Source organism: Herbaspirillum lusitanum, from assembly GCF_026127345.1.
Taxonomy (GTDB): Bacteria; Pseudomonadota; Gammaproteobacteria; order Burkholderiales; family Burkholderiaceae_D; genus Herbaspirillum; species Herbaspirillum lusitanum.
Genome location: NZ_QXFG01000006.1, coordinates 1 through 104487 on the forward strand (window position 1 = coordinate 1; position 104487 = coordinate 104487).

The 104487-nt window shown below is 60.8% G+C and carries 105 protein-coding genes and 1 pseudogene; 72 read left to right on the forward strand and 34 right to left on the reverse strand.

From position 1 onward, the window contains the following. Positions 1-18: 18 nt before the first annotated feature. The 5 genes from DXT88_RS06945 to DXT88_RS06965 form a co-directional block, all read right to left on the reverse strand. Positions 19-453, reverse strand: a complete 435-nt coding sequence (locus DXT88_RS06945; RefSeq protein ID WP_265212212.1) for a hypothetical protein — start codon at positions 451-453, stop codon at positions 19-21. Positions 454-496: 43 nt separating this feature from the next. After that, positions 497-1114: a hypothetical protein gene (locus DXT88_RS06950; RefSeq protein WP_265212214.1), complete on the reverse strand. Its 618-nt coding sequence runs from the start codon at positions 1112-1114 to the stop codon at positions 497-499. A 176-nt stretch (positions 1115-1290) separates the two neighbouring features. Beyond that, entirely contained in the window at positions 1291-2073 is a 783-nt protein-coding gene (locus DXT88_RS06955) for an FG-GAP repeat protein (RefSeq protein WP_265212216.1), read from the reverse strand. Positions 2074-2319: 246 nt separating this feature from the next. Further along, positions 2320-2775 carry a GNAT family N-acetyltransferase gene (locus DXT88_RS06960; RefSeq protein ID WP_016834491.1) on the reverse strand — a complete coding sequence of 152 codons (456 nt, stop codon included), beginning with the start codon at positions 2773-2775 and terminating at the stop codon, positions 2320-2322. 79 nt (positions 2776-2854) lie between these two features. Next, positions 2855-3793: a helix-turn-helix transcriptional regulator gene (locus DXT88_RS06965; RefSeq protein WP_265212219.1), complete on the reverse strand. Its 939-nt coding sequence runs from the start codon at positions 3791-3793 to the stop codon at positions 2855-2857. Between the two features lie 96 nt (positions 3794-3889). Between DXT88_RS06965 and DXT88_RS06970 the strand changes: the two genes are divergently transcribed. Both DXT88_RS06970 and DXT88_RS06975 read left to right on the forward strand, forming a co-directional pair. After that, positions 3890-4639: an SDR family oxidoreductase gene (locus DXT88_RS06970; protein WP_265212221.1), complete on the forward strand. Its 750-nt coding sequence runs from the start codon at positions 3890-3892 to the stop codon at positions 4637-4639. A gap of 256 nt (positions 4640-4895) precedes the next feature. After that, the gene (locus tag DXT88_RS06975; RefSeq protein ID WP_016834488.1) at positions 4896-5375 is read left to right on the forward strand and encodes a VOC family protein; all 480 of its coding nucleotides are present in this window, start codon (positions 4896-4898) and stop codon (positions 5373-5375) included. 127 nt (positions 5376-5502) lie between these two features. Here the strand turns inward: DXT88_RS06975 and DXT88_RS06980 are convergent, their stop codons facing one another. Next, positions 5503-5643, reverse strand: a complete 141-nt coding sequence (locus DXT88_RS06980; protein WP_157137855.1) for a hypothetical protein — start codon at positions 5641-5643, stop codon at positions 5503-5505. Between the two features lie 157 nt (positions 5644-5800). Here DXT88_RS06980 and DXT88_RS06985 point away from each other — a divergent pair, with 157 nt between their 5' ends. From DXT88_RS06985 to DXT88_RS07000, 4 genes are all read left to right on the forward strand, one after another. Continuing rightward, positions 5801-6943 carry an HlyD family secretion protein gene (locus tag DXT88_RS06985; protein WP_265212224.1) on the forward strand — a complete coding sequence of 381 codons (1143 nt, stop codon included), beginning with the start codon at positions 5801-5803 and terminating at the stop codon, positions 6941-6943. Next, positions 6940-8517, forward strand: coding sequence for an MDR family MFS transporter (locus DXT88_RS06990; RefSeq protein WP_265212226.1), 1578 nt, complete (start codon positions 6940-6942; stop codon positions 8515-8517). Before DXT88_RS06985 ends, DXT88_RS06990 begins: the two co-directional genes overlap by 4 nt. A gap of 8 nt (positions 8518-8525) precedes the next feature. Continuing rightward, positions 8526-9989 (forward strand): efflux transporter outer membrane subunit, encoded by a 1464-nt coding sequence (locus tag DXT88_RS06995; RefSeq protein ID WP_265212229.1) that lies wholly within the window; start codon positions 8526-8528, stop codon positions 9987-9989. A 159-nt stretch (positions 9990-10148) separates the two neighbouring features. Further along, a complete protein-coding gene (locus tag DXT88_RS07000; protein ID WP_053196311.1) occupies positions 10149-10364 on the forward strand; it encodes a glycine zipper 2TM domain-containing protein in 216 nt (71 codons plus the stop codon). Between the two features lie 62 nt (positions 10365-10426). Here DXT88_RS07000 and DXT88_RS07005 read toward each other — a convergent pair. Beyond that, positions 10427-10729: pseudogene (locus DXT88_RS07005) on the reverse strand (YciI-like protein). Positions 10730-11136: 407 nt separating this feature from the next. Here DXT88_RS07005 and DXT88_RS07010 point away from each other — a divergent pair. The 4 genes from DXT88_RS07010 to DXT88_RS07025 all read left to right on the forward strand — a co-directional run bounded on the left by DXT88_RS07010 (position 11137) and on the right by DXT88_RS07025 (position 17065). Continuing rightward, positions 11137-11898, forward strand: coding sequence for a substrate-binding periplasmic protein (locus tag DXT88_RS07010; RefSeq protein WP_029363494.1), 762 nt, complete (start codon positions 11137-11139; stop codon positions 11896-11898). Then, entirely contained in the window at positions 11895-15005 is a 3111-nt protein-coding gene (locus DXT88_RS07015) for a bifunctional diguanylate cyclase/phosphodiesterase (protein ID WP_265212232.1), read from the forward strand. The genes DXT88_RS07010 and DXT88_RS07015 overlap by 4 nt, the downstream gene beginning before the upstream one ends. A 3-nt stretch (positions 15006-15008) precedes the next feature. Then, positions 15009-15722, forward strand: coding sequence for a glutathione S-transferase N-terminal domain-containing protein (locus DXT88_RS07020; RefSeq protein WP_016834480.1), 714 nt, complete (start codon positions 15009-15011; stop codon positions 15720-15722). A 221-nt stretch (positions 15723-15943) separates the two neighbouring features. Then, positions 15944-17065: a sterol desaturase family protein gene (locus DXT88_RS07025; protein ID WP_265212235.1), complete on the forward strand. Its 1122-nt coding sequence runs from the start codon at positions 15944-15946 to the stop codon at positions 17063-17065. A 26-nt stretch (positions 17066-17091) separates the two neighbouring features. Here the strand turns inward: DXT88_RS07025 and DXT88_RS07030 are convergent, their stop codons facing one another. From DXT88_RS07030 to DXT88_RS07040, 3 genes are read right to left on the reverse strand one after another with little or no spacing between them, the layout of a single operon-like run. Continuing rightward, a complete protein-coding gene (locus DXT88_RS07030; protein ID WP_265212236.1) occupies positions 17092-17388 on the reverse strand; it encodes a DUF6587 family protein in 297 nt (98 codons plus the stop codon). Positions 17389-17396: 8 nt separating this feature from the next. Continuing rightward, on the reverse strand, positions 17397-19301 hold the full coding sequence (gene feoB, locus DXT88_RS07035; protein WP_265212238.1) for a ferrous iron transport protein B: 1905 nt from the start codon (positions 19299-19301) through the stop codon (positions 17397-17399). A 25-nt stretch (positions 19302-19326) separates the two neighbouring features. Next, positions 19327-19623, reverse strand: a complete 297-nt coding sequence (locus DXT88_RS07040; RefSeq protein ID WP_265212239.1) for a FeoA family protein — start codon at positions 19621-19623, stop codon at positions 19327-19329. 190 nt (positions 19624-19813) lie between these two features. On the opposite strand from DXT88_RS07040, the gene DXT88_RS07045 reads away from it, so the two are divergent. Together DXT88_RS07045 and DXT88_RS07050 are read left to right on the forward strand one after the other, a co-directional pair. After that, positions 19814-20158: an ArsR/SmtB family transcription factor gene (locus tag DXT88_RS07045; RefSeq protein WP_265212240.1), complete on the forward strand. Its 345-nt coding sequence runs from the start codon at positions 19814-19816 to the stop codon at positions 20156-20158. Further along, a complete protein-coding gene (locus tag DXT88_RS07050) occupies positions 20148-20648 on the forward strand; it encodes an SRPBCC family protein (RefSeq protein WP_265212242.1) in 501 nt (166 codons plus the stop codon). Before DXT88_RS07045 ends, DXT88_RS07050 begins: the two co-directional genes overlap by 11 nt. A gap of 36 nt (positions 20649-20684) precedes the next feature. Here the strand turns inward: DXT88_RS07050 and DXT88_RS07055 are convergent, their stop codons facing one another. Beyond that, complete coding sequence (locus DXT88_RS07055) at positions 20685-20930, reverse strand: hypothetical protein (RefSeq protein ID WP_265212244.1); 246 nt, start codon at positions 20928-20930, stop codon at positions 20685-20687. Positions 20931-21074: 144 nt separating this feature from the next. Here DXT88_RS07055 and DXT88_RS07060 point away from each other — a divergent pair, with 144 nt between their 5' ends. The 3 genes from DXT88_RS07060 (at position 21075) to DXT88_RS07070 (ending at position 23957) form a co-directional block, all read left to right on the forward strand. Beyond that, positions 21075-21839 (forward strand): helix-turn-helix transcriptional regulator, encoded by a 765-nt coding sequence (locus DXT88_RS07060; protein WP_265212246.1) that lies wholly within the window; start codon positions 21075-21077, stop codon positions 21837-21839. Positions 21840-21955: 116 nt separating this feature from the next. Next, positions 21956-22900 (forward strand): DMT family transporter, encoded by a 945-nt coding sequence (locus DXT88_RS07065; RefSeq protein WP_265212248.1) that lies wholly within the window; start codon positions 21956-21958, stop codon positions 22898-22900. Between the two features lie 109 nt (positions 22901-23009). Then, on the forward strand, positions 23010-23957 hold the full coding sequence (locus DXT88_RS07070; RefSeq protein ID WP_265212250.1) for an HDOD domain-containing protein: 948 nt from the start codon (positions 23010-23012) through the stop codon (positions 23955-23957). 24 nt (positions 23958-23981) lie between these two features. On the opposite strand, the gene DXT88_RS07075 is transcribed toward DXT88_RS07070, so the two are convergent. Both DXT88_RS07075 and DXT88_RS07080 read right to left on the reverse strand, forming a co-directional pair. Continuing rightward, positions 23982-26111 carry an FUSC family protein gene (locus DXT88_RS07075; protein WP_265212252.1) on the reverse strand — a complete coding sequence of 710 codons (2130 nt, stop codon included), beginning with the start codon at positions 26109-26111 and terminating at the stop codon, positions 23982-23984. A 115-nt stretch (positions 26112-26226) separates the two neighbouring features. Further along, on the reverse strand, positions 26227-27147 hold the full coding sequence (locus tag DXT88_RS07080; RefSeq protein WP_016834470.1) for a LysR family transcriptional regulator: 921 nt from the start codon (positions 27145-27147) through the stop codon (positions 26227-26229). Between the two features lie 139 nt (positions 27148-27286). Between DXT88_RS07080 and DXT88_RS07085 the strand changes: the two genes are divergently transcribed. From DXT88_RS07085 to DXT88_RS07115, 7 genes are all read left to right on the forward strand, one after another. Next, positions 27287-28774 carry a succinate CoA transferase gene (locus DXT88_RS07085; RefSeq protein WP_265212254.1) on the forward strand — a complete coding sequence of 496 codons (1488 nt, stop codon included), beginning with the start codon at positions 27287-27289 and terminating at the stop codon, positions 28772-28774. A gap of 349 nt (positions 28775-29123) precedes the next feature. Beyond that, positions 29124-30764 carry a sensor histidine kinase gene (locus DXT88_RS07090; RefSeq protein ID WP_265212257.1) on the forward strand — a complete coding sequence of 547 codons (1641 nt, stop codon included), beginning with the start codon at positions 29124-29126 and terminating at the stop codon, positions 30762-30764. Next, positions 30757-31212: a response regulator gene (locus DXT88_RS07095; RefSeq protein WP_016834467.1), complete on the forward strand. Its 456-nt coding sequence runs from the start codon at positions 30757-30759 to the stop codon at positions 31210-31212. Before DXT88_RS07090 ends, DXT88_RS07095 begins: the two co-directional genes overlap by 8 nt. Beyond that, a complete protein-coding gene (locus DXT88_RS07100; RefSeq protein WP_016834466.1) occupies positions 31209-31595 on the forward strand; it encodes a response regulator in 387 nt (128 codons plus the stop codon). Before DXT88_RS07095 ends, DXT88_RS07100 begins: the two co-directional genes overlap by 4 nt. 139 nt (positions 31596-31734) lie before the next feature. After that, positions 31735-32025, forward strand: coding sequence for a DUF1488 family protein (locus tag DXT88_RS07105; protein WP_265212260.1), 291 nt, complete (start codon positions 31735-31737; stop codon positions 32023-32025). A 405-nt stretch (positions 32026-32430) separates the two neighbouring features. Then, positions 32431-34572, forward strand: coding sequence for a putative bifunctional diguanylate cyclase/phosphodiesterase (locus DXT88_RS07110; RefSeq protein WP_265212262.1), 2142 nt, complete (start codon positions 32431-32433; stop codon positions 34570-34572). A 129-nt stretch (positions 34573-34701) separates the two neighbouring features. Then, complete coding sequence (locus DXT88_RS07115) at positions 34702-36318, forward strand: ABC transporter substrate-binding protein (protein WP_265212264.1); 1617 nt, start codon at positions 34702-34704, stop codon at positions 36316-36318. An 86-nt stretch (positions 36319-36404) separates the two neighbouring features. On the opposite strand, the gene DXT88_RS07120 is transcribed toward DXT88_RS07115, so the two are convergent. Both DXT88_RS07120 and cls read right to left on the reverse strand, forming a co-directional pair. Beyond that, positions 36405-37322, reverse strand: coding sequence for a hypothetical protein (locus DXT88_RS07120; protein ID WP_265212266.1), 918 nt, complete (start codon positions 37320-37322; stop codon positions 36405-36407). Between the two features lie 42 nt (positions 37323-37364). Continuing rightward, positions 37365-38663 carry a cardiolipin synthase gene (gene cls, locus DXT88_RS07125; RefSeq protein WP_407649275.1) on the reverse strand — a complete coding sequence of 433 codons (1299 nt, stop codon included), beginning with the start codon at positions 38661-38663 and terminating at the stop codon, positions 37365-37367. 495 nt (positions 38664-39158) lie between these two features. Here cls and DXT88_RS07130 point away from each other — a divergent pair, with 495 nt between their 5' ends. Further along, entirely contained in the window at positions 39159-39479 is a 321-nt protein-coding gene (locus DXT88_RS07130) for a hypothetical protein (RefSeq protein WP_265212269.1), read from the forward strand. A 44-nt stretch (positions 39480-39523) separates the two neighbouring features. Here the strand turns inward: DXT88_RS07130 and DXT88_RS07135 are convergent, their stop codons facing one another. Both DXT88_RS07135 and DXT88_RS07140 read right to left on the reverse strand, forming a co-directional pair. After that, complete coding sequence (locus tag DXT88_RS07135) at positions 39524-42160, reverse strand: sulfite reductase flavoprotein subunit alpha (protein WP_265212271.1); 2637 nt, start codon at positions 42158-42160, stop codon at positions 39524-39526. A 149-nt stretch (positions 42161-42309) separates the two neighbouring features. Beyond that, the gene (locus DXT88_RS07140) at positions 42310-43470 is read right to left on the reverse strand and encodes an MFS transporter (RefSeq protein ID WP_265212273.1); all 1161 of its coding nucleotides are present in this window, start codon (positions 43468-43470) and stop codon (positions 42310-42312) included. Between the two features lie 442 nt (positions 43471-43912). Between DXT88_RS07140 and DXT88_RS07145 the strand changes: the two genes are divergently transcribed. The 5 genes from DXT88_RS07145 to DXT88_RS07165 all read left to right on the forward strand — a co-directional run bounded on the left by DXT88_RS07145 (position 43913) and on the right by DXT88_RS07165 (position 49705). Then, positions 43913-45259 carry an MFS transporter gene (locus DXT88_RS07145; RefSeq protein WP_265212275.1) on the forward strand — a complete coding sequence of 449 codons (1347 nt, stop codon included), beginning with the start codon at positions 43913-43915 and terminating at the stop codon, positions 45257-45259. Between the two features lie 73 nt (positions 45260-45332). Next, on the forward strand, positions 45333-46163 hold the full coding sequence (locus tag DXT88_RS07150; RefSeq protein WP_265212277.1) for a phosphogluconate dehydrogenase C-terminal domain-containing protein: 831 nt from the start codon (positions 45333-45335) through the stop codon (positions 46161-46163). Positions 46164-46245: 82 nt separating this feature from the next. Continuing rightward, positions 46246-47487, forward strand: coding sequence for a ribulose-bisphosphate carboxylase large subunit family protein (locus tag DXT88_RS07155; RefSeq protein ID WP_265212279.1), 1242 nt, complete (start codon positions 46246-46248; stop codon positions 47485-47487). An 11-nt stretch (positions 47488-47498) separates the two neighbouring features. Next, the gene (gene oiaK, locus DXT88_RS07160) at positions 47499-48896 is read left to right on the forward strand and encodes a 3-oxo-isoapionate kinase OiaK (RefSeq protein ID WP_265212281.1); all 1398 of its coding nucleotides are present in this window, start codon (positions 47499-47501) and stop codon (positions 48894-48896) included. A gap of 101 nt (positions 48897-48997) precedes the next feature. Continuing rightward, entirely contained in the window at positions 48998-49705 is a 708-nt protein-coding gene (locus DXT88_RS07165) for a transcriptional regulator NanR (RefSeq protein WP_029363207.1), read from the forward strand. A 31-nt stretch (positions 49706-49736) separates the two neighbouring features. Here DXT88_RS07165 and DXT88_RS07170 read toward each other — a convergent pair whose 3' ends face one another. Then, a complete protein-coding gene (locus tag DXT88_RS07170) occupies positions 49737-50591 on the reverse strand; it encodes an alpha/beta hydrolase (RefSeq protein WP_265212285.1) in 855 nt (284 codons plus the stop codon). A 23-nt stretch (positions 50592-50614) separates the two neighbouring features. After that, positions 50615-51523 (reverse strand): LysR family transcriptional regulator, encoded by a 909-nt coding sequence (locus tag DXT88_RS07175; RefSeq protein WP_016833225.1) that lies wholly within the window; start codon positions 51521-51523, stop codon positions 50615-50617. 170 nt (positions 51524-51693) lie between these two features. Here DXT88_RS07175 and DXT88_RS07180 point away from each other — a divergent pair, with 170 nt between their 5' ends. The 5 genes from DXT88_RS07180 to DXT88_RS07200 all read left to right on the forward strand — a co-directional run bounded on the left by DXT88_RS07180 (position 51694) and on the right by DXT88_RS07200 (position 58824). Further along, positions 51694-53010 carry an MFS transporter gene (locus DXT88_RS07180; protein ID WP_265212289.1) on the forward strand — a complete coding sequence of 439 codons (1317 nt, stop codon included), beginning with the start codon at positions 51694-51696 and terminating at the stop codon, positions 53008-53010. A gap of 32 nt (positions 53011-53042) precedes the next feature. Continuing rightward, entirely contained in the window at positions 53043-54389 is a 1347-nt protein-coding gene (gene hmgA, locus DXT88_RS07185) for a homogentisate 1,2-dioxygenase (RefSeq protein WP_265212290.1), read from the forward strand. After that, entirely contained in the window at positions 54386-55726 is a 1341-nt protein-coding gene (gene fahA, locus DXT88_RS07190; protein WP_265212291.1) for a fumarylacetoacetase, read from the forward strand. The genes hmgA and fahA overlap by 4 nt, the downstream gene beginning before the upstream one ends. A gap of 18 nt (positions 55727-55744) precedes the next feature. Next, complete coding sequence (gene maiA, locus DXT88_RS07195; protein ID WP_265212293.1) at positions 55745-56395, forward strand: maleylacetoacetate isomerase; 651 nt, start codon at positions 55745-55747, stop codon at positions 56393-56395. A gap of 509 nt (positions 56396-56904) precedes the next feature. Then, positions 56905-58824: a putative bifunctional diguanylate cyclase/phosphodiesterase gene (locus tag DXT88_RS07200; protein ID WP_265212294.1), complete on the forward strand. Its 1920-nt coding sequence runs from the start codon at positions 56905-56907 to the stop codon at positions 58822-58824. A gap of 34 nt (positions 58825-58858) precedes the next feature. Here the strand turns inward: DXT88_RS07200 and DXT88_RS07205 are convergent, their stop codons facing one another. Next, positions 58859-59326 (reverse strand): MaoC family dehydratase, encoded by a 468-nt coding sequence (locus DXT88_RS07205; RefSeq protein ID WP_265212295.1) that lies wholly within the window; start codon positions 59324-59326, stop codon positions 58859-58861. A gap of 91 nt (positions 59327-59417) precedes the next feature. Between DXT88_RS07205 and DXT88_RS07210 the strand changes: the two genes are divergently transcribed. From DXT88_RS07210 to DXT88_RS07235, 6 genes are all read left to right on the forward strand, one after another. Continuing rightward, the gene (locus DXT88_RS07210) at positions 59418-60020 is read left to right on the forward strand and encodes a winged helix-turn-helix transcriptional regulator (RefSeq protein ID WP_265212296.1); all 603 of its coding nucleotides are present in this window, start codon (positions 59418-59420) and stop codon (positions 60018-60020) included. A gap of 361 nt (positions 60021-60381) precedes the next feature. Then, the gene (locus DXT88_RS07215; RefSeq protein WP_265212297.1) at positions 60382-60570 is read left to right on the forward strand and encodes a hypothetical protein; all 189 of its coding nucleotides are present in this window, start codon (positions 60382-60384) and stop codon (positions 60568-60570) included. Between the two features lie 181 nt (positions 60571-60751). Beyond that, positions 60752-61111 (forward strand): DUF4399 domain-containing protein, encoded by a 360-nt coding sequence (locus DXT88_RS07220; protein WP_265212299.1) that lies wholly within the window; start codon positions 60752-60754, stop codon positions 61109-61111. A gap of 184 nt (positions 61112-61295) precedes the next feature. Continuing rightward, positions 61296-61478 (forward strand): hypothetical protein, encoded by a 183-nt coding sequence (locus DXT88_RS07225; protein WP_016833236.1) that lies wholly within the window; start codon positions 61296-61298, stop codon positions 61476-61478. 93 nt (positions 61479-61571) lie between these two features. Further along, on the forward strand, positions 61572-61781 hold the full coding sequence (locus DXT88_RS07230; RefSeq protein ID WP_083830863.1) for a hypothetical protein: 210 nt from the start codon (positions 61572-61574) through the stop codon (positions 61779-61781). A 187-nt stretch (positions 61782-61968) separates the two neighbouring features. After that, positions 61969-62394 carry a CBS domain-containing protein gene (locus tag DXT88_RS07235; RefSeq protein ID WP_265212301.1) on the forward strand — a complete coding sequence of 142 codons (426 nt, stop codon included), beginning with the start codon at positions 61969-61971 and terminating at the stop codon, positions 62392-62394. Between the two features lie 103 nt (positions 62395-62497). Here DXT88_RS07235 and DXT88_RS07240 read toward each other — a convergent pair whose 3' ends face one another. Both DXT88_RS07240 and DXT88_RS07245 read right to left on the reverse strand, forming a co-directional pair. After that, the gene (locus tag DXT88_RS07240; RefSeq protein WP_265212302.1) at positions 62498-63511 is read right to left on the reverse strand and encodes an SDR family oxidoreductase; all 1014 of its coding nucleotides are present in this window, start codon (positions 63509-63511) and stop codon (positions 62498-62500) included. 77 nt (positions 63512-63588) lie between these two features. Further along, positions 63589-63798, reverse strand: a complete 210-nt coding sequence (locus DXT88_RS07245; RefSeq protein ID WP_016833239.1) for a KGG domain-containing protein — start codon at positions 63796-63798, stop codon at positions 63589-63591. 451 nt (positions 63799-64249) lie between these two features. Here DXT88_RS07245 and DXT88_RS07250 point away from each other — a divergent pair, with 451 nt between their 5' ends. Together DXT88_RS07250 and DXT88_RS07255 are read left to right on the forward strand one after the other, a co-directional pair. Further along, complete coding sequence (locus DXT88_RS07250; RefSeq protein WP_265212305.1) at positions 64250-64684, forward strand: MarR family winged helix-turn-helix transcriptional regulator; 435 nt, start codon at positions 64250-64252, stop codon at positions 64682-64684. 106 nt (positions 64685-64790) lie between these two features. Next, a complete protein-coding gene (locus DXT88_RS07255) occupies positions 64791-66089 on the forward strand; it encodes an MFS transporter (protein ID WP_265212306.1) in 1299 nt (432 codons plus the stop codon). A gap of 93 nt (positions 66090-66182) precedes the next feature. Here the strand turns inward: DXT88_RS07255 and DXT88_RS07260 are convergent, their stop codons facing one another. Together DXT88_RS07260 and dkgB are read right to left on the reverse strand one after the other, a co-directional pair. Further along, on the reverse strand, positions 66183-67208 hold the full coding sequence (locus DXT88_RS07260) for an alpha/beta hydrolase (protein WP_265212308.1): 1026 nt from the start codon (positions 67206-67208) through the stop codon (positions 66183-66185). A 281-nt stretch (positions 67209-67489) separates the two neighbouring features. Next, positions 67490-68293: a 2,5-didehydrogluconate reductase DkgB gene (gene dkgB / locus DXT88_RS07265; protein ID WP_265212310.1), complete on the reverse strand. Its 804-nt coding sequence runs from the start codon at positions 68291-68293 to the stop codon at positions 67490-67492. 341 nt (positions 68294-68634) lie between these two features. Here dkgB and DXT88_RS07270 point away from each other — a divergent pair, with 341 nt between their 5' ends. The 8 genes from DXT88_RS07270 (at position 68635) to DXT88_RS07305 (ending at position 74851) form a co-directional block, all read left to right on the forward strand. Further along, on the forward strand, positions 68635-69288 hold the full coding sequence (locus DXT88_RS07270; RefSeq protein WP_265212312.1) for a hydrolase: 654 nt from the start codon (positions 68635-68637) through the stop codon (positions 69286-69288). Positions 69289-69393: 105 nt separating this feature from the next. Then, on the forward strand, positions 69394-71259 hold the full coding sequence (locus DXT88_RS07275; protein WP_265212314.1) for an amidohydrolase: 1866 nt from the start codon (positions 69394-69396) through the stop codon (positions 71257-71259). A gap of 13 nt (positions 71260-71272) precedes the next feature. Further along, a complete protein-coding gene (locus tag DXT88_RS07280) occupies positions 71273-71476 on the forward strand; it encodes a DUF1427 family protein (RefSeq protein ID WP_029363941.1) in 204 nt (67 codons plus the stop codon). After that, positions 71473-71640 carry a DUF1427 family protein gene (locus DXT88_RS07285; protein WP_016836256.1) on the forward strand — a complete coding sequence of 56 codons (168 nt, stop codon included), beginning with the start codon at positions 71473-71475 and terminating at the stop codon, positions 71638-71640. The genes DXT88_RS07280 and DXT88_RS07285 overlap by 4 nt, the downstream gene beginning before the upstream one ends. Positions 71641-71673: 33 nt before the next feature. Then, positions 71674-72126, forward strand: a complete 453-nt coding sequence (locus DXT88_RS07290) for a DoxX family protein (RefSeq protein ID WP_265212316.1) — start codon at positions 71674-71676, stop codon at positions 72124-72126. Positions 72127-72202: 76 nt separating this feature from the next. Continuing rightward, on the forward strand, positions 72203-72859 hold the full coding sequence (locus tag DXT88_RS07295; protein ID WP_265212317.1) for a YoaK family protein: 657 nt from the start codon (positions 72203-72205) through the stop codon (positions 72857-72859). A gap of 87 nt (positions 72860-72946) precedes the next feature. After that, the gene (locus tag DXT88_RS07300; RefSeq protein ID WP_265212318.1) at positions 72947-73870 is read left to right on the forward strand and encodes a DedA family protein/thiosulfate sulfurtransferase GlpE; all 924 of its coding nucleotides are present in this window, start codon (positions 72947-72949) and stop codon (positions 73868-73870) included. Between the two features lie 54 nt (positions 73871-73924). Then, positions 73925-74851, forward strand: coding sequence for a LysR substrate-binding domain-containing protein (locus DXT88_RS07305; RefSeq protein WP_016836260.1), 927 nt, complete (start codon positions 73925-73927; stop codon positions 74849-74851). 90 nt (positions 74852-74941) lie between these two features. Here the strand turns inward: DXT88_RS07305 and chrA are convergent, their stop codons facing one another. The 7 genes from chrA to xseA form a co-directional block, all read right to left on the reverse strand. Beyond that, a complete protein-coding gene (gene chrA, locus DXT88_RS07310) occupies positions 74942-76294 on the reverse strand; it encodes a chromate efflux transporter (protein WP_050977768.1) in 1353 nt (450 codons plus the stop codon). A 1-nt stretch (position 76295) separates the two neighbouring features. Continuing rightward, positions 76296-77234 (reverse strand): chromate resistance protein, encoded by a 939-nt coding sequence (locus tag DXT88_RS07315; protein WP_265212319.1) that lies wholly within the window; start codon positions 77232-77234, stop codon positions 76296-76298. Positions 77235-77417: 183 nt separating this feature from the next. Further along, a complete protein-coding gene (locus DXT88_RS07320) occupies positions 77418-78032 on the reverse strand; it encodes an FMN-dependent NADH-azoreductase (protein ID WP_265212320.1) in 615 nt (204 codons plus the stop codon). Positions 78033-78112: 80 nt separating this feature from the next. Continuing rightward, positions 78113-78814, reverse strand: a complete 702-nt coding sequence (locus DXT88_RS07325; RefSeq protein ID WP_016836265.1) for a pirin family protein — start codon at positions 78812-78814, stop codon at positions 78113-78115. 275 nt (positions 78815-79089) lie between these two features. Beyond that, the gene (locus DXT88_RS07330) at positions 79090-79476 is read right to left on the reverse strand and encodes an OsmC family protein (protein ID WP_265212321.1); all 387 of its coding nucleotides are present in this window, start codon (positions 79474-79476) and stop codon (positions 79090-79092) included. A gap of 131 nt (positions 79477-79607) precedes the next feature. Then, the gene (sodB, locus tag DXT88_RS07335) at positions 79608-80186 is read right to left on the reverse strand and encodes a superoxide dismutase [Fe] (RefSeq protein ID WP_016836266.1); all 579 of its coding nucleotides are present in this window, start codon (positions 80184-80186) and stop codon (positions 79608-79610) included. A 190-nt stretch (positions 80187-80376) separates the two neighbouring features. Further along, the gene (gene xseA / locus DXT88_RS07340; RefSeq protein WP_265212322.1) at positions 80377-81750 is read right to left on the reverse strand and encodes an exodeoxyribonuclease VII large subunit; all 1374 of its coding nucleotides are present in this window, start codon (positions 81748-81750) and stop codon (positions 80377-80379) included. Positions 81751-82047: 297 nt separating this feature from the next. Here xseA and DXT88_RS07345 point away from each other — a divergent pair, with 297 nt between their 5' ends. The 17 genes from DXT88_RS07345 (at position 82048) to DXT88_RS07425 (ending at position 97345) form a co-directional block, all read left to right on the forward strand. Beyond that, the gene (locus DXT88_RS07345) at positions 82048-82653 is read left to right on the forward strand and encodes a MotA/TolQ/ExbB proton channel family protein (RefSeq protein ID WP_016836271.1); all 606 of its coding nucleotides are present in this window, start codon (positions 82048-82050) and stop codon (positions 82651-82653) included. A gap of 25 nt (positions 82654-82678) precedes the next feature. Further along, positions 82679-83128: an ExbD/TolR family protein gene (locus DXT88_RS07350; RefSeq protein ID WP_016836272.1), complete on the forward strand. Its 450-nt coding sequence runs from the start codon at positions 82679-82681 to the stop codon at positions 83126-83128. 21 nt (positions 83129-83149) lie between these two features. Further along, entirely contained in the window at positions 83150-84172 is a 1023-nt protein-coding gene (gene lpxK / locus DXT88_RS07355) for a tetraacyldisaccharide 4'-kinase (RefSeq protein ID WP_265212323.1), read from the forward strand. Beyond that, on the forward strand, positions 84153-84362 hold the full coding sequence (locus DXT88_RS07360; RefSeq protein WP_029363205.1) for a Trm112 family protein: 210 nt from the start codon (positions 84153-84155) through the stop codon (positions 84360-84362). Before lpxK ends, DXT88_RS07360 begins: the two co-directional genes overlap by 20 nt. A gap of 57 nt (positions 84363-84419) precedes the next feature. Beyond that, a complete protein-coding gene (kdsB, locus tag DXT88_RS07365) occupies positions 84420-85223 on the forward strand; it encodes a 3-deoxy-manno-octulosonate cytidylyltransferase (protein ID WP_029363204.1) in 804 nt (267 codons plus the stop codon). A gap of 266 nt (positions 85224-85489) precedes the next feature. Beyond that, a complete protein-coding gene (gene adk / locus DXT88_RS07370; RefSeq protein ID WP_029363203.1) occupies positions 85490-86146 on the forward strand; it encodes an adenylate kinase in 657 nt (218 codons plus the stop codon). Between the two features lie 271 nt (positions 86147-86417). Then, positions 86418-88553, forward strand: coding sequence for a sodium-translocating pyrophosphatase (locus DXT88_RS07375; RefSeq protein WP_265212358.1), 2136 nt, complete (start codon positions 86418-86420; stop codon positions 88551-88553). A 77-nt stretch (positions 88554-88630) separates the two neighbouring features. Next, entirely contained in the window at positions 88631-89389 is a 759-nt protein-coding gene (locus DXT88_RS07380; protein WP_265212326.1) for a 3-hydroxyacyl-CoA dehydrogenase, read from the forward strand. A 99-nt stretch (positions 89390-89488) separates the two neighbouring features. Then, the gene (locus tag DXT88_RS07385) at positions 89489-90685 is read left to right on the forward strand and encodes a patatin-like phospholipase family protein (protein ID WP_265212328.1); all 1197 of its coding nucleotides are present in this window, start codon (positions 89489-89491) and stop codon (positions 90683-90685) included. A gap of 121 nt (positions 90686-90806) precedes the next feature. Beyond that, a complete protein-coding gene (locus DXT88_RS07390; RefSeq protein ID WP_265212330.1) occupies positions 90807-91187 on the forward strand; it encodes a ribonuclease in 381 nt (126 codons plus the stop codon). Next, entirely contained in the window at positions 91166-91633 is a 468-nt protein-coding gene (locus tag DXT88_RS07395; protein ID WP_407649276.1) for a barstar family protein, read from the forward strand. The genes DXT88_RS07390 and DXT88_RS07395 overlap by 22 nt, the downstream gene beginning before the upstream one ends. A 78-nt stretch (positions 91634-91711) precedes the next feature. Next, positions 91712-92341, forward strand: a complete 630-nt coding sequence (purN, locus tag DXT88_RS07400) for a phosphoribosylglycinamide formyltransferase (RefSeq protein WP_016833202.1) — start codon at positions 91712-91714, stop codon at positions 92339-92341. Positions 92342-92365: 24 nt separating this feature from the next. Then, positions 92366-93622, forward strand: coding sequence for an RsmB/NOP family class I SAM-dependent RNA methyltransferase (locus tag DXT88_RS07405; protein WP_029363199.1), 1257 nt, complete (start codon positions 92366-92368; stop codon positions 93620-93622). Next, positions 93622-94254, forward strand: coding sequence for a phospholipase D family nuclease (locus DXT88_RS07410; RefSeq protein ID WP_407649274.1), 633 nt, complete (start codon positions 93622-93624; stop codon positions 94252-94254). The genes DXT88_RS07405 and DXT88_RS07410 overlap by 1 nt, the downstream gene beginning before the upstream one ends. A gap of 23 nt (positions 94255-94277) precedes the next feature. Continuing rightward, positions 94278-95642 (forward strand): mechanosensitive ion channel family protein, encoded by a 1365-nt coding sequence (locus tag DXT88_RS07415; RefSeq protein WP_265212339.1) that lies wholly within the window; start codon positions 94278-94280, stop codon positions 95640-95642. Positions 95643-95744: 102 nt separating this feature from the next. After that, the gene (locus DXT88_RS07420; RefSeq protein ID WP_016833199.1) at positions 95745-96941 is read left to right on the forward strand and encodes a DesA family fatty acid desaturase; all 1197 of its coding nucleotides are present in this window, start codon (positions 95745-95747) and stop codon (positions 96939-96941) included. Between the two features lie 41 nt (positions 96942-96982). Beyond that, positions 96983-97345, forward strand: coding sequence for an MliC family protein (locus DXT88_RS07425; RefSeq protein WP_265212341.1), 363 nt, complete (start codon positions 96983-96985; stop codon positions 97343-97345). 126 nt (positions 97346-97471) lie between these two features. On the opposite strand, the gene rpmG is transcribed toward DXT88_RS07425, so the two are convergent. From rpmG to radC, 3 genes are all read right to left on the reverse strand, one after another. Then, a complete protein-coding gene (rpmG, locus tag DXT88_RS07430; RefSeq protein WP_016833197.1) occupies positions 97472-97639 on the reverse strand; it encodes a 50S ribosomal protein L33 in 168 nt (55 codons plus the stop codon). A gap of 24 nt (positions 97640-97663) precedes the next feature. Beyond that, on the reverse strand, positions 97664-97900 hold the full coding sequence (gene rpmB / locus DXT88_RS07435; RefSeq protein ID WP_099792380.1) for a 50S ribosomal protein L28: 237 nt from the start codon (positions 97898-97900) through the stop codon (positions 97664-97666). Between the two features lie 146 nt (positions 97901-98046). Continuing rightward, the gene (radC, locus tag DXT88_RS07440; protein WP_016833196.1) at positions 98047-98721 is read right to left on the reverse strand and encodes a RadC family protein; all 675 of its coding nucleotides are present in this window, start codon (positions 98719-98721) and stop codon (positions 98047-98049) included. Positions 98722-98878: 157 nt separating this feature from the next. Here radC and DXT88_RS07445 point away from each other — a divergent pair, with 157 nt between their 5' ends. The 6 genes from DXT88_RS07445 to DXT88_RS07470 all read left to right on the forward strand — a co-directional run. Beyond that, positions 98879-99334, forward strand: a complete 456-nt coding sequence (locus DXT88_RS07445) for an FKBP-type peptidyl-prolyl cis-trans isomerase (RefSeq protein WP_016833195.1) — start codon at positions 98879-98881, stop codon at positions 99332-99334. Between the two features lie 10 nt (positions 99335-99344). After that, a complete protein-coding gene (ispH, locus tag DXT88_RS07450; protein ID WP_265212349.1) occupies positions 99345-100310 on the forward strand; it encodes a 4-hydroxy-3-methylbut-2-enyl diphosphate reductase in 966 nt (321 codons plus the stop codon). A 471-nt stretch (positions 100311-100781) separates the two neighbouring features. Beyond that, the gene (locus DXT88_RS07455) at positions 100782-101711 is read left to right on the forward strand and encodes a branched-chain amino acid ABC transporter permease (RefSeq protein ID WP_016833192.1); all 930 of its coding nucleotides are present in this window, start codon (positions 100782-100784) and stop codon (positions 101709-101711) included. A gap of 29 nt (positions 101712-101740) precedes the next feature. Continuing rightward, positions 101741-102958, forward strand: a complete 1218-nt coding sequence (locus DXT88_RS07460) for an ABC transporter permease subunit (protein ID WP_016833191.1) — start codon at positions 101741-101743, stop codon at positions 102956-102958. A 44-nt stretch (positions 102959-103002) separates the two neighbouring features. Further along, positions 103003-103773, forward strand: a complete 771-nt coding sequence (locus DXT88_RS07465) for an ABC transporter ATP-binding protein (protein WP_016833190.1) — start codon at positions 103003-103005, stop codon at positions 103771-103773. A gap of 19 nt (positions 103774-103792) precedes the next feature. After that, a partial coding sequence (locus DXT88_RS07470) for an ABC transporter ATP-binding protein (protein ID WP_265212355.1) occupies positions 103793-104487 on the forward strand: 695 nt, incomplete at its 3' end.

Sequence of the window (104487 nt, forward strand, 5' to 3'; positions counted from 1 at the left end):
GCTTCTGGCCGATTGCAGTCACTCGATATTCAACACTGCGGTATCACTATGTTGATTGTGAATTGCTGCCAAACCTCGTAAAAAATCATCTAGTTGCGCAGGATGGGATCGCAGATGAAGTTTTCCTTCGTTGGCAACTTTCTTCCCGTCACAGTCGAAAAATTGCGACTGCAAATGTGCGGTGATGATCAGCATCCCTCGCGCATTGAATTTCAGCAGAAAATGACAAGCCCCTGCAGCGAATTGCGGATCAAACTCTCCGAACCGTAAGTCATATTGGCTGCCAGGAGCCTCCCCCTTGAATGCCTCCAAGGCTAAAACAAGCTGGCCTAGTTGTTCGTGCCCTGCATAGACTTCAGTCTGAAATCGGGAGCGGCCTTCATTGATTTCGATTCGTAGTTCCAGCAGATCGTCATCCGACCATATCTTGGTGAAACATATTCCTGCATTCATTTCATTCTCGTTCTCAGGATGGCCGCCTCTGGCCGATTGCGGACTAACAGTTGATCGGGCCTAATTCGAAATAGGTATCTTGCTTGAAAGGGATTGTCTGCGGTCCGTAATTCACTCCGTTTACCGAAACCGATGGGAGTTCGACAGTCCCACGTATGAGTCCCGTAGGTAATCTAGAAAAACGGTTTGGCTTTCCATTTTCCATGACGGTAAAGAAATACCATACGTGGTCTCCATTTTTACTTCCTCCCATCAACGGCCCCAAATTATCAGGTGATGAATACGGGTCAGGTAGTGCTCGTAACTCTTTAGGATAGACGGCACCAATCGAGCCTTGCCGAGCTGCGATGAGTTTTCCTGAGAAACCAACGAATTTTGCGTCCCCTGAACGGCCTTCGATTTTGATTACGTTGTCAGTAAGTTGAGCGACCTCACCTGCAGGAACATGCAAGCCCAATCTCAATGTTCCGGTGATATTCAGAGATATGTAGATGCCGTGAAACGGGTAGTAGATAACAGAAGTCGCCCCCGCACCACCAAAGCAACTACTCCTAAAGTATTTGGAGTCCGGTGCTTCCAGACGTGAGTAGAGCAACGTGTGCGGAATGCAACCTTGGAGCAAGGTTCCAACGACGGCAATTATGGCTATTCTTTTTTTCATGTGGGCCTGTTGATTTGAGTGTCGGCTCCTGGCCGGTTACGGACATTCGGCGGCGTTTCGTTCCTTGAATAGTCCAAGTTACAGCCGCTCGCCAAAACATGATGATGAGAATCCATGCCGGCCAATAGAAGTATGGTCGCCTGCACCTTCCTGGTTGCGGGAACGAAGCTGCGACGCTACTGATCGATGAAAGAGCACCTGCCCCATTTCGCCATTTTGTTGAAATCGTACTGAGTACCAGAAAAAATTTTCTGTCGAATACGCCAGCCATCTTTCTGTAGAGTTTTAACGGTAACGTTCACAATATTATGTGACATGTCCCATATCTCCTCTTTTTCGCAGACTTTTTTCACACCGCGGATATCCGAAATGAATTCGAAACTAAACATGGCTCGGTCCGCCGCCTTATTCAGTGTGAGAAGCCGCTTTCTCTTTTTGTCTACACGGAACATTCCAAGATACTCGCCCCACGTGAGTCGAGTCAAATTTGCATCCAAGATGTAGGCCTGACTAGCGACGTCGTATGTGTAAACATCATAAGAGGCATAGCCGTAACTACCATTGTGGCCATTCTGAATTGCGATATCGTCGTGCCCGTCGAAATTGAAATCTCCCACAACGACGTCACCGCTCGTTTCATTGGCAACCCGATCCTCGTCTGGATTGGAATTGCTGCTTGCGCCAATGACGAAATCCTCCGAATGGAAGTCAGCGATTTTCTTTTGGCTGCTCAAATGGAACAACGCAATGTCTGCCGGTCCTTCGCAGCCATATTTATCACACCGGTCCATTAGAATTTTCGCAGAGTACTTACCTGAGATCTCTGGTATCACAATGCTCCACGCATAAACCAATGGCGAGGTGAAAAATATCCAAAAAAGGAATAGCCCGTTTATTGCACACTTGCGATTCGAGTTCATCTTACCCACGCGCGGCCGATATTTGGGCGCAATAGGCATACGATGCCGATCCCGATTCCCATAAAACAGATGATGAGATATAGCGAGACTCTGATGATTTTTTTTGGAATTAGCATCGAGATTAGTGTTTATGGATCGATTTGAACTCTTTTTTGAATAGCCCTGCGAGATTACAAAAGACATGTCTACCTAGGCTATACGAAAATAGATCGTGAAGCTCTTCCATTATGCTTGTCGAGTGTCAGCTTCTGGCCGGTAGCGGACAACAATGTTGACGTCAACGACTTACACCAACGGCTTGGCCATCTCCGTGGTTGAGGACCAGCCGCTTTTTTCATATAGAGGACGCCCGGCGTTAGTTGAATGTAGAATCGCGAAAGTTAGTCCACGTTTCTTAAATTCAGCATCGGCCATTTTCATCAACAAGTCTGCAATGCCACGGCGACGATATGCAGGCTCTACGTACACGTTGAGTACATAGCCGCGCTTGTCCTGATATGGATGAGATGGGTGAGGTGGCCAATCAATTTCCATCAAGCCGATGCCGGCTACGACGTCATCTTTGTCAGTAGCAAGAAATCCAAAATAGCTACCATCTACAATTCTGGGTTCCAACCAATTTCGAAAATTAGGCGCCATCGCAGCCAGATCTGTTTCATCCCGACCCGCCTCTCGAAACATCAATTCCCGATGTTGGCAGATTAAATTCAAGTCGTCAGAGCAGATATCACGAATTTCCATGTTGCCTCTCTCTTCAGTTTCTTCGCGTGGGATGATTTTTTAATGTCCGAAACTGACCCGTAGCGGACACGAGCGAAATTCACGACATTGCAGGCGCCTCGGCTGAATTTCCTGCCTCTGCATTCTGCCGCAATCTGGAATATTGGCCCGGCGGCATGCCGGTATGGCGGGTGAAGGCGACCGTAAACGTGCTTGATGAACTGTATCCGACCAGCGCTGCCACCACTGTTATTGATTTTTTTTGATCAAGAAATTTTTTGGCCAATGCCATCCGCCAAGACAGCAGGTAGTCCATCGGCGTGACGCCCAGCGCCGTGCTGAATCGCTGGAAAAAAGTGGAGCGCGACAGCGCCGATTCTTTCGCCAGGAGCGCAACGGTCCAAGGCTCTTCAGGACTTTCATGAATGCGACGGATCGCGTTCGCCAGCCGGGTATCCGCGAGACCTCGCAACAGGCCGGGTGACGTTACCGCGTTGTTGGACGAGCGTAACGCCTCAATCAGCAGAACTTCCAGCAGGCGTTCGAGCACCACGTCTCGCGCGGGCCGCTGCGAACGTGCTTCATCGATGGCCAGCTGAACCAGTGCCGTCAAGCGGACATCGCCTCGAATGAGGATGACCTTCGGCAGCAGCGTCAAAAGCAAAGTGGCGTCCGGCGAAGTCAGTTGACAGAAGCCCACCAGCGATCGCACATCCGCTTCGGCTGATGCCGAGCCATTGCGATGTTCGCCGTTTTCCAGCACCACGGGTTCGGATTGCCATTCATCCTCGAGAGGGACGTCGAAGCTGCTCGCCGAAAATGTCGACATGGAGGGGATCAGCAGGAAATCGCCAGCTTCGGCGACCAGCTGCAACTCGTCGACCGTATAACGGATTTTTCCTTCCAGCACGACGCAGCAGAACAATGGCGCTTCTTCCAGTTTGCCGCGCACTCCCCAGCGTCCTGCCCCGGTCACTATTTTCGTATAGGACATCTTGGGCTGGAGAAGAGTGACAACGGACGTCAGGGGGTCAACCATGTCGGACTCTCGCAAACAAATTTAAGACTTTGGATTGTAGATGGTTTTGTTCATGCCAGCTATTGTCGTGCTTCTCCTGACAATGAAAGGATTCACATGAAAACCGTTTTAATCACAGGCTGTTCTTCCGGCTTCGGTCTGGAAATCGCGAAGTATTTTTTGGACCGTAACTGGAAAGTCGTCGCCACCATGCGTACGCCGAATGACGACGTGTTGCCGAAGTCCGCGCATTTGCGCATCCTGAAGCTGGATGTCACCGATGCAGAAAGCATCCGTGACCTGGTCAAAGAAGCCGGGGCGATCGACGTCCTGGTCAACAACGCCGGCGTTGGCATGCTGGGGCCGTTCGAGAGCACTTCGATGGATTCCGTACGTGAAGTATTTGAAACGAATACCTTCGGTACGATGGCCATGACGCAGGCATTTCTGCCTCAGTTCCGGGCCAGCAGGTCAGGTGTCGTCGTGAATGTGGCTTCGAGCGTGACGTTAAAATCCTTGCCGTTGCTTCCCGTCTACACGGCCAGCAAGGCAGCGATTGTTGCATTCACGGCATCTCTGGCGCTGGAGCTGCAGGAATTCAATATCCGCGTAGGCGTGGTGTTGCCGGGAATGGCGCCGGAAACGGCGTTTGCCAGCAACGCACATGCGAGAGTTGCGAAAGCGTTCCCTGAGGATTACGCCGCCACGATGAATGCGGTGCTGTCGGGATTTCAAAATTACACTGGTGCAGTGACGCATTCGGCAGATGTGGCGGAAGCAGTCTGGCAGGTCGTGCAAGACGGTCCGACCGGATTCCGCGTGCCGGCCGGCGCGGATGCGGTGGAATGGTTTAACGAGGTTGGTTAGCGCCAGCGCCGGGACATGGGAATGCGATGTTTGCGGCAACGCAGGCCAGCAAGCCTGCGCCGCGCCATCGCAAGGGAGGGGCAGATCTTGCAGGTGAAATACATCGGCACTATCCTTGAGAAACCGGATCGAAAACAAGCGGGACCGCCATCTGGCATTCTGCATCCGGCAGGAGCGTTGCCGGCGACAGGGGCTCGCGCGGTTCATCTGTCGCATTCGTTTTCCCCTATTTATCTACCCATTCAGGAGACCCGACATGACCAGCAAAAACACACTCTGTCTTTGGTACGACGGCGCCGCGTTGGAGGCCGCGCAGTTCTATGCCGCGACGTTTCCCGACAGCGCCGTCGGCGCAGTCCATCATGCGCCCGGCGATTATCCTTCCGGGAAGGAAGGCGACGTCCTGACGGTGGAGTTCACAGTGCTGGGCATTCCTTGTATCGGACTCAATGGCGGCGCCGCGTTCCGCCATAGCGAGGCATTCTCGTTCCAGATCGCCACCGATGACCAGGAAGAAACCGACCGTCTATGGAATGCGATCGTCGGCAACGGCGGGCAGGAGAGTGCCTGCGGCTGGTGCAAGGACAAGTGGGGCTTGTCGTGGCAGATTTCGCCGCGGGTACTCACGGATGCGGTCATGGGCTCCGACAAGGCTGCCGCCAAACGCGCGTTCGACGCCATGATGAAGATGCGAAAAATTGACGTCGCCGCGATCGAAGCCGCCGTGCGTGGCTGAATTGTTCGCAGCAGGATTTCTTCGTACTGTGGTTTTCAGGTGGACTCGCCCGGGGCCGCCGTCAGTGCACGCCGGACACTTCCAGTAAGGAATTGCTGATTCTAGCGTCAGCGGATTACTGCTTCAATCACTTCTCTTCTTTCAACTCAAGCAGGCGCGCATTCAGCCGCCCCGGCAGCAGCGTCAGCTGCACAATCTCTTCGCTGCTCCAAGCTTTGAATAACTGATCGCCAAATTGCTTGCGCACCGGCTCGGGGGTGCGCAGCACTTTTTTCCCCGATGCTGTCAAAGAAATGAATTTGGCGCCGGGACTCCCGGTCGTTGTGTGCTCGACAAGTCCCGCTGTTTCAAGGCACGCCGATTTGCGAGCCAGGCGAGTCGAATGCCTGCTTTGCTTCAGGAAACCAGTTCAGGATAAAACAAACATGACCGACCCGGTAGACAATCGCCCCGAGGCGACGCAGAACCCTCCAGACGCAGATCCGACGAATGACAAGCCGGCGAACGGCAAGCCGAAGAAAAAAATGAGTCCGCGCGCCAAACTGGTCTTGCGCTCGCTGCTGGTGGTTGTGCTGATCGTGATCGTCGCCTGGTTCATTTATTACGAATTGCGTGGCAAGTATCTGGAGAGCACCAACGATGCCTTCGTCTACGCCGACAGCGTGACGGTCGCGCCGAAGGTCTCCGGCTATGTCGAGCAAGTGTTCGTCGTCGATAACCAGGACGTCAAGGCCGGCCAGCCGCTGGTGCGCATCGACGCACGCGACTACGCCGCGCAGTCCTCGCAGTCGAAGGCGCAGATCGACGCCGCCACCGCCAGCGAAGACGCCGCCAAGGCGCAGCTGCAGGAGCAGAAGGCCGCGATCAGCCAGGCGCAGGCGCAACTGAGTTCGGCGGAAGAAGATGCGCGCTTTGCGGCGTCCGAAGTGGAGCGCTATACACCGCTGGCCGCCAGCGGCGCCGAAACGCGTGAGCGCCTGACTACCTTGCGCAACCAGGCGGCGCAGGCGAAGTCCGCCGTGGCGTCGCGTCGCGCGGCGCTGGAAGCAGCACGACTGCGGGTGCATTCGATCGAGGCGCAGGTGCGCCAGGCACGAGCCCAGGGCGAAACGGCGCGGGCGCAATTCGACGCCGCCAACGTCAATCTCGGTTCCACCCAGGTCACTGCCAGTGTGGCCGGCCGCATTGGCGACAAGCAGGTGCGCGTCGGTCAGTTCGTGTCGGCCGGCACGCGCCTGATGACGGTGGTCCCGAGCGACTTTTACGTGGTCGCCAACTTCAAGGAAACCCAGATCGGCAGCATGCGCACCGGCCAGCCGGTGGCGATCAAGGTGGATGCCTTGCCGGGGACAAAATTCAAGGGCCATGTGGAAAGCATCGCCCCCGGCACCGGCGCGCAATTCTCGCTGCTGCCGCCGCAGAACGCCACCGGCAACTTCACCAAGATCGTCCAGCGCGTGCCGGTGCGCATCGCTGTTGACGCTTCGGCGGAAGACCGCAGGATCTTCGTCGCCGGCTTGTCGGTGACGGCCGAAGTCGATACCGCCGCGACGGAGCGTACGCATTGAGCTCGCCGGCCGCCTCACCAGGTACCGGTCAGACATCCGGCCAGACATCCGGTCGGAAAGCCGACGCCAGTGCCTGGCTGGCGGTCGCCGCCGGCACGCTCGGCGCGCTGATGGCGACGCTGGACATCTCCATCGTCAATTCTTCGCTGCCCACCATCCAGGGCGAGATCGGCGCCAGCGGCACTGAAGGCACCTGGATCGCCACTGCGTATCTGGTGGCGGAAATCATCATCATCCCGCTGTCTTCCTGGCTGGAAAAACTGCTCGGCTTGCGCACGCTGTTGCTGGCGGCGGCGGGTCTGTTCACGCTGTTCTCGGTGATGTGCGGACTGTCGACCACGTTGCCGATGATGATCGTCGGCCGCATCGGCCAGGGCTTCACCGGCGGCGCGCTGATTCCGACCGCCATGACCATCATCGCCACGCGCCTGCCGCGCGAACAGCAGCCGGTCGGCAACGCCTTGTTCGGCGCCACCGCGATCCTCGGCCCGGTGCTCGGCCCGGTGCTGGGCGGCTGGCTGACCGAGAACGTCAGCTGGCATTATTCCTTCTTCCTCAACGTGCCGGTCGGCATCGCGCTGATCACCTTGTTGCTGGTCGCGGTGCCGTATGAACGGCCGAAGGTCGAGCTACTGGCCGAGGCCGACTGGCTCGGCATCCTCGGGATGGCGCTTGGCCTCGGCGGCCTGACGGTGGTGCTGGAGGAGGGCGAACGCGAACAGTGGTTTTCCTCGCCGGACATCCGCTGGCTGGCGGTCGTCTCTCTGCTCGGCTTCATTCTGCTCGCCATCGGCCAGTGGCGAGCCAGACATCCGGTGATTCAGTTGCGGTTATTGCGCGATCGCCAGTTCGGATCGGTGGCGTTGATGGCGATGGCGGTCGGCGTGGCCTTGTACGGCACGGCGTACGTGATTCCGCAATTCCTCGCCGGCATCGCCGGCTACAACTCGCTGCAGTCGGGCGTGATCGTGCTGCTGTCGGGCGTGCCGATGATCTTGATGATGCCGTTCACACCCTTGCTGATGCGCACCGTCGACATCCGGCTGGCGGTTGGTTTCGGCTTGCTGTTGCTGGCGGCGAGCGCCTTCATGGAAACCGATCTCAGTCCCCTGTCGTACGGCGGCTCGTTCGTGGCTTCGCAACTGATGCGCGGCATCGGCACGGTGCTGGCGATGCTGTTCCTGAACCAGGCGGCGATCCGGTCAGTGCCGCCGTCGCAGGCCGGTGATGCGGCGGGCATCTACAGCGCCGCGCGTAATCTGGGCGGCTCGCTGGCGTTGGCCAGCATCGCCGTGATTCAGGATCAGCGGCTGTGGCTGCACAGCCGCCGCCTTGAAGAAAGCATTTCCGCCAACGCCGAGCTGGTGCAATCGAGCATGGCGACGCAGGCGCATCTGCTGGGCGGGCCAGACACCGCGATACGCCTGCTCGGTTCCACCATCCAGATGCAGGCGCTGACGATGACTTACGCCGACCTGTTCTGGCTGCTGGGCGTGGCGATCCTGTGCATCACGCCGCTGGTGCTGTTCTTGCGGCCTTTGCCGACCAACGCCGCACCGGTTGCGGCTCATTGAAAAACATCATGCGAACATTTCCTCTCTCTCAACTTGTCTCACTCGCGTGCGTCGCGGCACTGGCCGGTTGCGCACTCGGCCCCGAATACGCAGGACCGCCCGATGCCGCTCCGGCGGCATTGCAATCGGGCCGTTTCGTGCGCGCTCAGGATGCCGCCAGCGCGGAAGCACCCGTCAATCGCTGGTGGGAAGCGCTCGGAGATCCGGTGCTCAACGATCTGGTGCAGCGCGCGCTCGACGCCAATCCCAATCTCGGCATCGCCCGCGCGCGTCTGCAGCAGTCGCGCGCCGCGCTCAACCTGGAACAGGCCAATGCACTCCCCAGCGTCGGCGCCTCGGCGCTGGCGGGACATGCGCGCCTGCCGCCGATCAATCTGGGTAGCTCATCGGGGGCATCCACTTCATCCGGCTCGTCCACCAGCCTGAACCTGTACAGCCTCGGTTTCGACGCCACTTGGGAAGCCGACTTGTTCGGCGGACATCGTCGCGCGGTGCAAGCCGCCAACGCCACCGCCGAGGCGGCGGAAGCATCGCTGGCCGACGTCCAGGTCAGTCTCGAAGCGGAGGTCGTGAATGCCTACATCAACCTGCGCGATCGCCAGCGCCGCATCCGGCTGGCCGACGAATCGATTCGTGCCCAGGAGCAGATGGCGACGCTGACGCAGCAGCGGCTCGAGCGCGGCACGGCCTCCAATCTCGATCTGATCCGTGTGCGGAATCAGCTCGACGGCACACGCAGCGACCAGGTGCCGCTGCAGGCCGACCTGGAATCCTATTTGAACCAGTTGGCCACGCTGGTGGGGCAGGAGCCCGGCACGCTGGATGAGATGCTTGTCGCCAACGCAAATGCGGAAAATGCAAAAAATGCAGTGCCCTTGCCGCCCGCGCAAGTCGCGGCAGGCGATCCCCAGGCGTTGCTGCGGCGGCGTCCCGACATCCGTGCCGCCGAGCGTACGCTGGCCGCCGACACCGCCAAGATCGGCCAGGCGGAAGCCGCACGCTATCCCAGCCTGAAGCTGTTCGGCGTCATCGGCCTGGGCGGCACGCATCCGTCCGATCTGACAAAACTCGATGATTTCACTGCGGTGGCGGCGCCGATGCTGAGCTGGAATTTCCTCGACTTTGGTCGTGCCAAGGCGCGCGTCACGCAAGCCGAGCGCGTGCGCGACGAAGCCGAGATCAAGTATCGGCAATCGGTGCTGGAAGCCTTGCGCGATGCCGAGGATTCGCTGTCGCGTTTCCGTTACGGCCGCGTGACGGTCGCCACTGTTGCGCGCACCAAGGCATCGGCCGACCGTGCGCTGGACCTGGCGCAGCAACGCTACCGGGCCGGCACCGGCACCCTGATCGACGTGCTGGACACCACGCGCCAGCAACTCTCTGCGCAGCAGAATCTGTCGCAGGCCGAGGCGGCGCTGACGCGCAGTTTTGTCGGCATCCAGAAGGCGCTGGGTTTGGGTTGGGGGAGTTGACGGATGATCAACTTTTCATGAGGCAGGTTGTAACAACTGTAAGGGAATGTTTGCAGGCGTCGGGCGGCCGAAACTATTGAGAGAGAATGCGGCTCGAACAGCCGTCCGTATTCCATTGCTGCTAAAGCAGCGACCTTATTTTTAACAAGGACCCGCATCATGAAAACAATCCAAAAAATCACAGTCATTTCCATCACGGTCTGCGCGCTGGCGGCGATGAGCGGTTGCAGCAATATGTCGCGACGCGACAAGAACACGGCGGTGGGCGCCGGCATCGGTGCGGTTGCGGGCGCGGTCCTGACCGGCGGCAGCGGTATCGGCACCGCCGGCGGCGCTGCAGTCGGCGGCGTGATCGGGCATCAAATCGGCAGATAAGGCAGTTTTGCTTCCATGAAGATCAACAAGAAAGAGGACCTCGCGGTCCTCTTTTTTTTGCCTCAATCCGCTTGTACCGGCGTCGCCGCAGTTTTCCCGACTACCGTGGTCCACGGCCGCACCTGCCATTGGGTCACTACGCCGTTGAGCACATAGGGATCCTTGTTGGCGAAATTCTCGGCGACTTCCGGCGAATCGCCGGTGAACAACAACAAGGCCTCATCTTCCGGATCGGCCAATGCGCCGCCGAGGATCAGTTCGCCGCGTTCGCTGGCTTCCTAGGCGAATTTGAGATGCTCGCTGCGAAACGGCTGTTTGGCGGTCTTGCTGTCTTTGACGAAGCGATAAAACAAGGCGTAATGCATGGCGACCTCTTTTTAGTGACGACAATGGGATAGCGTAAATTGTACGCTGACATTCCGCTGAATTTCATTGCGCTTCAAGAGCGCTTCAAAGCCCGCTTCAGCGCCCCTTTCACGGCTGTGTTCCTCAGTTGCAGTTTCAATAGGCGTCGGGTAACATCATTCGTCCGTCATGCCGGACGAATCAGGAAAATAACCGGCGGCGGCATTGTAGTGCTGTTGGTTTGCGACAATAAAAATAGTCGCCCGCAAGCCGCACAAAAAAAGAATACGTCAATACGTAATCAGTACACGGTGCACATGAAGGGGGCCGTATTTCAGTTATTCTTACCGCCGGGGGAACGGTGATCCGCCGACGCTTCGGCAGCATCGTCCGTGCATGCCGCATCTTGCTCACGACCTCGTTGTTCATGGCCTGCTCAGCAGGCGCGGTTCAGGCAGCCGGTCCCGATTGCTCGCGTCCCTATACCCTTGCTCTGCACGATCACGGCCTGTTGTACTCCGCCGATACCGACACCGGCATCGACAAGGACTTCGCCGATGAACTGATTCGTCGCAGCGGCTGCAAGGTCGGCGTCAGTCTGATGTCGCGCGTACGCATCTGGCAACTGATCGAATCGGGCGCGCTCGACTTCAGCCTGTCGGGTATCGCCAGTCCCGAGCGCCGCCGCTTCGCTTCTTTCGCCTGGTACTTCAGCAACAAGTATTACTTGCTGGTGCGCAAGGATGCCGGCATGCGCCAGCTGGTGGAGTTCGAACGCAGCGAGACCTTCCGGCTCGGCGTGATCCGCAGTTTCCGCTACAGCGCCTCGGCCAATCGCCTGGTCGACAAGCTGACGGCCGCCAACCGCGTGACCCAGGCCGGCGGCCTCGATCCGCTGTACCAGGCGCTGATGGCCAATCGTATCCAGGGCATGATCATGGAGCCGTTCGACTATCCGGTGGTGGAAGAGAAGCACATCCGCGACGTCACTGCGATCATTGAGTTCAACGATCCTTCGATCCCGCACGGGCTGATCATGTCGAACAAGGCCTTGCCGCCCGGCGAGCGCGACAAGTGGCGTGCGCTGGTTGACGAGATGCGCGCTGACGGCACCGTCCGCCGCATCTTCGAAAAATATTTCCCGCCGGCACTGGCGGCATCGATGCTCGACTTCCAGGCGCAGCCGTGAATTGGATACGCCAGATCCTGTTGCCGTTGCCGATCCTGATTGCCGGCTTATGCGTGACCTGGGTCGCTTGGGATCATGAACGCGAAGCCTCGCAGAAAGAGCTGCGCGCGCAGTTCGATTTTTCGCTGCGCGAAGCGGTCAGCCGCGTCGAGCAGCGTGTCTCCAGCTATGAACAGATGCTGCACGGCGTGCAAGGCCTGTTCACCGCCAACGGCAAATTCGACCGCACGGCGCTGCACGACTACGTTGCCTCGCTGAACCTCGACGCCAATTTTTCCGGCATCCAGGCCATCGGCGCGGAAGAGTGGATCGGCAACGCCGATAAGACTGCGCACATCGCGCGCATGCACGAACTCGGCTTCAGCGACTACGCCATCCGGCCTGCAGGCGAGCGCCCCGACTACGCGCCGATCATCATGCGCGAACCGTATGTCGGCCGCAATCGCGTGGCCTTCGGCTTCGACCCCTGGGCCGAACCCAATCGCCGGCGCGCCATGGAAAAAGCGCGCGACTCCGGCATGGCGGCGATTTCCGGCAAGGTCAAACTGGACCTCGATGCCGACGGTCAGGGCCAACCGAGCTTCCTGATGTACCTGCCGATCTATGCACGCGGCATGCCGCAATCGACCATCGCCGAACGCCGCGCCAGCCTGATCGGCTGGGTGCATGCCTCGTTCCGCATGAGCGACGTGGTCGCCAGCCTGTACGGCGAACAGCCGATGGGCGTGGCGTTTGCGATTTACGACGGCGTCGAACCGTCGACCGATGCGCTGCTGTATCACTCGGCGACCGGTCTCGACCAGAAGAAGCCGACCTTGATCAGTGCGACCGAGTACCTGGTGGTGGCCGGCCACAACTGGACGCTGTCGATGAACACGATCGATGATTTCACCACGCGCTTCGGCCGCAACGCCGAAGTGCAGACCGCCCTGACCGGCGTCGGCCTGAGCATGCTGCTGGCGTTGCTGGCCTGGCTGCTGATGTCGAGCCGGCGCCGCGCAATCCGCCTGGCCAACAAGATGACCAGCGAACTGCGCGCCAGCGAAGAACAGTTCCGCGCCATCGCCGACTGCACCGTCAACTGGGAAGTCTGGTGGGGCCTGGACGGCAAGCCGCGCTGGATCAATCCCTCGGTATTCCATTACACCGGCTACACCGTTGAAGAGTGCATGGCGATGCCGAACTTCAAGGCCCAGTTCATCTACCTCGAAGACTTGCCGCGCGTGGTGCCCGAGTTCGACAAGGGCTTGCTCGGCGAGCGCGGCGATGACCTCGAATTCCGTTGCGTGCGCAAGGATGGTTCGTTGTTCTGGCTGTCGGTGTCGTGGGTGCCGATCACCGACGCCAACGGCGTCTTCACGGGTTTCCGCACCAGCGGCCGCGACATCACGGAACGCAAACAGGCCGAAGCCGAACTGCGCATCGCCGCCGTGGCTTTCGACTCGCTCGAAGGCATGATGATCACCGACGCCGACAGCAAGATCCTGCGCGTGAACCAGGCCTTCACCAAAATCACCGGCTATGACGCCGGGGAGGTCATCGGCAAGACGCCGCGCCTGCTGCGCTCGGACCGCCACAGCCCGGCCTTCCATCGCGCCATCTGGGAAAGCGTGCGGCACTCCGGCGGCTGGCAGGGCGAAATCTGGAATCGCCGCAAGAACGGCCAGGTCTATCCGGAATGGCTGACCATCTCCGCGGTGAAGGGCGATGACGGCGTGGTCACGCATTACGTCGGCACCCATCACGACATCACCGAACGCAAGATCGCCGAAGAGCGCATCAAGGAGCTGGCCTTCTTCGACGCGCTCACGCGCCTGCCCAACCGCACGTTGCTGCTGGACCGCCTCAAGCAGGCGATTGCCGCCAGCACGCGCAACAAGACCAGCAGCGCCTTGCTGTTCATCGACCTCGATCATTTCAAGACGCTCAATGACACGCTCGGCCACGACAAGGGCGACCTGCTGCTCAAGCAAGTGGCGCAGCGACTGGCGCTGAGCGTGCGCGCCAACGATACGGTGGCGCGTGTGGGCGGCGACGAATTCGTCGTGGTGCTGGAAAGCCTGCACCGCAATCCTCAGGAAGCCGCCAGCCAGACCAAATCCATCGGCGAAAAAATCCTCAGCGTGCTCGATTCACCGTATCAACTGGGTGAGGTTGAATACCGCACCACCGCCAGCGTCGGCGCCACCGTGTTCCGCGGTCGCCAGGCCTCGATCGACGAGTTGCTCAAGCAGGCCGACCTGGCGATGTACAAGTCCAAGGAAACCGGCCGCAACGCCATCAGTTTCTTCGATCCGGCGATGCAAACCGTGGTGCTGGAACGCGCCGCGCTCGAAGCCGGACTGCGCAAGGCCATCGACGACGGCCAACTGGTCCTGCACTACCAGGCGCAGGTGGTCGAAGGTGGTCGCGTGACCGGCGCCGAAGTGCTGGTGCGCTGGCAGCACCCGCAGCGCGGCACGGTGCCGCCGTCGGAATTCATTCCGCTGGCCGAAGAGACCGGCCTGATCCTCTCGCTCGGCAACTGGGTCATGGAAACCGCCTGCACGCAACTGGCGCGCTGGGCGTTGCGCGCCGGGACCGCGCATCTGAGCATCGCCGTCAACGTCAGCGTGCAGCAGTTCCGCGAAGCCGATTTCGTCGAGACCGTGTGCGGCATCCTCGAACGCACCGGCGCCAATCCGAAGCGCCTCAAGCTCGAACTCACCGAAAGCCTACTGGTCGACAACGTCGAGGACATCATCCAGAAGATGAATGCGCTCAAGGCCAGGGGTGTCGAGTTCTCGCTGGACGACTTCGGCATCGGCTATTCGTCTTTGTCCTATCTCAAACGCCTGCCGCTGAATCAGCTTAAAATCGACCAGTCGTTTGTGCGCGATGTCCTGATCGACCCCAACGATGCCTCCATCGCCAAGACCATCGTCGCACTCGCGCAAAGTCTCGGCCTGGGCGTCATCGCCGAGGGTGTCGAGACCGACGCGCAGCGCAATTTCCTGGCCGATGCAGGATGCCTGGCCTACCAGGGCTACTTCTTCTGCCGGCCGCTGCCGCTGGACGGATTCGAGCAATTCGTCCATGCCTTCGATCCGATTCTCGATATGGAGTAATACATGTCCGCTGCTTTCACCAAAATTGCCGATTTCCCCATCAACGCCAAATGGGCGGCCCGGCATCCCGAGCGCATCCAGCTGTATTCGCTGCCGACGCCCAACGGCGTCAAGGCCTCGATCATGCTGGAAGAAACCGGCCTGGCCTATGAGCCGCACCTGGTCAGTTTCGAGACCAACGATCAGCTGTCGCCCGAATTCCTGTCGCTCAATCCGAACAACAAGATCCCGGCCATCATCGATCCCGACGGTCCGGGCGGCAAGCCGCTGGCGTTGTTCGAGTCCGGCGCGATCCTGATCTATCTGGCCGAAAAGACCGGCAAGTTCCTGCCGCAGGATCCGGCCGCGCGTTACCAGGTCATCCAGTGGGTGATGTTCCAGATGGGCGGCATCGGTCCGATGTTCGGCCAGCTCGGCTTCTTCCACCGCTTCGCCGGCAAGGAATACGAAGACAAGCGTCCGCGCGACCGTTACGTCGCCGAGTCGCGCCGCTTGCTCGGCGTGCTTGACCAACGCCTGGCGGACCGCGAATGGGTGATGGACGAATACAGCATTGCCGATATCGCAATCTTCCCGTGGGTGCGCAACCTGGTCGGCTTTTACGAAGCGGGCGAGCTGGTCGGTTTCCAGGATTTCAAGAACATCAAACGCGCACTCGACGCCTTCGTCGCCCGTCCTGCGGTGGTCAAGGGCCTGACGATTCCTGCGCGCGGATGATCCGCGGGAAGTGAACCAGGGCGGGCATGACCTTTAGCGGCCATGCCCACTTTCATTTCCAGTCATCGTTTTCGTTCGTTTCCGCAAGGCATCTCCGACGCGTTTTCACTATCTGCCGTACAATTCGTTGTGCGCTGCAAGATGCGCTGAACGCCAGCACCCGCACGGATTGACATGCAATTCGTTGTGGCGCTGCAGCCCGAAATCGTCAGAAATGTCCCATGGAACAACTCGTCGTCTACATCATCCCGCTGTTCCTTGTGCTGATCTGTGCGGAGCTCGCCTACGGCTATTTCCGCGGCCGCAATACCTTTCGTCTCAACGACGCCATCAGCAGCCTGAGCCAGGGCCTGATCGGCCAACTCGTGGGACTGGTCACGCAACTGTTCCAGATCGGTTTTTACACCTTCGCCTACCGCTTCGTGGCGATAGCCCCGCATGCGCGTTTCTGGCACGGCGCGGCCGGATGGATTGCGGCGATCCTGTTGTTCGATTTTTTCGACTATTGGCTGCATCGCATGGGCCATGAGAATGCCGTGATGTGGGCCGCGCACGCGGTGCATCACCAGAGCCAGGACTTCAACCTGTCGACGGCGCTGCGCCAGGAGAGTACGGTGGTCTTCATCGGCTGGCTGTTCTATCTGCCGATGGCGGTGCTGGGCGTACCGCCCGAACAGTTCGCCATCGCCGGCCTGATCGTGCTGGTGTATCAGTTCTGGATCCACACCGAACATGTCGGCAAGCTAGGCTGGTTCGACAAGATTTTTTCCTCGCCGTCGAATCATCGCGTGCATCACGCGGTCAACGATCAATACCTCGACAAGAACTACGGCGGTATGCTGGTGATCTGGGACCGCCTGTTCGGCACCTTCGCGGAAGAGAAGGAAGCCTGCGTCTACGGCACGCGCACGCCGCTCAAGAGCTGGGATCCGCTGTGGGCCGTGACCAGCGGCTACTGGCAACTGGCGCAAACCGCGGCGCGCCTGCCGCGCTGGCAGGACAAGCTCAAGCTGTGGTTCAAGCCGCCCGGCTGGCTGCCGGCCGGAGTGACGGCGAGCGGTCCTGAGTTCAGTCTGGAAGCGGCGCGGGACCGGTACGATCCGAAGCTGTCGCGCGGCGCCAGTGTGGCGGCGGTGCTGCAATTCGGTCTGCTGCTGGCAGCCAGCGTCGCGTGCATGTGGGTGGCGGATGATCTTTCTTATGCGCGCCTGGTCGAGCTATGCTGCGTCTTGCTGGCGGCGTTCTGGGGACTGGGCGCTTTCATGCAGCATCGCATCGGCATGGTGGCGATGGTGGCGATTGATGTTGTTGCGGCGGTCGTTGCCGCCGGTGTTCTGCTGTAATGCAGCTGTAGTGCAGCTGTAAAAGTCTAACGGCGCAGACTGCGCTTCAGGCTGTCCACCGAAATCGTCTGGATGGCCTGATTTCCCTTCTTGTCTTTTCCTTTTGCTTCCGCGCCCGCGCAAGCGCTGCAACTGTCGCAGCCCGTTGCGGCCGACACTTGTTCCGTCGGTTGCAGGCGCACGGCCATGCCGCGCCAGCCGCGATCCCGGCACCATGCTGCAACGGCAGTCGCCATACGGCGCTTCAAGGATTTCGGCAGATAGCGCCGCAGCACATGCCGGCAGGCAGTCAACACGATGATGGCGACAACGAGGTTTTGCATGATGGTCCTCACAGGAAAGCCGTGGCCAGCCGGAACGTCGCCAGCGAGGCCAGATAAGCCAGCGCGAACATGTAGGCAGCCATCGCCAGCGCCGGTTTCCAGGAATTGGTTTCGCGCTTGACGATCGACAGCGTCGAGATGCATTGCGGTGCGAACACGTACCAGATCAACAGCGACAGCGCCGTCGGCAGGCTCCAGGTCTGTGTCAGCATCGGCTCCAGCGCCGACGCCAACTGGTCGCCGCTGGCCGACAGCGCATACACCGTGCCGAGCGCGCCGACTGCGACTTCACGCGCGGCCAGGCCGGGAATCAGCGCGATGGCGATCTGCCAGTTGAAACCGATCGGCGCGAACAAGGGCTCGAGGAAACTGCCGATGCGTCCCGCCAGGCTGTACTGGATGGCCGGGCCAACGGCGCCGTCCGGCGCACCGGGGAAGGTCGACAAGAACCACAGGATCACCATCAGCGCCAGGATGATCGTGCCCACGCGCGTGATGAAAATGCGCGCGCGTTCCCACAAGCCCAGCGCCAGGTTGCGCAGGTGCGGCACGTGGTAGTTGGGCAGTTCCAGCAACAGCGGTTGCCGCCGGCCTTTGGCGATCACGCGTTTGAACACGTAGGCCACCGCCATCGCCGAGACGATGCCGAGCACATACAGACCGAACAGCACCAGCCCCTGCAAATTGAAAATGCCGACGGCGCGATCCGGGATGAATGCCCCGATGATCAGCGCATACACCGGCAACCGCGCCGAGCAAGTCATCAGCGGCGCGATCATGATGGTGGCGAGGCGGTCGCGCGGATTCTGGATGGTGCGCGTCGCCATCACGCCGGGAATGGCGCAGGCGAAACTCGACAGCAGCGGAATGAAGGCGCGTCCCGACAAGCCGACGCTGCCCATCAGCCGGTCAAGCAGGAAGGCGGCGCGCGGCAGGTAGCCGGAATCTTCCAGCAGCAGAATGAAGAAGAACAGCACCAGGATCTGCGGCAGGAACACCAGTACGCTGCCGACGCCGGAGATGATGCCGTCGACGATCAGGCTGCGCAGCAATCCCTCCGGCATGAATTGCGTGACCAGCGCGCCGATGCCGTCGACGCCGCTCTTGATCATGTCCATCGGCAACGCAGACCAGCTGAACACCGCCTGGAAAATCGTGAACAGCAACACCAGCAACAGCACATAACCGAACACCGGATGCAGCACCCAGGCGTCGATGCGGTCTTCGGCGGTGCGTGCCTGCGGGCGTTCGGCGACGGCAGTCTCGAGGATGCTGCGCACGGCTTGCTGGCGCTCGGTTGCGCTCATTGGCGTGGTCGCATCGCCGAAGCGGCGTGAAATCCAGGCGTCCGGCAGGTTGTCCGGATGGCGATTGCGCCAGGCGTCGACGGCATCGGCCAGCGCTGTCGCGCCTTGTTGCTGCACGGCGACCGTCTCGACCACGGGAATGCCGAGCTCGGCGCTGAGCCGGATGGCGTCCACTTCGATGCCGCGCTTGCGCGCCACGTCGCACATGTTGAGCGCGAGGATGGTGGGGCGTTGCAGGCGCAGTACTTCGATGGCGAGTTTGAGATTCAGACGCAGCTTGCTGGCGTCGGCCACCAGCACGATCAGGTCGGGCAGCGCTTCATCCGCGCGTTCACCGAGCAACACTGCGCGCGTGACCGCTTCGTCCGGCGTCAGCGCGCTCAGGCTGTAAGTGCCGGGCAGGTCGACCAGGCGGTAGGCGGCGCCGCTGCCGGAGACGAAACGCCCGGCCTTGCGCTCGACCGTGACGCCGGCGTAGTTGGCGACTTTCTGGCGCGCGCCGGTGAGGCGATTGAACAGTGCGGTTTTGCCGCAATTGGGATTGCCCACGAGGGCAAGGTTAAGTGGATGCGTGAGGGAAGGCGTGAGTGCGTCGGATTGCTGCATGGTGGATGTCTTGGATGCGGATGAATCAGGCCAGTCGGTCGATGTGGATCAGTTCGGCTTCGTGGCGGCGCAATGCGAAGGTGGTGTTGCCGATGCGCACCGCGATCGGATCGCCGGCCGGAAACGACAGCGCCACCACGCGCACGATTTCGCCGGGCAGGAAGCCGAGTTCTTCCAGCCGTTCGCGCAGCGCGGATTGTTCGACACCCTGCGGCGCGGCGAGAAGGCGGATACAGGCTTGGTCACCTTTGACGAGATCGGCCAGGGTGGCTGAGGGGGCTGTCGATGTTGCCGATGTTGCAATGGTCGGAAGGGATGTCATGAGTTGCCTGGTGTCCGTGCAGCACCGTGAAGGCCTGCAACGTCAATCAATAATGGTTCTCATTATCCGCCGATTTGGTAATTCCGGCTTTGCGACAAAATGCCGCAGCCTGGGCGATCACCGCTTCTTCCTTGCCGCCTTTTCAAAAATAGTTTGCTAAATGGTGAACTATCCTGATACAGTTCGCCACATGGAAAACTATTCAGCCTCACTCAACAACGTATTCCACGCATTGGCCGACCCCACCCGGCGGTCGGTGATTGCAAGGCTCGGCAGCGGCTCGGCATCGATCAAGGAACTGGCGGAACCGTTCGGCCTGGGCTTGCCGTCATTCCTGAAGCACATCAAGGTTCTTGAAAACAGCGGCCTTATCGCTTCGGAAAAAGTAGGGCGGGTGCGAACCTGCAAACTGAAACGCGCCAACCTGATCGCTGCTCAGAAATGGTTTGACGAGCAACGTGCAGGTTGGGAAAGCAGATACGACAATCTCGACAATTTATTGATTACTCTGAAAGGTGAAGGCGATGACAATTAAGCTTCAATTCGACTTCCTGGTCGACCAGGAAAAAAGCACCATCACAATCAAAAGAGAGTTTGCCGGCAAACGCCAGCTGGTCTGGGACTGCCATACGAAAAGCGAACTGCTCGATCGCTGGTTCGCACCGAAACCGCTGACCACGAAAACCAAGTCCATGGATTTCCGCGAGGGCGGGCATTGGCACTACGCCATGGTGGAGCCGAACGGACAAGAGTACTGGGGGCGGGTCGACTATCTGACCATTCAACCGATCGACAACTACACCTCGTTTGACGGATTCAGCGATGCCACCGGCGCAGTCAACCCGGCGTTGCCCAGGGCCAAATGGAATGTCACCTTCTCCGATGCCAAGGAGCACACCCTGGTGGAGACGGTGGTCGCCTATGCGTCGCCCGAGGCGCTCCAGCAAGTCATCAACATGGGACTGAAAGAGGGGCTGGCCTCGACCCTGGAACGTCTGGACGAGCTTCTTCTGGTTCTCAACTAGGCGTTGGAAGCGAGAATCGTGCAATCTTCTGCGCAGTCAGTTGCGAGATTGGGAAGAGGACGTGGAAGCGGAAGAGGAAGGCGGCTGCGCGGTAGTTGGTTCCACCGCCGCCGCCGGCGTCGTACAGATATCCCAGAGCGACGCCGGAATCCGGCCGATATCCCTGGCGAACACGAACGTCACGCCGACCAGCAGCACGCCGGCCACGAGCAGGATCGCCATGACTTGCATGTTCGACAGGCTGAAGCCGGAACGGCTGTGATCTTTGGTGTGCTTGGACATGATGGCGATGGAATGCGGAAAACGAAGTATAAAAAATTCCGCGCCCTTGCGCTTGCGTCAAATTGTCACACCCCGGCAGCCATGTTCGCTTTCCTCGCCATTCCGGCAGTCCGGAAACCGCCGCCACGGGCGTAAAATGACGCCATGGATACCCCGCAACACCTGAGTTTTCGCACCTACGGCGCCGATGGCCCGTTGCATAGCCACGACCACGTGCAGATCGTCTTGCCGATGCAGGGCGAGATGGACATCGAGGTCGACGGCCGCGGCAATACGCTTGACATCACGCGCGCGGCTTTCGTCGCGCCCGATATCAACCACGCGCAATCGGCGCAAGGTCCCAACCGTTTCCTGATCCTCGACTGCAAGCTGGCCGACATCGGCGCCGATGCCGCCGAACGCCTGCGTCGCCAGACCTTCCTGCCGGTTGCGGCGGCGGTGCGAAGGCTGGTCGAGTTCATCGATCTGAGCATCGATCTGAGTCGCACCGGTCCCGCCGGACTGGTGTTGCCGGAATCGGTGGTGCGCCACTGCACTCCGCTGCTGCTGGAAGCATTGACCGCGATGCCGCAACGGCACTCGCGCCTGCACGGTTTGCTGGTGCGCATCGACGCTGCTCCCGGGCAGGCATGGACAGCGGCGCGCATGGCGCGGGTGGCGAACCTTAGCGTCAGCCGCTTGCATGCCCTGTTCAAGAGCGAACTCGGCCGTACGCCGCAGGAGTGGCTCTCGGACGTGCGCCTGCGCTTCGTGCAGGATGCGCTGGCCGGATCGGATACGCCGCTGGCTGAACTGGCGCTGCGTGCCGGCTATTCCGACCAGAGCGCCCTGACGCGCGCAATGCGCCGCACCACCGGCATGACGCCGGCCGCTTATCGACGTGAACATCGTCGCGAACATCGGCAGTAATTTTTCTCCTGCAGTTTCCTCCTGCAATAGCCTCAGCCCATTTTTGAAGAGCCGCAGTCAAGACGCGCGCCGCCGCTTTGCCTATCCTGCGTGGAGCAAATCGAACAAGGCGGAACATGAAAAGCAATATCTTGGTTGGCGTCGGCAACGGCGTTGCGGCGGGAGCGTTCTGGGGGCTGGTGTTCCTGGCGCCGCAAGTGCTCGGCAGCTTCAGCGCGCTGCAATTGTCGGCGGCGCGTTACCTGGCCTACGGCGTCGTCGCTGTGCTGCTACTGGCGCCGCGCTGGCGCACCTTGTCGGGACGGCTGGGTCGCGCCGAATGGCTGGCGCTGGCGTACCTGAGCCTGCTCGGCAACATCCTGTACTACCTCTTCCTCGCCAGTGCCGTGCAATGGGCAGGCGGGGCGTCGACCTCGCTGATCATCGGCCTGCTGCCGGTGGTGGTGACGCTGGTCGGGGCGCGCGATGAAGGTGCGCTCAAACTGTCGTCGCTGATGGCGCCGCTGGCGCTGTGCCTGTTCGGGGTCGGCCTGGTCGGCGTGCAGGCCTTATCGGCTGAGCATGCAACGACGGATCTGGCAACGCGCGCGGCGGGCCTGCTGTGCGCGTTCGGCGCGCTGGCGTCGTGGTCGGTCTACTCGGTGCGCAACAGCCGCTGGCTGGCGCGCAGGCCCGATATTTCCTCGCATGACTGGTCGTTGCTGACCGGCGTCGTCACCGGCGCGTTGGCCTTGTTGCTGGTGGTGCCGGCGTTCACACAGGGGATGGATGGTCATGGCGGCAGCGACTGGCTGCGCTTCTGGGCGGTGGCGGCGGCCGTGGCGATCTTTGCTTCGGTGGTAGGTAATGCCTTCTGGAATCGCGCCAGCCGTCTATTGCCGCTGACGCTGACCGGCCAGATGATCATCTTCGAAACGCTGTTTGCGCTGCTGTACGGTTTCCTGTGGGAACAACGCTGGCCGACGCGGCTGGAAGTACTGGCGATCGTCTGCCTGGTGAGCGGAGTGGTGTGGTGCGCTTCATTGCATCGCAGTCATGCGATGTCGCCGGTTGAAGTCTGATTGGTGCGAAGATCGCTGGCGGACAAGGCCTGCCAACTGATAACATCAGGACTCCAAAGCTGGAATATAAAAAGTAAAAGACAGTTGCCATCCTGAACACTTCCACTCCATGCCCAATTTCATCGATCCCACCGATTTCGAAGCGCTGAAACAGGACGACGCCTTGCCGTCGCCGAGCGGCGTCCGTCTCAACATCATGCGCATGTGCCGCCAGGAAGACGTTTCCCTGGTCGAACTGGTCACGCAGATCCAGGCCGATCCGGTGCTGGGCGGCCGCATCATCAAGATCGGCAACGGCGCCTCGATCAACAAGGGCCGTCCCATCGTCGCCATCAGCAAGGACGTGTTGCTGATGATCGGCCTGGATGCGGTGCGCCAGCTGGCGCTGGCGATTTCATTGACTACCGAACGCCGCGACAGCAGCTGCGCCGGGTTCGACTTCGCCACGTTCTGGGCGCGTACGGTCGCCATGGCCTGCGCCGCACAAGCGCTGGCTGAATATTACGGCGAGGCGCCGCCGACCGAAATGTTCGCCAGCGGCCTGCTGGCCAATATCGGCAGCCTTGGCCTGGCCGCGGCGCGTCCCGACGACTATGCCGGCGTGCTGTCAAGCGTCGCGAACGACGACCGCGGTGGTGAGAAATTGCGCGACGCCGAAAAAGCCGCCTTCGGTTACACCCATCTCGATCTGGCCGCCGCCATGATGCAGGACTGGAGCATCCCGCGCCTGTTCTGCGAAGCGGTGCTGCATCACAAGGCGCCGTCGCAGTCGGGACTCGACGAGGAGTCTCGTCATTTACGGCTGGCGCAGATGCTGCATGTCGCCGGCATCATCGCCGATTATTGCGTGGCGCCTGAAGGTGCGCGGGTTCAGGCTTTGCAGGCCTTGCTCGATGCCGGCGCGCCGCTCAACGGCGAGGTCGATCACGTCATTGCGCTGTGCGACCGCGTGGGGCGCGACTGGATGGAATGGAGTTCGATGGTGAACATTTCCGCACAGGCGTTGCCACCGACGCGCGACGTGTTGGCGCAGTTGCGCGAACAATCCGGGCAATAAGAAATCGCATCTCCCGGAGCTGCTTCAATCCAATTTTTTTACGGATGACAACTCCGGATACATGGCCGCCGCCAGCAGGCACACTGTTTCCACCGCATCCGCACGCGCCAGGTCATGCACCACAGGGCGTTGCTGAACCAGGGCCGCACAGGATGCGGCAGCGGTGACACGGCGCTCAAACAAATCTTCCATCGTCTGCAACCAGTTGTCGAACTCGACGTGCGCCAGCCTCTCCGCCGCGGTTGCCGATTTTCTTTCTTCCAGCCAGATATGCGTAGCCGCACACGCCAGCCGGCGCGCGAGAGCGACGCTGGTGCGGGCGTCGTGGATTTGACGTGCATTCATGTCGCCTTCGCGCAGTAGCCGTTGCAGCAGCAGGCCGCTTTCGATATTCACCACGCAGGCTTCGCGCCGCCGCGCGTGCATTTGCGCAGCGTGCGGCTGCGACGCCAGTGCGCCGCGCAGGTAAGCCAGGTTGATCACGATCATGTGCGACAGGCTGCGATGCAGGTTGGCCTGGCGGCGGTGGGGCCACAACAGATAAGTGGCGACAATCGCCACCACGGCGCCGATGACGTTGTTGCCGGCGCGCAGCAGCGCATTGCTCAGTTGCAGTTGCGGCTGGGCTGCGACGTCGGCTACCAGCACGAACACCGGCGTCAGAAACAACGAATACAAGCCATAGCTGACCGGGCGCAAGCCCATCGACAGCGCCGCCATCGGAAACACCAGCAAGGCCAGCGCCAGCGGCGAATGGATGAACAGGCATAGCGCCACCGCCAGCCCACCGCCGACGATGCTGCCGACGGCGCGCTCCATGCTGCGCGACCAGCTGTCGGCGACCGATGGTTGCATCACCAGCATGGTCGCCATGGTCGCCCAATAACCGAACGGCAGCTGCAGCAGGTGAACGATCAGGTAGGTGATTCCGGCTGCGGCGGCACATCGCAGGCCGTGCCGTACTTCCGCCGAACCGCTGCGAAGGTGGGCCGCGGCCATGCGCAGTGCATCGAGTGCGCCACGGCGCAATGAGGGTTGCGGCAGGGGCGGACGCGCCGCGCGTTTCCAGTCGGCCAGCACCATCAGGCCATCTGCGTCATGCAGATCGCGCAGTTGCAGCAGTTGCGCCACCTGCGATGGCGCACGGCCAACCAGCTGGCGCAGCCGCAGCATGGCGCGCGCATCTTCCGTGTCGCTGTGGACGAGGTTGCGTTTGCCGGGAGTTGCCGCGACACCGCTCTGTATGGTGCGCAGCAACAGCGCCATGGCGTTCAGGATGCGGGCGACGCGCTGGCGCGAACGGGCATCCTGATGGCGATAGATGGACAGGCGCAGGTCGCACAGCGCCGTGATGCAATCGAGCAGGGCGTCGGCACGCGCCAGTTTGATCAGGATGTTTTCGTACAGGCTGCTGGCGTCGCTGCGATCGATCGGGATCGCCGCCAGCGCCGCACGGGCGGCGGTGATGTCGGCGCGGGCGTGGCGACGGGTTTGGGCGGCGGCTTCTTCACGCACGCCGGAGGTATCGTCGCTACCGCCAATGTCAGCCAGTTCGGCCAGCGCGCCGTAGATGCGCGCAACCGCCTGGCGCGCCGGTGCAAACGGATGGATGCGCCACACGCTCAGGCCCAGCAGCGTAGCCCAGGCGCACCCGGAAAAATAGATCGCGACATGGCTGTGCTGCAGCGGTAGCAGCGTCACCGGGAAGTCGGCCAGGATCGCCGATACCCCGGCCGCCAGCATCAGCACCAGGCCGGTAGCGGCGCCGTAGATACGTGCAAAACCGGCGACGCCGGCACAGACCATGATGGCCAGCAAGCCGGCCGGCATGCCCATGCCGCTCAGTGTGGCGGCGAACATGCCGCCCATCGTCGATGCCAGTGCGAAGCCGCCCATCGATGCCAGGCGTGAGCGATTGGAGCCGGCGCTGTCGGCCAGACAGGTCAGGAAGGCGCCGATGGCGGCCCAGGAAAACAGCGGATTGTGCAAACATTCGCCGACCAGCAGCATGGTCCCGGCAGCCAGGGCGGCGCGCAGTCCTTCCGACAGGCTGGCGTGGCGCATCGGAAAGTTGACCGCCCAGCGACGCACGTGCATGGCCAGAGGCGACGTGAGCGACGTCAACGGCGCGGAGAAGGAGGAGAGCGGCGGCATGCTGGCGGTGGGCTGAAGCTGCAGTGGATGAGGGAATGCCGCCAGTATAGAAACTGCCGTTATTGCTGGTATGACTTAATTTCGGTGGATGCAGTCGGAATTTTCATAGGAGCTTCTATCCACCTTTGGCGACTTTCCTGCCTGTAGCGGGCGGCCCGCCAGCGAACAATTCACTGCTCAGCGCCAGCCAGGCGCGCGCCGCATGCGACAGATAACCGCCGCGCGTGACATAAGCCACTTGCCACTGCACCTCCGGTTCCACCAGCCGCACCGATTGCAATTGATCGGAAGCCAGCCGGTGGATGAAGGGTTCCGGCAGCAAGGCCACTCCCATGCCAGCCAGCGCCATGGCCACCAGCCAATCCCATTGCCCGCTCTGGGCCGCCACTTCCGGCGCGATGCCGGTATCGCGAAACATGTTGCGCAAGGTGCGGGTGAGGCCGAACTCGTTGTTCAGCAACACCAGCGGCATGTCCTTGAGCGCCCTGCACGGCAGCGTGCTGCGGTTTTTCTGGAAGCGCCCGGCTTGCGCCACGGCCCAGATCGGATAGGCCGCCACCGGCGTCATTTCCAGTTCCAGTTCAGGCGCGATGGGCAGCACTGTCATGCCGATTTCCAGCGTGCCGGCGACGACGCGCTGCTCGATCTGCGGACCGGTGTCTTCCAGCAGCGTGATGGCGATGTCGGGATGGCGCTCGCGGAAGGCTTTCAGCACCGGCGTGCAAAGGATGTTCACCATCGGCGGGATGCCGATCTCCAGATGGCCCTGGCGCAGGTTGCGGGTGTTGTTGACTTCGGTGTTGAGACGCTGCACGCCCGCCAGGATCTGCTGCGCCTGTTCATACACGACGCGCCCGGTGTCGGTCAGCTGCAGGCTGCGCCCGGCGCGGATCAGCAGCGGCGCGCCGATCTCGTCTTCGAGCTGGCGCACCATCTTGCTGACCGTCGATTGCGTCACATGCAGGGCGTCGGCGGCGCGGCTGAAACTGTTGAGCCGGACGGTTTCTGAAAAGTAACGCAAGGCGCGGATGTCCATGATGGTGCTTTCAGGTATGCGAAAAACGACTGGTTCATGAGAGTTTAAATCATACGGTGCATGATTTGCCGATTCTATACTCATGCAAAAAAAGGACAGAAATCCCTTTTGTCTTTCCAGAAACGAGCAGGAGAACCAGATGCATTCCGAACGTATTCCGCCGACGCTGGCCAGTAAAGTCATGTCGGCCGGCGATGCCGCCCGGCTGTTCCGTACCGGCATGACCATCGGCATGAGCGGCTTCACACGCGCCGGCGACGCCAAGGCGATCCCGCGTGCGCTGGCCGAACGCGCGCGCGAAGAGGCGCTGCGCTTCACCGTGATCACCGGCGCTTCATTGGGCAACGACAGCGACGGTCTGATGGCGGAAGCGGGGCTGCTGGCGCGGCGCATGCCGTTCCAGGTCGACGCGGCGTTGCGGCGCAAGATCAACGCCGGTGAGGTCATGTTCATCGACCAGCATCTGTCGGAAACCGCCGAGCAGTTGCGCAACGGCACACCGGGACCGATCGACATTGCGGTGGTCGAAGCGGCGGCGATCACCAGCGAAGGCATCATCCCGACCATGTCGGTGGGCAACTCCGCCAGTTTCATCGAGCAAGCCAGGATGATCGTCATCGAACTCAACACCAGCGTACCGGCAGCGCTGGCCGGATTGCACGATATCTATTTGCCGCAAGGCAGGCCGGGACGCCAGCCGGTACCGTTGACCAGCCCCGAGCAGCGCATCGGCACGCGCGCCATTCCGTTCGATCCGGCGCGCATCGCCGCCATCGTCGTCACCGACATGCCCGACAGTCCGTCCAGCGTATTGCCGCCCGACGACGAAACCAAGGCCATTGCCGGCCACGTGATCCGTTTCCTCGAAGGAGAGGTGGCAGCCGGGCGCATGGGTGAAGAACTCGCGCCGCTGCAGGCCGGCATCGGCACCATCGCCAATGCGGTGCTGCACGGATTGACGCAATCATCGTTTCGCAATCTCACGATGTTTTCCGAAGTGCTGCAGGACAGCGCGATCGAGTTGCTCGATTCGGGCCAGCTGCGCTTCGCCTCGGCATCGTCGATTACGCTGTCGTCGGCCATGAACGACAAGTTCATGCGCAATCTCGAGTACTACCGCTCGCGCATCGTGCTGCGCCCGCAAGAGATCAGCAATCATCCCGAGCTGGTGCGCCGCCTCGGCATCATCGCGCTCAACACCGCGCTCGAATTCGATCTCTACGGCAACGTCAACTCGACGCACGTCGGCGGCACCCACATGATGAACGGCATCGGCGGCTCGGGCGACTTCGCGCGCAACGGGCAGTTGTCGATTTTCGTCACCAAGGCAGCGGCCAAGGGCGGCGATATTTCCAGCGTGGTGCCGATGGTGTCGCACGTCGATCACACCGAGCACGACGTCGATGTGCTGGTCACCGAGTTCGGCCTGGCTGATCTGCGCGGCCTGGCGCCGCGCGAACGGGCACCGCTGATCATCGACCATTGCGCGCATCCGGACTATCGCCCGGCGCTGCGCGATTACTTCACCCGCGCTTGCCGGGCCGGCGGCCACACGCCGCATCTGCTCGTTGAAGCCTTGTCATGGCACGAATGTTATAAAAACGACAAAACCATGCGGCATCGTTGATATTGTCTTTTTACGTAATTGGGAATTAGATAACGCATCAAAAAATTCAGGTCCCGGCCGCGGCCCATCGGCGTGAATTCCCTGTGACGTTTCTAAAAAATCATGGCGATTTGAAATCGTTTGTGAGACGATTGCCGATAAATAACTTTGTTGACATCAATGTAATTTTTAGTAACGTCAATACAAGTCGCCCGACACCGGTCGCTCATGCGGCTCGCAGCGGGAAGCAGACAACAAGAACAAGCAAATAGCAAAAAAAGTAAAGAGCAAAACAGTACGGTGCAGATTGCTGCGCCGAGGGGATGTACCGATTGTTGCTGACGTGTTTTTCCGGAGAGAGAAGCCGTTTATGAAGCTATTCAGAAAAGGCCTGCTGCTGGTGGCCATTCCCGGCATATTCGAGCTTGGCTTGCTGGGAATCCTGTACAAGAGCCAGGAGAACGCTACGCAGGCCGAAGTCTTGGCCTTGCATACCAAGAACGTCATCATCCAGGCTGGGGAAGTGCGCGAGCCGGTGCTGCTGCAATCGGCGCGCTTGCGTGCCGCCATCATTCTCAACGACCCGGCCGGGCTTGAGAAGAGCGACCTGTGGGACAGCATCGAAAAGGAACTCGGCGAGTTGCGCGAACTGGTGGGCGACAATGCCGAGCAACTGCGACGCGTGGCGCAGATTGGCGCCTCGGTGCAGGAATACCGCCAGTGGACCGACCTCCAGACCGAGCTGCTCAGGAACGACAAGCACGACGAACTGGTGGCAGCCTTGCGTGATCCGAATGCGCGGCGGCTGATTCAGGTGATCCAGCGGCAACTGGTCGAGTTCATCAAGGTGGAAGAAGAACTGGATCAGGAGCGTCTGAGCAGCGTCGTCGAAGCGCGGCGCATGCAGAACATTGCACTGGTGATCGCCTTGCTCGGCTCGGTGCTGGCTGCAGCGCTGGCGGCGCGAATTTTCAGTCACGACGTCGGCGGTCGCCTGGCCGTATTGACCGGCAATGCACACAAGCTGACCGAAGGCGGCGTGCTGGCTCAGCGCGTCGGCGGCAACGACGAAATCACCGAGCTCGACAAGGTGCTGCACGAGAGCAGCGCGCGCCTGCGCCAGGCCGAGGAGGACGCGCGCGTTTACCGTGAAGAACTGGAGCGCCATGCGCATGAACTGACAAGCGTCAACGACGACCTGCAACGGCAGACGCAGGACAACGAGATGTTCATCTACAGCGTCTCGCACGACCTGCGTTCGCCGCTGGTCAACCTGCAGGGGTTCAGCAAGGAGCTGCATCATTCGGTCGGCGAGCTGCACGAGACCATCGACGCCAGCGATCTCAACGACAAGGACAAGCAGCGCATCCGCGACATCATCGAGGACGACGTCGAAGTGTCGCTGCGCTTCATCCGCACGGCGGTGACGCGCTCGGCTGCCATCATCGATGCGATGTTGCGGCTGTCGCGCGTAGGTCGCGTGGAGTACCAATCGCAGGAGACCAACGTCAACGAAGTGGTCGGGCGCGTGATCGACGCCATGAGCAACACCATCCGCGAGCGCCAGGCAGTGGTGGTGTCGCAGCCGCTGCCGCCGTGCTATGGCGACCCGACTGCAGTCGAGCAGATATTCGGCAACCTGATCGGCAACGCCGTCAACTATCTCAATCCCAAGCGTGCCGGCACGGTCGAGATCGGCGTACTGCCGCCGGATCCGGGCCAACCGGATTTCCGTACTTACTACGTGCGCGACAACGGCCTCGGCATTCCGGCCGATTATCTGGGCAAGATGTTTTCCGCCTTCCACCGCCTCCACGCCGATATCGCCCAAGGTGAAGGTGTCGGCCTGGCGCTGATCAAGCGCATCGTGCTGCGCCACGGCGGCAAGATCTGGGTCGAATCCACCGAAGGCGCCGGCACCACCTTCTACACCTCATTGCCGGTGCGGCCGATCCATCAAGTCCCGCCGCCCGCAACTCAATTGGCTCAAGGAGAACAGAATCATGGCTGACAAAGATGAAGTAGGCATCCTGCTGGTCGAGGACGATGACGGCCACGCCTTGCTGGTGGAAAAAAATCTGCGCCGCGCGGGCTTGTCCAACGGCTTTCTGCGCTTGAAGGACGGCCAGGAAGCGCTCGATTATTTCTTCAATGGCGAGGGAGTACCGGGCAGGGAAAAATTCGAATCGCTGGTAGTGTTGCTGGACGTCAACATGCCGCGCGTAAGCGGCGTCGACGTCCTCAAGCGCCTCAAGGAAAACGAGGTCACGGCAGCCATCCCGATCATCATGCTGACCACCACCGACGATCCGCGCGAGATCGAACGCTGCTACGACTACGGCTGCAATCTCTACATCACCAAGCCGGTGGAGTACGAAGCCTTCATCGAAGCCGTGCGCCGGCTCGGCTTCTTCCTGCAAATCATCAAGGTGCCTCCGGTAGGCCGCGGTGCTGCATGACTGCATCGGAACCCGCCATTCTGATCATTGAGGACGATGAAGGCCTGCGCATGCTGGCGCGCCGTCGCCTGGAAAAGCGCGGCTTCAAGGTCGGCAGCGCCGGTAGCATCGCGCAAGCGCGCAGCCTGTTGCGCGACGGCGCCTTCGACTTGCTGGTGATCGATTACCAACTCGACGAAAACATGAGCGGCCTCGATTTCTACAACGAGCTGTGCGAAGAGGGCGTGAGGATTCCGGCGGTGATGTGCAGCGGATTTTCAGACGATGTGCATTTCGGCGAAGCGCTGCGCTGCGGCATCGCCTATGTGCTGCCGAAGTCGCAGGATTATCTCGATGAATTGCCTGATGTGGTGCAGCAGGTGCTGGACCGGCCGCGGGCTTGACCGGGCTGCGCGGCGACGGTGCGCTGGAGGCAGGCTCTTTTTTGCACCAGCGGCTATGTGTTTTACACACGTCGTTGCTGCTTGAGATGGGTCTGTCATGATACGATGCGGACCCTCTGCAACACGTCCATGAAACGGCATGTCGAAACAGTTTTTGCTTGAAAGCCCCAGGGATACCGGCGACGACCGTGTGACCTTCATCATCCGCAACAACGGCACGATGCTGCCGGGTTTCGTGACCCGCGCCGCGCTGATTTCCATCGGCGGGCTGACCAGCAACAATATCGTTGCGCTCTATACGGAACATCGCGCCCGCATCGCCGAAGCCGTCAAGAAACGCATGGCGCAACCCGGCCTGGTGCCGTACATCGCGCTGACGCTGGAAGATTTGCAGCAGGCACTGCCTCTCCCGGTCGCCAAGGCCGAATAGTGATCCACGGCAATGCCGCAAGCGCGGCGTAAGCTGCGCCTGATATTTTCACTCGGAATCAACGGTCAAGAGTTGCCGTCGTGATAATCTACCGTTTGCGCAAAAAAAGCGCCGGGCGCCAGCTGCTATCTCAGTGATCAGCGCACCGCAATAGATAAGCAGATAACGCGCCATGATCGCGACGATAGACCGGGACGAGCGGTCGGCCTCTTTCACCACGGAAAGAAGCTCAGAACAATAATCATTGGAGACACAGGCGACGCTACATGACCGGAACAGGTCGGGGCGGGGCCTGATACTGGAATCAGCTTGAGAGCTTTGCAGAGACGACTATCGAATGCGTTCGTCGCCATTCAGGCGCGCTGTCGCCGTTCGCCGCGGAGGCCCGTGGCGCATGAGGCGCACGTGTCACATGAGGCGCACCTGTCGCAGGCAACGCATGTGCGCACGCATGCCTATGCCGGCCTGTATCAGCAGCAGGTGCGCGCACCTTCGGCCGAGCTCGAGCGCAGCCTGCGCCATTTTTCCGAACAGTCGCTGGTCGGCGTCTTCATGCTGCGCAACGATGGCACCGTGCTGCACGCCAACGACAAGATGGCCGCCATGCTCGGCTACCAGCGCGGCGCCGAGCTGGTCGGCATGCCGGTAGCGAGCCTGACCGCGCCGGAAGACCTGGCGCTGCTGCAGGAAAACATGCAGTCGCGCCTGCAAGGCGACGTCGCCACCGTTCAATATTCTTACCGCATCCTGCGCCGCGACGGTACCCGTCACTGGGTGGAAGTGCACGGTAGCGTCTGTCCCCACGAAGGCGGCACCGCGCTGGTCGAAACCGCGCTCGACGTCAACAAGCAGGTGCAGTCCGAATGGCAGTCGCGCATGGCCGACCGCGTCTTCGAATCGACCAGCGAAGGCATCCTGATCACCGATGCCGGGTTTCGCATCCTGGCCGTCAATCCGGCTTTCACGCGGATCACCGGCTATCGCCCGGAAGAAGCGATGGACAAGCGTTCGCGCATGATGACCGGGCCCGGCGCCCAGGCTGAAATCAACCGCGGCATGCTCGAGCGGCTGGCGCACGACGGTCACTGGCAAGGCGAAATGAAGGATCGGCGCAAGGACGGCAGCTGGTATCCGGCATGGCTGTCGATTTCGGCGATACGCGACAACCAGGGCGGCATCAGCAATTACGTCGGCGTGTTCACCGACAACACGATCCGCAAGGAAGCCGAAACCAAGCTGGCCTTCCTGGCCGATCACGACAGCCTGACCGGCTTGCTCAACCGCAGTAGCCTGATGCGTATTTTCGCCCGGCAGATTGAAGCGGCGCAGGCGTCCGGCGAGACGCTGGCCTTGTTCTTCGTCGACCTCGACCGCTTCAAGACCGTCAACGACACGCTCGGCCATCATGCCGGCGACCAGTTGCTGGTGGCCGCCGCCGAACGATTGCGCGAACAGTTGCGCCCGGACGACGTGTTGGCGCGTTTCGGCGGCGACGAGTTCGTCGTGGTGCTAGGCGGCTCACCGCCGCCCTACATGATCCTGGCCATTGCACAGCGTCTGATCAATAGCATCCTGCGGCCGTTCACGATCAACGGCCACGAGATGTTCATCAGCGCCAGCATCGGCAGCGCGGCCTATCCGGAGCACGGCGAAGACGCCATCACGCTGCTCAAGAACGCCGACATCGCGATGTACCACGCCAAGGATCGCGGCAAGAACGCCTTCCAGCTGTTCAACAAGGAAATGAGCAACCGCGCGCTTGAGCAGATGCTGCTCGAGAACAGCCTGCGCCACGCCATCGAGCGCAAGGAATTCGAACTGTATTACCAGCCGCAGTTCTCGGCGCAGGACGGCGCCATCTGCGGCGCCGAAGCGCTGATCCGCTGGCGTCATCCGACGCGCGGACTGGTGGCGCCGGGCATGTTCATCACGTTGGCAGAGCAGACCGGCCTGATCGTGCCGCTGGGCGCCTGGGTGTTGCGCGAAGCCTGTCGCCAGGGCAAGGCCTGGCTGGATCGCGGCTATCAGTTCGGCCGCATCGCGGTGAATTTGTCGCCGCGCCAGTTTTCCTCGGATGACCTGCTGGCCACGATCGACAACGCGCTCGACCAGAGCGGCTTGCCGTCGGCGATGCTCGAGCTGGAAATCACCGAAGGCGCGATCATGCAGAACCCGCAGGAAGCGGTGGTGCTGCTCAAGCGCATGCGCGAACTGGGCGTGACGATTTCGGTGGATGACTTCGGCACCGGCTATTCGTCGCTGGCCAGCCTCAAGCAATATCCGCTCGATACGCTCAAGATCGACCGCAGCTTCGTCAAGGGCATCCCGGCCGACGCCGACGACGTCGCCATCACGGAAGCCATCATCGCCATCGCCCACAAGCTGCACCTGAAGGTGGTCGCCGAAGGCGTCGAGTCGCAGGAGCAGCACGATTTCCTGCGCGCGGCCGGCTGCGACATGGTGCAGGGTTACCTGCATTCGCAACCGCTGACGGCCGGTGAAATCGAGCAGCGCTGGTATCTGGGCGGTGCGCAGGCGGAGACCTGATGCGGCCTCGACCATTTCTCCGTCGCTACGAACAGGAACGAGTAAGCAAACTCTTTTTTGTTCGTTGACCCTGGCTTTCCCGATTCCTAAGATGGCGTGTTTTAGTTAACACTAACGCTCGGGGATGGCATGACTACGTGGGGAACTGCAACAAAAACAAGGACGCGCAAGAGGGTAGGCAAGATCGTTGCCGCGCTGGCGGCAGGCGTGCTGGCGGCATTGGCTGGTACAGGGCAGGTCGGCGCGGCCGAGCCCAGGCACGGCGGCACGCTGAACTGGATCGTCACACCGGAACCATCGTCGATCCTGCCGTTGACCACCACGGCCGGCGGCAATACCGAACTCGGCCCGAAGATCGTCGAAGGTCTGCTGACCTACGATTTCAACCTCAATCCCAAACCGCTGCTGGCAACCTCGTGGAGCATCAGCAAGGACGGCCTGCAATACCGCTTCAACCTGCGCCACGGCGTCAAATGGCATGACGGCAAGGACTTCACTTCGGCTGATGTGGCATTCTCGATCCTGACGCTGAAAGTGGTGCACCCGCGCGGTCGCGCCACCTTCGCCAACGTCATCGAAGTGCAGACGCCCGATCCGTTCACCGCCGTGATCGTGCTGTCGAAGCCGTCGCCGACATTGCTGACCGCACTGGCCGGCGCCGAGTCGCCGATCGTGCCCAGGCATCTCTACGACAAGACCGACATCCTCAACAGCAAGTACAACAGCGCGCCGGTCGGCACCGGTCCGTTCGTCTTCAAGGAATTCGTCAAGGGCAGCCATATCGTCCTGGAACGCAATCCGAACTATTGGGACAAGCCCAAGCCTTACCTCGACAAGGTGGTAGTGCGCTTCATCCCTGATGCGCTGGCCCGCGCCGCCGCGCTGGAGTCCGGCGCCGCCGACCTGGGCGGCCAGGCGATCCCGCTGTCCGACGTTGCGCGTTTCAGCAAGCTGCCGAAGATCACCGTGGACACCACCAACTGGGCCTACATCGGTTTGCAGCAGCAGCTGTATTTCAACCTCGACACGCCGGTGCTGCAAAAGATCGAAGTGCGCCGTGCGATCTCGCAGGCGATCGACGTCAACGCGCTCAACAAGGTGGTCTGGTACGGCTACGGCAAAGTCTCGGCATCGGTGATCGGTACGCTCAACAGCAAGTACCACAATCCCGACATCAGGTACTTCCCGTACAACCCGAAGGAGGCCGAAGCGGCGTTGGATGCAGCCGGCCTGAAACGCGGCGCCGACGGTACCCGTTTCCGTCTGCGCCTGCTGTATAACCCGTTCCAGGAACGCCGTGCAGCCGACTTCGTGCGCCAGTCGCTGAGCCGCATCGGCATCGACGCCAACATCGAGAACTATGACTTCGGCACTTACGTCACCAAGGCGTACACCGAGCGCGCTTTCGACCTGACGCTGGAAGCGCTGGCCAATGTGTTCGATCCGACCGTGGGCGTGCAGCGCGTGTTCTGGTCCAGGAACTTCAAGGTCGGCCTGCCGTTCTCGAACGCGCCGCACTACGCCAATCCGGAAGCCGACCGCCTGCTCGAAGCGGCCTCGGTGGAAATCGACGAAGCCAAGCGCCGCCAGCTGTTCCTGGATTTCCAGAAGGTGGTGCATGACGACATTCCATCGATCGAATTCGGCGCCAATCCGAGCATCACGATTGCGGCGAAGAAGGTGAAGAACTACGCGCCGACGGCGGAAGGCCTGCGCGGCAGTTTTGCGGATCTGTATTTCGACTGAACCTCCGATGCAGCATGCGCCTCAGGAAAAAGCCGGCCTCCAAGGGCCGGCTTTTTTACGTCAATGTCATCGTCTGCGGCGTCGTTCTACTCCGTGTTCTGGCGCGCATATTCCTTGCGCTTCATGGTGAGATAGTCGTTCTTGTCGACTTCATGCAACTGGCGCGGATAGCGTTCGGTGGCGCTGAACCAGGTTTGCAGCCGGTGTTCCAGTTGCTGCGCCTGCGGCGCCCCCAGTCCGCTCAGGAAGGCGTCGATGGCGAGGTAATAGCGCATGGTGTTGCGCTCGACCGTGCCGCGCATGCCGCCGACATAGCCGCTCTTGTCCGACTTGTCCACCGTGAAGCCGACCTTGTCGCTGCCGGCCGTAGCGAGATAGGCGCGCAGCGCCACGCGGCTGGCCAGTCCGAACGAGTAGGAATACGTCAGGTGCAGGAAGCTGCGGCCGTCGCCGAGCGGTACCGCTTCCAGCTGGATGCGGTAGTCGCGCGTGTCGATCGGCCCTTTGTCGGCAGCCAGGCGGACGTCGAAGTAATCGTCGCCGTTGGCCGGCACGCGGTAGTTGAAGTCGATCCGGTAAGCGTCGCCGATGGCCTGCTCATGCTTCTTGCCGACGCGCATGCTGAGCGTCGCGGGATTCTGGCCGGGACCGGGGCGGCAGTATTTGGTGTTGAGATGCAGAATCAGGACGTCGCACCAGTGCGCCGGCATGGTCAGCGAACTGCGCACCTGAGCGAACGGATAATCGACTACGGCGTAGATGTCGCCCTTGATGCTGGACGAGCTTTCGGTCGAGTTGATGTACAGCGGGCGCGCAAACTGGTTGCTGGTCAATTGCGGCTGCAGCGCCTGGTATTTTTCCTGCAAGGCAGCACCTCCCGACGGCTCGGCGGCGATGGCGGAGGCGCATACCGCCAGTGACACGGCCAGCAGCGTCGCCGCCAGTGTGGCGGCGACAACGGCGCGCAGGCTCTGCGTCAATTGCTGTGGGACAGGACTTTGCATGCGAATCTCCAGTTCTCCTTTGCCGGTTTCAATCCCGCGTCGTTACAGCCAGCGCGCCCACAATCCGGCGCCGAATTCCTTCATGCGGTCGCTGATGGGGCGGTCTTTCCACGCTTCCAGCGTGATTTCCCTGGACGCATTCATATCGCGCTCGAACATCGACTGCATCTGCGCGCCGAATTGCCGGCCGAGGATGACGGCGTTGATTTCCTGGTTGTAGATGAAGCTGCGCCAGTCCAGGTTGGTCGAGCCGATGGTCGACCAGACGCCGTCGATCATTGCGGTCTTGGAATGCAGCAGCGCATCCTGGCGCTCATAGATCTTGACGCCGCCTTCCAGCAACTCGGTGTAGAACGAGCGCGAGGCGTACAGCACCAGCTTCGAGTCGCTCTTGCTCGGCAGCACCAGGCGGACGTCGACGCCGCGTTTGACGGCATCCTTCAATGCGTCGCGCAATTGCGGATCGGGGATGAAATAGGCGTTGGTCAGATACACCTTGGATTCGGCGTGCTGGATGGCCGAGATGAAGGTGGCGTAGATCACGCTATAGGGATCTTCGGGTGCGCTGCCGATGCCGCGCACGATTTCAGGTCCCTTGTTGTCGACCTTGGGGTAATAGTTCTTTTCGGCCAGTTTCGGACCGTGCTGCTTCTGCCAGGTGTCGATGAACATTTTCTGGAATTCCGCCACCACCGGCCCGTCCATGCGCACCTGGGTGTCGCGCCACGGCACCTTGCCGGCGTCGTCGTCCTTCGGTTTGCTCCTGCGGAACGAACCGCTGGAGTACACGCTGCTGACATTGATGCCGCCGACGAAGGCGGTCTTGCCGTCGACGATCAGCAGCTTGCGGTGATCGCGCTGGTTGACTTCCCAGCCCTGGCGCGCCTGCGCCGGATTGACCGGATTGAATTCCAGCACCTGGATGCCGGCATCGATCATCGGCTGGAAGAACTCGCGCGGCGTGCTGAGCGTGCCGACGCTGTCGTACATCAGGTTGACCTGAACGCCGTGCTTCTGCCGGTCGATCAGCAGGTCGGCGAACTGCTTGCCTGCCTCGTCGTCTTCAAAGATGTAGGTTTCCATGTTGACGTGGTCGCGCGCTTCGCGGATGGCGGCGAACATGGAGGCGTAAGTGGCCGGTCCGTCAATCAGCAGCGTCACCTTGTTGCCCGCCACCAGCGGCGAGCCGGTGATGGCTTGTTCGACCGCGAGGTGCTTCTCGAGGATCAGGTTGTCCTGATTGGAATCCTTGAACCTGTCGAGCACCGCCTTGCTCTGCTCGGGGGTGAGGATGCCGCGTCCGCCCTTGATCTGGATCACCTTGGCCGACTGGGTATCCATGTCGGGGACGATGCGCGGCAACGAACTGCATCCGGCCAGCGCGATGACGGCGGTAACGGCGACGGTGTATAAAAGCCGGCTGGTGAACCGCGCGGTCGTGGCGAAGCCCGGGTTGAAAATCACGTGATTTTTTTGTGTAGTCATGACTGTCCTGCAAGGCGATGGTCGGGGATCCGACAATGTCATTCCGAGTATATGCCGCGCAAAAGCCGGCTTGCAGCGTGAATGCCACGTTATAGGCCCGAATCGGCGCTGTCCTACATGAAAACGAGAGGGCTGCCTACGCGTCAGAGGAGGGACGGGTCGGGTTGCGGCGGTGCAGCGTGCGGATTTTTACTTTTTGTTTATCCGCACTTCATTTCTTTTTAGGCATTCTTTACGCCGCCCGCACTAATCTGATCCCGTTATCAACACCACGAAAACAGGTTCGCTATGCCACCCATGGTCTGGAGAAAACGGTCTTCCATGTTCGCGCGATTGCTATTCCCGGAAATCATGCCCTCCTTGCTGCCGTTGACGCCGGCTGAGCCGCAACCAGACCAGCCGGCGCGCCCCGGACCGCGTAAGACGCTGACCTTGCCCAGGCAGCGCGAACGCCTGATGCACATCACGGTAACGCGGGAAGAGGTCACCCACCTGCGCGAGGTGGTGATGCAGAGTTGCGGGCATTGCGTCTGCTTCATGCGCATGTCGCCGCTGGACCATGCGCGTCGCATGTGTCTGTGCCTGTGCGTACAGGCCGAAGCGGTGCCGATGGTGATGGATGCGGTGATGTGGGCGTTGCCGCAAGCGGAGTTCGGCTTGCGGCAAGCGTAGGTCATGCAAGCGGAGTTCGGCTTGCGGCAGGCGTAAGTAAAAGCTCAGTACACGTCGCGGCGATAGCGGCCCTGGGCGATGAGATCTTCCAGTGCAGCTTCGCCGAGCAGGTCGGTCAGTGCGGCGTCGACGCCGGCGGCCATGCCGTCGAGGCTGCCGCAGACGTACAGCACGGCGCCTTCATCGAGCCAGGCCTTGAGCATATCGGCGGCCTGGCGCAACTTGTCCTGCACGTAGACGCGCTCGGCCTGGTCGCGCGAGAAAGCGAGGTCGACACGACTGAGCATGTCTTCCTGCATCCATTGTTCGATTTCCTCGCGATAGAGGAAATCGTGGGCGCGATGACGTTCGCCGAAGAGTAGCCAGTTGCGGCGCCGGCCGCTTGCGATGCGGGCGCGCAGATGGCCGCGCAAACCGGCCAGGCCGGAGCCGTTGCCGATGAAGATGGCCGGCGTCGGCTCGGGAGCGAGCGCGAAGTTGCTGTTTTCCAGCAGGCGCAATGCGATCGTGCTGCCCAGCGGCGCGTATTCCGTCAGCCAGCCCGAAGCCAGGCCGAAACCGTCTTCGTGCGCGACCTGGCGCACCAGCAGGTGAACCCGTTCGTCGTCCTGCACCGAGGCCACCGAATAGCGACGCGAAGCCAGCGGCTGCAGGCTGTCGGCCAATGCTTGCGGCGCCAGGTCGGCGCCGGGTTTGGCGACTGGCAATACGCTGCGCGCCAGTGCTTCGGCCAAGGTGAGCGTTTCACCGTGAAGGCGGATCGCGATGTCGCCGTCGAGGCCGGTACGGCTCAGGAACAGCGCGACGCGGTCGGGTGCATGGCGCGGCAGGATTTCCGCCAGCGCGCCGGATTGCCATTGCGCGTCGCTGTCGGCGGGCGCGTCGAATTCCAGGTGATAGATGCCCTGACCGGCGCTGCCAGGATTGAGCAGCTTGCGTTCGCGCAGGATCCAGCCGGCATAGGGCGCTTCCGCCGACGCCGGCGCCGCTTCTTCCAGCGGCGCGCCGCCGGTCAGCACCGCGAGTTCACGTTGCCAGGCTGCCAGTGCGGCGGGTGCAGTGTTTGCGTTGTCGTCGACTTCGATCATCGGGAAGAACGCTTGCGCGCCCTGGCTGCGCAGCCAGTGATCGACGCTGTGACCGAAGCCGCAGAATTTTTCATAGTGGCGGTCGCCCAGCGCCAGCAAGCCGAATTGCACGTGGGCGAGGGCGTTGCCGGGCGCTTGTGCAAGTTGCCGTGCGAAGCGACGCGCGCTGTCGGGCGGTTCGCCTTCGCCGAAGGTGCTCACCACGAACAGCGCGCGGTGGAAATGGCGCAGGCGTTCCGGATCGAGCGTGGCCAGCGATTGCACGGTGACCACAACGCGGGCCTTTTGCAGCGCGGCGGCGGTGTGCAGCGCGATGCGTTCGGCTTGTCCCGCTTGCGTCGCGTAGGCCAGCAGGACGCTTTCCTTGTTGTTGGCGGCGTTGACGCCGCCGGGACTGGTCACGACGGCTTCGCGGCTGCGGTCGAGCAGCGCGCGTTCGGCGCGCACTGCGCGCTTCTTGCGGCGGCGGTCGAGATACAGCATCCAGCCGGTGATGCCGAACAGCGGCATGATCAGCGCGGCGATGGTCATCACGATGCGGCCGGGCATTCCGAAGTAGGTACCCATGTGCAGCGGATAGATCGCGCCGATGAAGAGGCCGCCGGTAGTCTTGTCGGCGAAGCGTTCATTCAGTTTGATTTCGCCGGTCAGCGGCAGCACGTTCAGGCGATTGCGGGCGCGCTCGTGCGAGGCGTCGGGCAACAGGTAATTGAACTGGACCGGTTGCGCGGTCTTGTCCGACATGCGGATATTGACCAGCGTGTAGGGACCCGCCTCGCGCACGAACACATCCCAGGCCAGCGTGAGGTCGAGCGGCGCAGCTTCGGTCTTTTCGGATTTGTCTTTTTCCTTGTCCATGTTCATGCCCATGCCTTTGGGCTTGTCGTGCTTAGGCTGGGGGGCGCGCGCCGGTGCTTCCTGTCCGGCCAGCGTATTCACGCCCGCCCTGAACCAGTCGAACGCCCAGAACATGCCGGTCGTCGTGAAGATCACATACATCACCAGCGCCCAGGTGCCGATCACCGAATGCAGGTTCCACAGCAAAGAGCGGCCGGAGAGGCCGAAGTCCAGCTTGAACCAGGCGCGCCAGTTCAGCGCGCGGCGCGGCCAGCGCATGTACAGGCCGGACAGCGCCAGGATCAGCAGGCACATCGACAGGCTGCCGGCGACGATCTTGCCGGCATCGGTCGGCAGCAGCAGCCAGCGGTGGAAGCGTTCGGTGAATTCGAAGAATTCGTTGCCGGCCAGCGGCGGCAGCAGCGCGCCGGTGTAGGGATCGGCGTAGCGCATTTCGCCGCGGCGCACGCCCGGCGGCGGGGCGAAGTTGATGCGCACCGAAGCGCCGGGCTGGATCGACGCGATGAGCACGGCGACGCGCTCATGCGGTACTTCGACGCGCAGGCGCTCAAGAATCTGCGGCGGCGTCAGCATGGCTTGCTCGCGCACGGCCACATGGACGATGCCGGGATTGAGCCAGTCGGTAATTTCTTCGCGGAAAGACAGGATGGCGCCGGTCACGCCGACGAACATCAGCACGGTGCCCGCAGTGATGCCGATGAACCAGTGCACCTGGAACCAGATTTTCTTGAACATTGTTTTTCTCTTGTGGGCTGGCGGTCGGCGAGCTGGGCAGCGTGCAGCGTGGCTTGTCGACGCCGGCAGACGGCGTTTTTGCTAAAGCGCTCTATTATAGAGGATAGGCGAATGAGAATTATTCCATGAAGTATCTCATTCTGGAAATGTTAACCTGATGCCGACTTATCCTTCTGCAGCACCATGCTGGCCAGGATCATCGCCGCCACCAGCAACGCCACCGGCAGCAGCCCGCGATGCAGCAGGAAGCCGGCGATCTGCGTGCCGACGCCCGACAGCGTCAGCGCCAGGAACATCAGGAAGCCCGAGGCCAGGCTGGTCAGCGACTTCGGCACCGACAGCGCGCGCGTCACGGTAGACGGTCCGCGCAGGCCGAGGCCGGCGCAGAACAGCATCCAGCACACGATCAGCGGCGCCACATGGCGCTCGTCCAGCACGCCCAGCGTGATCAGTCCCGCCACCGAAATCAACTGAACGATGGCGCCGGCGTTCATCAGTTTGAACGTACCGCAGCGATGCGCCATGGCGCCGGCGCGCGAGGCGGCGACGATGAATGACGACACGCCGCAGACCTGCATCAGCGCAAACGTGCCGGGGCCGCGGCTGCTCCATTGTTCGATCAGGTGCGGCGCACTGGCGACGAAGGTAACCAGCGCGCCGAAGGTCAGTCCGTACACGGCGGCGTCGCGCAGGTAGGCGCGATTCCTCAGCAGCACTGCATAGCTGACGGTTTCATCGGCGTCGTGCAGCACCTGCTTGCCCGGCACCAGTTTCAGGATGAACGGCAACAGCGCCAGCGCCAGGATCGCCACCAGCCAGAAGTTGCTGCGCCAGCCCGACGCCAGCAGGATGCCGGTGCCGATCACCGGCGCGATGGCGGGAATGACGGACTCGGCGATGCTGACCCAGGAAATCGCCCGCATCGCATCGGCATCGGCGAAGCGCCGCCGCAGCAGCACCGGCACCACCACGGTGGCGGCGCCCGCGCCGATGCCTTGCACGGTGCGGTAAACGATCAGCGCATCGACATCCGTTGCCAATGCGCAGGCCGCGCCGGTGACCGCCAACAGCGCGACGCCGGCGAGCAGCGTGTTGCGCATGCCGAGCTTGTCGGCCAGCGCGCCCCACAGCAGTTGCGACAGCGCCAGCGCAATCATGAAAGAAGAAATTGTCGCCTGCACCGCCGGCACGTCGCTGCCGAGGTCGTGGGCGAGATGCGGCAATGCAGGCAGGTAAAGATCGGTGGCCAGCATGCCGACGCCGGTGAGTGCGGCGAGCGGGATGATTTGCAGCAGAGGAGGACGGGACATCGATAAAACTCAGCAAGACAGGTTCAGTGGGACAGGATCAATGAAGCAGTTCAATAAGCCGCAGGGCGCGGAAATATCTGGATGCGCGTCAGGAGCCTGAAAGCGGATGCGCCTGGAGGTCGATCTTGCCGTTTGCGGTTTCCGGACCGCGGAGAGCGGCCATGATACCACCGGCTTCCCGGACGGCCGGTTTTTGTCCGGCGGCACGCCACGGTGCGGATAGCGCACCGAATTGCATCGTCAATTGCAAAATACTGGTGTAATCTCAGATTGAAATGGTATAGTGATCATACCAGTTGGTGAATTTCAAAAATACACGCTGGTGAGGTAGCACCCACTTATAACTAAAACCCACCGTCAGAAACGCTTCCGAAAAGCGTCGGCGGAAACAAGGTTGTTGTTGATCTGGCAATGGCCTTGTTCAATCAACTGAGGAGACAGCATGGAGGCAGCAACAAGCGCCGTCGAAAAGTCGGCAATCAGGAAAGTGTCGTTACGGCTGGTGCCGTTCGTCGCACTGATGTTCTTTATCAATTTTCTGGACCGCACGGCGATTTCCTTCGCCGGTCCCAACGGCATGACCAAGGACCTCGCCCTCACGGCGGCGCAATTCGGTTTTGCCGCGGGTGTGTTCTTCATCGGTTACGTACTGCTGGAAATTCCCAGTAATCTGGCGCTGCATAAATACGGCGCGCGCCGCTGGCTGGCCCGCATCATGGTGACCTGGGGCATCGTCGCGCTGCTGTTCACCTGGGTCAGCAATGTCGAGGGACTGTATGTCTTGCGCTTCCTGCTCGGCGTCGCCGAAGCCGGCTTCTTCCCGGGGGCGATCCTGTTCCTGAGCATGTGGGTGCCGGCCCGCCACCGCAGTCATATCCTGGCGCTGTTCTATCTCGCGCAGCCGCTGACCATCGTGATCGGTGCGCCGGTTGCGGCGCTGCTGATCGAGGCTCACGGCCTGTTCGGACTGGAAGGCTGGCGCGTGATGTTCGCCGGCGTTGCAATCCCGGCCATCGTTGTCGGCGTGATTGCCTGGTTCTATCTGGCCGACAAGCCGGCCGACGCCAAATGGCTCAACGAAGCCGAGCGCAACTGGCTGACTGCCGCGCTGGCCAGTGAAAACAAGACCAAGCGCATCACCGCGCAATCCAACGTCACCTCGGCGCTGACCAACAGTCGCGTGTGGCTGCTGTCGCTGGTGTACTTCGGCCTGATCTACGGTTTGTATGCGCTGGCGTTCTTCCTGCCGACCATCATCGGCGGCTTCGAAGCGCAATTCGGCAGTAAATTCAACGTCTTTCAAAAAGGCCTGATCACGGCGATTCCTTACCTGCCGGCAGCGGTGGCGTTGTACCTCTGGAGCCGCGATGCCACTCATCGCGGCGTGCGCAGCTGGCACGTGGGCGTACCGGCCCTGCTGGGTGCAGTCAGCATTCCGATGGCGCTGTACATGAACACGCCGGCGGCGACGGTCGCGGCCATCACGGTCACCGCCTGCGCCATCTTCTCGGCCTTGCCGACCTTCTGGTCGATCCCGGCGCGCTTCCTGTCGGGGGCTGCCGCCGCGGCAGGTATCGCGTTGATCAATACGGTCGGCAACGCCGCCGGCTTCATTGCGCCGTTCGTCACAGGCGCCATCAAGGACGCGACCGGGTCCTATCAGGCGCCGATGTTCGTGGTCGGAGCACTGATGCTGATGTCGGCAGTGGTGATCTTCGCCATCGGCGCGGGCGCGCGGCAAGAGCAAACCTTGTCGTCGGAATTGCAAGGAAAGGCGATCGCAGACTAGCGTCTTGCATCCTCAACAAATTTGTTTGTATTACCGAATCACTGAATAGTCACTGAGCAACTGGAGAATCATCATGAAAGAAAAAATCGCCCTGTTCGGCGCTGGCGGCAAGATGGGTGTGCGGCTGGCCAAGAACCTCAAGAAATCCGACTACCGCGTGGCCCACGTGGAAGTCAGCCAGGCCGGCCAGCAGCGTCTCAAGGAGGAGCTTGACGTGGAATGCGTGAGCATCGATGCCGCACTGGACAATGTCGACGTCGTCATCCTGGCGGTGCCGGATACGCTGATCGGCAGAATCGCTGCGGAGATTTCGCCCAAGCTGCGTCCCGGCGTGATGGTGATGACGCTGGATGCGGCCGCGCCTTTCGCCGGCCACCTGCCGGATCGTCCGGACCTGGTCTATTTCGTGGCCCACCCCTGCCATCCGCCGATCTTCAACGACGAGACGACACAAGAAGGCCGTCGCGATTTCTTCGGTGGCGGCGCCGCCAAGCAATCGATTACCAGCGCGCTGATGCAAGGTCCGGAGTCGGCCTTCGACCTGGGCGAAGACGTCGCCAAGGTAATCTATCAACCGATCCTGCGCAGCTACCGCCTGACGGTGGACCAGATGGCGATCCTTGAACCGGGCCTGTCCGAAACCGTCTGCGCCACCTTGCTTTACGCGATGAAGCAGGCCATGGATGAGACCGTGCGTCGCGGCGTGCCCGAAGAAGCCGCGCGCGATTTCCTGCTGGGCCACATGAACATTCTGGGCGCGGTGATCTTCAAGGAAATCCCCGGCGCGTTTTCGGACGCCTGCAACAAAGCAATCCAGAACGGCTTGCCGCGCCTGCTGCGCGACGACTGGCTGAAGGTATTCGAGCACGACGAAATCGCCGAAAGCATCCGCCGTATCACCTGAGCACCTGCAACCGCAGGCATCCGTGGCGATCGTTGCCACGGATGCACACGATTTTCAGCGAGTACACATCAGCGAGTAAAACATGGAACGCATCTACGCCAGCTATTGGCTGGAAACCGGCGATGATCCCGCCCGCGCCGCCGAGGTCATCGCCGGCGAACAATCGAGCGGCACCTTCGTCGCCTTGCCGACCGAGACGCCCGAACTGAAAGAACGCTCCGGTGCACGTGTCGAGCGCCTCACCATCCTCGGTCACAGCAAACAACCCAGCTTGCCGGGCGGCATGCCTTCGCAGCGCTACACCCAATGCGAACTGGAGATTTCCTGGCCGCTGGAAAACCTCGGCCCCTCACTGCCCAACCTGATGGCGACCATCGCGGGCAACCTGTTCGAGTTGCGCCAGGTGTCCGGCCTGCGCCTGACCGGCCTGCGTTTGCCGCCGGCGTTCGCCCAGGCTTATCAGGGACCGGCCTTCGGTATCGCCGGCACGCGTCGCCTGACCGGCGTGATGCACGGTCCGCTGATCGGCACCATCATCAAACCGAGCATCGGCCTGTCGGTTGACGAGACCGTACAGCAAGTACGTGAACTGGTCGCCGGCGGCGTCGACTTCATCAAGGATGACGAATTGCAGGCCGATGGCGCACGCTGCCCCTTCGATGAACGCGTGCGCGGCGTGATGCGGGTCATCAACGCGCACGCCGAGCGGACCGGGAAAAAAGTCATGATGGCCTTCAACCTGACCGGCGATCTCGACCAGATGCGGCGGCGCCATGATCTGGTGCTGGCCGAAGGCGGCACCTGCGTGATGGCCAGCCTCAATTCGATCGGCCTGATCGGTTTGCAGGAGCTGCGCCGCCATGCTCAACTGCCGATCCACGCGCATCGCGCCGGCTGGGGTTACCTGACGCGCTGTCCGCAGCTGGGCTGGGACTACGCGCCGTGGCAGATGCTGTGGCGTCTGGCCGGCGCCGATCACATGCACGTCAACGGCCTGCGCAACAAATTCAGCGAGCCCGACGACAGCGTCATCGCCGCAGCGCGTTCCGTGCTCAGCCCGGTGATGCCGGAAGCGCCGTTGCCGGCGATGCCGGTATTCAGCTCGGGGCAGACCGGTTTGCAGGCGGCCGACACCTATCGCGCCATCGGTTGCGCGGATCTGATCCATACCGCCGGCGGCGGCATCTTCGGCCATCCGCAAGGCGTCTCGGCGGGCGTCGAAGCCTTGCGCGAATCCTGGGTGGCGGCGATGGAGGACGTGCCGCTGGAACGTCATGCCGAACGCCATCCTGCCTTGCAGGCCGCACTCGGTTTCTGGAAATAAGTACGCTGCTCATGAACACAGACGGAAACGAAAACGCTTTGCCGGCAGGATTGCTGCTGGCGTATTACGGCGACGATTTCACCGGGTCGACCGATGCGATGGAAGTGATGGCGGCCGCAGGTTTGCCTACGGTGCTGTTCCTGCAGACACCCGACCTCGCCATGCTGCAACGCTTTCCGGACGTGCGCTGCATCGGCATCGCCGGTTCCTCGCGCGGCCGCTCGCCGGCATGGATGGATGAGCATCTGCCGCAGGCGTTCTCGCAACTGGCGGCGCTGCGTCCGCCGCTGATGCAATACAAGGTGTGCTCGACGTTCGACTCGTCCGCGACCACCGGCTCCATCGGTCGCGCCATCGATCTGGGCGTAGCGCACATGCCGGGCATATGGTCGCCGATGATAGTCGGCGCGCCGCGGTTAAAACGTTATCAACTGTTCGGCAACCTGTTTGCCGCCGTCGACGGCGTCGGCTATCGCCTCGATCGTCATCCGACCATGGCGCGCCATCCTGTCACGCCGATGGCCGAGTCGGATTTACGCCGTCATCTGGCGCTGCAGACGCAACGCCGCATCCAGCTGATCGACATGGTCCAGTTGCGCGATGGCGCGGCAACGGACGCGCAGTGCCTGGCGCGTCTCAAGGGCGCGGATACGCCGGTCGTCATGCTGGACGTGCTCGACGAAGAGACGCTGCGCGAAGCCGGTCGGCTGGTGTGGGAGCAGCGCGGCGCGGGCGTGTTCAGCGCATCGTCGTCCGGGCTGCAGTATGCGCTGGCGTCGTACTGGCGTTCGCGCGGCTGGATTGCAGAAAAAACTTCCTTGCCGAAAGCCGGGCCGGTCCCTGTCATCGCCGCCGTCAGCGGAAGTTGCTCGCCGGTGACGGCCGGGCAGATCGCCTGGGCGCGTACGCATGGATTTGCAGTGGAACGACTGGACTTGGCGGCGGTGCTCGGCGCCGTCAGTCGCGAAGCGGAACTGGCGCGCGTGGTCGCGCTGGCGGCGGCAGCGGTCCGTGCGGGATACAGCCCGCTGGTGTACAGCGCCGAAGGTCCGGATGATCCTTGCGTCATCGGTTTCGACGCAATAGCGCAGCAGGCCGGGCTCGGCCGGGCCGAGGCGGCGCGCCGCGTCGGCGCCGCGCTGGCCGAGATCATGCGACGCCTGCTCGACAGCTGCACGGTGTCGAGGGTGGCGATTGCCGGCGGGGACAGTTCAGGCGAGGTGGCCGGCGCCCTCGACATCAGCGCGCTCAGCGTGTGCGCCGCCATGTCGCCGGGCGCACCCTTGTGTCGCGCCTGGTCGGATAATCCGCGTCGCGACGGGCTGGAAGTGGTTCTCAAGGGTGGGCAGGTCGGCGCACGCAGCTTTTTCAGCGATGTGCTTGAAGGTGCGTCGCCGGCTTCCGCGTGATCCTGGCCTGATTCGTGAGCGAGGGCAGTAAAATTGATGTGCTAAAGTCCCATATCAATTTTCATTCACGCCTTATTCAAGCTGACGCAATGACGCAAGCCATGCCGGAAACCATACAGCGACGCAAGTTATATCAGGAAGTCCTGGAACGCCTGATGGAGCGCATCCATAGCGGCGAACTGCCGCCCGGGTCGCAGCTGCCGTCGGAACGCGAACTGATGGAGCAGTACGGCGTCGGCCGCCCTGCGGTGCGCGAAGCGCTGCAGGCGATGGAGCGCTCCGGCTTTGTCGAGATCGCCCACGGCGAGCGCGCGCGTGTGGTTGATCCGACCGCCGACCGGCTGATCGCCCAGATCGCCATCGGCGCCCAGCATTTGCTGCGCACCAAGCCCGCCATGCTGGGACATCTCAAGGAAGCCCGCGTCCTGCTCGAAACCAGCACCGCCCGCATGGCCGCCGAGCGCGCCACGGAAGAACAGATCGCACGCCTGCGCCTGAGCATTGCGCAGCACCGCGCGTCCATGGTCAACCTGGAAGAGTTCATCGAACGCGACATGGCCTTTCATCGCGAGATCGCCGACATCAGCGGCAATCCTCTTTTTCCGTCCATCGTCGAATCGATGTTCAAGTGGGCCGGAGAGTTTTATTTCACGCTGGTGCGGGCGCCGGGTGCGGAAGAACTCACGCTGGCCGAACACCAGCGTATCGTCGACGCCATCGCCGCCCATGACGGCGATGCCGCGGCAGAGGCAATGCGCAGTCACCTGATGCGCGCCAACGCGCTGTATCGGGAACTCGGGCAGCAGTAAGAGCAAGCAATAATCTGCCAGGAAAATCTCTTCAAGCGCGGATCAGCGCCACCAACGCTTGCGCCAGTTCATTATCCTTGTCGGCCAGTTTACTGATCACATCCAGATGGTGGCCGTCGGCCAGCCTGACTTGCCGTACCGGGAATCCGGCCGCCTGCAAGCCCAGTCCATATGCCGCCAACTGACGATGGAATTCGGCGGATTCGGCGCCGCCGGCGGTTAGCACCACCGGTATCGGCAGCCGCGGCAAATGATGCAACGGACTGAATTGCCGTACCTGGAGCTGATCCAGTTGCAGCGCCTCATTCAGATAACACAGTCGGATCGGCTCTAGGTCATAGAGCCCGCTGACGCCGCACAATCCCTTCACGACATTGTCCGGTAATCCGGCATCGCGCCATTCGGTCGCCGCCACCATGGCCGCCAGATGGCCGCCTGCCGAGTGTCCGGCGACATAGATGTCGTCGGCATTGAAGCCCAGTTGCGTCGCCTGTCGATACAGCCACGAGACCGCCAGGCGCACGTCGCCGACGATCTCGGACATGTCGACCTCGGGAGCCAGCCGGTAATTGACCATGGCCACGGCGATGCCGGCCTCGTGGCAAGGCCCGGCCAGGTGGCTGAAGTCGTCTTTGTCCAGCGAGCGCCAGTAGCCGCCGTGGATGAACACCAGCAAGGGCGCATCGGCCTGCGCCGCCGGGAAATAGTCCAGCGCCTGCAGGCGATGCGTGCCGTAATGCAGGTTGGTGCGCACTTCATGCTGCTGCCGATACGCGCGCGCGGTTTCATTCCAGCTGTCGAAGATATCCTGAAAGCGCGGAATGCCGGCGCGTACATTGTATTGGCGGTCGAGCTGATCGCGGTCGTAGTGCAGGTAATGCTTCATCGCGCCTCCTGGATCCTGTTGTCCTATTGTTCTGCAAAGTGCTCGGAGATGAATCCGCGCAGCCATTGATTGCCTTCGTCCTGGTTGAAGCGGCGGTGCCAGAAGATATTGGTCTGCAGCGACGGCAGCCGCAAGGGCGGACGAATGTATTGTAGGTTGAACGGTTGCGCCGCGCTCTCGGCGAGTTTCTGCGGCACCGTCACGATCAGGTCGGTAGTGCTGACGATGTAGGGCACGGCAGTGAAATGCGGCACGCGGAAATTGACGTTGGTGCGGATGCCGGCCTTTTCCAGGTTCTGGTTGATGCGGTCGTACGGACTCTCCAGCGAGGACACCACCAGATGCTGCGCCGCCAGGAAATCCTTCATCGTCACCGTCTTGCCGCTCAGCGGATGACCCTGGCGGAACATGCTTACATAGTTCTGGCGAAATAGCCGGCGCTGGTACAGCGCGCCCGAGACGTTGTCGAAGGCGCCGATGGCGAGATCGACGCGACCCGATTCCATCTCGCTCTTGAGGTCGATGGCGCCGGCGCGCACCGTGCTGATCTGGATGCCGGGTGCGAGCCGGGCGCAGGTCTCGATCAGCAGCGGCATGAAATACACCTCGCCGACGTCGGTCATGGCAATCGTGAAATGGCGCGCGCTGCCGGCCGCCGAAAACGCTTCCTGCCGGTTCAACGCCTTCGACACATGCATCAGCGCCGCCGCCACCGGATCGGCCAGTTGCTGCGCGAACGGCGTCGGCTGCATGCCTTGTGCGGTGCGTACGAACAACTCGTCGCCGAAGGTGCGGCGCAGGCGCGCCAGCGCATTGCTGACGGCCGGCTGCGACAGGTTCAGGCGCCGCGCCACCGAGGAAATCTGGCGATCCTGGAAGACTTCCTGAAACACCACCAGCAGGTTGAGGTCGATATCTTTGGGTTCGATCATGCGGTCGTGATGTCCTTCTTACTATTATTCACAATATCAATGGACTACATTTACCCATTTATATCGTAAAAGCCGGATCATTGCAGCATTCATAAAAAAACGCGGCGTCACCCGGCACATTGTCATGCGGGCAAGTCGCGACCATCCACAATCATTCAGGAGGAGCAAGGATGCAATCCGCCGTCATCAATGTCGACCAGGTCGTCGAGCAGAGCCGGTTCGGCCCCTTTCAATTCGGACTGCTGCTGCTGTGCGGCCTGTGCCTGATCATCGACGGGTTCGACATCCAGGCCATGGGTTACGTCGCGCCCGCCATCATCGGCGACTGGCACGTCAACAAGGCCAGCCTGGGCCCGGTATTCGGCGCCGGCCTGTTCGGCATGCTGCTCGGTTCGCTGGTGCTTACGCCCGTGGGCGACAAGTACGGCCGCCGGCCGGTGCTGATCATTTCCACCTTCTTCTTCGCCGTCTGCATGCTGCTGACCACGCGCGTGCAGACCATCGATGAATTGCTGATCCTGCGCTTCATCACCGGCTTCGGCCTCGGCAGCATCATGCCCAATGCGATGGCGCTGGTCGGCGAGTTCAGCCCGAACAGCTCGCGCGTGACGCGCATGATGCTGGTGTCGTGCGGCTTTACGGTCGGTGCGGCGGTCGGCGGCTTCGTCAGCGCGGCACTGATCCCGGCGTTCGGCTGGCGTTCGGTGTTCCTGGTCGGCGGCCTGATTCCGGCGGCGCTGGGCGTGGCGATGCTGCTGTGGTTGCCGGAATCGATCCAGTTCCTGGTGCTGCGCAAGCGTCCGATGAAACAAGTGGCGCGCTGGCTCAACAAGGTGCAACCCGGTTTGCAGGTCACTGAAAGCAGCACCGTGGTCGTCAAGGAAGCCCGCAACGACGGCATGCCGGTAGCGGAGCTGTTCCGCGACGGTCGCGCCGGCGTCACGCTGCTGCTGTGGCTGATCAGCTTCATGAACCTGATCAACCTGTATTTCCTGTCCAACTGGTTGCCGACGCTGATCAAGGATGCCGGCTATTCGACCGGCGCCGCGGTGCTGATCGGCACGTCGCTGCAAGTCGGCGGCATCGTCGGCACGCTGACGCTGGGCTGGTTCATCAATCGTTTCGGTTTCACCCGCGTGCTGGGCAGCTGCTTCGTGGTGGCGTGCGTCTTCATCGCGCTGATCGGCCATGTCGCCGCCACGCCGGTTCTGCTGTTCATCTGCGTGGTGGTGGCCGGCTTCTGCGTGGTGGGCGGGCAGCCTGCAGTGAATGCGCTGGCCGGTACTTTTTATCCGACCCAGTTGCGCTCGACCGGCATCGGCTGGGCGCTCGGCATCGGCCGCATCGGCTCGGTGCTGGGGCCGGTCATCGGCGGCCAGCTGATCGCCATGCAATGGGCCAACGGTTCGCTGTTCATGGCCGCCGCTGTGCCGGCGATCATCTCGGCGCTGATGGTGGCGCGCCTGCATTGGTATCGCCCGCAATAGTTCAGGAATCAGTTTTTTGAGAAGGACGCATCATGAATACGCGTGCAGAATCTTTCATCGCCAGGGCTGCGATCAACACGGTGGGTTACCAGTCTGGCTTTGGTAATGAATTCGCGACCGAGGCGCTGCCCGGCGCATTGCCTGCGAACCAGAACTCTCCTCAGCAAGTCGCCTACGGCCTGTATGCCGAGCAGTTGTCCGGCACCGCCTTCACCGCGCCGCGCGGCCACAACCGTCGTTCGTGGCTGTACCGGATTCGTCCGGCGGCGATGCATGCGCCGTTCGAGCGCATGAGCAACGGCCTGATCGATCGCTTCGACGACGTCGAGACGCCGCCCAACCAGTACCGCTGGGATCCGCATGCCGTGCCGGACGCGCCCACCGATTTTGTGGCGGGCCTGATCACCATGGCCGGCAACGGTTCGCCCGATGCGCAGACCGGCTGCGCGATTCATTTGTACGCGGCCAACCAGTCGATGACCGACAGCTATTTTTATTCCGCCGACGGCGAATTGCTGATCGTGCCGCAAGCCGGTCGCCTGCAACTGCTGACCGAACTGGGCGCCATCGACATCGAGCCGCAGGAAATCGCGGTGATTCCGCGCGGCGTGCGTTTCCAGGTCAAGCTGCCCGACGGTTCCGCGCAAGGTTACGTGTGCGAAAATTTCGGCGCGCTGCTGCGCTTGCCCGATCTCGGTCCGCTCGGCTCCAACGGCCTGGCAAATCCGCGCGACTTTTTGACGCCGCATGCCTGGTACGAAGACCGCGAAGGCGACTTCAGGCTGATCGCCAAATTCGGCGGCAACCTGTGGCAGGCCAAAATCGGCCATTCGCCGCTGGACGTGGTGGCGTGGCACGGTAACTACGCGCCGTACAAATACGACCTGCGCCGTTTCAACACCATCGGCTCCATCAGCTACGACCATCCGGATCCGTCGATCTTCCTCGTGTTGCAGGCGCAGAGCGACACGCCGGGCGTGGATACGCTGGACTTCGTGATCTTCCCGCCGCGCTGGCTGGCGGCGGAAAACACCTTCCGTCCGCCGTGGTTCCATCGCAACGTGGCGAGCGAATTCATGGGCCTGATCCACGGCGTGTACGATGCCAAGGCCGAAGGCTTTCGTCCCGGCGGCGCCAGCCTGCACAATTGCATGACCGGCCACGGCCCCGACGGCGCCACGTTCGAGAAGGCCATTCGCAGCGACACCAGCAAGCCGGACAAGGTCGGTGACACCATGGCCTTCATGTTCGAGACGCGCAACATCATCAAGCCGACGCGCCACGCGCTGAGTTCGCCGACGCTGCAAAAGAACTATTACCAGTGCTGGATGGATATCAACAAGCACTTCAATCCACAACATCGTCCGGAGCAACAATGAGCATCACCCTGAATGAAACCCACGACGCCGGCCTGCGCAGCTGGGTCGTCTCGGCCAATGCCGCCGGCAATGATTTTCCGATCCAGAATTTGCCGTACGGCGTGTTCCGCCGGAAGGGCCAGGGAAGCGAGGAAGTGTTTCGCGCCGGCGTGGCCATCGGCGACAGCATCCTCGACCTGCGTGCGGCGTTCGAAAGCGGCGCCTTCGCCGGCTTCGGCGAGACCGTGCACAAGGCCATCGTTGCTGCCACCACCGGGAGCAACCTGAATCCGCTGATGGAGCTCGATGCCGCAGCATGGTCGGCCCTGCGCCTGACCCTGTCGACGCTGCTGCGCGAAGCTTCGGTGCATCAGTCGCAACTGGAAGCGGCGCTGGTGCCGCAGACGCAAGCCGAACATGCCTTGCCGGCGCAGATCGGCGACTACACCGATTTCTATACCTCGATCCATCACGCCACCGCGATCGGCAAGCTGTTCCGTCCCGACAATCCGCTGCTGCCGAATTACAAATGGGTGCCGATCGGCTATCACGGCCGCTCGTCCTCGATTGCGGTGTCGGGCCAGCAGTTCCGCCGTCCGCTCGGCCAGCTCAAGCCGCCGACGTCCGACGCGCCGGTGTTCGGCGCCTGCAAGCGTCTCGACTATGAAATGGAAGTCGGCGTCTTCATGGGCCATGGCAACGCCATCGGCGACGCCATCGGCATCGGCGCCGCCGAGTCGCACGTGTTCGGCCTGTGCTTGTTGAACGACTGGTCGGCGCGCGACGTGCAGGCGTGGGAATACCAGCCGCTCGGTCCTTTCCTGGCGAAGAATTTCGCCTCGACGATTTCGCCGTGGATCGTCACGCTGGAAGCGCTGGCGCCGTATCGCGCCGCGTGGACGCGCGACGCCGCCGATCCGCAGCCGCTGGCTTACCTCGATGCGCCGGACTTGCGCGAGCACGGCGCCTTCGACATCCAGCTGGAAGTGCTGTTGCAAACCAAGGCCATGCGCGACGCCGGCACTGCGCCGCAACGTCTGTCGCTGGGCAATTTCCGCGATGCCTACTGGACCGTGTCGCAACTGGTGGCGCACCACACCGTCGGCGGCTGCAACCTGCGCGCGGGCGACCTGCTCGGTTCGGGCACGCTGTCGGGACCGACGCCGGAATCGGCAGGCTCGCTGCTGGAGCTGACTGCCGGCGGCAAGCAGTCGATCAGCCTGAACAACGGCGAAACGCGCATCTTCATCGAAGACGGCGACACCGTAGTCATGCGCGGCTGGGCCGGCCGCGAAGGCCTGCCGCGCATCGGCTTCGGCGAGGTCGCGGGCACCGTGCTGCCGGCGCGCGCGAGTTAACATCAGGAGACGGCGACCATGACGATACATCTCTACAGCTATTTTCGCAGCTCGGCATCGTACCGCGTGCGGATCGCCCTGCATCTCAAAGGCCAGTCCTACGACACCGTGCCGGTGCATCTTCTCAACAACGGCGGCGAGCAATATGCGCCGGCATTCAGCGCCTTGAATCCGCAGTCGCTGGTGCCGGTGATGGAGGAAGAAGGGCGTCACATCACGCAGTCGCTGGCGATCCTGGAATATCTGGAAGAACGCTTCCCGACGCCGGCGCTGCTGCCGCCGGGTTTGCTGGACCGCGCCCACGTGCGCGAGATTTCGCTGGCGATCGCCTGCGACATCCATCCGCTCAACAATCTGCGCGTGCTGCGCATGCTCAAGCAGGAGCTGGGCGTGAGTGACGAGGTCAAGCAACAGTGGATCCAGCATTGGATCGCGCTCGGCTTCGACGCGCTGGAGAAGCAGTTGGCGGCCAGTCCGCGGCGCGGCCGTTTCTGTTTCGGCGAGTCGCCGACCATGGCCGATTGCTGTCTGGTCCCGCAGATCTTCAATGCCCGGCGATTCAATGTCGACATGACGCTTTATCCGACGCTGGTTGCGATTGAGGAAAATTGCAACGCGCTGAAGGCATTTCAGATGGCGCAACCTTCGGCGCAGCCGGATGCGGCGTAATTTCTTGTAGCCTCGTTCGAGGTGTTTTTCGGCGGCGCAGAAATAAAAAAGTGAAAAAAGCGCCGTCGGCAATTTCCTCCCTGAATCTGTCCTGAACATCCGTCCGGCGCAATCCCGTTGCCGGTTCTCGGTGATGCCTGTTGGAAATTTACCAAAGTTTTGTCGCCTGGACGTGCCGCGCATCCCGGAAATGGCGGGGGCGCCAGAGATTGCCGGTATAATTTTCTGCGCTATCGATAATAAAAAAAGACGCACAAGTTCCGATGGTAAAAAAGCAATATTGCAGGCGCTGGCAGCGTCTGCCCATAAAACGATTCAGTCTGACTCAGGGAATCACGTTGTCGTGGTGACGGGGAGCGGGAAATGACATCGACTGACATGTTGCACGGCCGCGTCTGATCAGACGGCGACGGCCGGATGCGTGCAGGTCGGCCGATGTTCATCACTCCATTCTCACGCATGCGCGACGCTGTTTCCGGGGGGCGGTTTTTCTTCGCTGGGGTTCAAGTATGCAAGTGGTCAGCCGACCTTATCGCTGGGCGATTTACGGTTTGCTGGTGGTCGTGATCGCCGCCGGTATCGGGCTGTTTTTCGCCATGGCGCGCACGGCCAGGGATATTCGTGCGTCGACGATGCCGCTGCTGCAGGAAAAAATCCCCACGCTGCGCCACCTGTCCGATTTTGAAAGTGCACTGCTGCGTTACCAGCTGGCGCTTAACAAGTATTACGTCGCTTCCATCGGCCGCGACCGTTTCGATACGCTGGAAACCCAGATCAGCGAAGAAATGGCCGACAACTTCGATTACGTACGGCGCGATTTGCAGCAGGCTGCGGAGATGGGCAACCTGCGCGTCAACTATGACGCCGTGCTGGCGATGGGCCCGGCACTCGAAAAAATCATGCTGGCGCCGCCGGTCAGCCGGGAAAAAGTGCGCCTGCTGCTAGGCGAACTCAACGTCAAGACCAACAACATCCGCGACCTGCTCGACAAGGCCAAGCACGACGTTGAGGCCGGCGTCTACGAAGTGGGCGACATGGCCAACAGCGGCGTCGACGAAATTTCGCGGCTGGTGCATATTTATAGCGTCGGTATGCTGCTGACCGCCTTGTTCATGATGTATCACGTGTGGGCGCGCTTCCGTTCGGAGAACGTGCTGGCCTTCCAGGCGGCGCACGATCCGTTGACCGGCCTGGCGCACCGCGGCTCGTTTGAGCGTCGCCTCAAGACGATGGCGGACCAGCCGCATACGGTGGTGCTGGGCATGATCGACCGTTTTGAGCGCGTCGTCGGCGGTCTCGGTCATGCCTTCGGTGATCGGCTGATGCAGGAAATGGCGACCCGCATCAAGCGCGCGGCCGAACGCCACGGCGGCGAAGTGTTCCGCCTCAACGGCGCCAATGTGGCGATCCTGTACAAGTCCCATGGCGACAATGTCGGCTTCCAGGAAGCCCTGTCGAGCTTGCAGGAATACATGCGCCAGCCATTTGAGTTCGGCCAGCACGAGATTTTTTCCAGCATGAGCATGGGCGGCGCCGAGTATCCGCGCGACGGCGCCGAGCCGGCGCATCTGCTGCAGAACGCCGACGCGGCGCTGCAGGCTGCACGCGACGCCGGCGGCGATTGCTTCGTGCAGTACTCGAATGCGCTCAACACGCGCGCGCAGGAACGCCTGGCGCTGGAGGCGCAACTGCGTCACGCGATCGAACGCAATGAGCTGGAGTTGCATTTCCAGCCGCAGCAAGGACTGACGGACGATCGCCTGGTCGGCTTCGAGGCGCTGGTGCGCTGGCGCCGCAACGGCGAGTTGATCTCGCCGGCCGACTTCATCCCGCTGGCTGAAGAGTCCGGACTGATCGTGCCGATCGGCGACTGGGTGCTGGCCGAAGCATGCCGCCAGGCCAAGATATGGAGCCTGGAAACGCCACGCAAATTCGTCATCGCGGTGAACATTTCGCCGCGCCAGTTCCATCATCCATCCTTCCTGCGCCGTGTCACCACGACGCTCGCCGAAAGCATGATCGATCCGTCCTTCATCGAGCTGGAGATCACCGAAGGCATCGTCATGCGCGATGTCGAACGCACCATCGAATTGCTGGAAGATCTGCGCAAGCGCGGCCTGACGCTGGCGATCGACGATTTCGGCACGGGCTATTCATCGCTGGCTTACCTCAAGCGATTCTCCATCGACAAGCTCAAGATCGACCAGTCCTTCATCCGCCACCTGCGTCCCAACAGCGAAGACGCGGCGATTGTGCAGGCGGTCATCAACCTGGGCCACCATCTAGGCTTGTCGGTGATTGCCGAAGGCGTGGAAACCGTGACCCAGCGCGAATTGCTGCGCGCCTGGGGCTGCGATGAAATCCAGGGTTACTTCTACGGCCGGCCCTTGTCGGCCGACAAGGCCACGCAGTTCATCTTCGATAACTGATAACGGCTGACAAAACGCCGCCAGCGGGGTTTTGTCAGCCGTTGTCCGCTTGCGGACGACGCGGCGCCAGCAGATTGCCGGTCATGACCAGCACCGGCTGGTTGTCCTGGTTGAAGGTGGTGACGCGGTGCTTGAGAAAGCCCTGGTGCGGCTTCGATTGCGAGAACTTCAGTTCCAGCACTTCCACCTCGATGTGCAAGCGGTCACCCGGACGTGTCGGGCGCGGCCAGCGAAATTCCTCAAAGCCGGCGCCGATGATGCCACCGTGGATCGGCAGGGTTTTCACAAGCAAGCGCATGGTCAGCGCTGCGGTATGCCAGCCGCTCGCGGCCAGTCCGCTGAAAAAGCTCTGCGCGGCGGCGGCCTCGTCCAGATGGAAGGGCTGCGGATCATAGCGCGTAGCGAACGCCTTGATGGCGTCGGCGCTCAACTCCTCATCGTCGGCGTGGCTGAATTTCTGGCCGGGGATGAAGTCTTCCAGATAGAGCAAATTGACGGACATGGCGGTCTCTCTTGACTTGTTTTATAATGTAGATTGCAAAATGATAGTTAGTTGTTCATCCGAATGATAGTCAGCTATATGGGACTTGTCCATGGAACGTAAAAGCTTTGGCAACATGCAATGCCCGGTAGCCCGTACGCTGGAGCGCGTGGGCGAGTGGTGGAGCATCCTGATCCTGCGCGACGCGCTGCACGGCCTGACCCGCTTCGACCAGTTCCAGAAGAGCCTGGACATCGCACCGAACATGCTCACGCGCCGGCTCAACTCGCTGGTCGAGTCCGGCCTGCTGGAGCGCCGCCAATACAGCGAACGACCGCCGCGCCACGAATACATCCTGACCGACCTGGGACGCGATTTCCGTTCCATTCTGGTCGCGCTCAACACCTGGGGCAACAAGCATTTTGCGCCGGAAGGCCCGAGCGTACTGCTGGTCGATGCGACTACGGGCGAGGAAGCCGAGCCGGTAATGATCGACGGCAAGAGCGGTAAGCGCCTGAATTCACCCGATTTCGTGTTCGCGCCGGGGCCACAGGCCAATGAAGGCATGAAGGCGCGCATCAACTTTGCCCGCGAGCGCGCTGCCGAAGCCGCCGCCAACGATGCGGCAGCGAGTCCGTCTGCGATGCTTGCTGAGAGCAAGTCAGCCAAGCCGGCCAAGGCGCCGCGCAAGAAGGCGGCTTCGCGCAGCGCCTGATTCCCCTTTATTTTTCCTGTTTCGTTTGTCTCCATGGCGTCGTTGCTGCGACGCCATTTTTTTGCCCGGTTTCTGTCAACCGACGGAAGTAAATTAGCGCAATAGCCCATTTCTGCGGTCTTTCGTACAAGATGCACTGACAGGTTTCTTCCATTTGGACTACATATACCGAAGCTTTTTTCTGATCCACAAAACCCGACGACTGTTAAATAATTCCGATACGCATACAAGTCAGCATCAACCGCAAGAAAAAAGCGAACATGCCTGGCCAGGAGGCTATCCGGCGGAAATCAGGCGTCGGACATGGCCTTCCTGCGGTACCTCGCTTAAGCCAAATACGTCTTTCAACAAGGAGCACGACATGCCTGTCCAGAATCCGGAAATCATGTCTGGCCTTCTTGATTTCGCGATTATGGTCGTTGGCATTATTTTTATTTTCTGTGGGTGGCTCGTCCTGAAATTTCTCAAGGCGTGGGAAGACTGGGATATCTGGGAACGGGAAAACATGCTTGGCCGCCTGACGGAAAGGCGGAACAACGGTGATCTCTGAAAAGCTGCCGGGAACGGTCTGATCAATTCCGCTGCGCGTTCTTGTTTTCAATCTTCCGGCCGGCCTCGGCCTTGGCATTGAAGACTGTTCTCAGCCCAACTACAAGGAAACTCCCATGCGGTCTTGCCGGAATTTACTCTTCATCCGACTTTTGTTGGCTGCCAGTTTGCTGGCATCAGGAATGGCAGCTTCTGTCGCACACGCAGAAAAGAAATCGCTGCTGATCCTTGAGCCAAAAACAGGGGCGACAGTAACCAGTCCTTTCAAAGTGCGCTTTGGTGTCACCGGTATGAAAGTGCGCCCCGCGGGAGAGGTGACTGAAGGCACCGGCCATTACGTCCTGCTAATCGATCATGGGCCGGTAGGGGAAGGAAAGGTGATTCCCGTGGATGACAGCCATTTACATTACGATAAAGGAGAGACGGAAGTTGAAGTCTCCCTTCCACCTGGAAAATACAAGCTGCTCGCGCAATTCGCCGACGGTGCACAACGCTCCTATGGACATATGTTGAGTCACGGTATCAATGTGATCGTCAAATAGTACGTGCAAATAGGCGTGCAATAGCGCCAAGCTCGACAAGAGCGACTGACAAAGCTGACAGTTCTTCCCTACGACCGGAAACGGCTTCCACCGCTAATCAACAACGAGATTTCTCCTTAGAATTTCTACGTCACGTCAATTTCTGGCGAGGCGCTACTTTTCTTTTTTTATGGAGAATTACGTTATGTCCACTCAAAATACCCGCGGCGGAAGCCACGAGCAACATGTCAAAGCCGGCGAACAAAGCCACAAAAACACAGGTTCCAGCTCCGGCTCGTCGAATCAAGGCCAATCTGCAGGTTCGCGCGGTGGCAGCCACGAACAGCACGTCAAGGCCGGTCAGCAAAGCCACAAGAACACCAAGTGATTTTCCTCCTGGCCAGTCCAATTTCTGGCTTTACACCGCTCTACGCTTTGTGCAGAGCGGTGTTTTTTATAACCCCAAGATAAGGAGAGAAAGATGAGTATCGAAAAGAGACTGCCATCCCGTGAAAATATCTCGCCTGCGCAAGGGGCTGGCGATGCAACTGTTCGCCCCGGATCGTCTCCCACGGGAGCGATCGAAAACCGGGAAACCTCCACTGACACAGCCAATAAGGAGATAGCCAAGCCGGAACAAATTATTTCTACGAACAGTCCGTCTGCAAAAAAAGCGCGCTCCGATTCGTAGCGCTGCGCAGCTTGAGCAGTGCTTTGGGTGTTGGTGCATCGGTTCGTTGTTACCCACTTGCTCGGCGTTTCGGGCCTTTTGAAAGCTTCCCATGTGCGCTCTGTATACCGTTCCAGCCATGACGTTCGGGTTGAGGGACCCATCGCCGAATTTGTTTTAGCAGCATGTATTCAATAAGGAGATGAAGATGACGATTATTTCTGAAGTAATGACACGTGGCGTAAGAACTTTGCAACCTCACGATCAAGTGAAGTTGGCAGCCAAACTGATGGATGAACTGGACGTCGGTTCCTTGCCGGTTTGTGATGCCGGCAAACTGGTGGGCATTGTCACAGACCGGGATCTGGTCGTGCGTGGTCTGGCCAGGCGCTCGTCAGTGGATCAACTCGAAGTACAAGAACTGATGAGCAGCGAAGTGGCCTATTGCCTGGAAAAGCAGACCGTGGAAGAAGCCTTGGAATACATGGGAGGAGACCAACTGCGTCGCCTTCCCGTTCTCAACGAAGAAAAGCAACTGGTCGGTATCGTCACTTTGGGCGACATCGCCTCCAAAGAAGAACAACCGGAGACGGATGAGACGCTTGCCGAAATCTCGTCCGACCTGCCCAAGTAAGGAAGACTCACCAGGAACAAGAGCCGGCGATACCAGTCGCCGGCCCGCCGCTTTTGTTCACGCATACGTTTCTCAGGCCCGTTTATTTTCAAGCCCGTTTATTTCAAGCCCGTTTACGGCTCGTCAAGGCGCGGCCCAGAACGAACGCGATTCCGAGGAAGACAAGCCGCGAAGCGACCGGTGCGCGGGAGGTGGCGAATGTGTAGGGAGATAGCGGCATGACTTTCGTTGCGCCGCCACGCTCGCGTATCGATGCGTTGGCGAGGGGGGCATGTAAAGCGTTTCCATCGTCGGTTTTTGGCGTCTCGGTGCGCTGTTGAGAGAACATGCAGTTCTTGAGATAGACGTCCAGCAGAGCGGGGACGCATTTATTGGTGCTGGAGATCAGCTTTGATGCCGCACCGACGTAGATATCCCGACGCGGCTGCTGAGCCGCCGTGAGAATCGCTTCGGCGGCAATGGCCGGTGCATAAACCGGTGGCGGCAATTTGGGTTCCACCTCCATATAGTTTTTGGCATGACGGACAAATTGCGTGTCCACCCCTGCAGGTTTGATCAAGGTGACGGAGATGGGAACGTTTTCTTCGGCCAACTCCACTCGCAGTGAATCGGTAAAACCTTTGACCGCATGCTTGGATGCGGAATAGGCGCCTTGAAGAGGTACTGCCACATCCGACAGTTCACTGCCCAGATTGATGATCGCTCCGCCGGCTTGACGCAAATGCTCAACGGCTACCAGGCTGCCATTCACGACACCCCAGTAATTGGTGTCAAAAAGACGGCGCTGATCTTCCAACGAGACCTCTGTATTGCGACCATAAATGGATACCCCGGCATTATTGATCCAGGTATCGATTTGTCCAAATTGAGCGATCGCTTTCGCGGCAGCTTCTTCCAATGCAGAGCGATCGGCCACGTCTGCGACTGCCCAGATGGTTTTCTTTCCGGCAGGATCCAGCTCTTTTGCAATACGATCCAAGGCGTCCTCGTTGCGCGCAATTAGCAAGAGATTAGCGCCACGCGATGCGGCAAGCCTGGCTGTCACAAGGCCGATGCCGCTGGTGGCTCCTGTAATCACGATGGTTTGATCCGAAATCTTTTTTAGTTGAATACGCATGAGAAACTCCATTGCAGAAGAATCAGGCCGCATGCCGGAAACCCTGGGCATGCGGCCTGCCAGCCTGAGGCTAAGGATTAGCGGGACTGATTGTTGCCACCGCCGCCATGGCTGTTTTGGCCACCCTTGCGGCCAGCTTCACGTGCTTCCTCGGAACTGAATTCATGTCCGGTTCCTTTTTCGTGGGAAGCCTTGCCGCCTTCACTTGCGATTTCACGTTGCTTCTCGGGATCCATCGAAGCGAAGCCGCGGTTACTGGTGCTACCTTGGTTTTGTTGATCAGCCATTGTGTTTCTCCTTAAGGGGGTTAAGTGAAAAACCAGGACGTTCTGCAAACCTGGTGAGACAGATCGTAAATAGTTTTGCCGAGTATCGGCATCGGAGCATTTCCACTCTTCAGGTCGGCGCCCACTGGCGAGGATGACAGCGTCGCTGAAGACGAGCTTGCGCTCTCGGTTGAAAAAGAACGCGAGAATGCGGGGCATGGGACAGGCGCCAAATTACAGAGCGGTATCGGGCAGCATCATCATCCAAAATGGAACCGCCGATGATGCTGCAATTGCAGGCAAGAGGATCGCGCCTCGCGATGCGCCTCGAGAATGATGTGATGCGCACGACAAACAGCACGACAAACAGCAGTTAAAACACGAGCTTGACAGCGTTGCTGTCGCTGGTTAGTATGCATATACATTGATGCATATGCATTGATTGTTTAATTTGCCGGAAAGCTGAATTTTCATGTTCAACCAATGCACCTGTACCCGCCTGCGTCGTCTGACGCGGCGGATTACCTCGATATACGACCGGCATTTGCTGCCGGACGCGCTCACCATCAGCCAATACTCCTTGCTGAGCCGGGTGGGGCGGCATGGCTCCATCGCCAATCTGCGCCTGGCTGCGGAAATGGGCATGGATCGCAGCACCCTCAGCCGCAACATCAAGCCGTTGATGGCTGCAGGCTGGATCGCCACGGTCGACATGCCTCCCGATGAGCAGGTCGACAAGCGCTCGTTCGGACTCGGTCTCAGCGAAGCGGGTCAGGCCAAGCTGGCTGCCGCCCGCCCCAATTGGGTAGCGGCGCAGCTGGAAATCGACGGCCTGCTCGGCGAGGATTTGCATGCCGCCTTGTCGGGCATGATCGACGAGGCCTACGACAAATTGCAGGAAGCCTGATCCGGGAATTCCGGGGCAGGCAGTATCAACGCCGCTTAAATACATCCGCCATCAATGCCTGCGCGCATTGATGGTTTTTTATTCACCATTATTTTGAATGAGCGTCATGAATAAAGTCACTCAAGCCATCGCGCAGCGCACCTCGCACCGTTTCAGTTATGCGTGGGTCGTCGTCGCCGTGATCTTCCTCGTCCTGCTGACCTCGGCCGGCATCCGCGCTACGCCGTCGGTCATGATCCTGCCGCTGGAACATGAATTCGGCTGGAACCGTTCCACCATCTCGCTGGCGATTTCCTTCAACATTGCCTTGTACGGTCTGATCGGCCCGTTCGCCGCCGCCGCCATGCAGCGTTTCGGCATTCGTCCCGTGGTGATGGGCGCGCTGGTGCTGCTGTCGATCGGCACCGCGCTCAGCACGCTGATGCAGATGCCGTGGCACATGGTGATGACATGGGGTTTGCTGGTCGGCTCCGGCACCGGCGTCGCCGCCAATACGCTGGGCGCCACCATCGTCAGCCGCTGGTTTGAAATGCGTCGCGGCCTGGCGATGGGCTTGCTGACGGCCAGCGCCGCGACCGGGCAAATGGTGTTCCTGCCGCTGATGGCATCGATGGTCGAGCATTACGGTTGGCGTTCGGTGGCCTTCCTGGTGGCGATCGTCGCCGCCGTCGCCGTACCGCTGGTGGCCTTGTTCCTGCCGGAGCGTCCATCCGACGTCGGCCTGCGTCGCTACGGCCAGGCCGCCGACGCGCCGGAGGATGCGGCCGTGAAGGCGCGCAACCCGCTGGCGATCGCGTTCGACGCGCTGCGCCAGGCGATGAAGGTGCGCGATTTCTGGCTGCTGTTTTTCAGCTTCTTCGTCTGCGGCATGAGCACCAATGGCTACATCGGCACGCAGTTCATCGCCATGTGCAACGACTACGGCATTTCCGAAGTCGGCGGCGCCAGCATCCTGGCGGCGATGGGCATGCTCGATCTGGTCGGCACCACCTTGTCCGGCTGGCTGTCGGATCGTTTCAATCCGCGCGTGCTGCTGTTCTGGTACTACGGCCTGCGCGGCATCGCGCTGATCTTCCTGCCGTATGCGTTCGGTCTCGATTATTTCGGCCTGACCGTGTTCGCGATCTTCTACGGTCTCGACTGGATCGCCACCGTGCCGCCGACCGTGCGTCTGGCCAACGATGTGTTCGGCCGCCTGGCTGCACCGATCGTATTCGGCTGGATCGTCGCCGGTCATCAGCTTGGCGCCGCCGCCGCCACCACGATCTCGGGCTTCATGCGCGCCAACCTCGGCGACTACACGGCGTCGTCGATGCTGATGGGCGTGGCCTGCCTGGTCGGCGCGGTGATGGTGTTGCGCATCAAGGGGCAGCAGCATGACAAGCCGGTGGCGGTTCCTGCATAAACGGCTTCTTCCGTGCCACGCAAAAACGCCCGCTTCACGTTGATGAAGCGGGCGTTTTTGTTTTTGCGCTGTTGCAGGGCGATTGCTGCGGGATTACCTGGCCAGCGCCTTGCGCAGGCTGGAGGTCGCCAGATCGACGGCGCTCTTCGCAGCAGGGGTGTCGCCCAGCGCATTGAGCATCACGAAGTCATGGATGGTGCCGAGGTAGCGCACCTGTGTCACCGGCACGCCGGCCTTGGCCAGCTTGGCGGCATAGGCTTCTCCTTCATCGCGCAGGACGTCGTTTTCATCCGTGATGACCAGCGCCGGCGGGAGATCCTTCAACTGTTCCAGTGTGGCGTTCAGCGGCGCGATATGCGGATCCTTGCGGTTGGCGCCGGCCGGCAGGTAGGCGTTCCAGAACCACTTCATCGCTTCCCTGGTCAGCCATGGGCCGTTGGCGAACTGGTTGTACGAACCGTTTTCAAAATTGGTGTCGGTCACCGGATAGAACAGCACCTGGTACTTGATCGCCGGACCCTTGCGTTCCTTCGCCAGCAGGCTCACCACGGCAGTCATGTTGCCGCCCACGCTGTCGCCGGCAATCGCCAGGCGGCTTGCATCGACGTTGAATTCCGCAGCATGTTCGGCGACGTATTTGGTCGCGGCGTAGTCCTGTTCGATGGCGATCGGATAGCGCGCTTCCGGCGAGCGGTCGTAGTCGACGAAGACCACGGCGACCTTGGCGCCGTCGACGATCTGGCGCACCAGGCGATCATGCGTATTGACGTCGCCCATCACCCAGCCGGCGCCGTGGAAGTACATCACCACCGGCAGTGTTTCCTTGTTGCCTTGCGGACGCAGGATGCGGATGCGGGTGCTGCCGGTCGGACCGACCGGGATCACGCGGTCTTCGATGTCGGCGGCCGGCTTGGCGACCTTGCCGGACTGTGCGCCGGCCAGCAGGTTGCGCGCTTGTTCAGGTGTCAGCGTATAGATAGCAGGACCGCCGGCGGCGGCCAGCGCGTCGAGGAAGCCTTGGGTTTGCGGTTCCACGGAAGCAGCGGAGGCAGATTGGGCGGCCGAAGCGGCGGCGAGGGCGATGGCGCTGAGGGCGAGCAATTGTTTGATCGATTTCATGATGTTTCCTTTCGGGGAGGGGCGAGGGGTTTTGTATTCGAACAATTAAATTGTGTACAATGTATTTGATGCTTTGGCAGATGAAACAAGTCATGCATGCGCTTGCCTTTCTGGGGCGAGGGGCAGTGCATGGAACGAATAATAAATTGTTGAAAATTAAATTGCAAGCAATTTAAAACAAAATACAACAACATCATTTTTTGCCTTCCGGCAGGGAGTGGGGGGGGCTTGCGCCATGCGGGCGCAAGCAATGCATCAACGCAGCATCAACGCTGCATCAATCAATCCCACTGCGGCGCAAAGTCCGGATTGGCAAGGCGTTCTCCCTTGTCCAGCTTGGCGATGGCGGCCATCTCGGCGTCGCTGAGGCTGATGTTCTGCGCTGCCAGATTGCTTTCCAAATTGGCTCGCTTGGTCGATGAAGGAATCGTTGCGAAGCCTTGCTGCAGCGACCACGCCAGCGCGATCTGGGCCGGATTGGCTTGGTGCGCCCCGGCAATCTCAATGATGGTTGGATCGTCCATCACCTTGCCGTAAGCCAGCGGCATGTAGGCCGTCAGGTGGATGCCTTGGCTGCGCGCGAACTCGACCACTTTGCGGTTTTGCAGGAAGGGGTGGATCTCGATCTGCTGGGTGGCGATTTCCTGTGCGCCGACAACGGCGATGGCTTGCTGCAGATGGGCAATGGTGAAGTTGGACACGCCGATCAGCCTGGTCAGTCCCTGCGCCTTGGCTTCGGCCAGCGCTTCCATACAGGTCGCGACGGCGATGCTGTCGTTGGGCGCGGGCCAGTGGATCAGCGTCAGGTCGACCTGGTCCATCTGCAGTTTGGCCAGACTGTCCTTCAGGCTCGGAATCAGTTTGTTCTTGCCGAGGTTGTCGGTCCAGATCTTGGTGGTGACGAACAAGTCCTTGCGCGCCAAGCCGGCAGCGGTGACGGCTTGGCCCACCTCGGCTTCGTTGCCGTAGATCTGCGCAGTGTCGATGTGGCGGTAACCGAGTTCGAGGCCGTTGGTGACGGAGCCGATGACTTGCTGTCCTTTCAGGCGAAAGGTACCGAGGCCGAAAGCGGGAATGGTGTTCATGGAATTCCTTGAAGGTTGAAATGGTGCGCGGACGATGGCCGACGCGAAGGCGGTGGAAGCTGGCGGGGCTTACTCCATGGACCGCAGTATGCGGGCAAAGTGCTATTGCAAAAATACGGTGCAAGGCAAAACTTTATTGCGTCCAAGGCAAATATCGATCGCGCCGAAGCTGCCTGATTCTATTTTCGAATATTTCGATGATTGATCGTTATTCTTTCCGTTTTTCTTTCATACGTCGTTCGCCCATACTTCGCTCCATGGTGAACGGCACAGACAAAGACGGACACCAACGCAGCAATCACCCCTTATCGAATTAATCGTCAATACCTCAGGAGAACATCATGGCAATCGCAAAAGCACAACCAGGCAAAACACTGTTGAACCCAACCAACCACACCCTGATCATGATCGACCATCAGTCGCAAATGTCGTTTGCCACGCACTCGATCGATATGGTCACGCTGCGCAATAACGTCGCCCTGGTCGCCAAGGCCGCCAAGGAATTCAAGGTGTCGACGATTTTGACGACCGTCGCCGAAAAATCCTTCTCCGGCCCGATGTTCGATGAAATCAAATCGGTGTTCCCGAACGACGAAGTGATCGACCGCACCAGCATGAACACCTGGGAAGACCCGCGCATCGCCGACCGCGTCAACGCCATCGGCAAGGAAAAGATCGTGCTGGCCGGCCTCTGGACCTCGGTCTGCATCGTCGGCCCTGCGCTGTCGGCGCTGGACCAGGGCTTTGAAGTCTATGTCATCACCGACGCCAGCGGCGATGTCTCCAACGAAGCGCATCAACGCGCCGTCGAACGCATGATCCAGCTGGGTGCACGTCCGATGACTTCGCTGCAATACCTGCTCGAACTGCAACGTGACTGGGCTCGTACCGAGACCTACAATGAAACCGTCACCACCGCGATCGCCAATGGCGGCGCTTACGGCCTGGGCCTGATTTACGCAAAGACCATGTTCAACGCTTCCGAAGGCCATTAATTCTTCGGCACGTATTTCCGGGATCCCGCTTCCCCACGAACGGGATCCCGTAGTTTTAGACCTCCCCTGACAACACAACACCAACGAACAACCCCAGGAGTGAACATGAGCGCCGACCTGATTCTGCTGAACGGAAATTTCCACACCATCGACAAAGCACAGCCGCTGGCAAGCGCCGTCGCGATCAAGGACGGCAAGTTCCTCGCCGTCGGCGACGCCGAAGCCGCCATGCGCCATCGCGGCGACGCCACCAAAGTGGTCGACCTGAACGGCCGCAGCGTGGTGCCGGGCCTGAACGATTCGCACATCCACCTGATCCGCGGCGGCCTCAACTACAACCTCGAACTGCGCTGGGAAGGCGTGCCTTCGCTGGCTGACGCCTTGCGCATGTTGCGCGAACAGGCCTTGCGCACACCGCATCCGCAGTGGGTGCGCGTGGTCGGCGGCTGGACCGAGTTCCAGTTTGCCGAGCGCCGCATGCCGACGCTGGAAGAAATCAACGCCGCCGCGCCCGACACCCCGGTGTTCATCCTGCATTTGTATGATCGCGCCTTGCTCAACCAGGCTGCGCTGCGCGCCGTCGGTTACAACAAGGACACCCCGAATCCGCCGGGAGGCGAGATCCAGCGCGACGCCGCCGGCAATCCGACCGGCATGCTGATCGCCCGTCCCAATGCCATGATCCTCTACGCGACGCTGGCCAAAGGCCCGTCGCTGCCGCTCGAGCAGCAAGTCAATTCGACGCGCCAGTTCATGCGCGAACTCAATCGCCTCGGCGTCACCAGCGTGATCGACGCCGGCGGCGGTTTCCAGAATTATCCGGAAGACTACGCCATCATCGACCAGCTGGCGCGCGAGCAACAGCTCACCGTGCGCATCGCCTACAACCTCTTCACGCAGAACAAGGGCAAGGAGCTGGGCGACTTCCAGCGCTGGACCGACATGATCAAGCCGGGCCAGGGCGACGACTTCTATCGCCACAACGGCGCCGGCGAAATGCTGGTGTTCTCGGCGGCCGACTTTGAGGACTTCCTCGAACCGCGTCCGGAACTCGCCGCAGGCATGGAAGACGAACTCGAGAAGGTCGTGCGCCATCTGGTGTCCAACCGCTGGCCGTTCCGCCTGCATGCGACCTACGATGAATCGATCAGCCGCATGCTCGACGTCTTCGAAAAAGTGAATCGCGACATTCCTTTCAACGGCCTGCACTGGATCTTCGACCACGCCGAAACCATCTCGCCGCGCAACATCGAGCGCGTGCGCGAACTCGGCGGCGGCCTGGCGATCCAGCACCGAATGGCGTTCCAGGGCGAATATTTCGTCGACCGCTACGGCAAGGAAGCCGCCAGGGCGACGCCGCCGGTGGCGCGCATGCTGGACATGGGCGTGCCGGTCGGCGCCGGCACCGATGCCACCCGCGTCGCCAGCTACAACCCGTGGACCGCGCTGTACTGGCTGGTCTCGGGCAAGACCGTAGGCGGCCTGCAACTGGCCGAAGCCGGTTTGCCGCGTGAAACCGCGCTGGAACTGTGGACCGCAGGCAGCGCCTGGTTCTCCAACGAGCAGGACAAGAAGGGCCGTATCAAGGCCGGACAGTTGGCTGATCTGGTGGTGTTGTCGTCCGACTTCTTCAGCGTCGCCGAAGAAGACATCAAGGCCATCGAATCGGTGATGACCGTGGTCGGCGGCAAGATCGTCTACGGCGCCGATGAGTTCGACCCGCTGGCGCCGCCGGCCATCCCGGTGCTGCCGGACTGGTCGCCGGTGAAGAACGTGCCGGGCCACTACAGCGCACGCAAGTCGGGCACGCAGAGCGGGCAGCAGCAACGCCGGGCTATCCTGCCGCATCAGTGCGCAGGCGCTTGCAACGTGCATGCTCACTCGCACGATGTCGCGCGCCGCTCGTCGGTGCCGGCGTCGAATTTCTCAGGCTTCTGGGGCGCGCTCGGTTGCAGCTGCTTCGCGTTCTGATCGGAGTATCAACATGACTTATTCCAAAATCATCTGGGGCCTGTTGCTCTCCTTCGTGGTCGGCTTTTGCTGCCACCTCGCGCAAATCCCGGTGCCGTCGCCGCCGGTCCTGAGCGGCGCCTTCCTGGTGTTCATGATGAGCAGCGGCTACTGGCTGGTGGATCGTTACCTGGCCGCCAAGGAAGCCAAGGCAAAGCAAGCCGGGGTGCAAGCATGAGCGCGCTGTTCACGGGCGCCGTGCTGGGCACGCTGATCGGCGCGGTCTGCCGCTGGTTCGGCCTGCCGTCGCCGACGCCGCCGACCCCAGTCGGCGCTTCGCTGGTGGTGGCCATGACATTGGGTTACGTGCTTGCCGGCTATGTGCTGGCGGGGCACTTCTGATATTTCCGTTATTTCTGATTCAGGAGAATCGACATGCAAACATTTCAAACTGCGCCAACCGCGAAACAAAATTTTTTCCTGCGCCTGCTGTGGGCGCCGGCCCAGGATCTCGGCCTGCTGTTCCTGCGCCTGAGCGGCGCCTTGCTGCTGCTGTATGTGCACGGCCTGCCCAAGATCATCAACTTCGCCGGCGAGCTGGCGCATATTGACGATCCGCTGCACGTCGGCCGCGCGTTCACGCTCGGCTTCGCGATCTTTGCCGAAGTCCTGTGCCCGGTGCTGATCGTACCCGGCATCCTGACGCGGCTGGCCAGCGCGGCAGTGCTGGTGTTGCTGGGCGTGTCGATGTTCCTGGTGCACCCTGACTGGAGCGTGGCGGAGGGCCAGTTCGGCTGGTTGCTGATGATCGTGTTCGGCAGCATCGCCTTGATGGGCGCCGGCCGCTATTCGATCGACGCCGCCCTGGCGAACAAAGTCGAGGACTGAGATGGCTGCGCTGAATAGTCCCGATCGCGTTACTTCATTTCGTTATCCTAATCGCGCCACCTGCCAGGGCATTGCCATGAGTTTCGTGGCCGGCTACGTGGATACGCTGGGCTTCGTCGCCTTGTTCGGATTGTTCACCGCCCACGTCACCGGCAACTTCGTGCTGATCGGCAGCGAACTGGCGAATCCTTCCCACGGCGTATTGATCAAGTTCCTGGCTTTTCCGGCGTTCATCCTGTCGGTAGTCATGACACGGCTGGTGGTGCTTGCGCTGGAGCGCAGCGGCAAGCCGGCCTTGCCTTGGGTGCTGATGCTGCAACTGGTTTTCCTGCTGGCGTTCATGGGCTTCGGCCAGAGCATTGCGCCGGTCGGCGTGGCCGATGCACGCGCCACCGCCGCCTTGCTGGCAGGCATGTTCGGCGCTGCTGCGATGGGTATCCAGAACGCCGCCGCCCGCTTGATTTTGCCGCAGGCGGCGCCAACTACCGTCATGACCGGCAACGTCACGCAACTGGTCATCGACGTGACCGACATCGTGCGCGGCGCAGCGGATGACACGGTGCGCCAGCGCTGCGTCAAATTCTTCTGGCCCATCGTGGCGTTCGGCGTGGGTGCGATCGGCGGGGCGTTTGCCTACCATCAGGCGTTGTTCTTCGCGCTGTTGTTGCCGGTGTTTATCCTGATTGCGATGATCGTTGCGGAATTCCGTGCAGCGCAAGCGAGCAAGGCCTGAACGCCGCTTCGACCTATAATGTGCGTTGAGGTAATCGAACGATGAAAGTCGGCAGGAAGTAAAAAACGGGAAGGCAGTGGAACAGCGATGAGTTACTTGTATCACCTGATAGAACAGTACGGTCTGATCATCGTATTCCTGAACGTGCTGACCGAGCAGCTGGGCGCGCCGATTCCCGCTTATCCGACGCTGGTGATCACCGGCGCGCTCGCCTGGCGCGGCCAGTACCCCGTGGTGTTGCTGCTGCTGGTGGCGGTGGTCGCCGCGCTGATCGCCGACTACGTCTGGTACCTGGCCGGCCGCCGCTACGGTCGCCGCATCATGTCGACGCTGTGCCGCATTTCCCTTTCTCCTGATTCCTGCGTACGCCAGACCGAGTCGATCTATTCGCGCTGGGGCGCACGTTCGCTGCTGGTCGCCAAATTCATTCCCGGTTTCGCCTCGATCGCCAGCGCGCTGGCCGGCACCGTCGGGACTTCGCGCGGCAAGTTCCTGTTGTACGACGGCGTCGGTGCGGCCTTGTGGTCGGGACTGGCGATCTTTCTCGGCGCGTTGTTCAACACCGCCATCGACGACGTGCTGAGCGTGTTGGCCGAGCTCGGTCAGTACGGCATGATGCTGGTGCTGATCGGCTTCGCCGTCTTCATCGCCAGCAAATGGTGGCAGCGCCGCCGCTTCCGCAAGTCGCTGGAAATGGCGCGCATCTCGGTCAGCGAGCTGGATGGCCTGCTCAAGAGCGGCGTGCGCCCGACCATCGTCGACGTGCGTTCGCCGGCCTCGCAGCAGATCGGCCGGATTCCCGGCGCGCTGACGATTTCCAACCAGGAGATCCAGACTTTCGCGTTCGACGCGCCGATGGAAGATGAAGTCATCGTCTACTGCGCCTGTCCCAATGAAGCCTCGGCCGCGCTGGTCGCCAAGCAACTCATGCGGCGCGGCTACAAGCGCGTGCGGCCGCTCACCGGCGGCATCGACGCCTGGGTGGCGGCGGGCTATTCGATCGAAGCCTGAGGCGTTTTACTCTTCGTTCTGCTCTTCGTTCGACTCTATTTTTCGGAAAATTCCATGTTCAGAATCAGTCTCGATGCCCTGTTGATTCTCGATGCGATCGACCGGCGCGGTTCGTTTTCCGCGGCCGGGCTGGAGCTGCATCGGGTGCCGTCGACGATTTCCTATACGGTGTCGAAGCTGGAGCAGGACCTCGGCGTGCAGGTGTTCGACCGGCAGGGCCCCAAAGTTGTGCTCACGCGCGCCGGTGAAGAATTGCTGAAGGAGGGGCGCTACCTGCTCAAGGCGGCGGAAGACCTCGAGCATCGCGTGCGCCGCGTCGCCTCCGGCTGGGAAACCGAATTCACCATCGGCCTCGATTCACTGTATTCGGCGGCATCGCTGGAGTCGGACATCGTGGCGTTCTACCAGGTCGCCGACCGCACGCGCCTGCGCATCGCGCGCGAGTCGCTGGCCGGCACCTGGGAAGCGCTGCTTGATCGCCGCGTCGACCTGCTGATTGCGGCGCCCGGCGAAGGACCGGCAGGCGGCGGCTATGTGGCGGAGCAGATCGGCACGGTGAAGTTCGTCTTCGTGGTGGCGCCGCATCATCCGCTGGCGAAGATGGACAAGGTCCTGAGCAAGGCCGACCTGCATCCTTACCGCGCCATCAGCGTCGCCGACTCGGCGCGCAAGATGCCGCCGCGCACCGTTGGCCTGCTGTTCGGCCAGGACACCCTGACGGTGCCGGACATGCGCAGCAAATATGCGTTGCAACTGGCCGGCGTGGGCTTCGGATTCTTGCCGGAGCCGTGCGTGCGGAAGTCGATCGCATCCGGCGCGCTGGTGGTCAAGGAAGTCGAGCAGCCGCGCGCGGAGGAAACGTTTTCGCTGGCCTGGCGCGTCGGTGAAGACGGCGCCGCACTGACCTGGTGGCTCAAGCGCATGCGCGAAACGGACATCCTCAATCGCATGCTGTCGCAGATCGTCGACGGCGGTTTGTAGCGTCTGAGTGTACGCACCTACTGCGCGCACGCACAGCGCCATCAGCTCGCATGGCAAAGACGCCGCCAATCTGCATCTATATTGCAGCGATTAAAAAATCACTGTTCTGGCGATAAGTCCAAGTACTGCGCATACGACGATGACGTGAATGACATTGCGTTTAAAGCGAAACAACGCAACCACTGCTGCCAGGGCAATCAGCGCAGAGATCCAGTCAAAACCCTGATCCCATCCTTTCGGCCACAGCACATGAAAGCCGAAAAACGTCGCTAAATTTAAGATAACACCGACCACCGCAGCAGTAATCGCGGTGAGTGGCGCCGTGAATTTGATATCTTGATGCGTTGCCTCAACGAGCGGCCCGCCTGCCAGGATGAATAGAAACGATGGCAGAAAGGTGAACCAGGTGACGAGCGAAGCTGCCATTGCTCCGGCCAAAAACAGGTGATCTGGTCCCAAGACGGCTTTGGCGTAACCGCCAACAAAGCCGACGAATGCCACCACCATAATAAGTGGTCCCGGTGTCGTCTCTCCCAATGCCAGACCGTCAATCATCTGAGTCGGCGTCAACCAGGAGAAATGGCCGACAGCGCCTTGATAGACGTAGGGCAAAACGGCGTAGGCTCCGCCGAATGTCATGAGTGCGGCCTTGGTAAAGAACCATCCCATTTGAGCGTAGGTATGTTCCCAGCCATAGATCGCGGTCAGCCCACACATCGGGATGGCCCATAGAAGCGCACCGATCAGTACGATTTTGAGCAGTCCAGTCCAGCTGAACAGCGCATGCCGTGGTGTTGGCGTGTCATCGTCAATCAATGCCTTTCCGAATGATTTCTTTGAGGCTCCATGCCCTCCGCCAACAGCGAATTTCGACGGTGCTATTTTTCCTCCAAGGTAGCCGATCAGTGCTGCCATCGCCACAATGAGCGGAAACGGCAGATTGAGTGCAAAAATGGCGACAAACGAAACTGCGGCAATCGCCCACAGGACATTATTCTTGAGGGCGCGAGAACCGATGCGATGCGCTGCCTGCAGGACGATGGCAGTCACGGCAGGCTTGATGCCATAGAACAGACCTTCCACAACCGGTAAATGGCCAAAGGCGATGTATAGCCACGACAAGATAATCAAGATCAGCAAGGACGGGAAGACAAACAGGACGCCGGCAACGATGCCCCCAAACGTTCTATGCATTAACCAGCCAATGTATGTCGCAAGCTGTTGAGCTTCGGGGCCAGGCAATAACATGCAGTAATTCAACGCATGTAAAAATCGTCGCTCCGATATCCAGCGACGGTTTTCCACAAGCTCTTGATGCATGATCGAAATCTGTCCGGCAGGGCCGCCGAAGCTGATGAAACCCAACTTCAACCAGAAAAGAAAGGCCTCTCGAAAATTCACTGACGGAGATATGTCGTCGTTGGCTGGCGACGTGACTTCGATCTTACTCACTGACGGCCTCCGTGGCGAAGCTTGCCAACAATCCGTCAAAAATACCGGTCGCGGCTATTAAAAGTTGGTCGTCGTCTGCGATGGTGTTTTTCATTCCCGCCAGTACGCTTTCTATGCCGATGGATTCGGGCGGCTGTACACCGCCGGCGTCCAAGTAGTGAATCAGGGCGGCCAGCCGCTTCAATCCTGCCTGTTGCAAACCGAAGCTCATCACGAAGACCTCAAAGGTCACATAGCTTCCCATATGGCTGATGCTGGCCCCATCGAAGTCAAATCCAATCGCATCGGCAGGGCAATCATCGGGGGACTCGAGCCACAGAATGACAGCATGTGGATCTATGAAACGCCGTATAAGCCATGCGCTTGCCAGGCGGTCGACCCAAGGCCGACGACGTGTCGCCCAGGTTTTTCCTTGAAATCGGTCTCTCTTTCGTTCAGGAATCCGCCCCTCCGCCGGCATCGGTTCGTCGGGAGATGACGCATGCGCCAGTGCCAGCTCCAACTCATTGATGGCAGCGTCGACTTGCTGTTGAGCCGGCCCCGGAAAGAAATCGATCACGGATAGATCGATCAGCTGCTTGCGCAACTTCCTGATCTCTTTCGTGGCTTTGGGCAGGGTGCCTGCCGTCAGCGTTGCTCGCGCCTTCGCAACATCCGAGAGCAATGTCGCATAGTCTTCGTCTCGCTTGAACAGCTCAGAGAAATCCGTGGCCGTGGGCTCTTCGACTCGCAGGACGAACGCATTTCCTCCGCACGAAATCACCTCGGCGGAGATGCCTTCCAGCGTGTGCCGGTACTCGTCAAGATCGGGCATCAGATAGACCCCGTCACGCAGTACAGCGGCTCCGGATGCTTTTAATCCACGCCATATCCGCATGCGAGCAGTGGCGTTCTGCGTGGACAGGCTGCTAATCAATAAAAGATAATTCATGATGTAGAATACTCTACTATTTTGTAGCATATTCTACAAATATTTTTCTGTGCAGGGCCGGCGGCGCTTGGGCAAGGAAAAATAGAATTGAATATCGAAACGCCCGATAGGGATTCAAATGCTGCAGATGTAAAAAAAGCGCGACAGCTTGTGGCCGTCGCGCTTTTTCATGGGAGTGGAAGTTTATGCCGCAACCAGGCTGCCGATGGTTTCGCGGGTTTGCGCGATGGCTTTTTCAACAGCCGCTTCGCCCATGCCCAGGCCTTCGCTGTGCACGAAGGTGATGTCGGTCATGCCGATGAAGCCCAGCACGGCGCGCAGATAGGTCTCATGGAAGTCCATGACCTTGGCCGGACCTTCGCTGTAGACGCCGCCGCGCGACGTGAACACGTATACCTTCTTGCCCTGGATCAGGCCGACCGGACCGGTTTCGGTGTACTTGAAGGTCACGCCGGCGCGCGCCACGTGGTCGATCCAGGTCTTCAGTGTGGAGGTGATCGAGAAGTTGTACATCGGCGCGCCGATGACGATGATGTCGGCGGCATTGACTTCGGCGATCAGCTCTTCGGAGACCTTGACCAGTGCTTGCTGTTCGGTGCTGCGCTTGTCGGCAGGCGTAAAGAACGCGCCCAGTTTTTGCTCGTCCAGATGCGGGATCGGGTTGGCGGCGACGTCGCGTTCGACGACCACGCTGCCTGGTTGGGATGCCTGCAGCTTGGCGACGAATTCGCCGGCGACCTGGCGCGAGATCGAACCGCTGCTGCGGGCGCTGCTATTGATGAACAGAATGTTTGCCATGATGTTTTCCTTGTGGATGGTGTAGGTAGCGGGTGACGCGATGCGCTGCAGGACTGCAGCGCATCGGTGTTTCGGCGTTTTTAGTAAGGCAGATCGAACAGCAGGAATTCCGCTGCTTCGGCTTTTTCAAACGTGATCAGGCTTTCTGCGCTGATCTTCAGTGCGTCGCCGCCCGACAACTGGGTGCCGTTGACGGTCAGCCGGCCGCGGATCAGATGGACGTAGCCGAGGCGCTTGGCGCCGAGCGCATGTTCCAGCTTGGCGTCGCCGTTCAGGATCGAGGCGAAGATCGATGCATCCTGATGGATCAGCACCGAGTTATCGCGACCGTCGGACGAAGCGATCAGGCGCAGCTGGCCCTGCTTTTGCTCCGGCGTGAAGTTCTTTTCCTCGTAGCTGGGCGGGATGCCTTTCACGTTCGGCTGGATCCAGATCTGCAGGAAATGCACCGGCTCGGTCTTGGAGTGGTTGAACTCGCTGTGACGCACGCCGCTGCCGGCGCTCATGCGCTGGACGTCGCCGTAATGCAGCACCGAACCTGTGCCCATGCTGTCCTTGTGCTCCAGTGCACCGTCGAGGACATAGGAGATGATTTCCATGTCGCTATGACCGTGCGTGCCGAAACCCATGCCGGGTGTGACGCGATCTTCATTGATCACTTGCAGCGGACCGAAGCCCAGTTGTTGCGGATCGTAGTAATGACCGAACGAGAATGTATGGTGTGAATTCAACCAACCGTGATCGGCGACACCGCGTTCGTTGCTTTTGCGAATTTGAAGCATGTTTTTCTCCGTCGGTTAGTGCAGGCAAGGGCGTTTTCCACCTTGGAAAACTGCCTTCTTGTTTGCGTGTTCAAGTGGACAGAACGGAGTATGCGCGGGGCAAAATGAAAAGAAAAACGGAAAGATTGGCGGGCTATCATCGAATTATTCGATGATAAATGTAAGTGACTGATAAATAACGATTTATTTGTATGTATTGATTCGTTTTTCAGCCGGTTTTTGGTGATTTTTAACGCTCATTTTCAATAAATATCGAAAATTCGCTATCCCAAGTCTTAGACGAAAGCCGTACGGATCGGCGTGCCTTCGCGCAAGGTCTTGGTGACCGGCGTCTTCTCGCAGATTTCGGCGAGGCGCGTGAGCTGTTCCGGTGTCAGCGTATTGCCGAAGGTGACGGTGCGCTCGATGTTCTCCAGCCCGCAGTCGTCGCGCGAAAAACGCGCATCGATATGGATGGTGCCGAGGTCCCAGCCCTTGCGATCGGCATACATGCGCAAGGTCAGCGAGGTGCACGCGGCCAGCGCGGCCAGCAGCAATTCGTAAGGCGCCGCGCCGGTGTCGCTGCCGCCGTTGCTGGCGGGTTCATCCGCTTGCAGCTGATGGGTGCGGGCGCGGATGCGTTGCGCGTAGCCGGCGTCGTTGTGCAGATGGATGGTGGCCATGGTGCGAGCTCCTTCAATGCGGACGGGATGCGTGATTGTTGCACATTCCGTTTTCGGTTTTTGAGGTTTTCATGGGCGTAAAAAAAGCCTGCGCGCGGCAGGCTTTCTCCAAGCGCGAAAACCGAGTTTGCTTATGCGAAATTCTTCGCTGCGAAATCCCAGTTCACGATGCCCCAGAATGCTTCGGCGTACTTCGCGCGTGCATTGCGGTAGTCGATGTAGTAAGCGTGTTCCCAGACGTCCATGGTCAGCAGCGCCTTGCTGTCGGTGGTCAGCGGTGTGCCGGCGCCGGTGGTGTTGACGATGTCCAGTGTGCCGTCGGCTTTCTTGACCAGCCATGTCCAGCCGGAACCGAAGTTGGCCAGGCCTTGCTTGGTGAACTCGGCCTTGAAGGCGTCGAAGCTACCCCACTTGGCGTTGATGGCGTCAGCCAGTGCACCGCTTGGAGCGCCGGCGCCCTTTGGGGTCAGGCCGTTCCAGTAGAAAGTGTGGTTCCAGATTTGCGCTGCGTTGTTGAACACGCCGCCGGAGGACTTCTTGATGATCTCTTCGAGGGAGAGGTTTTCGAATTCTGTACCTGGGATCAGGTTGTTCAGATTGGTGACATAGGTCTGATGATGCTTGCCGTAGTGGTACTCGAGCGTTTCTTTTGAAATGGTTGGCGCCAGTGCGTCCAGTTCATAAGGCAGTGCCGGGAGGGTATGTGCCATGGTGAATCCTTTCGGGTATCGGTGATTGAAACGAATTTTTTATTCTGAGTCTGTGATTCTAAAGCGGATAGCGATTCTTTGCACTCTCGCGACAGGCTTTTGCGGGTGTTCGACGGCTCAAGTTGATGTAGGAAATTCAGGCATCACGGATAGCAATCGGGATGATTCTCAATACGCCTTGAGTTCCGTGTCAGTCCAGCGTCGGCTGTACGCTGGCGATGCCGACCTCGGCGCTGCCGTCGGCCAATCGCAGCGTGACGTTGCTGCGCGGTTGCAGTTCGGACGGCGCGCGCAGGACCTTGCCTTTGGCGTCGGTGACGATGGCGTAGCCGCGTTCGAGCGTGCGCTGCGGATTGAGCAATTCAAGCTGGGACGACTGCGCCGCCAGCGTCTGCCGCTGCCGCTGCACCAGCAGCGCGACGGCGTTGCCGATCCGGCGTTGATGACCGCTCACCAGCAGGCGCGCAGCACGGGTATCGGGCAGGCGATTTTGCAGGCGTGTCTGCAGATGCTGCAACTGATAGCGCGCACGCGTGACCGGCGTGCGCGTGGCGTGTTCGAGGCGCGCCTGCAGCGCACGCAGCTTGACGCGTTCGTGCGCGATGTAAGAAGCAGGGCTGACCAGCCGGCGCGACATCCAGTCGACGGTCTGGCCCTGTTCGGCAAGGCGGCGCCTGAGTGCGCGCGTGAGATCGGCGGCATGATTCTGCAACTGAGCCTGCCACTCGGCGCGCGGCGTCGCGCACAACTCGGCGGCGGCGGTCGGGGTCGGCGCGCGCAGGTCGGCGGCGAAATCGGCGATCGTGAAGTCGGTCTCATGGCCGACGCCGGAAATCACCGGCATCGGGCACGCCGCAATCGCGCGCGCCACGGCTTCATCATTGAAGGACCACAGATCTTCCATGCTGCCGCCGCCGCGACCGACCAGCAGCACGTCGCATTCGGCGCGCTGGGATGCAGTCTGGATGGCGCGCGCAATCTTCGCGCCGGCGCCTTCGCCCTGGACCGGCGTCGGATACAGGATCACGCGCACGTGCGGCGCACGGCGGCGCAGCGCCGTCAGGATGTCGTGCAGCGCCGCGGCTTGCGGACTGGTGACGATGCCGACGCAGCGCGGGAAGACGGGCAGGGGGCGTTTGCGGTCGGGATGGAACAGGCCTTCGTTCTCGAGCTTTTCCTTGAGGCGCAGGAAGGCTTCATACAGATTGCCGACGCCGGCGCGGCGGATCGCTTCGACGTTGAGCTGGTAATCGCCGCGCGGCGCATACAGCGTGACCAGCGTGCGCACCTCGACCTTGTCGCCTTCGCGCGGCGAGAAGCCGGCATGCTGGGCGCGGCCCTTGAACATCACGGCGCGCACCTGGGCGGCATCGTCTTTCAGGGTGAAATACCAATGGCCGGACGCAGCGCGGGTAAAATTGGATATTTCGCCGGACACCCAGACCAGCGGAAAGGTCCGCTCCAGCACGCGTGCGACCGCCTGGTTGAGCGCCGATACGGCGAGCACGGGCGGGCCGGACGGTGGAGCGGAAGGCGCGGGGCTGGAAAAATCGTCGTGGTTCATTGGCTGGCTTGAAGTCGAGGAGTCGGTGCGCGGTTTCTGTTCACGATGAAAAAATGCTTTGAAATCAATGCTCTTGCTGGTTTGCGAAGCGCTTGTTCACAATGTTATGCACAGGAAATGTGGATAAAGTGCACAGGATTTTAAATCGGTTCTGCTGCAGCGTCCGGCGAAACTTTGCCGGTCCCTGTATCTTGGCCTTGCCCGGCAAGGTGCAACGCGTTACATTCTGCACCGGAAAATCGAGCCGCGTTTAATGCGGCAACATATGTCATCACCCTTGTATTGAAGGAGTCTCTCTTGTTCGCAATCATCCAGGCCGCAGGCTGGCCGATCTGGCCGTTGTTGATCGCCTCCGTCATCGGACTCGCGCTGATCATCGAACGGCTCCTGTACCTGCGCCGCTCGCGCGTGTTGCCGGGCGACCTGTTGCCGGAAGTGGTGCGCGTCTATGAAAGCGGCCGCGTCAACGATGACGTGATCGACAAGCTGGAACAGAATTCACCGCTGGGCCAGGTGCTCGCCGCCGGCCTGCGCAACGTCGACGCGCCGCGCGAAGTCATGAAAGAAGCCATCGAAGAAGCCGGCCAGGCCGCCGCGCATCGCCTCGAACGCTATCTCACCACGCTCGGTACGATCGCCTCGCTGGCGCCGCTGATGGGCCTGTTCGGCACGGTCATCGGCATGATCGAAATTTTCGCTTCGCAAAACGCCGCCGGCACGAATCCGTCGCAGCTGGCGCACGGTATTTCGATTGCGCTGTACAACACCGGTTTCGGCCTGGCGATTGCGATGCCGGCGCTGGTGTTCTACCGTCACTTCCGCGCGCTGGTTGACGGCTTCGTGGTCGACATGGAACAGCAGGCCGTCAAGTTCGTCGACGTCGTGCACGGTTCGCGTCAGTAACAAGAAACAAGCTAAAGGAAGCGTCATGAATTTTCGCAAAGGCCGCGCGCGGGAAGAGTTGGAAATCAACCTGATCCCCTTCATCGACGTTTTGCTGGTGATCGTCATCTTCCTGATGGTGACCACCACATATAGCAAGTTCACCGCCTTGCAGATCACGCTGCCGACCGCCAACGCCGAGAAGGCGCTGGAGCAGCCGTTCGAACTGAACGTCGCGGTCGACGCTCAAGGCCGCTATGCCATCAACAACGTGCAGATAGCCGCACGCGATGCCGCCGGATTGGCGCGTGAATTGCAGAGCGCAGTACAGGCAAACTCGGCCAACACAGACACCAGCGGCGGCAAGCCCGATCCGGTGGTGATCATCAACGCCGACGCGCTGGCCGCGCACCAGACCGTGATCAACGTGCTGGAAGCGGCGCGCACTGCCGGTTTCGCCAAGGTCACGTTCGCCGCGCAGACCGGCGGCAAGTAAGCCGCACGCACGCCTCCCGCCTTGTCCGCACCCACTTCCTTCGAATCGACGCTGACGCGCGCCTGGCTGCGGCGCGGCTGGCTCGCGTGCCTGTTGTGGCCGCTGTCGCTATTGTTCGGCGCCGTTGCGCTGACGCGGCGTACGCTCTACCGGTCCGGCCTGAAACAGGCGACGCGCCTGGAAGTGCCGGTGGTGGTGGTGGGCAACGTGTTCGTCGGCGGCACCGGCAAGACGCCGCTGGCAATCTGGCTGGTGCAGGCCTTGCGACAGGCCGGCTATACACCCGGCGTGATTTCGCGCGGTTATGGTTCGGCGCAGGCCGAGGCGCGTCCCGTCACTTCAGGTTCCAAGGCATCGGAGGTCGGCGACGAGCCTCTGCTGATCGCCGAGCGCACCGGCTGCCCGGTGATGGTCGGCCGCAGTCGCGTGGCGGTGGGACAGGCTTTGTTGAAGGCGCATCCGGAAGTCGACGTGATCGTTTCGGACGATGGCCTGCAGCACTACGCGCTGGTGCGCGATGTCGAAATCGTGCTGTCGGACACGCGCGGCAACGGCAACGGTTGGCTGTTGCCAGCGGGGCCGCTGCGCGAACCGGCTTCGCGCCGGCGCGACTTTACGGTGTGCAACGTCGGCGCTGCAGGCAAGGCGCCTGCCGGCGCGTTCGGGATGCAGCTGGAGACGGATCAGGTCGAGTTGCTGAAAGATCGCGCCTGCCGCCAGCCGCTGGCCTCGCTCAGCGCCGCCGAAGGCATTGCCGCGGTGGCCGGCATCGGCAATCCGGCGCGCTTTTTTGCGACACTGGAGCAGGCCGGGCTGAACTTCGAACGGGTGGCATTGCCTGATCACTACGATTTTGCTCACAACCCGTTCGCCGCGATGGCGGCGGCGGTGATTCTGATCACCGAGAAGGATGCAGTAAAATGCAGGGCTATAAAGGCCATCAAAAACGACCCCCGCATCTGGGTCGTGCCTGTGACGGCGCGCATAGACGGCGCGCTGGCTGAACACATAGTGGAGAAACTCCGTGAACGCCCGATTGCTTGATATCCTCGTGTGCCCCATTTGCAAGGGCCCGCTCGAGTACGACAAAAAAGCCCAGGAACTGATTTGCAACGGCGACAAGCTGGCTTATCCGATCCGCGACGGCATCCCGATCATGTGGGCCGACGAAGCGCGTGATCTGGGCGCTGCGCCTGCCGGACCTGCTGCTGCGGTCGAACCGGCTGCTGAATAAAGAACAAGTTTCTGCAGTTTCTGTCGTTGTATGTCTGATTGCTGATTGATTCCCGCCATGTCCTTTACCGTCATCATCCCCGCACGTCTCGCTTCCACCCGTTTGCCGAACAAGCCCCTGGCCGACCTCGGCGGCAAGCCGATGATCGTGCGCGTGGCGGAACGGGCGGCTTTGTCGGGCGCATCACGCATCGTGGTGGCGACCGATCACCGCGACATTTATGCCGCCTGCGAACAGCACGGCATCGACGTCGCCATGACGCGCGCCGATCATCCCTCGGGCACCGACCGCATCGCCGAAGTGGCTGCGGCGCTGGACCTGGCCGAAGACGCCGTGGTGGTCAACGTGCAGGGCGACGAGCCGCTGATCGATCCCGGCCTGATTGCCGCCACTGCCGGCCATATCAAGGCCGACGTGCCGATGGCGACGGCCGCGCATGCGATCGAATTGCTGCCGGAGATGTTCAATCCCAATGTCGTCAAAGTGGTGCTGGACAAGGAAGGGTGCGCGATGTATTTCTCGCGCGCCGCGATTCCGTGGCATCGCGACGGTTTTGCGCAATCGAAGGACAGCCTGTCCGAGTTGCATAGCCACGAATTCGCGCCGCTGCGCCATATCGGCATGTACGCCTATACCAACAAGTTCCTCCAGATTTATCCGACGCTGACGGCATCGCCACTTGAACGTATCGAGGCGCTCGAGCAATTGCGCGTACTCTGGCACGGCTATTCGATCGCCGTGCACGTGACGTCGATGTTGCCGGAAGCCGGCGTCGACACGCCCGAGGATCTGGAGCGCGTCCGCAAGCATTTCGAAGCGCCTCCCGACAGTCCTCTGGTGGCGGCTATTTCCGCGCTGTAACGTCGGCTGCCTTTCGCGAGACAAATCGTCTCACCGATGATGCGCCACCAACGTGGTTTTGTAAGTCTCCTGTCATTCTCCATCGCGATAATTGAGGTCGGCTGGCTGCCTAAAAAATAGGCGTTTGTCATGATTCAGTAAGATTTTGTGGTAAGTTTCGTTCAGAGCAAGATGCAAGCGGCGTCACAGAGACAATCGCCTTCGATGGCAACAGTTGTACGGATCGCCATCGCAATAGAATTCAAAACTTCAATTTAGGAAAACATATGCGCCTCATCCTTCTAGGAGCGCCTGGTGCCGGTAAAGGTACGCAAGCCACTTTTATCAAGGAAAAGTACAACATTCCTCAGATTTCGACGGGCGACATGCTGCGCGCCGCCGTTGCCGCCGGCACGGAACTGGGAGTCGCCGCCAAGAAGGTCATGGACGCAGGTGGTCTGGTTTCCGATGACATCATCATCGGCCTGGTCAAGGACCGGCTGAAGCAGCCGGACTGCGCCAACGGTTATTTGTTCGACGGCTTCCCGCGCACCACGCCGCAAGCCGACGCCATGAAGGATGCCGGCGTCAAGATCGACTACGTGCTGGAAATCGACGTGCCAGACAGCGCCATCGTCGAGCGCATGAGCGGCCGCCGCGTGCATCAGCCTTCGGGCCGCACCTACCACGTCAAGTTCAATCCGCCGAAGGTCGAGGGCAAGGACGACGTCACCGGCGAAGCGCTGATCCAGCGCGACGACGACAAGGAAGAAACCGTCCTGAAGCGTCTGTCGGTGTACCACGAGCAGACCGAAGTACTGGTCGGCTACTACGGCAAGTGGGCCGAATCGGGCCAGCCGGGTGCGCCGAAGTATCGCAAGATCGCCGGCGTCGGACCGGTGGAGCAAATCAGAGAGAGTGCATTTGCGGCGCTGGCGTCATAAAATGAAGCGGACCATGTGTCCGCTTTTTTTATGTCAGCAGTGGATACTGCGGATACTGCAGATGCAGCAGCTTGGTGATAGACAGATTGAAAACAGGGGAGTCAGACGTAACCGATACGGTGTAACCAGGGGCGGCCCATCAAATCCATAAAAGAGGCCACGTAAAGTATTGCAGTGCGCAGTGTCCGTAATAACGCCGTGATCACCAGAGGCGTTGCTGCGGAAGGTCGTGATTGTTGACTTTGTCGTGAAAAAACAAGGAGGAGACATGATGGCAGGAGCCCTATGGTTTGCCGTGGCATGCGGCGTGGTCGCAGTGATCTACGGTCTTATTTCCCGCAGTTGGATTCTCAAGCAGGACCCCGGCAATCAGCGCATGCAAGACATCGCGACTGCCATCCAGCAAGGCGCGGCAGCCTATCTCGCGCGCCAGTACCGCACCATCGCGCTGGTCGGCGTGGTGCTCTTTATCCTCATTGCATTGATTCCCGGCCTGGGTTGGATTACCGCGATCGGTTTCCTGATCGGCGCGGTGCTGTCGGGCGCCTGCGGCTTCATCGGCATGAACGTGTCGGTGCGCGCCAACGTGCGCACCGCGCAGGCCGCCACCAAGGGCATGAACGAGGCGCTCAACGTGGCGTTTCGCGGCGGTGCGATCACCGGCATGCTGGTGGTAGGGCTCGGCCTGCTCGGCGTGGCGCTGTTTTTCTGGTGGCTGTTCCTGCACGGCGAAGGGCGCGCGGCGTCCTTGCATGACGCCTTGCGGCCGATGATCGGGCTGGCGTTCGGCGCGTCGCTGATCTCTATCTTTGCCCGGCTCGGCGGTGGCATCTTCACCAAGGGCGCAGACGTCGGCGCCGACCTGGTGGGCAAGGTCGAAGCCGGCATTCCCGAAGACGATCCGCGCAATCCGGCGGTGATCGCCGATAACGTCGGCGACAACGTCGGCGACTGCGCCGGCATGGCGGCCGACTTGTTCGAGACCTATGTGGTGACGCTGATTGCCACCATGCTGCTCGGCAGCCTGGTGATCAAGGGCGGCGAAGTGCTGGCGGTGCTGTATCCGCTGGCGCTGGGCGGCGTCTCGATCCTGGCGTCGATCGTCGGCTGCATGATGGTCAAGGTCGCGCCCGGCAAGAAGATCATGTCGGCGTTGTACACCGGCTTGTGGTGGGCGGCGATCCTCAGTCTGATCGGTTTCGCCGTCATCACCTGGACCATGGTGCCGCCTGAACTGCGCGTGCCGCTGATGGGTTCGGCGGTGATCGGCATCGTCCTGACCGGCCTGATGGTCTACATCACCGAGTACTACACCGGCACCGATTTCAAACCGGTCAAGCACATCGCGCAAGCCTCTACTACCGGCCACGGCACCAATATCATCGCCGGCCTCGGCGTGTCGATGAAGTCGACCGCTTATCCGGTGCTGGCGGTGTGCGCGGCGATCCTGGCGTCGTATTGGCTGGCCGGGTTGTACGGCATCGCGATTGCGGCGACGTCGATGCTGTCGATGGCGGGCATCATCGTGGCGCTGGATGCCTACGGCCCGATCACCGACAACGCCGGCGGCATCGCCGAAATGTCGGGCATGCCGGAATCGGTGCGCGCCATTACCGATCCGCTCGACGCGGTCGGCAACACCACCAAGGCCGTCACCAAGGGTTACGCGATCGGTTCGGCCGGACTGGCGGCGTTGGTGCTGTTCGCCGATTACACGCATGCACTGGACGCGGTCGGCAAGAGCACTTCGTTCGATCTGTCCAATCCGATGGTGATCGTCGGCCTGTTCATCGGCGGCTTGATTCCCTACCTGTTCGGTGCGATGGCGATGGAAGCCGTGGGACGCGCGGCCGGCGCCGTGGTGATCGAGGTACGGCGCCAGTTCAGCGAGATCAAGGGCATCATGGACGGCAGCGGCAAGCCGGAATACGACAAGGCGGTCGACATGCTGACCTCGTCGGCGATCAAGGAAATGATCGTGCCGTCGCTGTTGCCGGTGATCGTGCCGATCATCGTCGGCCTGCTGCTTGGACCGGCGGCATTGGGTGGCCTGCTGATGGGGACCATCGTCACCGGTCTGTTCGTGGCGATTTCGATGACCACCGGCGGCGGCGCCTGGGACAACGCCAAGAAGTACATCGAAGACGGCCATCACGGCGGCAAGGGGTCCGATGCACACAAGGCGGCCGTCACCGGCGACACCGTGGGCGATCCGTACAAGGACACCGCCGGCCCGGCCGTCAATCCGTTGATCAAGATCATCAATATCGTCGCGCTGTTGCTGGTGCCGTTACTGCCGGCGCCAGCCTTGACGGCGGCAAGTGTTGCCATGACCGCCGTTCCGGCTGCGGTAACGGCAACGACGGCAACGGAAGCTGTCGTGATCGCCGCACCCGTGGGAAAATAGCAGTCCACATCCTACGAGGATGATTAAAAAATGACCGGCATGGGTATTCCATGCCGGTCTTTATTATTGGAGAAGACATGCAGATTGCGGGACAGGTATTTGTAGTGACGGGCGCGGCATCGGGTTTGGGTGCGGCGACCGCGCGCATGCTGGCGGAGAACGGCGGCAAAGTGGTGCTGGCCGATTTGCAGGAAGAGGCCGGGCAAAAGCTGGCGGCCGAACTGCAGGGGGAATTTGTGCGCTGCGATGTGACCACGGAAGAGGACGGCCTGAAGGCGGTCGCGGCGGCGCAGCAACTGGGCAGCCTGCGCGGCCTGGTCAATTGCGCCGGCATCGCGCCGGGCGCCAAGCTGATCGGCAAGGACGGCCCGCATACGATGGCCTTGTTCCAGAAGACCCTCAACATCAACCTGGTCGGCACCTTCAACATGGCGCGTCTGGCGGCCGACGCCATGAGCAGGCAGGAGCCGATGGCGCAGGGCGAGCGCGGCGTGATCATCAATACCGCTTCGGTGGCGGCATTCGACGGCCAGATCGGCCAGACCGCGTATTCCGCCTCCAAGGCGGCCATCGTCGGCATGACGCTGCCGATGGCGCGTGACCTGGCGCGCAGCGGGATCCGGGTGATGACCATTGCGCCGGGAATTTTCGAGACGCCGATGATGATGTCGATGCCGCAGGAAGTGCTTGATTCGCTGGGCGGCGCCGTGCCGTTTCCGCCGCGCCTGGGCAAGGCGGTCGAGTACGCGCACCTGGCCAGGACCATCATCGAGAATCTGATGCTCAACGGCGAGACCATCCGTCTCGACGGCGCCATCCGCATGCCGCCGAAATAGAATAATGACGTCATTACTCTCTGCGTATTTTTAGCAACAGCTGGAATTTTTGCTAATCAACATGCGCCGGAAGCGTGTGCGCCCTGATAAGCTGTTGGCATGGAGTCAACAGATAAAAAAACAGGACTGATCCTGACCGGCGGCGGCGCACGCGCGGCTTACCAGGTCGGTGTTCTCAACGCCGTGTCCATGATTTTGCTGGAGTCCGGCTGGCCCGGGCATCAGAATCCTTTCAAGATCATTTGCGGCACGTCGGCCGGAGCAATCAACGCCACCGCGCTGGCGTGCCGTGCCGATGATTTCGGCGAAGGTGTGCGCGAGCTCGTCAATGTCTGGTCGAATTTCAAGGTGGAGCAGGTCTATCGCGCGGACTCGCTCGGCGTGATCCGTTCCGGCGCGCGCTGGCTGTCGCTGTTTTCCTTCGGCTGGCTGCTGCGCAAGTGGCGCGCCAATCCACCCAACTCCCTGCTCGACAACACCCCGCTGGTAACCATGCTGCACCGCCTGCTCGATTTGCCGCGCCTGGACGATGCGCTGGCCAGCGGCAACCTGCATGCGCTGGCAGTGACGGCCTCGTCCTATACCGGCGGCCAGCATCTGACGTTTTATCAGTCAATGCAGGAAATCGAACCATGGCGACGCACTCAGCGCGGCGCCATCCGCGACCAGATCGGCGTCGAGCATCTGCTGGCGTCGTCGGCGATTCCGTTCATTTTCCCGGCCATACCGATTTTCTATGAAGGCCGGCGCGAATATTTCGGCGACGGCTCCATGCGCCAGGTTGCGCCGATTTCCCCGGCCATCCACCTCGGCGCCAGCAAGATTCTGGTGATCGGCGCCGGCCGGATGGGCGAGCGTTCCGAAGCGCCGTCCCAACTGGCGCAATATCCCAGCCTGGCGCAAGTGGCCGGCCATGCCTTGTCGAGCATCTTCCTCGACGGTCTCGCCGCCGACATCGAGCGCACCACCCGCGTCAACCAGACCTTGTCCATGCTGACGCCGGAGCAGCGCGCCAAAACCCCGCTCAAGCCGATCGAGGTATTGGTGATTTCGCCGTCCGAGCGTATCGACGAGATCGCCAGCCGTCACGTCAACAGCCTGCCGCGGCCGGTGCGGGTGATGCTGGGCGGCATCGGCGCGACCGAAGTGCGCGGCGCGGCGCTGGCTTCCTATCTGTTGTTCGAGCGCAGCTTCACGCAAGAGCTGATCAGCCTGGGCGAACGCGATACCTACGCCATGCGCGACCAGGTTCTTGCATTTTTTGAACCAGAACGGATCGCCGCGCTCCAAGCGTGAGCCCGCTGCCGGGCATGCCCGGCCAAAGATTCGGGTTGCTTGGTTTGAAGCAAAACGTTACTCTACGCAATGGTATTGCGAATAATTAATACTTCTGCAACATAAAAATGCGAGCCTGCTCTTGAAGACATCTTTTCTGAAACAGTGGTCTGTTTTCCTTGCTGCGCTGCTGTTATCTTGCTCCGTATTCGCAAAAGGCCCCGGTTCTCTGGGCGTTGACGACGTCGCGCTCAGCCAGTTGCCGCCCGAGGCGCAACAGACGCTGGTCCTGATCAAACAAGGCGGACCTTATCCGTATGCGAAGGATGGCGTGGTTTTTGGCAACTACGAAGGGGTGTTGCCGAGGCAGAAGCGCGGGTATTATCACGAATTCACCGTGAAAACGCCCAAGGCACGCAATCGCGGCGCGCGCCGGATCATCTCCGGCGGCAATCCGCAAACGTCCGGTGAGTACTATTACACCAGGGATCATTACCAGACATTCCAACGCATCAGGGAATGAAGGAGGCGATCCTGGTTGCAGCATTCATTGCAAAATCTGAGGGAGAAATGAGTTTATTTAAAACGGTGCCGCCAAATGTTGTGCAGTCTATCCGCGCTTTCCGCGTGACCGACTTGCAGGAAGAGGCTGCTCGTCTTGGGCAACACTTTCTGTACGCCTATTGCGCCGAAGCGACGACCAAGCAGCAGGTCCTCGCGATCATTGCCGGCGCCTTTCATTTTCCCCGCCATTTCGGCAAGAATTTCGACGCCCTCGGCGATTGCCTGACCGACCTGACTCACAAGTCCGGCCAGCAACCCGGCTTCATCGTTGTTCTGGAGCAATTGCCCAACACCCAGAAATTCGACAAGGAAGCGCGCGAAACCTTGCTGGACGTGTTCCGCGATGCCGCCGACTTCTGGGCCGACAAGAAAGTCGCATTCCGCGTTTTTTATTCATTCCAGTAGTTTTTCCACCGCTTTTTCTGTCGCTTCGGGCTGCGCCGGCGCCAATTTTTGGCAATCCGGCCGCGGGCAGCGGTTACAATGCCGACCATGAGAAGCATTGTTATCCTGATTTCCGGCCGCGGCAGCAACATGGAAGCCATCGTCCGGGCCGCCCAGGCAGAACACTGGCCGGTTTCCATCGCAGCAGTCATCAGCAACCGCACCGATTCAGCCGGGCTTGAGTTTGCCCGCCGGCACGGCATTGCCACGGCAATCGTCGCCAACAAGGACTATCCCACGCGCGAGCAGTTCGATACCGCCTTGCGCGCCGCGATCGACGTGTTTGCGCCCGATCTGGTGGTGCTGGCCGGCTTCATGCGTATCCTGACCACGCCTTTCGTCGAGCACTATGCCGGGCGGATGCTCAACATCCATCCGTCGCTGTTGCCGTCCTTTCCGGGACTGGCTACACACCGGCAAGCGTTGGCGGCGGGCGTCAGGCTGCATGGCGCCACCGTGCATTTCGTCACGCCCGACCTCGACCACGGCCCGATCGTGGCACAGGTTGCAGTGCCGGTGCTCGACTCGGACAGCGAAGAAACGCTGGCCGGGCGCGTGCTGGACCAGGAACATCTTATTTACCCGCGCGCTGTGCGCTGGTTCGTCGAAGGCAAGCTCAGCCTGGACGGCAATCGCGTCCGTCTCGATCCATCCGCCGAGCAAGTCTGAACCACATTTTTTGAAGGAAGCAGTATGAGATTGCCACCCGCAATCGTTCCCCACACGGAAGAAGTCTTGCGTGAAATCTTGCGTTTCGCCGGCCCGGCCGATGTCACGTTGTCGCGCTACTTCCGCGAGAACCCCAAGCTCGGCGGCCGCGAACGCGGCGTTATCGCCGAAGCGGTATACGGCCTCTTGCGCAACAAGTCGGTCTTCACCAATTTCGCCGAATCCGGCGTCGGCCCGATGATGCGCCGGATGGCGCTGCTCGGCCTGGTCGATACGGTCAGTATCGAATCAATCGCCGGCCTGTCGCCGGAAGAAGTCGAGTGGCTCACGCGCACCGCTCAGATCGACCGCAATAAATTGCCGCTGGCAATGCGCGCCAACATGCCGCCATGGTTGCTCGACAAGCTGATTGCACGTGACGGCGAAGCCGCCGCCATGGAAATGGCCGAGGCGTTGAACCAGCCAGCCCCGCTGGACTTGCGCGTCAACGCCATCAAGGCTAACCGCGAAGACGTCATGGCAGCATTGGCTGCAGCGCCGATTCTCTGCGAGGCGACGCCGTATTCGCCGCTGGGCCTGCGCGTGATTAAAAAACCTGCGCTGCAGAACCTGCCGCTGTTCAAGGATGGCGCCATTGAAGTGCAGGACGAAGGCAGCCAGTTGCTGGCCCAGATCGTCGGCGTCAAGCGCGGCGAGATGGTGGTCGATTTCTGCGCCGGCGCAGGCGGCAAGACGCTGGCCTTGGGCGCAGCGATGCGCAATACCGGTCGTCTGTACGCCTTCGACATATCGGAAAAACGTCTGGCCAAGCTCAAGCCGCGTCTCGCGCGCAGCGGCCTGTCCAACGTGCATCCGGTCATGATCGCCCACGAGAATGACGCCAAGGTCAAGCGTCTGGCCGGCAAGATCGACCGCGTGCTGGTCGACGCGCCCTGTAGCGGCCTTGGCACGCTGCGCCGCAATCCCGACATGAAATGGCGCCAGACTGTCGAGACCGTGGCGGAAATGAACGTCAAGCAGATCAGTATCCTCACCAGCGCGTCACGCCTGGTGAAAGCCGGCGGTCGCCTGGTCTACGGCACCTGCAGTTTCCTCAATGAGGAAAACGAAGACATCGTCGCCCAGTTCCTGCAAGCCAATCCGGACTTCACGCTGGTGCCGATGAACACGGTGCTGGCCGAACAGAAGATCGACCTGGACACTGGCGACTACCTCAAGATGCTGCCGCACGTGCATCACACCGACGGTTTCTTCGCAGCCGTGCTGGAACGCAAGAAGTAATGTTGCGGATGTTGCGGGCGGTGACCATGCTGTCGGGTCTGTCCGGCTTGTCCGGTATGCGGCGACATGCAAGCCATCTCGCCGCGTTCGCTCTGATCGCCTGCGCGGGCGCGCCAGTTGCGCAGGCTTTCGACGCGGGCGGGCAGGCGCTGGCGGCGCAAGGAACGCTTGAAGCGGCCTTTACGCCAGGCGACGACATCGAAGGCCTGCTGACCGCCGCGGTCGACCAGGCGCGCCGGCAAGTGCTGGTGCAAGCCTACATCCTGACCAGCAAGCCGCTCACCACATCGCTCATCGCCGCCCGCAAGCGCGGCGTCGACGTGCGCGTGCTGGTCGACGCCGGCCAGCTCAACAAGCTCGGCCACGAACGCGTCGCCGCGATGCTTGCCGCCGGCGTGACGGTGCGGGAAGAGACCAGATATAAAAGCGCGCACAACAAGGTCATCGTCATCGATGCCGCCGGCGCCGGCGCCACCGTGATCACCGGTAGCTATAATTTCACCTGGTCGGCGCAAAACAAGAATGCTGAAAATATCCTGATCGCGCGCAAGAATCCGCCGCTGGCGGCAAAGTACGCCGCCAACTGGATGCGTCATTTCGAGGAAGCCGAAGCTTATCGGGCCGACCGCTAGGCCATTCATCGCCAAGAAAGATCATGTCAACTTTGCTGACCGATTTCTATGATTACCTGTTCGGCGAGTTGCCGCCGACGGAGCTGTTGCGCCAACTCGCAATCATCGCCTTGTGCGTGGCCTGCGGTTGGGGTTTGTCGCGCTGGCTGCGCAAGCTGTTCACGCTGTCGGGCGGCGACGAGCAGAGCGTGGTGCATATCGGCGTCAAGAGTTTCGTGCGCGTGCTGTCGCCGCTGCTGATCCTGATCCTGCTGACGCTGGCGCGACTGGCGCTGATCCGCCTGAAGCTGCCGGTGACGCTGTGGCACGTCATGATGCCGCTGATGATTTCGCAGGTGGCGATGCGGTTCGTGTTCTATGTCCTGCGTCGCATCTTCGTCAAGGAAACCACCGCCGGCGCCTTCCTCCAGCTGTTCGAAAAAGTCTTCGCCACGCTGGTCTGGATCTGCGTCCTGCTCTACATCACCGGCATGTGGCCGGATCTGGTCGATTATCTCGACACCACGATGCTGCCGCTGGGCCGCCACAAGACTTCGCTGCTGACCATCCTCCAGGCCACCGCCTCGGTGCTGGTGACGCTGATCATTGCACTGTGGGCCGGCGCCATGCTGGAAGACCGCATGATGAAGCTCAACACCATGCACTTGTCGCTGCGCACGGTGGTGGCGCGGATGGTCCGGGCGATCCTGATCCTGGTGGCGATCCTGGTCAGCCTGTCGGCGGTCGGCATCGACCTGACGGTGCTGTCGGTGTTCGGCGGTGCGCTCGGCGTCGGTCTGGGTCTGGGTCTGCAAAAAATCGCCAGCAGTTACGTATCGGGCTTCGTCATCCTGCTCGAACGCAGCCTGGCGATCGGTGATATGGTGAATGTGGACCGTTATTTCGGAAAAGTGACGCAAATCAACACGCGTTACACCATTCTCGAAGGGCTGGATGGGATTGAATCCGTGTTGCCTAACGAAATGTTCATGTCGACCCCGGTCCAGAACTACTCGCTGAATCGAAAAATTATACGTTTGGCAACACAAGTTACGATCTTGTATCAGGACGATATCGAAACGGTGTTGTCTATGCTGGAGAAGGCCGCATTTGCGGTGGAGCGCGTATCCGACCAGATTTTGCCGCAAGCCTTGTTGCTCAAGATCGGCGAGGACGGTTTGCAGCTGGAAATAGGTTTTTGGATCACGGACCCGGAAAACGGTCGTCTGAACGTGCTCTCGGACGTTAATAGGGCTATCTGGAGGGTGTTCAAAACCCATGGCATCCAGGTGGCGCATCCAAAACGCGACATTCGGCTGATGGATCCGCGCAGTTTTGAACAAAGTGTTGACGATATGACATCTTCTGCGCACAAGGATGCACAATCAGCGTACAATGCCGGTAAATAAAAGAATATAAGTGCCAGATGGTGGCAACTTCACTTGGCAAGTTGCTCAGCAAAGGTTGTATGGCAAACTCTTTTGCCGTGAAGTTTTTCTTTTGGAGTGGTAATGACAGTAGATTCGATTCTGGACTTTCTTTCGAACGGCTTGCTGCACGCAACCGGTTGGCAGATTTTCTTTTACACCCTGATTGTGACCCACATCACGATCGCGGGCGTCACCATTTACCTGCATCGCTGCCAGGCGCACCGTGCGCTGGATCTGCACGCCATTCCAAGCCATTTCTTCCGTCTCTGGCTGTGGATGACCACAGGCATGGTCACCAAGGAGTGGGCCGCGATTCACCGCAAGCACCACGCCAAATGCGAAACCGAAGAAGATCCGCACAGCCCGCAAGTGCGCGGCATCAAGAAGGTGCTGCTGGAAGGCGCCGAGCTGTATCGCACTGAATCCAAGAACGCCGAAACCATGGAAAAGTATGGCCATGGCACGCCCGACGACTGGGTAGAGCGCAATGTGTACAGCCGTTTCGGCTGGCAAGGCGTCGGCCTGATGCTGATCATCAACGTCATGCTGTTCGGCGTCATCGGTCTGACCGTCTGGGCTGTCCAGATGCTGTGGATCCCGATCACCGCCGCCGGCATCATCAACGGTATCGGCCACTTCTGGGGCTATCGCAACTACGACTGCAACGACGCTGCGACCAACGTGTTCCCATGGGGCATCATCATCGGCGGCGAAGAACTGCACAACAATCACCACACTTTCGGCACCTCGGCCAAGCTGTCGTCCAAGTGGTATGAGTTCGACATCGGCTGGATGTACATCCGCATTCTGGAAATCATGGGCCTGGCCAAGGTCAAGAAGATTGCACCGGCGCCGAAGTTCGATCGCCAGAAGCTGGTCGCCGACTTCGACACGCTGCAATCCGTGATCGCCAATCGCTACGACGTCATGTCCAAGTACGCCAAGTCGCTCAAGCGCGCCTGGGCCGACGAGTTGGAGCATCTGGCGGAAAAGGCCAAGCTCGAATCGCGTTTCCTGAAGTCGTCCAAGAAGCTGCTGCAACGTGAGCCGGCCAAGCTGGAAGACGGTCAGAAGCAACAATTGTCCGAACTGTTCACGCACAGCAAGGCGCTGCAGACCATGCACGAAATGCGCGTGGAACTGGGCGCGATCTGGGGTCGTTCCAATTCGACCCGCGAACAGTTGCTGCAACAGTTGCAAGACTGGTGTGTCCGCGCTGAAGCGTCAGGCATCCATGCCTTGCGTGACTTCGCATTGCGCCTGCGCAGCTACGCTTGATATTTGCACCATCGGCTGTGAGTAAGGTTATTCCTGCAATTTTGCTCGCAGCCGTCGCCGCTTCGGTGGCGCTTCCCGGCGCAACGCTGGCGAAGACCACACCGCCCAGCCTCAATCTTCCCGATGTCAAGATCCAGAGCCAGCAGCGCCTGATTTACCAGTGCGCCGGCGACGTGCGTCTGCCGGTTCGCTATCTCAATACCAACGCGGGAGCCTTGGCGTATTTGCCGGTAGCCGGCAAGCGCCAATTGTTCGTCAATGTGCTTGCTGCCTCGGGCGCGAAATACGCTGCCGGACGCTACATCTGGTGGAGCAAGGGCAAGGAGGGATTCCTCGCTGACGAAACGCTGGGCGAGAATGCCGAGCCGATCCTCAAGGACTGCAAACAGATTGAAAAGTGGTGAGAGCAGGGCGGTGGCTTCCCGCTGCCATGAATTTGTACTGAAGGCCTGGAGTTGTCAGCAACGCCAGGCAATAAAAAAGCCCCGGATGCAAATCGCGGGGCTTTTTTACGACAAGAGAAAAATCAATTACTTGATCTTGGTCTCTTTGTATTCAACGTGCTTACGAACCTTGGGATCGAACTTCATGATCGCCAGTTTTTCAGGTGTCGTGCGCTTGTTCTTTGTCGTGGTGTAGAAGTGACCTGTACCTGCGGTCGACTCCAACTTGATTTTGTCGCGGCCGGATTTAGCCATGATAGATTTCCTTTACTCTGCTAGTTAGACTTTTACGCCGCGAGCACGCATATCGACCAAAACGGCATCGATGCCGACTTTGTCGATCACACGCAGGCCGGCGTTGGACAAGCGCAGGGAAACCCAGCGGTTTTCCGACTCGACGAAAATGCGGCGATTTTGCAGGTTAGGCAAAAAGCGACGCTTGGTCTTGTTGTTCGCATGGGAGACGTTGTTGCCGACCATCGGCCCCTTCCCGGTGACTTGGCATACACGTGCCATGGAGTGCTCCTTAAAAATTCCAGAAATTGGAAAAAAAGAGAGTATAGCCAAAAAACATTGATTATTCAATGACTTGCGGAAAACAATTGTGTCGTTGTTTTGAATTGAATTTAACAATTCAAAAAAGCCGTCCAGATTCCTGGTTCTTATAGCTGGCCGTGCTCCGCAAATGAATGCGTGTGCCGCCCGGCCACCACGATGTGATCCAGCACGCGCACCTCCACCAGGCCCAGCGCCTGTTGCAGCGTTTGCGTCAGCAACAGGTCGGCGCTGCTCGGCTCAGGCTCGCCGGAAGGGTGATTGTGGGCCAGGATGACGCCCGCAGCGTTGCGCGCCAACGCCGCCTTGACGATCTCACGCGGATAAACGCTGGCTTGCGTCAGCGTGCCGCGAAACATTTCCTCCGCCTCGATCAGGCGATTCTTGACGTCGAGAAACAGCACCACGAAGCTCTCGTACGCCTTGCCATGGAACAGCAACTGCAGATAATGCGTCACCGCCTTGGGCGAGCTGAGCGTCGTGCCGGTCGTCAGTTCTTCGGCCAAGGCGCGCCGGGACAGTTCCAGCACCGCCTGCAACTGGGCGTATTTGGCCGGGCCGAGGCCATTGATGCCGCAGAAATCGGCCAGCCGTGCGCTGAACAATGCCTGTAGCGAGCCGAAATGCCCGACCATGTCGCGCCCGAGGTCGACCGCGCTTTTGCCCGTCACGCCCACGCGCAGGAACACCGCCAGCAATTCGGCGTCAGACAGGGAGTGTGCGCCTTGCCGGATCAGGCGCTCGCGTGGGCGCTGGTCTTCCGGCCAATCGGTGATTGCCATGGGGGCCTTTTAAATGCTCAAAAATCGAGGGGGTTTTTACGGAGCTTCGCAACGTGGCTTACAATAGCGGGCTGCCGTATCGGTTTATGTTGTCTCGATATGTTGTCTCGATCGGCCCGCTTATTTGCCACGCTGCCACGCTTACTGAAAACTGTTCATGTCCAACGTCTCCGTCCCGGTCGTCACCGAAACCGCTTATCTCACTCTGCATTACCGCCTGGCTTCGCTGACCGGTGAAAACATCGTCAGCACCTTCGAGGAAAAACCGGCCACGCTGCAATTCGGCCAGGGTCAACTGGCGCCGTTTCTGGAAGCTTGCCTGCTGGGATTGCCGGAGGGGGTGCACCAGACCTTCGAGCTGGCGCCGGAGCAGGCTTTTGGACCGCGCAATCCGGAATTGATTCAGCGCATCTCACGCGCCACGCTGGAAGAAAACTCGTCGATGGACGAAGATTATCGTGTCGGCGATCTGGTCGATTTCGCGGCGCCGGGCGGCGGCCGCTTTGCAGGCGTGCTGCGCGAGATCGATGCGCAAGGCGCACTGTTCGATTTCAATCATCCGCTGGCCGGACAAACACTCAAATTTGAAGTAAAAATCATCGGGATTCTGTAAGGTGCTCGATATGGACAAGCAAGAATCTGAAATTTTATTGGCTCAGCCGCGTGGTTTCTGCGCCGGCGTCGATCGCGCCATCGAAATCGTCGAGCGCGCACTGACGCAATTCGGCGCGCCGATCTACGTGCGCCATGAAATCGTCCACAACGCCTACGTCGTTGCCGACTTGCGCAACAAGGGCGCGATCTTCATCGAAGAGTTGGCCGACGTCCCAGCGGGGAACACCGTCATCTTTTCCGCACACGGCGTTTCCAAGGCGGTACAGGCCGAAGCGCAGGAGCGCGGCCTGACCGTGTTCGACGCGACTTGCCCGCTGGTCACCAAGGTCCACATTGAGGTGGCCAAGATGCGCCGCGAAGGCCGCGAGATCATCATGATCGGCCACGAAGGCCATCCCGAAGTCGAGGGCACCATGGGCCAGACCGAAGCCGGCATGTACCTCGTGGAAACCGTCGACGACGTGTTCAAGCTGCAGGTCACCGATCCCGACTTGCTGGCCTATGTGTCGCAAACCACCTTGTCGGTGGACGACACCACCGACATCATCGCGGCGCTCAAGCAACGCTTTCCGACTATCGCCGAGCCGAAAAAAGGCGACATCTGCTACGCCACCACCAACCGTCAGGAAGCGGTCAAGTTCATGGCGCCGCAAGTCGACGTGGTGATCGTGGTCGGCAGTCCCAACAGCTCCAACTCCAACCGCTTGCGTGAAGTCGCCGAAAAGAAGGGTGTGCCGGCCTACATGGTCGACAACGCCGAACTGATCAAGCAGGAATGGCTGGACGGCAAGCGTCGTGTCGGCGTCACTGCCGGCGCCTCCGCGCCGGAAGTCCTGGTGCAGGCCGTCATCGACCGGATCAAGGAAGGCTCCCTGCGCAGCGTGCGCATCCTTGAAGGCATTGAAGAACACGTCACCTTCCCGATGCCCAAGGGTTTGGGCGGCGGTCGTTCCGTGATCGGCACAGCTGAATAAAGGGATTCCGGTTTGCTCCGGGTCTGAAAAGAGCGCACTCCGGTGCGCTTTTTTTATGCAGCGGATGACGCGGACAGGCAGGCTGGGAAGGCATTTTCAGGGTTTTTCGAGTTGCCGCGCCTGCTTAGGTATAATCCCGCTCCAACCGCGAGTCCCCACAAGGCGCACTCGCTTTTTTGATCGTCCCAAGACCTTTCGACAAAGAAGGAGCGTCCCTGATCATGACCATTCGCATGAGCACCCCCGAGAATTTGCCCCAGCTTGCCCTTGCACGCTCCATCTTGACGCGCTTCTCCCTCGCTTCGTCCAGCGTTCCCGTTTGACCTCATAAGGTCGCACCGACGATAGCGGGCGCTGCGGCGCCTGCCGATCGGGAACGTTTTTTGCTCTATCGCTCGCATGCCTGGGCGCGAGCCCGGCGTTGCCCTCGCAGGCATTTCATTGATTCGTTACACAAATTAGGAAGCATCCATGGACATATTCATCCAGCAAATCATCAACGGCCTGGTCCTGGGGAGCATGTACGCCCTGATCGCGTTGGGCTACACGATGGTGTACGGCGTGCTGAACCTGATCAATTTTGCGCACGGCGACGTGCTCATGATCGGCGCGATGGCGGGCTTGAGCATCCTGAAGCTGATCCAGCACGTGGCGCCGGACCTGCCGGGCATCGTCAAGCTGATCATCGCCATCATCGGCGCGATTCCGGTGTGCGTGATCGTCAGCATGATCATCGAACGGGTGGCCTACCGTCCGCTGCGCAATGCGCCGCGCCTGGCGCCCCTGATCACCGCCATTGGCGTGTCGATCCTGCTGCAGACGCTGGCCATGATGATCTGGGGCCGCAGCCCGCTGCCGTTCCCGCAGATCATGCCGTCGGACCCGGTGCACATCGCCGGCGCGCTGATTTCGCCCACGCAGATCATGCTGTTGCTGCTGGCCCTGGCGGCGATGATCGGCCTGGTCCTGATCGTCGAGAAGACCAAGATGGGCCGCGCCATGCGCGCCACGGCCGAGAACCCGCGCATTGCGGGTTTGATGGGCGTGGATTCGAATCGCGTCATCGTCGTCACCTTCATTATCGGCGCCGCGCTGGCGGCGATTGCCGGCGTGATGTGGGCGGCGAACTACTCCACCGCCCAATTCGCCATGGGCTTCGTGCCGGGGTTGAAGGCCTTCTCGGCGGCGGTGCTGGGCGGCATCGGCAACATCTACGGCGCCATGCTGGGCGGCATCCTGCTGGGCCTGATCGAAAGCCTGGGCGCCGGTTACATCGGCGACCTGACGGGCGACTTCCTGGGCAGCAACTACCAGGACATCTTCGCCTTCATCGTGCTGATCATCGTGCTCACTCTGCGTCCCTCGGGGATCATGGGTGAACGCGTGGCCGACCGCGCCTAAGTTAAACAAAATATCAAAGAGAGACCGACATGGCCTTCCTCACCTTCGACAAGAAACGCAACCCGCAGCAGGCCAGGATCAGCCTGGCGGCGCTGTTGATCATCATGATCGCCTTCCCCTTCGTTGCCAGCATGTTCGGCAACTCGTGGGTGCGCATCATGGACATGGCGTTGCTGTACATCATGCTGGCCCTGGGCCTGAACGTGGTCGTGGGCTTCGCCGGCCTGCTGGACCTGGGCTACATCGCGTTCTACGCGATCGGCGCCTACACCGCCGGCTTGCTGGCCTCGCCGCAGTTCGCCGACGTGCTGCAATCCTTCGTCAACACCTATCCGGCGGTGGGCAACTTCCTCGTGATGGTGTGCGGCCCGCAGATCGTGCAGACCGGCATTCACTTGTCGCTGTGGATCATCGTGCCGCTGTCGGCCTTGATCGCGGCCCTGTTCGGCGCCTTGCTGGGCGCGCCGACATTGAAACTGCGCGGCGACTACCTGGCCATCGTGACCCTGGGCTTCGGTGAAATCATCCGCATCTTCATGAACAACCTGAACGCACCGGTGAACATCACCAACGGTCCGCAGGGCATCAACCTGATCGACCCGATCCGCGTCTTCGGCGTCTCGCTGGCCGGCGAGCCGGGTTCGGGCTCGATCGTCAAGTTCCTCGGTTTCAGCATGCCGTCGGTCAATGCTTATTACTTCCTGTTCCTGCTGCTGTGCATCGGCGTGATCTTCTTCTCGATCCGCCTGCAGGACTCGCGCCTGGGCCGGGCCTGGGTGGCGATCCGCGAAGACGAAATCGCGGCCAAGGCCATGGGCATCAACACGCGCAACGTCAAACTCCTCGCGTTTGCGATGGGCGCGTCGTTTGGCGGTGTGGCCGGCGCCATGTTCGCCTCCTTCCAGGGCTTCGTGTCGCCGGAATCCTTCTCGCTGACCGAATCGATTGCGGTGCTGGCCATGGTGGTGCTGGGCGGCATCGGCCACATCCCCGGCGTGGTGCTGGGCGGGGTGATCCTGGCCGCCTTGCCGGAAGTGCTGCGCCACGTGGTCGAGCCGGTGCAGATGAGCCTGTTCGGCAAGGTGTGGATCGACGCCGAAGTGCTGCGCCAGCTGCTCTACGGGCTGGCCATGGTGATCATCATGCTGAATCGTCCTGCCGGCCTGTGGCCGTCGCCGCGTCACGAAGACCGGCCCGAAGCCGACCACCCGCACGGCAGTGACGCCGTCGGCGTCGTCAAGGCGTAACCACATCGACGCGCATATAAAAGACAGCAGAGGACGAATCCCCCATGAGCACCAACACCCTGTTAAAAATCGCCGACGTCAGCAAACGCTTCGGCGGCCTGCAAGCCCTCTCGGGCGTGAGCCTCACCATTGAACAAGGTCAAATTTACGGCCTGATCGGCCCCAACGGCGCCGGCAAGACCACCTTCTTCAATGTCATCACGGGGCTGTACCAGCCCGACACCGGCAGCTTCGAGCTGGCCGGCAAGCCGTACAGCCCGAGCGCCCCGCACGAAGTGGCCAAGGCCGGCATTGCCCGCACCTTCCAGAACATCCGCCTGTTCGGCGACATGACCGTGCTGGAGAACGTCATGGTCGGCTGCCACGTGCGCACCAAACAGAACGTCTTCGGCGCGGTGTTCCGTCACAAGGCGGCCCGCGACGAAGAAGCGGCGATCAAGGACAAGTCGCAGAAGCTGCTCGACTTCGTGGGCATCGGCACATTCTCGTCCAGAACGGCGCGCCACCTGTCCTACGGCGACCAGAGAAGACTGGAGATTGCCCGCGCCTTGGCGACCGAACCGCAACTGCTGGCGCTGGACGAACCGGCGGCCGGCATGAACGCCACCGAGAAGATCGGTCTGCGCGAACTGCTGGTGAAGATCCAGGCCGAAGGCAAGACCATCCTGCTGATCGAACACGACGTCAAACTGATGATGGGCCTGTGCAACCGTCTCACCGTGCTGGACTACGGCAAGCCGATCGCCGAAGGCGTGCCGGCGGACGTGCAAAAAAATCCCGCCGTGATTGAAGCCTACTTAGGCGCTTCCCATTAAGCCCGCAGGACACACGACAATGACAACGAACATCTTGAAAATCGAAGACCTGAGCGTGGCCTACGGCGGCATCAAGGCCGTCAAGGGCGCGAGCCTGGAAGTCAACGAAGGCGAGCTGGTGACGCTGATCGGCGCCAACGGCGCGGGCAAGACCACCACCTTGAAGGCCGTCACCGGCACCTTGCCGGACTCGAAAGTGCAAGGCCACATCAGCTACCTGGGCCAGCCGCTGAAGGGGCAGAGTTCCTTCAGCCTGGTCCAGAAAAAGCTGGCGATGGTGCCGGAAGGGCGCGGCGTCTTTACCCGCATGAGCATCCACGAGAACCTCCTGATGGGCGCCTACACCAGCGACGACAAGCAGCAGATCGCGCAGGACATCGAGCACTGGTTCACCGTCTTCCCGCGCCTGAAGGAACGCGCCGGGCAGATGGCGGGCACCTTGTCGGGGGGCGAGCAGCAGATGCTGGCGATGGCGCGCGCGCTGATGAGCCATCCGAAGTTGCTGCTGCTGGATGAACCGTCGATGGGCCTGTCGCCGATCATGGTGGAGAAGATCTTCGAGGTGATCCGCAACGTGTCGGCGCAGGGCATCACGATCCTGCTGGTGGAGCAGAACGCCAAGCTGGCGCTGGAGGCGGCGCACCGGGGTTATGTGATGGAGTCGGGGCTGATCACCATGAGCGGCAATGCCAAGGACATGCTGAATGATCCGCG

What these genes read in the sequence shown, in the direction of transcription:
- DXT88_RS06945 (WP_265212212.1), bottom strand. Translation starts at nt 453, where the DNA reads ATGAATGCAGGAATATGTTTCACCAAGATATGGTCGGATGACGATCTG.
- DXT88_RS06950 (WP_265212214.1), bottom strand. Translation starts at nt 1,114, where the DNA reads ATGAAAAAAAGAATAGCCATAATTGCCGTCGTTGGAACCTTGCTCCAA.
- DXT88_RS06955 (WP_265212216.1), bottom strand. Translation starts at nt 2,073, where the DNA reads ATGCCTATTGCGCCCAAATATCGGCCGCGCGTGGGTAAGATGAACTCG.
- DXT88_RS06960 (WP_016834491.1), bottom strand. Translation starts at nt 2,775, where the DNA reads ATGGAAATTCGTGATATCTGCTCTGACGACTTGAATTTAATCTGCCAA.
- DXT88_RS06965 (WP_265212219.1), bottom strand. Translation starts at nt 3,793, where the DNA reads ATGGTTGACCCCCTGACGTCCGTTGTCACTCTTCTCCAGCCCAAGATG.
- DXT88_RS06970 (WP_265212221.1), top strand. Translation starts at nt 3,890, where the DNA reads ATGAAAACCGTTTTAATCACAGGCTGTTCTTCCGGCTTCGGTCTGGAA.
- DXT88_RS06975 (WP_016834488.1), top strand. Translation starts at nt 4,896, where the DNA reads ATGACCAGCAAAAACACACTCTGTCTTTGGTACGACGGCGCCGCGTTG.
- DXT88_RS06985 (WP_265212224.1), top strand. Translation starts at nt 5,801, where the DNA reads ATGACCGACCCGGTAGACAATCGCCCCGAGGCGACGCAGAACCCTCCA.
- DXT88_RS06995 (WP_265212229.1), top strand. Translation starts at nt 8,526, where the DNA reads ATGCGAACATTTCCTCTCTCTCAACTTGTCTCACTCGCGTGCGTCGCG.
- DXT88_RS07000 (WP_053196311.1), top strand. Translation starts at nt 10,149, where the DNA reads ATGAAAACAATCCAAAAAATCACAGTCATTTCCATCACGGTCTGCGCG.
- DXT88_RS07010 (WP_029363494.1), top strand. Translation starts at nt 11,137, where the DNA reads ATGGCCTGCTCAGCAGGCGCGGTTCAGGCAGCCGGTCCCGATTGCTCG.
- DXT88_RS07020 (WP_016834480.1), top strand. Translation starts at nt 15,009, where the DNA reads ATGTCCGCTGCTTTCACCAAAATTGCCGATTTCCCCATCAACGCCAAA.
- DXT88_RS07025 (WP_265212235.1), top strand. Translation starts at nt 15,944, where the DNA reads ATGGAACAACTCGTCGTCTACATCATCCCGCTGTTCCTTGTGCTGATC.
- DXT88_RS07030 (WP_265212236.1), bottom strand. Translation starts at nt 17,388, where the DNA reads ATGCAAAACCTCGTTGTCGCCATCATCGTGTTGACTGCCTGCCGGCAT.
- feoB (WP_265212238.1), bottom strand. Translation starts at nt 19,301, where the DNA reads ATGCAGCAATCCGACGCACTCACGCCTTCCCTCACGCATCCACTTAAC.
- DXT88_RS07040 (WP_265212239.1), bottom strand. Translation starts at nt 19,623, where the DNA reads ATGACATCCCTTCCGACCATTGCAACATCGGCAACATCGACAGCCCCC.
- DXT88_RS07045 (WP_265212240.1), top strand. Translation starts at nt 19,814, where the DNA reads ATGGAAAACTATTCAGCCTCACTCAACAACGTATTCCACGCATTGGCC.
- DXT88_RS07050 (WP_265212242.1), top strand. Translation starts at nt 20,148, where the DNA reads ATGACAATTAAGCTTCAATTCGACTTCCTGGTCGACCAGGAAAAAAGC.
- DXT88_RS07055 (WP_265212244.1), bottom strand. Translation starts at nt 20,930, where the DNA reads ATGTCCAAGCACACCAAAGATCACAGCCGTTCCGGCTTCAGCCTGTCG.
- DXT88_RS07060 (WP_265212246.1), top strand. Translation starts at nt 21,075, where the DNA reads ATGGATACCCCGCAACACCTGAGTTTTCGCACCTACGGCGCCGATGGC.
- DXT88_RS07065 (WP_265212248.1), top strand. Translation starts at nt 21,956, where the DNA reads ATGAAAAGCAATATCTTGGTTGGCGTCGGCAACGGCGTTGCGGCGGGA.
- DXT88_RS07070 (WP_265212250.1), top strand. Translation starts at nt 23,010, where the DNA reads ATGCCCAATTTCATCGATCCCACCGATTTCGAAGCGCTGAAACAGGAC.
- DXT88_RS07075 (WP_265212252.1), bottom strand. Translation starts at nt 26,111, where the DNA reads ATGCCGCCGCTCTCCTCCTTCTCCGCGCCGTTGACGTCGCTCACGTCG.
- DXT88_RS07080 (WP_016834470.1), bottom strand. Translation starts at nt 27,147, where the DNA reads ATGGACATCCGCGCCTTGCGTTACTTTTCAGAAACCGTCCGGCTCAAC.
- DXT88_RS07085 (WP_265212254.1), top strand. Translation starts at nt 27,287, where the DNA reads ATGCATTCCGAACGTATTCCGCCGACGCTGGCCAGTAAAGTCATGTCG.
- DXT88_RS07090 (WP_265212257.1), top strand. Translation starts at nt 29,124, where the DNA reads ATGAAGCTATTCAGAAAAGGCCTGCTGCTGGTGGCCATTCCCGGCATA.
- DXT88_RS07095 (WP_016834467.1), top strand. Translation starts at nt 30,757, where the DNA reads ATGGCTGACAAAGATGAAGTAGGCATCCTGCTGGTCGAGGACGATGAC.
- DXT88_RS07100 (WP_016834466.1), top strand. Translation starts at nt 31,209, where the DNA reads ATGACTGCATCGGAACCCGCCATTCTGATCATTGAGGACGATGAAGGC.
- DXT88_RS07105 (WP_265212260.1), top strand. Translation starts at nt 31,735, where the DNA reads ATGTCGAAACAGTTTTTGCTTGAAAGCCCCAGGGATACCGGCGACGAC.
- DXT88_RS07115 (WP_265212264.1), top strand. Translation starts at nt 34,702, where the DNA reads ATGACTACGTGGGGAACTGCAACAAAAACAAGGACGCGCAAGAGGGTA.
- DXT88_RS07120 (WP_265212266.1), bottom strand. Translation starts at nt 37,322, where the DNA reads ATGCAAAGTCCTGTCCCACAGCAATTGACGCAGAGCCTGCGCGCCGTT.
- cls (WP_407649275.1), bottom strand. Translation starts at nt 38,663, where the DNA reads ATGGATACCCAGTCGGCCAAGGTGATCCAGATCAAGGGCGGACGCGGC.
- DXT88_RS07130 (WP_265212269.1), top strand. Translation starts at nt 39,159, where the DNA reads ATGCCCTCCTTGCTGCCGTTGACGCCGGCTGAGCCGCAACCAGACCAG.
- DXT88_RS07135 (WP_265212271.1), bottom strand. Translation starts at nt 42,160, where the DNA reads ATGTTCAAGAAAATCTGGTTCCAGGTGCACTGGTTCATCGGCATCACT.
- DXT88_RS07140 (WP_265212273.1), bottom strand. Translation starts at nt 43,470, where the DNA reads ATGTCCCGTCCTCCTCTGCTGCAAATCATCCCGCTCGCCGCACTCACC.
- DXT88_RS07145 (WP_265212275.1), top strand. Translation starts at nt 43,913, where the DNA reads ATGGAGGCAGCAACAAGCGCCGTCGAAAAGTCGGCAATCAGGAAAGTG.
- DXT88_RS07150 (WP_265212277.1), top strand. Translation starts at nt 45,333, where the DNA reads ATGAAAGAAAAAATCGCCCTGTTCGGCGCTGGCGGCAAGATGGGTGTG.
- DXT88_RS07155 (WP_265212279.1), top strand. Translation starts at nt 46,246, where the DNA reads ATGGAACGCATCTACGCCAGCTATTGGCTGGAAACCGGCGATGATCCC.
- oiaK (WP_265212281.1), top strand. Translation starts at nt 47,499, where the DNA reads ATGAACACAGACGGAAACGAAAACGCTTTGCCGGCAGGATTGCTGCTG.
- DXT88_RS07165 (WP_029363207.1), top strand. Translation starts at nt 48,998, where the DNA reads ATGCCGGAAACCATACAGCGACGCAAGTTATATCAGGAAGTCCTGGAA.
- DXT88_RS07170 (WP_265212285.1), bottom strand. Translation starts at nt 50,591, where the DNA reads ATGAAGCATTACCTGCACTACGACCGCGATCAGCTCGACCGCCAATAC.
- DXT88_RS07175 (WP_016833225.1), bottom strand. Translation starts at nt 51,523, where the DNA reads ATGATCGAACCCAAAGATATCGACCTCAACCTGCTGGTGGTGTTTCAG.
- DXT88_RS07180 (WP_265212289.1), top strand. Translation starts at nt 51,694, where the DNA reads ATGCAATCCGCCGTCATCAATGTCGACCAGGTCGTCGAGCAGAGCCGG.
- hmgA (WP_265212290.1), top strand. Translation starts at nt 53,043, where the DNA reads ATGAATACGCGTGCAGAATCTTTCATCGCCAGGGCTGCGATCAACACG.
- fahA (WP_265212291.1), top strand. Translation starts at nt 54,386, where the DNA reads ATGAGCATCACCCTGAATGAAACCCACGACGCCGGCCTGCGCAGCTGG.
- maiA (WP_265212293.1), top strand. Translation starts at nt 55,745, where the DNA reads ATGACGATACATCTCTACAGCTATTTTCGCAGCTCGGCATCGTACCGC.
- DXT88_RS07200 (WP_265212294.1), top strand. Translation starts at nt 56,905, where the DNA reads ATGCAAGTGGTCAGCCGACCTTATCGCTGGGCGATTTACGGTTTGCTG.
- DXT88_RS07205 (WP_265212295.1), bottom strand. Translation starts at nt 59,326, where the DNA reads ATGTCCGTCAATTTGCTCTATCTGGAAGACTTCATCCCCGGCCAGAAA.
- DXT88_RS07210 (WP_265212296.1), top strand. Translation starts at nt 59,418, where the DNA reads ATGGAACGTAAAAGCTTTGGCAACATGCAATGCCCGGTAGCCCGTACG.
- DXT88_RS07215 (WP_265212297.1), top strand. Translation starts at nt 60,382, where the DNA reads ATGCCTGTCCAGAATCCGGAAATCATGTCTGGCCTTCTTGATTTCGCG.
- DXT88_RS07220 (WP_265212299.1), top strand. Translation starts at nt 60,752, where the DNA reads ATGGCAGCTTCTGTCGCACACGCAGAAAAGAAATCGCTGCTGATCCTT.
- DXT88_RS07225 (WP_016833236.1), top strand. Translation starts at nt 61,296, where the DNA reads ATGTCCACTCAAAATACCCGCGGCGGAAGCCACGAGCAACATGTCAAA.
- DXT88_RS07230 (WP_083830863.1), top strand. Translation starts at nt 61,572, where the DNA reads ATGAGTATCGAAAAGAGACTGCCATCCCGTGAAAATATCTCGCCTGCG.
- DXT88_RS07235 (WP_265212301.1), top strand. Translation starts at nt 61,969, where the DNA reads ATGACGATTATTTCTGAAGTAATGACACGTGGCGTAAGAACTTTGCAA.
- DXT88_RS07240 (WP_265212302.1), bottom strand. Translation starts at nt 63,511, where the DNA reads ATGCGTATTCAACTAAAAAAGATTTCGGATCAAACCATCGTGATTACA.
- DXT88_RS07245 (WP_016833239.1), bottom strand. Translation starts at nt 63,798, where the DNA reads ATGGCTGATCAACAAAACCAAGGTAGCACCAGTAACCGCGGCTTCGCT.
- DXT88_RS07250 (WP_265212305.1), top strand. Translation starts at nt 64,250, where the DNA reads ATGTTCAACCAATGCACCTGTACCCGCCTGCGTCGTCTGACGCGGCGG.
- DXT88_RS07255 (WP_265212306.1), top strand. Translation starts at nt 64,791, where the DNA reads ATGAATAAAGTCACTCAAGCCATCGCGCAGCGCACCTCGCACCGTTTC.
- DXT88_RS07260 (WP_265212308.1), bottom strand. Translation starts at nt 67,208, where the DNA reads ATGAAATCGATCAAACAATTGCTCGCCCTCAGCGCCATCGCCCTCGCC.
- dkgB (WP_265212310.1), bottom strand. Translation starts at nt 68,293, where the DNA reads ATGAACACCATTCCCGCTTTCGGCCTCGGTACCTTTCGCCTGAAAGGA.
- DXT88_RS07270 (WP_265212312.1), top strand. Translation starts at nt 68,635, where the DNA reads ATGGCAATCGCAAAAGCACAACCAGGCAAAACACTGTTGAACCCAACC.
- DXT88_RS07275 (WP_265212314.1), top strand. Translation starts at nt 69,394, where the DNA reads ATGAGCGCCGACCTGATTCTGCTGAACGGAAATTTCCACACCATCGAC.
- DXT88_RS07280 (WP_029363941.1), top strand. Translation starts at nt 71,273, where the DNA reads ATGACTTATTCCAAAATCATCTGGGGCCTGTTGCTCTCCTTCGTGGTC.
- DXT88_RS07285 (WP_016836256.1), top strand. Translation starts at nt 71,473, where the DNA reads ATGAGCGCGCTGTTCACGGGCGCCGTGCTGGGCACGCTGATCGGCGCG.
- DXT88_RS07290 (WP_265212316.1), top strand. Translation starts at nt 71,674, where the DNA reads ATGCAAACATTTCAAACTGCGCCAACCGCGAAACAAAATTTTTTCCTG.
- DXT88_RS07295 (WP_265212317.1), top strand. Translation starts at nt 72,203, where the DNA reads ATGAGTTTCGTGGCCGGCTACGTGGATACGCTGGGCTTCGTCGCCTTG.
- DXT88_RS07300 (WP_265212318.1), top strand. Translation starts at nt 72,947, where the DNA reads ATGAGTTACTTGTATCACCTGATAGAACAGTACGGTCTGATCATCGTA.
- DXT88_RS07305 (WP_016836260.1), top strand. Translation starts at nt 73,925, where the DNA reads ATGTTCAGAATCAGTCTCGATGCCCTGTTGATTCTCGATGCGATCGAC.
- DXT88_RS07315 (WP_265212319.1), bottom strand. Translation starts at nt 77,234, where the DNA reads ATGAATTATCTTTTATTGATTAGCAGCCTGTCCACGCAGAACGCCACT.
- DXT88_RS07320 (WP_265212320.1), bottom strand. Translation starts at nt 78,032, where the DNA reads ATGGCAAACATTCTGTTCATCAATAGCAGCGCCCGCAGCAGCGGTTCG.
- DXT88_RS07325 (WP_016836265.1), bottom strand. Translation starts at nt 78,814, where the DNA reads ATGCTTCAAATTCGCAAAAGCAACGAACGCGGTGTCGCCGATCACGGT.
- DXT88_RS07330 (WP_265212321.1), bottom strand. Translation starts at nt 79,476, where the DNA reads ATGGCCACCATCCATCTGCACAACGACGCCGGCTACGCGCAACGCATC.
- sodB (WP_016836266.1), bottom strand. Translation starts at nt 80,186, where the DNA reads ATGGCACATACCCTCCCGGCACTGCCTTATGAACTGGACGCACTGGCG.
- xseA (WP_265212322.1), bottom strand. Translation starts at nt 81,750, where the DNA reads ATGAACCACGACGATTTTTCCAGCCCCGCGCCTTCCGCTCCACCGTCC.
- DXT88_RS07350 (WP_016836272.1), top strand. Translation starts at nt 82,679, where the DNA reads ATGAATTTTCGCAAAGGCCGCGCGCGGGAAGAGTTGGAAATCAACCTG.
- kdsB (WP_029363204.1), top strand. Translation starts at nt 84,420, where the DNA reads ATGTCCTTTACCGTCATCATCCCCGCACGTCTCGCTTCCACCCGTTTG.
- adk (WP_029363203.1), top strand. Translation starts at nt 85,490, where the DNA reads ATGCGCCTCATCCTTCTAGGAGCGCCTGGTGCCGGTAAAGGTACGCAA.
- DXT88_RS07375 (WP_265212358.1), top strand. Translation starts at nt 86,418, where the DNA reads ATGGCAGGAGCCCTATGGTTTGCCGTGGCATGCGGCGTGGTCGCAGTG.
- DXT88_RS07380 (WP_265212326.1), top strand. Translation starts at nt 88,631, where the DNA reads ATGCAGATTGCGGGACAGGTATTTGTAGTGACGGGCGCGGCATCGGGT.
- DXT88_RS07385 (WP_265212328.1), top strand. Translation starts at nt 89,489, where the DNA reads ATGGAGTCAACAGATAAAAAAACAGGACTGATCCTGACCGGCGGCGGC.
- purN (WP_016833202.1), top strand. Translation starts at nt 91,712, where the DNA reads ATGCCGACCATGAGAAGCATTGTTATCCTGATTTCCGGCCGCGGCAGC.
- DXT88_RS07405 (WP_029363199.1), top strand. Translation starts at nt 92,366, where the DNA reads ATGAGATTGCCACCCGCAATCGTTCCCCACACGGAAGAAGTCTTGCGT.
- DXT88_RS07410 (WP_407649274.1), top strand. Translation starts at nt 93,622, where the DNA reads ATGTTGCGGATGTTGCGGGCGGTGACCATGCTGTCGGGTCTGTCCGGC.
- DXT88_RS07415 (WP_265212339.1), top strand. Translation starts at nt 94,278, where the DNA reads ATGTCAACTTTGCTGACCGATTTCTATGATTACCTGTTCGGCGAGTTG.
- DXT88_RS07420 (WP_016833199.1), top strand. Translation starts at nt 95,745, where the DNA reads ATGACAGTAGATTCGATTCTGGACTTTCTTTCGAACGGCTTGCTGCAC.
- rpmG (WP_016833197.1), bottom strand. Translation starts at nt 97,639, where the DNA reads ATGGCTAAATCCGGCCGCGACAAAATCAAGTTGGAGTCGACCGCAGGT.
- rpmB (WP_099792380.1), bottom strand. Translation starts at nt 97,900, where the DNA reads ATGGCACGTGTATGCCAAGTCACCGGGAAGGGGCCGATGGTCGGCAAC.
- radC (WP_016833196.1), bottom strand. Translation starts at nt 98,721, where the DNA reads ATGGCAATCACCGATTGGCCGGAAGACCAGCGCCCACGCGAGCGCCTG.
- DXT88_RS07445 (WP_016833195.1), top strand. Translation starts at nt 98,879, where the DNA reads ATGTCCAACGTCTCCGTCCCGGTCGTCACCGAAACCGCTTATCTCACT.
- ispH (WP_265212349.1), top strand. Translation starts at nt 99,345, where the DNA reads ATGGACAAGCAAGAATCTGAAATTTTATTGGCTCAGCCGCGTGGTTTC.
- DXT88_RS07455 (WP_016833192.1), top strand. Translation starts at nt 100,782, where the DNA reads ATGGACATATTCATCCAGCAAATCATCAACGGCCTGGTCCTGGGGAGC.
- DXT88_RS07460 (WP_016833191.1), top strand. Translation starts at nt 101,741, where the DNA reads ATGGCCTTCCTCACCTTCGACAAGAAACGCAACCCGCAGCAGGCCAGG.
- DXT88_RS07465 (WP_016833190.1), top strand. Translation starts at nt 103,003, where the DNA reads ATGAGCACCAACACCCTGTTAAAAATCGCCGACGTCAGCAAACGCTTC.